This is a genomic window from Falsiroseomonas sp. E2-1-a20, from assembly GCF_051433195.1.
GTDB lineage: Bacteria > Pseudomonadota > Alphaproteobacteria > Acetobacterales > Acetobacteraceae > Falsiroseomonas.
The window spans coordinates 164,826-277,566 of record NZ_JBHMFT010000005.1 but is presented as its reverse complement, the minus strand read 5'-3'; the positions used below and the strand labels follow the sequence as shown (position 1 = coordinate 277,566).

100 protein-coding genes and 1 pseudogene (2 of these 101 only partly in view) are annotated in these 112,741 nt (G+C 72.1%); 46 read left to right on the top strand and 55 right to left on the bottom strand.

The genetic code is table 11. The features are described 5' to 3' along the window. Positions 1-574, top strand: the 3' portion of a protein-coding gene (locus ACFHPP_RS09300; protein ID WP_437162982.1) for an Ldh family oxidoreductase. Its footprint begins 473 nt before the window's first position; the window shows 574 of its 1,047 coding nt (coding positions 474-1,047); its start codon lies beyond the left edge, outside the window; it ends in the stop codon at positions 572-574. A 99-nt stretch (positions 575-673) separates the two neighbouring features. On the opposite strand, the gene ACFHPP_RS09295 is transcribed toward ACFHPP_RS09300, so the two are convergent. Continuing rightward, a complete protein-coding gene (locus ACFHPP_RS09295; protein WP_437162981.1) occupies positions 674-1,303 on the bottom strand; it encodes a hypothetical protein in 630 nt (209 codons plus the stop codon). 110 nt (positions 1,304-1,413) lie between these two features. On the opposite strand from ACFHPP_RS09295, the gene ACFHPP_RS09290 reads away from it, so the two are divergent. After that, on the top strand, positions 1,414-1,776 hold the full coding sequence (locus ACFHPP_RS09290) for an MmcQ/YjbR family DNA-binding protein (RefSeq protein WP_437162980.1): 363 nt from the start codon (positions 1,414-1,416) through the stop codon (positions 1,774-1,776). Here the strand turns inward: ACFHPP_RS09290 and ACFHPP_RS09285 are convergent, their stop codons facing one another. After that, entirely contained in the window at positions 1,777-4,779 is a 3,003-nt protein-coding gene (locus ACFHPP_RS09285; RefSeq protein WP_437162979.1) for an ATP-binding protein, read from the bottom strand. Between the two features lie 225 nt (positions 4,780-5,004). On the opposite strand from ACFHPP_RS09285, the gene pgi reads away from it, so the two are divergent. Then, entirely contained in the window at positions 5,005-6,639 is a 1,635-nt protein-coding gene (pgi, locus tag ACFHPP_RS09280; protein ID WP_437162978.1) for a glucose-6-phosphate isomerase, read from the top strand. A gap of 8 nt (positions 6,640-6,647) precedes the next feature. On the opposite strand, the gene ACFHPP_RS09275 is transcribed toward pgi, so the two are convergent. Together ACFHPP_RS09275 and ACFHPP_RS09270 are read right to left on the bottom strand one after the other, a co-directional pair. Further along, positions 6,648-7,322 carry a flagellar hook assembly protein FlgD gene (locus tag ACFHPP_RS09275; protein WP_437162977.1) on the bottom strand — a complete coding sequence of 225 codons (675 nt, stop codon included), beginning with the start codon at positions 7,320-7,322 and terminating at the stop codon, positions 6,648-6,650. A gap of 14 nt (positions 7,323-7,336) precedes the next feature. Beyond that, the gene (locus ACFHPP_RS09270) at positions 7,337-9,025 is read right to left on the bottom strand and encodes a flagellar hook-length control protein FliK (protein ID WP_437162976.1); all 1,689 of its coding nucleotides are present in this window, start codon (positions 9,023-9,025) and stop codon (positions 7,337-7,339) included. A 246-nt stretch (positions 9,026-9,271) separates the two neighbouring features. On the opposite strand from ACFHPP_RS09270, the gene ACFHPP_RS09265 reads away from it, so the two are divergent. From ACFHPP_RS09265 to ACFHPP_RS09230, 8 genes are all read left to right on the top strand, one after another. Further along, positions 9,272-10,639 carry a flagellar hook protein FlgE gene (locus ACFHPP_RS09265; RefSeq protein WP_437162975.1) on the top strand — a complete coding sequence of 456 codons (1,368 nt, stop codon included), beginning with the start codon at positions 9,272-9,274 and terminating at the stop codon, positions 10,637-10,639. A gap of 64 nt (positions 10,640-10,703) precedes the next feature. Further along, positions 10,704-12,233 carry a flagellar hook-associated protein FlgK gene (locus tag ACFHPP_RS09260; RefSeq protein WP_437162974.1) on the top strand — a complete coding sequence of 510 codons (1,530 nt, stop codon included), beginning with the start codon at positions 10,704-10,706 and terminating at the stop codon, positions 12,231-12,233. 17 nt (positions 12,234-12,250) lie between these two features. After that, positions 12,251-13,291 carry a flagellin gene (locus ACFHPP_RS09255; protein ID WP_437162973.1) on the top strand — a complete coding sequence of 347 codons (1,041 nt, stop codon included), beginning with the start codon at positions 12,251-12,253 and terminating at the stop codon, positions 13,289-13,291. Positions 13,292-13,539: 248 nt separating this feature from the next. Then, positions 13,540-14,004, top strand: a complete 465-nt coding sequence (locus tag ACFHPP_RS09250; protein WP_437162972.1) for a flagellar biosynthesis repressor FlbT — start codon at positions 13,540-13,542, stop codon at positions 14,002-14,004. Between the two features lie 200 nt (positions 14,005-14,204). Next, positions 14,205-14,966, top strand: coding sequence for a flagellin (locus ACFHPP_RS09245; RefSeq protein ID WP_437162971.1), 762 nt, complete (start codon positions 14,205-14,207; stop codon positions 14,964-14,966). Further along, positions 14,923-15,327 carry a flagellin gene (locus ACFHPP_RS09240; RefSeq protein WP_437162970.1) on the top strand — a complete coding sequence of 135 codons (405 nt, stop codon included), beginning with the start codon at positions 14,923-14,925 and terminating at the stop codon, positions 15,325-15,327. The genes ACFHPP_RS09245 and ACFHPP_RS09240 overlap by 44 nt, the downstream gene beginning before the upstream one ends. 61 nt (positions 15,328-15,388) lie before the next feature. Continuing rightward, on the top strand, positions 15,389-15,787 hold the full coding sequence (locus ACFHPP_RS09235) for a flagellar biosynthesis regulator FlaF (protein ID WP_437162969.1): 399 nt from the start codon (positions 15,389-15,391) through the stop codon (positions 15,785-15,787). After that, a complete protein-coding gene (locus tag ACFHPP_RS09230; protein ID WP_437162968.1) occupies positions 15,788-17,074 on the top strand; it encodes a DUF1217 domain-containing protein in 1,287 nt (428 codons plus the stop codon). A 99-nt stretch (positions 17,075-17,173) separates the two neighbouring features. Here the strand turns inward: ACFHPP_RS09230 and ACFHPP_RS09225 are convergent, their stop codons facing one another. Beyond that, a complete protein-coding gene (locus tag ACFHPP_RS09225; RefSeq protein ID WP_437162967.1) occupies positions 17,174-17,431 on the bottom strand; it encodes a hypothetical protein in 258 nt (85 codons plus the stop codon). 86 nt (positions 17,432-17,517) lie between these two features. Next, the gene (locus ACFHPP_RS09220; protein WP_437162966.1) at positions 17,518-18,240 is read right to left on the bottom strand and encodes a class I SAM-dependent methyltransferase; all 723 of its coding nucleotides are present in this window, start codon (positions 18,238-18,240) and stop codon (positions 17,518-17,520) included. A 169-nt stretch (positions 18,241-18,409) separates the two neighbouring features. Between ACFHPP_RS09220 and ACFHPP_RS09215 the strand changes: the two genes are divergently transcribed. The 4 genes from ACFHPP_RS09215 to ACFHPP_RS09200 are packed head-to-tail and all read left to right on the top strand — an operon-like array spanning position 18,410 to position 22,132. Beyond that, the gene (locus ACFHPP_RS09215) at positions 18,410-19,327 is read left to right on the top strand and encodes an ABC transporter permease (RefSeq protein WP_437162965.1); all 918 of its coding nucleotides are present in this window, start codon (positions 18,410-18,412) and stop codon (positions 19,325-19,327) included. Next, positions 19,324-20,220 (top strand): ABC transporter permease, encoded by an 897-nt coding sequence (locus ACFHPP_RS09210; RefSeq protein ID WP_437162964.1) that lies wholly within the window; start codon positions 19,324-19,326, stop codon positions 20,218-20,220. The genes ACFHPP_RS09215 and ACFHPP_RS09210 overlap by 4 nt, the downstream gene beginning before the upstream one ends. After that, the gene (locus ACFHPP_RS09205; protein ID WP_437162963.1) at positions 20,217-21,185 is read left to right on the top strand and encodes an ABC transporter ATP-binding protein; all 969 of its coding nucleotides are present in this window, start codon (positions 20,217-20,219) and stop codon (positions 21,183-21,185) included. Before ACFHPP_RS09210 ends, ACFHPP_RS09205 begins: the two co-directional genes overlap by 4 nt. Next, a complete protein-coding gene (locus tag ACFHPP_RS09200; protein ID WP_437162962.1) occupies positions 21,182-22,132 on the top strand; it encodes an ABC transporter ATP-binding protein in 951 nt (316 codons plus the stop codon). The genes ACFHPP_RS09205 and ACFHPP_RS09200 overlap by 4 nt, the downstream gene beginning before the upstream one ends. A 1-nt stretch (position 22,133) precedes the next feature. On the opposite strand, the gene ACFHPP_RS09195 is transcribed toward ACFHPP_RS09200, so the two are convergent. Continuing rightward, positions 22,134-23,678, bottom strand: a complete 1,545-nt coding sequence (locus ACFHPP_RS09195) for an ABC transporter substrate-binding protein (RefSeq protein WP_437162961.1) — start codon at positions 23,676-23,678, stop codon at positions 22,134-22,136. 131 nt (positions 23,679-23,809) lie between these two features. On the opposite strand from ACFHPP_RS09195, the gene ACFHPP_RS09190 reads away from it, so the two are divergent. Further along, a complete protein-coding gene (locus ACFHPP_RS09190) occupies positions 23,810-25,438 on the top strand; it encodes a flavin-containing monooxygenase (protein ID WP_437162960.1) in 1,629 nt (542 codons plus the stop codon). Between the two features lie 37 nt (positions 25,439-25,475). Continuing rightward, positions 25,476-26,414: an alpha/beta hydrolase gene (locus ACFHPP_RS09185; protein WP_437162959.1), complete on the top strand. Its 939-nt coding sequence runs from the start codon at positions 25,476-25,478 to the stop codon at positions 26,412-26,414. Position 26,415: 1 nt separating this feature from the next. Here ACFHPP_RS09185 and soxA read toward each other — a convergent pair whose 3' ends face one another. The 9 genes from soxA to yghU all read right to left on the bottom strand — a co-directional run bounded on the left by soxA (position 26,416) and on the right by yghU (position 33,641). Then, on the bottom strand, positions 26,416-27,162 hold the full coding sequence (gene soxA / locus ACFHPP_RS09180; RefSeq protein WP_437162958.1) for a sulfur oxidation c-type cytochrome SoxA: 747 nt from the start codon (positions 27,160-27,162) through the stop codon (positions 26,416-26,418). Continuing rightward, a complete protein-coding gene (soxZ, locus tag ACFHPP_RS09175) occupies positions 27,159-27,479 on the bottom strand; it encodes a thiosulfate oxidation carrier complex protein SoxZ (protein ID WP_430669497.1) in 321 nt (106 codons plus the stop codon). The genes soxA and soxZ overlap by 4 nt, the downstream gene beginning before the upstream one ends. Before the next feature lie 3 nt (positions 27,480-27,482). Further along, on the bottom strand, positions 27,483-27,920 hold the full coding sequence (locus tag ACFHPP_RS09170; protein WP_437162957.1) for a SoxY-related AACIE arm protein: 438 nt from the start codon (positions 27,918-27,920) through the stop codon (positions 27,483-27,485). Further along, complete coding sequence (gene soxX / locus ACFHPP_RS09165; protein WP_437162956.1) at positions 27,917-28,321, bottom strand: sulfur oxidation c-type cytochrome SoxX; 405 nt, start codon at positions 28,319-28,321, stop codon at positions 27,917-27,919. Before soxX ends, ACFHPP_RS09170 begins: the two co-directional genes overlap by 4 nt. A gap of 64 nt (positions 28,322-28,385) precedes the next feature. Next, positions 28,386-29,636, bottom strand: a complete 1,251-nt coding sequence (locus tag ACFHPP_RS09160) for an FCSD flavin-binding domain-containing protein (protein WP_437162955.1) — start codon at positions 29,634-29,636, stop codon at positions 28,386-28,388. Further along, positions 29,621-29,890, bottom strand: a complete 270-nt coding sequence (locus tag ACFHPP_RS09155; protein WP_437162954.1) for a c-type cytochrome — start codon at positions 29,888-29,890, stop codon at positions 29,621-29,623. Before ACFHPP_RS09155 ends, ACFHPP_RS09160 begins: the two co-directional genes overlap by 16 nt. Further along, complete coding sequence (locus ACFHPP_RS09150; RefSeq protein ID WP_437162953.1) at positions 29,887-32,082, bottom strand: molybdopterin cofactor-binding domain-containing protein; 2,196 nt, start codon at positions 32,080-32,082, stop codon at positions 29,887-29,889. Before ACFHPP_RS09150 ends, ACFHPP_RS09155 begins: the two co-directional genes overlap by 4 nt. 14 nt (positions 32,083-32,096) lie before the next feature. Then, positions 32,097-32,558 carry a (2Fe-2S)-binding protein gene (locus ACFHPP_RS09145; RefSeq protein ID WP_437162952.1) on the bottom strand — a complete coding sequence of 154 codons (462 nt, stop codon included), beginning with the start codon at positions 32,556-32,558 and terminating at the stop codon, positions 32,097-32,099. A 207-nt stretch (positions 32,559-32,765) separates the two neighbouring features. Beyond that, positions 32,766-33,641: a glutathione-dependent disulfide-bond oxidoreductase gene (gene yghU, locus ACFHPP_RS09140; RefSeq protein ID WP_437162951.1), complete on the bottom strand. Its 876-nt coding sequence runs from the start codon at positions 33,639-33,641 to the stop codon at positions 32,766-32,768. Positions 33,642-33,754: 113 nt separating this feature from the next. On the opposite strand from yghU, the gene ACFHPP_RS09135 reads away from it, so the two are divergent. The 3 genes from ACFHPP_RS09135 to ACFHPP_RS09125 all read left to right on the top strand — a co-directional run bounded on the left by ACFHPP_RS09135 (position 33,755) and on the right by ACFHPP_RS09125 (position 37,998). Continuing rightward, positions 33,755-34,702, top strand: a complete 948-nt coding sequence (locus ACFHPP_RS09135) for an NAD(P)-dependent oxidoreductase (RefSeq protein ID WP_437162950.1) — start codon at positions 33,755-33,757, stop codon at positions 34,700-34,702. A 68-nt stretch (positions 34,703-34,770) separates the two neighbouring features. Then, entirely contained in the window at positions 34,771-35,742 is a 972-nt protein-coding gene (locus ACFHPP_RS09130) for a tripartite tricarboxylate transporter substrate-binding protein (protein WP_437162949.1), read from the top strand. Positions 35,743-35,862: 120 nt separating this feature from the next. Next, positions 35,863-37,998 carry a PAS domain S-box protein gene (locus ACFHPP_RS09125; RefSeq protein WP_437162948.1) on the top strand — a complete coding sequence of 712 codons (2,136 nt, stop codon included), beginning with the start codon at positions 35,863-35,865 and terminating at the stop codon, positions 37,996-37,998. Here the strand turns inward: ACFHPP_RS09125 and ACFHPP_RS09120 are convergent, their stop codons facing one another. Genes ACFHPP_RS09120 through ACFHPP_RS09110 form a run of 3 tightly spaced genes read right to left on the bottom strand, consistent with a single transcriptional unit; the run spans position 37,999 to position 41,410 of the window. Then, positions 37,999-39,063 carry an acyl-CoA dehydrogenase family protein gene (locus ACFHPP_RS09120; protein ID WP_437162947.1) on the bottom strand — a complete coding sequence of 355 codons (1,065 nt, stop codon included), beginning with the start codon at positions 39,061-39,063 and terminating at the stop codon, positions 37,999-38,001. It abuts the gene before it with no gap. After that, entirely contained in the window at positions 39,060-40,244 is a 1,185-nt protein-coding gene (locus tag ACFHPP_RS09115) for a CaiB/BaiF CoA transferase family protein (RefSeq protein WP_437162946.1), read from the bottom strand. The genes ACFHPP_RS09120 and ACFHPP_RS09115 overlap by 4 nt, the downstream gene beginning before the upstream one ends. Before the next feature lie 17 nt (positions 40,245-40,261). Continuing rightward, positions 40,262-41,410 (bottom strand): acyl-CoA dehydrogenase family protein, encoded by a 1,149-nt coding sequence (locus tag ACFHPP_RS09110; RefSeq protein ID WP_437162945.1) that lies wholly within the window; start codon positions 41,408-41,410, stop codon positions 40,262-40,264. Positions 41,411-41,582: 172 nt separating this feature from the next. Between ACFHPP_RS09110 and ACFHPP_RS09105 the strand changes: the two genes are divergently transcribed. From ACFHPP_RS09105 to ACFHPP_RS09090, 4 genes and pseudogenes are all read left to right on the top strand, one after another. Beyond that, on the top strand, positions 41,583-41,807 hold the full coding sequence (locus tag ACFHPP_RS09105) for a hypothetical protein (RefSeq protein WP_437162944.1): 225 nt from the start codon (positions 41,583-41,585) through the stop codon (positions 41,805-41,807). Positions 41,808-41,825: 18 nt separating this feature from the next. After that, positions 41,826-42,857, top strand: a pseudogene (locus ACFHPP_RS09100) (aconitase family protein); the annotation flags it as partial. Positions 42,858-42,861: 4 nt separating this feature from the next. Beyond that, complete coding sequence (locus ACFHPP_RS09095; protein ID WP_437162943.1) at positions 42,862-43,389, top strand: hypothetical protein; 528 nt, start codon at positions 42,862-42,864, stop codon at positions 43,387-43,389. A 118-nt stretch (positions 43,390-43,507) separates the two neighbouring features. Continuing rightward, the gene (locus ACFHPP_RS09090) at positions 43,508-44,491 is read left to right on the top strand and encodes a Bug family tripartite tricarboxylate transporter substrate binding protein (protein WP_437162942.1); all 984 of its coding nucleotides are present in this window, start codon (positions 43,508-43,510) and stop codon (positions 44,489-44,491) included. 6 nt (positions 44,492-44,497) lie between these two features. Here the strand turns inward: ACFHPP_RS09090 and ACFHPP_RS09085 are convergent, their stop codons facing one another. Continuing rightward, entirely contained in the window at positions 44,498-44,677 is a 180-nt protein-coding gene (locus ACFHPP_RS09085; protein WP_437162941.1) for a KGG domain-containing protein, read from the bottom strand. A 125-nt stretch (positions 44,678-44,802) separates the two neighbouring features. On the opposite strand from ACFHPP_RS09085, the gene ACFHPP_RS09080 reads away from it, so the two are divergent. Continuing rightward, positions 44,803-45,783 carry an NAD(P)-dependent oxidoreductase gene (locus tag ACFHPP_RS09080; RefSeq protein ID WP_437162940.1) on the top strand — a complete coding sequence of 327 codons (981 nt, stop codon included), beginning with the start codon at positions 44,803-44,805 and terminating at the stop codon, positions 45,781-45,783. Here the strand turns inward: ACFHPP_RS09080 and ACFHPP_RS09075 are convergent. From ACFHPP_RS09075 to ACFHPP_RS09060, 4 genes are all read right to left on the bottom strand, one after another. Then, a complete protein-coding gene (locus ACFHPP_RS09075; protein WP_437162939.1) occupies positions 45,755-46,162 on the bottom strand; it encodes an acyl-CoA thioesterase in 408 nt (135 codons plus the stop codon). The genes ACFHPP_RS09080 and ACFHPP_RS09075 overlap by 29 nt on opposite strands. Before the next feature lie 105 nt (positions 46,163-46,267). Then, a complete protein-coding gene (locus ACFHPP_RS09070) occupies positions 46,268-47,200 on the bottom strand; it encodes an MBL fold metallo-hydrolase (RefSeq protein WP_437162938.1) in 933 nt (310 codons plus the stop codon). Continuing rightward, positions 47,200-48,177, bottom strand: coding sequence for an MBL fold metallo-hydrolase (locus ACFHPP_RS09065; RefSeq protein WP_437162937.1), 978 nt, complete (start codon positions 48,175-48,177; stop codon positions 47,200-47,202). Before ACFHPP_RS09065 ends, ACFHPP_RS09070 begins: the two co-directional genes overlap by 1 nt. 94 nt (positions 48,178-48,271) lie before the next feature. After that, positions 48,272-49,609, bottom strand: a complete 1,338-nt coding sequence (locus tag ACFHPP_RS09060) for a class I SAM-dependent RNA methyltransferase (protein ID WP_437162936.1) — start codon at positions 49,607-49,609, stop codon at positions 48,272-48,274. On the opposite strand from ACFHPP_RS09060, the gene ACFHPP_RS09055 reads away from it, so the two are divergent. Next, positions 49,599-50,420: an FkbM family methyltransferase gene (locus ACFHPP_RS09055; RefSeq protein WP_437162935.1), complete on the top strand. Its 822-nt coding sequence runs from the start codon at positions 49,599-49,601 to the stop codon at positions 50,418-50,420. The genes ACFHPP_RS09060 and ACFHPP_RS09055 overlap by 11 nt on opposite strands. A 79-nt stretch (positions 50,421-50,499) precedes the next feature. Continuing rightward, on the top strand, positions 50,500-52,506 hold the full coding sequence (locus ACFHPP_RS09050) for a protein kinase domain-containing protein (RefSeq protein WP_437162934.1): 2,007 nt from the start codon (positions 50,500-50,502) through the stop codon (positions 52,504-52,506). 10 nt (positions 52,507-52,516) lie between these two features. Here ACFHPP_RS09050 and ACFHPP_RS09045 read toward each other — a convergent pair whose 3' ends face one another. From ACFHPP_RS09045 to tssA, 13 genes are all read right to left on the bottom strand, one after another. Then, positions 52,517-53,317, bottom strand: a complete 801-nt coding sequence (locus tag ACFHPP_RS09045; protein ID WP_437162933.1) for a class I SAM-dependent methyltransferase — start codon at positions 53,315-53,317, stop codon at positions 52,517-52,519. Between the two features lie 90 nt (positions 53,318-53,407). After that, positions 53,408-54,475, bottom strand: a complete 1,068-nt coding sequence (locus tag ACFHPP_RS09040; protein ID WP_437162932.1) for a hypothetical protein — start codon at positions 54,473-54,475, stop codon at positions 53,408-53,410. A 34-nt stretch (positions 54,476-54,509) separates the two neighbouring features. After that, the gene (locus tag ACFHPP_RS09035) at positions 54,510-55,172 is read right to left on the bottom strand and encodes an OmpA family protein (protein WP_437162931.1); all 663 of its coding nucleotides are present in this window, start codon (positions 55,170-55,172) and stop codon (positions 54,510-54,512) included. A 35-nt stretch (positions 55,173-55,207) separates the two neighbouring features. Continuing rightward, the gene (locus ACFHPP_RS09030) at positions 55,208-55,759 is read right to left on the bottom strand and encodes an OmpA family protein (protein ID WP_437162930.1); all 552 of its coding nucleotides are present in this window, start codon (positions 55,757-55,759) and stop codon (positions 55,208-55,210) included. A 19-nt stretch (positions 55,760-55,778) separates the two neighbouring features. After that, a complete protein-coding gene (locus ACFHPP_RS09025) occupies positions 55,779-57,293 on the bottom strand; it encodes a class I SAM-dependent methyltransferase (RefSeq protein ID WP_437162929.1) in 1,515 nt (504 codons plus the stop codon). Then, on the bottom strand, positions 57,290-58,252 hold the full coding sequence (gene tssG, locus ACFHPP_RS09020) for a type VI secretion system baseplate subunit TssG (RefSeq protein ID WP_437162928.1): 963 nt from the start codon (positions 58,250-58,252) through the stop codon (positions 57,290-57,292). The genes ACFHPP_RS09025 and tssG overlap by 4 nt, the downstream gene beginning before the upstream one ends. A 130-nt stretch (positions 58,253-58,382) precedes the next feature. Beyond that, positions 58,383-60,212, bottom strand: a complete 1,830-nt coding sequence (tssF, locus tag ACFHPP_RS09015; protein WP_437162927.1) for a type VI secretion system baseplate subunit TssF — start codon at positions 60,210-60,212, stop codon at positions 58,383-58,385. Then, positions 60,213-60,704, bottom strand: a complete 492-nt coding sequence (gene tssE, locus ACFHPP_RS09010) for a type VI secretion system baseplate subunit TssE (protein WP_437162926.1) — start codon at positions 60,702-60,704, stop codon at positions 60,213-60,215. Between the two features lie 61 nt (positions 60,705-60,765). Continuing rightward, positions 60,766-61,554, bottom strand: a complete 789-nt coding sequence (locus ACFHPP_RS09005; RefSeq protein ID WP_437162925.1) for a type VI secretion system accessory protein TagJ — start codon at positions 61,552-61,554, stop codon at positions 60,766-60,768. Between the two features lie 88 nt (positions 61,555-61,642). Further along, the gene (gene tssC / locus ACFHPP_RS09000) at positions 61,643-63,160 is read right to left on the bottom strand and encodes a type VI secretion system contractile sheath large subunit (protein ID WP_437162924.1); all 1,518 of its coding nucleotides are present in this window, start codon (positions 63,158-63,160) and stop codon (positions 61,643-61,645) included. Between the two features lie 4 nt (positions 63,161-63,164). Then, complete coding sequence (tssC, locus tag ACFHPP_RS08995) at positions 63,165-64,655, bottom strand: type VI secretion system contractile sheath large subunit (protein ID WP_437162923.1); 1,491 nt, start codon at positions 64,653-64,655, stop codon at positions 63,165-63,167. Between the two features lie 3 nt (positions 64,656-64,658). Further along, on the bottom strand, positions 64,659-65,165 hold the full coding sequence (tssB, locus tag ACFHPP_RS08990) for a type VI secretion system contractile sheath small subunit (protein ID WP_437162922.1): 507 nt from the start codon (positions 65,163-65,165) through the stop codon (positions 64,659-64,661). A gap of 175 nt (positions 65,166-65,340) precedes the next feature. Next, positions 65,341-66,468: a type VI secretion system protein TssA gene (gene tssA / locus ACFHPP_RS08985; RefSeq protein ID WP_437162921.1), complete on the bottom strand. Its 1,128-nt coding sequence runs from the start codon at positions 66,466-66,468 to the stop codon at positions 65,341-65,343. Between the two features lie 249 nt (positions 66,469-66,717). On the opposite strand from tssA, the gene tssH reads away from it, so the two are divergent. Both tssH and ACFHPP_RS08975 read left to right on the top strand, forming a co-directional pair. Beyond that, entirely contained in the window at positions 66,718-69,369 is a 2,652-nt protein-coding gene (tssH, locus tag ACFHPP_RS08980) for a type VI secretion system ATPase TssH (protein WP_437162920.1), read from the top strand. A gap of 121 nt (positions 69,370-69,490) precedes the next feature. Beyond that, positions 69,491-69,970 carry an Hcp family type VI secretion system effector gene (locus ACFHPP_RS08975; protein WP_430669538.1) on the top strand — a complete coding sequence of 160 codons (480 nt, stop codon included), beginning with the start codon at positions 69,491-69,493 and terminating at the stop codon, positions 69,968-69,970. A 145-nt stretch (positions 69,971-70,115) separates the two neighbouring features. Here the strand turns inward: ACFHPP_RS08975 and ACFHPP_RS08970 are convergent, their stop codons facing one another. Beyond that, positions 70,116-73,022 carry a caspase family protein gene (locus tag ACFHPP_RS08970; RefSeq protein WP_437162919.1) on the bottom strand — a complete coding sequence of 969 codons (2,907 nt, stop codon included), beginning with the start codon at positions 73,020-73,022 and terminating at the stop codon, positions 70,116-70,118. Between the two features lie 7 nt (positions 73,023-73,029). Continuing rightward, positions 73,030-74,061, bottom strand: a complete 1,032-nt coding sequence (locus ACFHPP_RS08965; protein ID WP_437162918.1) for a hypothetical protein — start codon at positions 74,059-74,061, stop codon at positions 73,030-73,032. Between the two features lie 222 nt (positions 74,062-74,283). On the opposite strand from ACFHPP_RS08965, the gene ACFHPP_RS08960 reads away from it, so the two are divergent. Genes ACFHPP_RS08960 through ACFHPP_RS08920 form a run of 9 tightly spaced genes read left to right on the top strand, consistent with a single transcriptional unit; the run spans position 74,284 to position 86,035 of the window. Then, on the top strand, positions 74,284-76,269 hold the full coding sequence (locus ACFHPP_RS08960; RefSeq protein WP_437162917.1) for a type VI secretion system Vgr family protein: 1,986 nt from the start codon (positions 74,284-74,286) through the stop codon (positions 76,267-76,269). A gap of 1 nt (position 76,270) precedes the next feature. Further along, positions 76,271-76,861 carry a DUF6931 family protein gene (locus tag ACFHPP_RS08955; protein WP_437162916.1) on the top strand — a complete coding sequence of 197 codons (591 nt, stop codon included), beginning with the start codon at positions 76,271-76,273 and terminating at the stop codon, positions 76,859-76,861. Between the two features lies 1 nt (position 76,862). Beyond that, positions 76,863-77,165 carry a PAAR domain-containing protein gene (locus ACFHPP_RS08950; RefSeq protein WP_430669543.1) on the top strand — a complete coding sequence of 101 codons (303 nt, stop codon included), beginning with the start codon at positions 76,863-76,865 and terminating at the stop codon, positions 77,163-77,165. A gap of 5 nt (positions 77,166-77,170) precedes the next feature. Further along, entirely contained in the window at positions 77,171-78,604 is a 1,434-nt protein-coding gene (gene tagH / locus ACFHPP_RS08945) for a type VI secretion system-associated FHA domain protein TagH (protein ID WP_437162915.1), read from the top strand. Between the two features lie 9 nt (positions 78,605-78,613). Then, positions 78,614-79,966, top strand: coding sequence for a type VI secretion system baseplate subunit TssK (tssK, locus tag ACFHPP_RS08940; RefSeq protein ID WP_437162914.1), 1,353 nt, complete (start codon positions 78,614-78,616; stop codon positions 79,964-79,966). Then, complete coding sequence (tssL, locus tag ACFHPP_RS08935; RefSeq protein WP_437162913.1) at positions 79,963-81,339, top strand: type VI secretion system protein TssL, long form; 1,377 nt, start codon at positions 79,963-79,965, stop codon at positions 81,337-81,339. The genes tssK and tssL overlap by 4 nt, the downstream gene beginning before the upstream one ends. Before the next feature lies 1 nt (position 81,340). Beyond that, complete coding sequence (gene tssM, locus ACFHPP_RS08930; protein ID WP_437162912.1) at positions 81,341-84,826, top strand: type VI secretion system membrane subunit TssM; 3,486 nt, start codon at positions 81,341-81,343, stop codon at positions 84,824-84,826. Position 84,827: 1 nt separating this feature from the next. After that, positions 84,828-85,331, top strand: coding sequence for a type VI secretion system-associated protein TagF (tagF, locus tag ACFHPP_RS08925; RefSeq protein WP_437162911.1), 504 nt, complete (start codon positions 84,828-84,830; stop codon positions 85,329-85,331). Next, the gene (locus ACFHPP_RS08920; RefSeq protein WP_437162910.1) at positions 85,328-86,035 is read left to right on the top strand and encodes a PP2C family protein-serine/threonine phosphatase; all 708 of its coding nucleotides are present in this window, start codon (positions 85,328-85,330) and stop codon (positions 86,033-86,035) included. Before tagF ends, ACFHPP_RS08920 begins: the two co-directional genes overlap by 4 nt. A gap of 10 nt (positions 86,036-86,045) precedes the next feature. Here the strand turns inward: ACFHPP_RS08920 and ACFHPP_RS08915 are convergent, their stop codons facing one another. From ACFHPP_RS08915 to ACFHPP_RS08905, 3 genes are all read right to left on the bottom strand, one after another. Continuing rightward, positions 86,046-87,017: a Bug family tripartite tricarboxylate transporter substrate binding protein gene (locus tag ACFHPP_RS08915; RefSeq protein WP_437162909.1), complete on the bottom strand. Its 972-nt coding sequence runs from the start codon at positions 87,015-87,017 to the stop codon at positions 86,046-86,048. 68 nt (positions 87,018-87,085) lie between these two features. Further along, positions 87,086-88,345, bottom strand: coding sequence for an acyl-CoA dehydrogenase (locus tag ACFHPP_RS08910; protein ID WP_437162908.1), 1,260 nt, complete (start codon positions 88,343-88,345; stop codon positions 87,086-87,088). Between the two features lie 172 nt (positions 88,346-88,517). Beyond that, on the bottom strand, positions 88,518-90,668 hold the full coding sequence (locus ACFHPP_RS08905; protein ID WP_437162907.1) for a DEAD/DEAH box helicase: 2,151 nt from the start codon (positions 90,666-90,668) through the stop codon (positions 88,518-88,520). 206 nt (positions 90,669-90,874) lie between these two features. Between ACFHPP_RS08905 and ACFHPP_RS08900 the strand changes: the two genes are divergently transcribed. Next, positions 90,875-91,609: an alpha/beta fold hydrolase gene (locus ACFHPP_RS08900; RefSeq protein WP_437162906.1), complete on the top strand. Its 735-nt coding sequence runs from the start codon at positions 90,875-90,877 to the stop codon at positions 91,607-91,609. Positions 91,610-91,621: 12 nt separating this feature from the next. Continuing rightward, a complete protein-coding gene (locus ACFHPP_RS08895; RefSeq protein WP_437162905.1) occupies positions 91,622-92,008 on the top strand; it encodes a PH domain-containing protein in 387 nt (128 codons plus the stop codon). Positions 92,009-92,063: 55 nt separating this feature from the next. On the opposite strand, the gene ACFHPP_RS08890 is transcribed toward ACFHPP_RS08895, so the two are convergent. The 10 genes from ACFHPP_RS08890 to ACFHPP_RS08845 form a co-directional block, all read right to left on the bottom strand. Continuing rightward, positions 92,064-93,029, bottom strand: coding sequence for a D-2-hydroxyacid dehydrogenase (locus tag ACFHPP_RS08890; protein ID WP_437162904.1), 966 nt, complete (start codon positions 93,027-93,029; stop codon positions 92,064-92,066). 62 nt (positions 93,030-93,091) lie between these two features. Beyond that, entirely contained in the window at positions 93,092-93,907 is an 816-nt protein-coding gene (rsmA, locus tag ACFHPP_RS08885; protein ID WP_437163002.1) for a 16S rRNA (adenine(1518)-N(6)/adenine(1519)-N(6))-dimethyltransferase RsmA, read from the bottom strand. A gap of 85 nt (positions 93,908-93,992) precedes the next feature. Next, complete coding sequence (locus ACFHPP_RS08880; protein ID WP_437162903.1) at positions 93,993-95,309, bottom strand: peptidylprolyl isomerase; 1,317 nt, start codon at positions 95,307-95,309, stop codon at positions 93,993-93,995. A gap of 77 nt (positions 95,310-95,386) precedes the next feature. Further along, complete coding sequence (locus ACFHPP_RS08875) at positions 95,387-97,711, bottom strand: LPS-assembly protein LptD (protein WP_437162902.1); 2,325 nt, start codon at positions 97,709-97,711, stop codon at positions 95,387-95,389. Then, entirely contained in the window at positions 97,711-98,841 is a 1,131-nt protein-coding gene (gene lptG / locus ACFHPP_RS08870) for an LPS export ABC transporter permease LptG (protein WP_430669558.1), read from the bottom strand. Before lptG ends, ACFHPP_RS08875 begins: the two co-directional genes overlap by 1 nt. Before the next feature lie 3 nt (positions 98,842-98,844). Then, positions 98,845-100,020: an LptF/LptG family permease gene (locus tag ACFHPP_RS08865; protein ID WP_437162901.1), complete on the bottom strand. Its 1,176-nt coding sequence runs from the start codon at positions 100,018-100,020 to the stop codon at positions 98,845-98,847. 64 nt (positions 100,021-100,084) lie between these two features. Then, the gene (locus ACFHPP_RS08860) at positions 100,085-100,741 is read right to left on the bottom strand and encodes a hypothetical protein (RefSeq protein WP_437162900.1); all 657 of its coding nucleotides are present in this window, start codon (positions 100,739-100,741) and stop codon (positions 100,085-100,087) included. Between the two features lie 62 nt (positions 100,742-100,803). Further along, positions 100,804-102,219: an FAD-binding oxidoreductase gene (locus ACFHPP_RS08855; protein ID WP_437163001.1), complete on the bottom strand. Its 1,416-nt coding sequence runs from the start codon at positions 102,217-102,219 to the stop codon at positions 100,804-100,806. 25 nt (positions 102,220-102,244) lie between these two features. Continuing rightward, positions 102,245-102,790 (bottom strand): chromate transporter, encoded by a 546-nt coding sequence (locus tag ACFHPP_RS08850; protein WP_437162899.1) that lies wholly within the window; start codon positions 102,788-102,790, stop codon positions 102,245-102,247. Beyond that, positions 102,787-103,344 (bottom strand): chromate transporter, encoded by a 558-nt coding sequence (locus ACFHPP_RS08845; RefSeq protein WP_437162898.1) that lies wholly within the window; start codon positions 103,342-103,344, stop codon positions 102,787-102,789. Before ACFHPP_RS08845 ends, ACFHPP_RS08850 begins: the two co-directional genes overlap by 4 nt. A gap of 111 nt (positions 103,345-103,455) precedes the next feature. On the opposite strand from ACFHPP_RS08845, the gene ACFHPP_RS08840 reads away from it, so the two are divergent. The 3 genes from ACFHPP_RS08840 to ACFHPP_RS08830 all read left to right on the top strand — a co-directional run bounded on the left by ACFHPP_RS08840 (position 103,456) and on the right by ACFHPP_RS08830 (position 106,836). Further along, positions 103,456-104,586 (top strand): glycosyltransferase family 29 protein, encoded by a 1,131-nt coding sequence (locus tag ACFHPP_RS08840; protein WP_437162897.1) that lies wholly within the window; start codon positions 103,456-103,458, stop codon positions 104,584-104,586. Between the two features lie 139 nt (positions 104,587-104,725). After that, entirely contained in the window at positions 104,726-105,706 is a 981-nt protein-coding gene (locus ACFHPP_RS08835; protein WP_437162896.1) for a Bug family tripartite tricarboxylate transporter substrate binding protein, read from the top strand. 224 nt (positions 105,707-105,930) lie between these two features. After that, the gene (locus tag ACFHPP_RS08830; RefSeq protein WP_437162895.1) at positions 105,931-106,836 is read left to right on the top strand and encodes an esterase; all 906 of its coding nucleotides are present in this window, start codon (positions 105,931-105,933) and stop codon (positions 106,834-106,836) included. 54 nt (positions 106,837-106,890) lie between these two features. Here ACFHPP_RS08830 and ACFHPP_RS08825 read toward each other — a convergent pair whose 3' ends face one another. The 3 genes from ACFHPP_RS08825 to ACFHPP_RS08815 all read right to left on the bottom strand — a co-directional run bounded on the left by ACFHPP_RS08825 (position 106,891) and on the right by ACFHPP_RS08815 (position 109,338). Beyond that, complete coding sequence (locus ACFHPP_RS08825) at positions 106,891-107,520, bottom strand: calcium-binding protein (RefSeq protein ID WP_437162894.1); 630 nt, start codon at positions 107,518-107,520, stop codon at positions 106,891-106,893. 97 nt (positions 107,521-107,617) lie between these two features. Then, positions 107,618-108,592, bottom strand: coding sequence for an L-threonylcarbamoyladenylate synthase (locus tag ACFHPP_RS08820; protein WP_437162893.1), 975 nt, complete (start codon positions 108,590-108,592; stop codon positions 107,618-107,620). After that, positions 108,589-109,338 (bottom strand): 3'(2'),5'-bisphosphate nucleotidase CysQ family protein, encoded by a 750-nt coding sequence (locus ACFHPP_RS08815; RefSeq protein WP_437162892.1) that lies wholly within the window; start codon positions 109,336-109,338, stop codon positions 108,589-108,591. Before ACFHPP_RS08815 ends, ACFHPP_RS08820 begins: the two co-directional genes overlap by 4 nt. A gap of 93 nt (positions 109,339-109,431) precedes the next feature. On the opposite strand from ACFHPP_RS08815, the gene ACFHPP_RS08810 reads away from it, so the two are divergent. The 3 genes from ACFHPP_RS08810 to ACFHPP_RS08800 form a co-directional block, all read left to right on the top strand. Beyond that, entirely contained in the window at positions 109,432-110,922 is a 1,491-nt protein-coding gene (locus ACFHPP_RS08810; protein ID WP_437162891.1) for a leucyl aminopeptidase, read from the top strand. Between the two features lie 255 nt (positions 110,923-111,177). Further along, the gene (locus tag ACFHPP_RS08805) at positions 111,178-112,575 is read left to right on the top strand and encodes a leucyl aminopeptidase family protein (RefSeq protein WP_437162890.1); all 1,398 of its coding nucleotides are present in this window, start codon (positions 111,178-111,180) and stop codon (positions 112,573-112,575) included. A 59-nt stretch (positions 112,576-112,634) separates the two neighbouring features. After that, positions 112,635-112,741 carry the start of a DNA polymerase III subunit chi gene (locus ACFHPP_RS08800; protein ID WP_437162889.1) on the top strand. Its footprint extends 352 nt past the window's final position, so the window shows 107 of its 459 coding nt (coding positions 1-107); its start codon is at positions 112,635-112,637; its stop codon lies off the right edge, out of view.

The window sequence follows — 112,741 nt, the reverse complement described above, 5'->3', positions numbered from 1 at the left end:
CGTGCTGGCGCCGGACCCGGTGGCGGCCGGCATCCCGACCGACGGCGAGCCCATCCTGATGGATGTCAGCGCCTCCATCACCACCATCAACATGGCCGGGCGCCTGCAGAAGGAAGGCGGGCAGTTCCCGCATGCCTGGGTGCAGGACGCCGAGGGCCGCGCCTCCACCGACCCGGCCGTGCTGACCCGGGGCGGCACGCTGCTGCCGGCCGGCGGGCAGGACCATGGCCAGAAGGGCTATGCCTGGGCGCTGATGAACGAGGCGCTGACCCAGGGCCTGTCCGGCTATGGCCGCGCCGACCGGCCGAGCGGCTGGACCGCCTCCGTGCTGCTGCAACTGTACGACCCGGAGGCCTTCGCCGGGATCGACGCCTTCCGCCGGCAGACCAGCCACACCGCCGCCGCCTGCCGCGCGGCAACCCCGCGGCCGGGGGTGGCGCGGGTGCGCCTGCCCGGCGAATCCGGCCTGGCGCATCGCCGGGAGGCGCTGCGGGACGGCGTGAGGCTCTCGCCGGCCATCGTGGCGGGGCTGAAGGACGCGGCGCGGAAGCTGGGCGTCGCGGTCGAAATCTAGGGCCGTTTCACCTGCGCCATGCACAGGTGAAACGGCCCTAGCTGTTGATTTGGCGCATTTTCCGAGCCGTCAGGCGTATCCGCCTGACTTGAAAATGCTCTAGCGGCGCGGCGCGCCTGTAAGTCCCGGGATGTTCGGCATGCCTTGCGGCATCTGCATGGTCTGGTAGCCGGCGGGCACCCGGAAACGGGCCGGGTCCTGCGTGCCATAGGTCACCTGCGTCGCCTCCATGCTGCCCGATTGGCCCTGCGCGCTGCCCTGGGCGCGCAGCATCACGCCATCCGTGGTGATGCAGGCGGTGCCGCGGTCGGTGCCGTCCTCGAAGTTCCACACCGTGCAGCCATGCCCGGCGACGGTGGCACTGCCGGTGCGGCGGAACCGCGCGGTGGGCGACATGCCGGTGTGCTTGGCCACCTGGTCCATCGGGATGTTCATCACCATGCGCATCTGCTCCATCACCATGAAGCCGCGCTGCGCCCGGTGGTCGGCCACCATCCAGCCCATGCCGGCCAGATCCACCCGCATGGTCTGCGCGGCGGCGAGCCAGGACAGCGTCATCCCCGGCAGCGCCGGCTGGCCGGCAGGCCGGCCCTGCGTCTCGGTCACGCGGTAGGCGACGCTGACATCGCGCGTCGGGAACAGCGGCGGGCGGTCCTGCGCCGCGGCCGCACCGGCGAACATCGGCGCGGCCACCGCCAGGGCGGAGGCGATCAGCTGCGGGCGCTTCATGGATGGGTCCCCTCGTGGTGCCGGCCGGGCAGGCTCTCCCGCCCGCCCGGGCCAGGTCAAGCCGCGCGAAACCTGGCGAAACGCGCGACCTGCCGCGGTAGCCTCGGCGGATGCCGCACCCATCCCGCCCGCGCGCCATCGCCCGGCTCCGCCGCATCTGCCTCGCCCTGCCGGAGGCGGCGGAGGTGGAGACCTGGGACCACCCGACCTTCCGCGTGCGCAACCGGATCTTCGCCATGGTGCAGACGGCGGAGGATGGCCCGGCCGCGTGGTTCAAGGCGCCGCCGGGCAGCCAGCAGCTTCTGCTGGAAGCGGCGCCGGAGCGGTTCTTCCGGCCGCCCTACCTCGGCCACAGGGGATGGGTGGCGCTGCGGCTGGAAGGTTCGACGGATTGGGCGGAGGCGGCGGCCCTGGTTCGGCGCAGCTACCGGCTCGTGGCACCGAGGCGGCTGGCGGGGCAGGTCGCGGAATAGCTATTCGGCCGCCCGCCGCTGCTGCACATCCGCCAGCGCACGCGCCAACTGTGCCTGCGAATAGGGCTTCGCCAGCCGCGGCGGCCCCTCCGCATCGTTCCATGGCCCGGCATGGCCGGTCGCCAGGACCACCGGCAGCCCCGGCATGTCCCGCGCCAGCACTGCCGCGAATTCGGCGCCGGTCATGCCGGGCATCGCATGGTCGGTGACCACGGCGGCCGGTGCGGGGCCGGCATGCAGCAGGGCCAGCGCAGCTTCCGCCGATGGAGCCACCTGCACCTCGTAGCCCAGGTCGGACAGCATCGCCGCCGTGCCTTCCAGCACCATCGCCTCGTCGTCCACCAGCAGCACGCGCCCCTGACCCCGCGGCACGGCCACCTCATCCGCCGATCCGGCAACCGCGGCTGCCGCCTCGGCCGAGACCGGCAGCCACAGCGTCACCACGGTGCCGCGCCCCGGCGCGCTGTCGATCTGCAGCGCGCCGCCGGATTGCAGCGCCAGCCCATGCACCATGGACAGGCCGAGCCCGGTGCCCTGGCCCGGCCCCTTGGTGGAAAAGAACGGCTCCACGGCGCGCGCCAGCGTCGCGGCATCCATGCCCTGGCCTGGATCGGTGACGGCGATGCAGAGGTATTCGCCGGCCCCCAGGCTCGGGCTGGTACCGGCGGGCCCGGCGTTCCCTGCTGCGGCAGCCTGGGGCAGGGTCCGCTGGTCGAGCCGCACCAGGATGCGTCCGCCCTCCGGCATCGCGTCGCGGGCGTTCACCACCAGGTTCATCAGCGCCAGTTCCAGCGCATGCGGGTCCACCATCGCGGCCGGCAGCCCGTCAGGTGTTTCCAGCTTCACCTGCACCCGCGGCCCGGCGGATTGCGCCAGCAATTCGTGCAACCCCGCCAGCAGTTGCGCCAGGTCCACCGCGGCGGGCTTCAGATCCTGCCGCCGGGCGAAGGCCAGCAGCCGCTGCGTCAGTTGCGCACCACGCTCCGCGCCCAGCGCCGCGGCATCCAGGTGGCGCAGGAGCTGCGGCGTGGCAGCCTCCCCCAGCCGCTTGCGGGCTAGGCCGAGATTGCCCAGCACCGTCATCAGCAGGTTGTTGAAGTCATGCGCCACGCCGCCGGTCAGGCGGCCCAGCACCTCCATCTTCTGCGCCTCCAGCAGCTGTGCCTGCGCCGCCTTGAGGCTGGAGACGTCGCGCGCCTCCGGCACCAGCAGGGACACCAGCCCGTCCTCGTCGCGCACCGGCTTGATCGAGAAGTCGATGGCGAGCGGCTGGCCATCGGCCGCCCGCATCGCCAGTTCGCGGCGGATGAACTGCCCGCCCGCCGCCAGCGCCACGGCCTCGCGCACCAGGCCGCGCAGCGCCGCATCCTCCGGCCACCAGGGCGCATCCCAGTAGGGCCGGCCGATCACCTCCTCCGCCCGCACGCCGCCCAGCCGCAGCATCGCCTCGTTCGCCTCCAGCAGCGTGCCGTCCGGCGACAGCAGGCCGATGAACTGGAAGGTGGCGTCGAAGATGCCGCGGAACCGCGCCTCGCCCTCCCGCAGCCGGGCACTGGCATCGGCCAGCGCGCCGGTGCGCTCGGCGACGCGGCGTTCCAGCGTGGCATTGGCCACCTCCAGCGCCTCCGCCTTCAGGCGGCGGTCGGTCACATCCAGCGCGATGCCGAGCATCCGGCGCGGCTGGCCATCCATGCCGCGCCGCACCTCCGCCCGCACCCCGACCCAGCGTTCCGGGCCATCCGAAGTCTCCGCATGGGCGAGGCGGAACTCCGCCTCCAGCGGAATCTCGCCCCGCACCGCGGCGGCCAGCGCGGCGGCGAGGCCCAGCCGGTCCTCGGCGCGGACCCCGCGCAGCGCGGCGCGAGCGGTGATGCGGCGGCGGGACCGCAGGCCCCATTCGCCGAAGACGTCGCCGACCAGGGCAAGCCGGCCGTCGCGCAGGTCCCAGTCCCACAACCCGATGCGCCCGGCCTGCTGCGCCAGCCGCAGCCGCGCCTCGCCTTCCTGCACCGAGGCCAGCAATTCCTCGCGTTCCGCCAGGGCCGCGGCCAGCGCGGTGCCGCGTTCCTCCGCCGAATGCCGCGCCGCGCGTTCCCGCCCTTCCGCCCGCAGCGCCGCCAGGCCGAGCAGCACCCCGAGCGCCGCCGACACGACGAAGATCAGGCCGTTGCGCAGCAGCCGGCCGCGGAATGGCGCCAGCACCTGGGCGCGCGAAATGGCGGCGGAGGCCACCACCGGCATCCCCGGCGCCATTCGCCAGGCCAGCAGCCGCTCGGTCCCCGCCGCGTCCACCTCCTCCCGCATCCCCGCGGCGCCCTCCAGCGGGCGTTGCGGGTCGGAGGCCGGGTCGCCAGCGGAAAGCGGCCAGCGCATCACCCGCGCGCCATCCAGCCGATCGAGTTGCAGCAAGGCGCCAGGCCCCAGCGCGAGTCCCTCCATCAACTGGCCGAGTTCCTCCGCCGCAATGGCCGCCACCACCGCGCCCTGGAAACGACCCGCTTCGTCCTGCAACGGCCGGCCCCAGGCAAAGAACCAGCCACCGACGGGTGCTCCATGCAGCAGCCCGGTCAGGTGCCCGGCGGCGCCGGCGCGCAGCGGCTCGAAATACGGCTGGTGTGCGAGCGAGGCGCCGTGCAGCCGGCGGTCCAGGCTGTTCACCACCAGCCGCCCGGCGGCATCCACCACCCAGATGGCATGCACCTCCGGCACGCCCTGGGCCAGCCGGGCCAACTCCTCCCAGCCTTCCTCGCGCAGCGTCTCCAGCGGCGCATCGGCGGCAAGCTGCGCGACCCGCCCGGTGGTCAACTCGGCGAAGCGCAGCACCCGGTCGGCATGCTGGGCGAGCAGGGCGGCGGTGTTCTCGGCCGCGCTCCAGCCCTGGGCGAGGGTGGCGCGGCGATCGGCCAGGGTCGCGGCCAGGAACAGCCAGCCGGCGATCAGCGCGAAGGCCGCCAGGCTGAGCGCCAGCCAGCGTCCGCCGTTGCCGCGCGCCGGCAGCCCCATGGAATGCCTCGCCCCGGACTGGTCCCTCAACCTTTCCACCGCGTCCCTTCGCAGCCCCCTCGCCGGGCGGTATCCTGGACCTGCCCGTGTTTCATGCACGTGTCGCCGGCCGCGCAACAAAACGCCGAACCCTGCGATCCGGCGAGGCCCGGGCGGCGACGCTTTGCGCATCATTGCCCACCCGGCGCATTTTGTCGCGCCGATCGTTTCCATGGGGAGAAAGTCATGACGCTGGCAGGTGCAGCCTGGGAGGGCCCGTGGGAGAAGCTGGCGACGCTGGCACGCCAGCCCGGCGCCGGCGCCATCCGGTCCCGGCTCGAGGCTGATCCGGACCGCGCCCGCCGCCTGTCCTTCCGCGCTGCCGGGCTGCTGCTGGACCTGTCGCGCACCTCGCTCACGGAACCCGTCCTGGCGGCGCTGCTGGACCTGGCCCGCGCGCGCGGCGTGCCGGCCTTCCGCGATGCCATGGCGGCCGGCGAGGAGGTGAACGGCACGGAGCGTCGCGCGGCGCTGCACATGGCGCTGCGCGCACCCGCGGGCCACTTCCGCACCGGTGGCGAGGACGCCTCCGCTTCCGTGCACGCCACTCTCGCCGCCATGTCCGCCTTCGTGCAGGACGTCCATGCCGGCCGCATCCTCGGCGCCGGCGGAGACCGCTTCACCGATGTGGTGAACATCGGCATCGGCGGGTCCGACCTCGGACCGGCGATGGTGACACGCGCCCTGTGGCGGGCCGGGATGCCGATGCGGGCGCACTACCTGGCCAATGTCGATGCCCATGCGTGGGAGGCGCTGCGACCCACGCTCGCCCCGCGCCGCACGCTGGTGCTGGTGGCGTCGAAGACCTTCACGACGCAGGAGACGATGGCGAATGCGCAACTCGTGAAGGCCTGGCTGGCGCAGGCCCTGGGCGAAGACGCGGCGCCGCGGCACCTGGCGGCGCTGTCCACCAACCTGCCCGCGACGGCGGCCTTCGGCATCGCGCCCGAGCGGGTCTTCGGTTTCGCCGAATGGGTCGGCGGGCGGTTCAGCCTGTGGTCCGCGGTGGGCCTCTCCATCGCGCTGGCCTGCGGGCTGGAGGCCTTCACCGGCCTGCTGGCCGGCGCGCGGGAGATGGACGAGCACTTCCTGTCGGCGCCGGAGGCGGAAAACCTGCCGCTGCTGCTGGCGGCGACCGAGGTCTGGCACGTCAACGGCCTCGGCTACCCGAGCCGCGCCGTGCTGCCCTATGACGAACGGCTTTCACGCTTCGCCGCGCATCTGCAGCAGCTTGAGATGGAAAGCCTCGGCAAGCGCGTGACGACGGATGGGCAGCCGGTGGGCCATGCGACCGGCCCGGTGGTGTTCGGCGAGCCGGGCACCAACGCGCAGCATTCCTTCCTGCAACTGATCCACCAGGGCACCACGCCGGTGCCGGTGGATTTCGTGCTGGTGGCGCGGCCCGACCACGCGCATGCCGCCAGCCACCGCATCCTGCTCGCCAACGCCCTGGCCCAGGCCGAGGCCCTGGCGCGCGGCCGGGGGGAGGCGGAGGCGCGGGCGGAGATGGCGAAGGCCGGCATGGACCCGGCCGAGATCGACCGCCTGGCGCCGCATCGCACTTTTCCGGGCGACCGCCCCAGCACCAGCATCCTGCTGCCGGCGCTGACACCGGCCACGCTCGGCGCGCTGGTCGCGTTGTACGAGAACAAGGTCGCCTGCCTCGGCGCCTTCTGGGGCATCAACCCCTTCGACCAGTGGGGCGTCGAGCTCGGCAAGCAGCTCGCCTCCGGCATCCTGCCGGCGCTGGAGGGCAAGGTTGCCGCTGGCGATGCGGCGACTGCCGCGATGATCGCGGAGATCCACCGCCTGCAAGGCTGAGCGGACCCTCAGCCGCCTTGGCCGAAATCCCGCAGGCGGTCGTAGCCGACCGTCAGCCCGTCCATCCGCAGCATCACCGAGCCGGATTCGCGCACCGCCCCGGTGACCTGCCCGGTCACCGAGAAGGCCAGCGGCGTCGCAGCGCCATCGGCGGCGCGGCCGCTGACCGTCACGCGGTACAGCCCATCCGGGCGCTGCCGGGCCTGGCCGTCCAGCCCATCCCAGCGCCAGGTGGTGGCGGCGCCGGTCAGCGGCACGTCGCTGGTCCGGACCAGCAGGTTGTTGGCGTCGCGCACCTCGATCCGGGCGCTGCGGGCGGCCCCGGCGGCGGGCAGGTTCACCTCCGCCCGGCCGCCCTGCAACGGCAGCCGGTCCGTCTCCACCGCCACGCGCCGCCCCACCAGCCCGGCCGCCTCGCCAAGCTGGCTGGACTGCTGCAGGCTGAGAAGCTGTTCCAGGGTGGCGTTGGTGTTGACCTGCTGTTCGACGGTGGAGAACTGCACCAGCTGCTCGGTCAGCTGGTTCGCATCCATCGGCGCGGTCGGGTCCTGGTTCTGCAACTGAGTGGTCAGCAGCTTCAGGAAGGTGTCGAGGTCGCCCGACAGCCGCGTGCTGCTGCTGGCGGCATTGCCGTTGCTGGCGGTGCCGGTCGCGAAGCTGTTGGGCTGGATGGTTCCACTCATGGCCAAGGTCTCCGTCAGACGGCAAGATCGATGAGGCCGCGATGCGGGGCGCGTCGCGGGGCTTGGTCGGCGAGGCGCGGGAAGCCGCCCGCCTCGCGCTGCCCGCCCGGTCCCCCGCCCGGTCCCCCGCCATGGCCCGGGTTGTCCTGGCGGGGGTTCGGATGTCCGGTCCCGGATTGCCCCGGGCCGTTCTGGCTGAGCCCGAAGGACAGCGTCGGCGCGCGATCGCCGAAGCCGGCATCGCCCAGGGCCCGCTCCAGCTCCCGCGCATCGCGTTGCAGCAGCGCCAGCGTCTCGGGCCGCTCGGCGGAGACGCGGATGGCGGCCTCACCGCGGCTGCGCTCGATGGCGACCTCCACCCGGCCGAGTTCCACCGGATCGAGCGTCAGGGTCAGGCTGGAATCCGGCCCGAGCGCCAGCGCCACGGCGAAGGGCGCGACCTGGCGGGCGGGCCAGGCCACGGGAACCGGGGCCGCCGCGCGCGGCACCGGGACCGCAGGGGTGCGGCCGGCCAAGTCGATGCCAGGTGGCTCGAGGCCCAACGGGACAGGCCCCGGCTGGCCAGGGCTTCGCTCGGCCGGGCCAGGCTCGGCCCCGGCCACCGACGTCGCGGGCCGATCCACGGCTGGACGCGGGTCCGTGGCCAGGTGTGGCTCGGCCGAGGCCACCGGCATGCCGTCCTTCGAGGAGACCGTGCCGAGGCTGGTCGGCGGCGCTTCCCCCTGATCCCCGGGTGACGTGTCGCCGGCGTTGGTCGACAGCGGCGCGGCGGGCGCCTCCTCGGCGTCGGACGAGGGCGCAGGGTCCGGGGCCGGCTGCGGCGTGGCCGCCGGTGCGACGGCCAGGGCCAGGCGCCCGTCCGCCGCCGGGTCGCGACCAGCCACCGCCGCGACCTGGCCGGGCGTCGCCGGGGTCGGCGCCCCTGGCGATGTCGTGAGGCCATCCGCCGCGCGAGACGGCTCCGGCCCGCCGGGCGCCGTCGGATGGGCGGCCGGATGGGCCGCCGGCGTTGCGGCCGGACGCAGCGTGGCCGAAAGCGGCGGCGGCGACCCGCTTCCGGCGTCGGGCGCCTGGTGCGGGATCGGCGCCAGGCCCATGGGCGCCAGGTCGCCATCCGCCGCAGCCTCGGGCGCCGCGACATCGGCAGCGAGGCCCGTCGGGGCGGGCACCGCGGCAGCTGGACCCGGTGGCGCCGTACCTCCTGCCGCCACGGCTGGCCCTGACGCAGCCGGCTTCGCGACGGATGCAGGCGACGACAAGGGCAGCGACGGCGCGGGCGTCGCGGCCGGCGTTCCGGCGGGTGGCTGATCCCCGAAGACCGGCACCGCCGGCGGCGGCACCGCCGGCATGAGGAAGACCAGGCCCGCTTGCGTCGGCCCGACCACGTTCGGCTCGGCGCCCATGGCCGCCTCCGGCAGTGCCAGCGCCTCGGTCTCGGCCGGGCCGGTCGTGAGCACTCCAGCCCCTTCATCCCCGGCCCCTTCATCCCCGGCGGGCGCGGCTGCAGGCGCCGAACCCGGCCGTGGCGTCGCCGCGGCCGCCGCCTCGGCCGGTTCCGCGCCTGTCGTGCCCATGCCCGCCAGGTCCTGCGCCTGCACCGCCAGGCCAAGCAGCGCCGCGAAGCCCTGGGGCGCGGTGCCCTTAGCGGCCGGCAGGGGGCCGGCGGTCGCCGTCGGCGGCGGGATGGCGGCCAGGATGTCCATGCGGAGGCGTCTTCCTCGGGCGGCATGCGCCACGGCTCCTGGAAGGCAACCGCCATGCCACGCCCGCCCAGCCATCGCCCGGAAGAATCGGGTCGCCGGCCGGCAGATCCTGCCGCCAGCCGGCAACCCCGGCCGCCGATCCGGCGGTCCAGGCTGGCACGCCGGTTGCCATCATCCCCCTCGGCAGCGGTTCGACCGAGGCCCGATGCCCCCTCTCGCGCTCCTCCGCCACGGAAGGTCCCACGCATGTCGCTGCTCGGCTCCATGACCACCGCCATCAGCGGGCTGACCGCCCAGGCCCGCGCCCTCGGCCATGTCTCCGACAACGTCGCCAACAGCCAGACCACCGGCTTCAAGCGGGTGGACACCAACTTCACCAGCTGGCTCACGCGCTCCACCAACCGGCTGCACATGCCGGGTTCGGTGGAGGCGCGGCCGGACTATACCAACACGGTGCAGGGCACGGTGGAGCAGACCGAGAACCCGCTCGCCATGGCGATCGCCGGGCAGGGCTTCTTCTCCGTCGCCCAGGCGCGCGGCGGCACCGGCGACGACGTGCTGTTCGACGACCGCCGCTTCTACACCCGCGCCGGCGACTTCGCGATGGACCGCGACGGCTACATGGTGAACGGCGCCGGCTACTACCTGGAGGGCTGGCAGATGCTGCCCAATGGCGAGCCCGACCGCACCGCCCTGAACCCAATCCGGATCAGCGAGCTGGTCTACAACCCGCAGCCCACCACCCGCATCGACCTGGCCGCCAACCTGCCCTACAACGTGCCCAGCGTCGTCGCCGCGCCGGCCGCGGCACCCTGGGCGCCGACCGAGGCGCCGGTCAGCAGCGTCATCCAGATCTTCGACGACCTCGGCAACCAGCAGCAGGTGACGCTGGACTGGTGGCGGCTGGACACCGACACTTGGCGGCTGCGCATCACCCCGGCCGGGGATACCGAGAACCCGCCGGATGGCCGCTTCGCCGACATCGAGTTCGGCGGGCAGATCGCCGCCGGCCCGCCGCCGATCGACGCGCCCGCCGGCACCATCTCCGCCATCACCGCACTGGCCGCCACCACCGGCACGGTGCCGCCGCCGATCGCCGCCGGGGATGCGGCCTCGCTGAGCTTCACCGCGGATTACGGCTTCGGCCAGCAGACCCTGAACCTGCGCCTCGGCGGCTTCGGCCAGCCGACCGGGCTGACCAACTTCTCCGGCACCGAATACAGCGTGCGCGACCTGTCGCAGGACGGCGTGCCGCTCGGCGCCTATTCCGGCCTGACGGTCAGGGAGAATGGCGACGTCGCGGTGAACTACGACAACGGCCAGACCCGCATCGTGGCCCGCGTGCCGGTGGTGGCCTTCAACGACCCGGACAAGCTGCAGCGCCTGGATGGCCAGGCCTTCCTGCGCACCGTGGAAAGCGGCGAGGCGCGGGTGACGGATGCGTCCTCGAACGGCGTCGGCAAGCTGGTGACGGGCTCCATCGAGCGGTCCAACGTCGACATCGCCGCCGAATTCTCCAAGCTGATCCTGGCCCAGCGCGCCTACACCTCCAACACCCGCATCGTGACCGCCAGCGACGAGATGCTGCAGGACACGATTAATATGAAGCGCTGACGTGCAAGGCACGTCAGTGGCAACATGAAGCGGTGAGGAGTAGCCCGGTGAGGAAGCCGCCCCGATGAGCCTCGACGGCGCGCTCTCGGTCGCCACCGGCGGCCTCCGGCTGCTCGATCGCCAGATGGCGCGGGCGGCGGACGACATCGCCAATGCCGGCACCGCCGGCCACACTCGCAAATCCCAGGCCGGCCTGGCGCAGACGGTCGCCGGCGCCGGCAATGGCGTGCGCGCGCAGGCCATCACGCGCGATGTCGACCTGGCCGTGCAGGCGGCGCAGCAGCGCGCCGGCGGCGATGTCGCCGCGGCCACGCTGCGTGAAAGGCTGCTCGGCGGGGTCGAGGCCGCGCATGGCTCGCCGGAGAATGGCGACAGCCTGGGCGGCCTGATGGGGGGGCTGCAATCCGCCTTCATCGACCTGCGCGAACAGCCCGCCGATTCGGTGCGCCGTGGCGCCGTGGTCGAAGCGGCCGCGCAGCTCGCCACGCGGCTGAACGGCATCTCCGACGCCATCGGCACGGCGCGGCAGGGCGCGCAGGATGCGCTGCGGGCGGAGGTCGCGGCGGTGAATGCCGGCCTGTCCGAGGTTGCCACGCTGAACCGCGACATCGCCCGCGAACACGCCGCCGGCCGCAGCACCGCCGGGCTGGAGGACCAGCGCGACCTGGCCATCGGCGGCCTGGCGCAGTCCCTCGACCTGTCCGTCATCCGCGCCACGAACGGCGAGGTGACGCTGGTGGCGCGCGGCGGCGTGGTGCTGCCGCTGGTCCCCGGCAGCGCGCCCTTCTCGCTGGCGGATGCGACGGTCGGCAGCGGCGCCTATCATGGCGGGGCCGGCACGCTGCCCGGCGTGATGCTGGGCGGGCGCGACGTGACGCGGCAATTGGCCGGCGGCCGCATGGGTGCTGCGGTGACGCTGCGCGACGCGACCCTGCCGCGGATGCAGGCGGAGGCGGACCTCGCGGCCTCGCAACTGGCGCACCGTCTGGACCAGCAGGGGCTGCGCCTGTTCACCGATGCCGCCGGTGCCGTGCCGGACCCGACGCAACCCTATGCCGGCAGCGCCATGATCGGCTTCGCCGGCACCATCCGGGTGAACCCGGCGGTGGCCGCCGACCCGGCGCTGCTGCGGGATGGCACGCAGGCGGTGGTGGGCGCCCCCGCCGGGCCCACGGCCTTCACGCCGAACCCCCCGGGCGGCCCGGCCGGCTTTGCCACGCTGCTGGACCGGGTACTGGATTTCAGCTTCGGCGGGGAACAGGCGGCCGGCGTGGCGCAGCCGGGCTTCGCCACCGGCGGGCTCGGCCCCGATGGCACGCTGGCCTCCCCGCTGTCCGGCCTGCGCACGCTGGTGGATTACGGCGCCGCGCTGGTCGCCGAGCAGACCGGCGCCCGTGCCGCGGCGACCGAGGCGCTGGCCCGCGCCGGCAGCCTCGAATCGCTGCTGGCCGGCCGCTTCGCCGAACGGTCCGGCGTGGATGTGGATGCGGAGGTCGCGGCGATGGTGCAGTTGCAGACCGCCTATGGCGTCAACGCCCGCGTCATCTCCACCATCCAGGCGATGTGGGACGCGCTGTTCAGCGCCGTCCGCTGATCAAGGGGGCCTGAACCATGTCGATCCTCGGCACCATCGGCGGCCTGGCGACCGACCAGTCGGCGCTGCGCCTTCGCCTCGATACCACCTCCCGCCAGGTCTCCACCGGCCAGCGCGCGCAGGTGTTCGGCGACCTCCGCCCGGAAGCGCGCCGCGCCATCGACCTGCGCGGGGAGGTGGCGCGGCGGGAGACCTATGCCGGCGCCGCCGACCGCGCCGCCGGCCGCGCCGCGGCGACGCAGACGGTGCTGGGCCGGCTGCAGGAGATCGCCGGCAACCTGAACGCGGAGGCGCTGCGCGCCCGCACCCTGGGCCCCCCGGGGACGGAGGCGCTGGCCCGCACCGCCCGCGCGGCGCTGGAGGAAGTGGCGGCGCTGCTCAACACGCAGCATGGCGGGGACTACCTGTTCTCCGGCTCCGATGTCGGCGCACCGCCGGTGCCGGATGCGGCCGGCATCGCCGAGGGCCCGCTGGCGAGCGCCATCGCCGCCTCCGTCGCCACGCTGGATGCGGGCAATGCCGCTTCGGTGCTGGCCGATACGGTGGCGGCGGCCAGCGACCCCGCCACCACCGCCTTCTCCGCCTTCCTGGAGGGCGACGGCAGCACCGAGGCGACGCGCGCCGTGCAGGTGGCGGATGGCCAGCGGGTGGCCATCGGCGTCTTCGCCAACCGCGACGCGGATGGTGGGCTGGCGGCAAGCTGGGGCCGGGAATTGTTGCGCAGCCTGGCGGTGCTGGCCGCCGTCACCCCGGCGCAGGCGGCCGAAGGCGGCGGCCTGTCGCCGCTGCTGCAGGGCGTGGCGGAGTCGCTCGGCGGCGTGACGCGCGGGCTTTCGGCCGAACAGGGCGTGCTCGGCGCGGCGGAGCGCCGGCTGGCCAGCGCGCGGGACGGGCACCGGGATACGCTGGTGGCGCTGCGGACCCAGCTCGGCACGCTGGAGGAGGTGGACCTGGCCGAGGCGTCCGCCCAGCTCGGCCAGCTGCGCTCCCGGCTGGAGGCGTCCTACGAGGTCACCGGCATGCTGTCCCGCCTGTCGCTGGCCCAGCTGCTGCGGTAGCTGCCTGCAACCATTGCGCGAAACCTGCCGCGGGCCGCCGCGCCTTCAAGCCACGTTAATGCGCGCTGCGCCATGATGCAGGGGCGTGGTGCGCCTCGGCAGGTGGCCGGCGTTCGCCACGCACCTCGAAGAAACGAGCCCGCGGCGCAGGCCGCGCGGAGGCGAAAGATTCGCGACGGCCGGCATTCGCCGGCACCCGGATTGGCGGCACGACCAGCCGCCAGGGCCGGCACAGTCGGGAGAGTGGCATGTCCACATTGGTGCTCGAGATGCGGGCCGGCGAGTTGATGGTCGTGAACGGTGCCTCCCTGCGCTTCCGCAGCCGCACCCGCGTGGAACTCGTGGCGAAGGCGCGTTTCCTGTTCGGCAAGCAGGTGATGTCGCCGGAGGGGGCGAACACGCCGTCGCGGCGCATCTACTTCGCGCTGCAATGCGCCTATGTCGGGCCGGAGGAAGACCGGGAAACCGCGATGGCCGACGCGCACCGCCTGGTGGCCGAGTTCCAGGAGGCGACGACCTCCGACATGGCGCGCCAGTTGCTGGAGCGTTCGCTGGCGCTGGCGGAGCAGGATGAATGGTACCAGGCGCTGCGCCTGGTGCGGCATGTGATGCGGCACGAGGCGACGGTGCTCGGCCTTGATGTGCAGACCGGTCTCGCGATGCCGCTGGGCGCGTTGGGTGCCTCGGCCGCGGCGCGGCCGCACGCCAGCTAGAATTTCTCCGGCCGGGCCGGAATCCTCGGCGTGCTTTACGCCGGATTCATCGGGCCGCGGCAGGATGGCAGGGTAGGCCCACAAGCCTGGGTCAGTGGCCGATGCAGAAGGCGCCGTTGCGGCGCCGGACCACCGGTCCCGCGGACGGGAGGCAAAATGCCGCCCCGCACGCGGAACGCTTTTCGAAGGAGATGGGGACAATGTCCTCCGTCAACACCAATGCCGCCGCCATGGCGGCCGTCCGCTCGCTGAACAACATCGGCAAGGACATGGGCCGGACGCAGCAGCGGATCGAGACCGGGCTGCGCATCAGCAAGGCCGATGACGATCCCGCCGTGTTCGCCATCGCGCAGAACATGCGCGCCGACCTGAACGGCATGACGGCGGTGAAGGACAGCCTGAAGTTCGGCAAGGCGGCACTGACCGTGGCGCGCGACGCGGCGACGCAGATCTCGGACGAACTCGGCCGCCTGAAGCAGACCATGACGCAGGGCCAGCAGCAGGGCCTGGACCCCGAGCAGATCAACAACCAGATCACCAACGCGCTGCAGAACATCGACGCCTTCGCGAGGTCCGCCACCTTCAACGGCGTGAACCTGCTGACCAACGGCCTGACCGTGGATGGCGTGACCAACACCTCGGTCGAGATCGTGCGCGACATCCAGGGCTCGGTCACCGCAGTGACGGGCACGGACAGCACCGCGGCCGGCCTCGACCTGACCGGCCTGTCCGTCACCTCCGCCGCCCGTACCGTCACCTTCGACGATACGCTGGCCCCGGCGAATGGGGAGGTGCTGACCGTCACCGTGCAGCGCGACCTGGACGGTGACCCGGCGACGGCGCTGGAAGATGTCGACCTGGTCTTCGAGTTCAGCGACGGACAGCCCGCTGACCCGGATCACCGCGCTGATCACCCGGATGAAGGAAGCTGGCCTGGATGCCGGGCTGAACAATGCCGGTGAGCTCTACATCCGCGGCAATTCGGAGGATGTGACCACCGACATCACCGGCGCCACGGTGGAAGCCGCGCCGGCCGCGGGCACCGGCCAGGACGAGGCGATCGCGCTGGTCGAGGGTGCCATCGACCTGATGGGCACGCGGCTGGCGAATCTCGGCGCCAATATCCGCCAGGTCGATGGCCTGACGACCTTCACGACGCAGCTGAACGACTCGATCAAGGAAGGCCTCGGCGCCCTGGTCGATGCCGACCTGGCGGAGGAAAGCGCGCGGCTGACCAGCCTGCAGACCAAGCAGCAGCTGGCGACGCAGTCGCTGTCCATCGCCAACGAGCAGAGCCAGTCGCTGCTCAGCCTGTTCCGCTGATCGCCTGAGACGACCGAAGCGCCGGCGGCGACGCCGGCGCGACCACAGCCACGGAGGCTCCATGAGCATCGCGCGCTACGCCGCCACCCAGAATGCCGCGGCCTCTCCGCGCGAGATCGAGCTGCGCGCCTTCCGCTACGTCAACGGACTTCTCTCCGGCGCCGCCGACCTGCGCGGCCGCGCCGTGGCGCTGGAGAAGACGCATCGGCTGTGGTCGCTGCTGATCAACGACCTCGGCTCGCCCGGCAACCGGCTGCCCGCCGAACTGCGCGGCCAGCTGGTCTCGCTCGGCCTGTGGGCGCAACGGGAAACCGATGCGCGGCTCGGGGATGATGCGAGCCTGGAGCCGCTGATGGCGCTGCATCGCGACATGATCGAGGGGCTGGAGGGCCAGCAGCGTGCCGCGCCAGCCGCGGCGCCCTCCACGCAGGCGGCCGTCTTCAGCGCCCGGGTTGCCTGAATGCTGGCCGGCCTCGGCGCGCTGACGGCGCTGACCGTGGCGCAGCGGGAGGGCGCCGCGTTGCAGGCCCGCTTCGCGGAGCGGCGCGACAACAAGCAGGCCATGGAACGCTTCCGCGAAGCCGCCTCGCAGCACGGCGACGTCGAATCGCTGATGCAGGACCGCCGCACCCTGCAGGTGGTGCTGGAAGCCTTCCAGCTGAAAGGCGAGATCGACAAGCGTGGCATCCTGCGCAGGATCCTGACGGAAGATCCGGCCGCGGAAGGCAGCCTCGCCAACAGGCTGACCGATCGGCGCTGGCGCGACCTCGCCAAGGCCTTCGCCACCCGCGAAGCCTCCGCGCTGACGCCGACGCAAGTCGCCGCCCTGTCCACCACGGAGGTGCGTGGCATCAGCCTGGGCCGCATGGGCGGGCTGACCGCGGACCAGTTGCAGGCGCTGACGGCCAGCCAGGTGCAGGCGTTGAGCACATCCCAGATCCGCGCCATCGACAGCAATGAAATCCTGGGCCTGGACGCCGCGGATCTGCGCGCCATGTCGCGCGACCAGGTTTCGGCGCTGCGGCCTTCGCAGCTGGCGGCGCTGAGTGCGGCCCAGGTGAAGGCGATGGAGGCGGAGGATATCGCCGCGCTCGGGGCCAGCCAGATGCGCGGACTCGGCGCGACGCAGCTTCGGGCGCTGACCACGACGCAGCTTGATGCGCTGGGCTTCGAGCAATTGCAGGCGCTGACGCGGGACCAGGTTGCCGCACTCAGCCCGGACCAGCGCGCCTCCCTGACCGCCGCGCAATCCGCCGCCCTCGGCACCGCCTTCGAGCCGAGCGCGAGCGAAGCTGCCGCCGATGCCCGCGCCGACCGGACCGGCCCCTTCGACGACCCCGCCCTGCTCGACCGCCTGGTGGCGGATGCGATGACCAATCGCTACGAGAAGGCGATGGGCGAGTCCAATGCCGGGCTGCGGGAGGCGCTGTACTTCATCCGCAACGCCAGCAGGGCCACCAGCATCAATGAGCTGATGGCGGACAAGGCCCTGACCGCGGTGGTGCGCGGTGCACTGGCGCTGCCGGAGAGCTTCGCCGCGCTGGAGTTCGACCAGCAGAAGACCATCCTGGCGAACCGGGTGAAGCTGGAGGAATTGCAGGACCCGCGCGCGACGGCCAAGATCGCGCTCCGCTACCTGGCCCTGTCGGCCCCGGCGCAGACCACGGTGAATCCCGTGCTGTCGCTGTTCGGCGGCGGCGCATCGCTGAACAGCCTGGTCGGCAGCAGCCTTTCGCTGCGTGCCTAGAGCGTGATCGCCGAAGGCTGGAACGGCCGCAGGCGTGAATCACGCGAACAGACAAAAGGCTAGACCATGATCCGCGCTTCTATCAGCGCGGATCATGGTCTAGCGGGACAGGTCGAGGTCCGAGGGCGGGGCCGGCAGCGGCGGATTGCGATAGGCGTCGATCTCCCGGGGCGTCGGGATGGACTGGCGCATCTCGCCATCCGGCTCGCGGAACTCCAGCACCACCAATTGCAGCGACGCCTCGATGCGCAGTTGCGTGCTCGGTGCCGGCGGTGGGTTCAGGGCAGGCCGCGGCGCGGGCGGCGCGGCGCCGCGTGGCAAAGCCGGGCCGGAAGCGGGAAGCGTGGCACTGAGCATGGGAGCAGGCCCCTTGAAGGTCGCGTGACGCCTCATCTAGCGGGATTCAGATTGACGCGGTGTGAACGGCAGCCTGCCGGGCCATGCTATTCCGTGATGATGACCGCCACCTGCTGGTGCGAGGGCACCACGGAGAGGTAGCGGTAGCCACGCTCGGATTGCGCGATGAAGTCCTGGAAGGCGCGGAACTCATGGCTGCGCCAGCCGGGGTAGTTGAAGTATTCGTCGAAGACGATGACGGTCCCCGCCCGGATACGTGGCGCGCAATGGCGCAGCACGGTGCGGGTGGAGGAATAGAGGTCGCAGTCGATATGCAGAAGCGACAGGGCGCCGCGATGCCGCGCCAGGAAATCCGGCAACGTATCCTCGAACATGCCGACGACCAGTTCCACGTTCGGCCGCACCTTCGGCACGTCGCGGCTGAAGGTGCCGCGCGGGAAGCCCGGCCGCCAATCCTCCGGCAGGCCCTCGAAACTGTCGAAGCCGTGGATGGTCTCCTGCGTGCGTTCCGCCAGGAAGTTGATCGTCCGGCCCTCGAAGACACCGAATTCGGCGATCAGCCCAGCGCAGCCACGCGCGCCGAGCGCCTCCGCCAGCAGCGCATACTTGTCCTCATGATGCGCGGCCGCGGTCATGCATTCGGAGTAGTAGTTCGCGGAGTCGATGGAGGCCGCGAGCTCCGCCAGGCGGTCGACGGGAAAGCAGTCCTGTCCCTCCGCACGGCCGAGCAGCGCATGCTGGAGCGTCGGCGGCGCCGTGACGCGTGCCGTTGCCGGGCCATGCAAGGGTGTCACGTTGCCTGTCGCCATGCCGCCTCTCCCTGGGCCGCGTTTCGCGGCCTTCCCTGTCCTGGTCCGGCAAGTGTCCTGAGGCGGGATAGTTGCTTGCGCCAACGGGCTGATCCGCGGATTTCGCCGGGCGGGGATGTATGGTCAAGCTGCTTGCCATCCCACGCCAAGCCTGACTAGGCTGCACGTAATGATCCGTTTTCTTCTGCGCCGGCTCGCGGTTGCGATCCTGGTGGCCTTGACGGTGCTGACGCTGAGCTTCCTGCTCACGCGGCTGTCGGGCGACCTCGCCATCTCCATCGCCGGACCGAATGCGACGCAGGAGGATGTCGAGATCATCCGTCGCGTCTACGGCCTCAATCGCCCGTTGGTGGAACAGTACCTCGATTGGCTGCTGCGGGCCGTGCAGGGTGATTTCGGCGAGAGCTTCTTCTTCAAGGACCGCGTCGCCAACCTCATCGCGCATCGCCTGCCCATCACGCTGACACTCGGCCTGGTGGGGCTTGCGCTGGCGCTGGTGGTGGCGCTGCCGCTCGGCATCATCGCCGCGGTGCGCGAAGGCAGCTGGGTCGATCGCGGCGTGATGCTGGTGGCGCTGATCGGCCAGGCCATGCCGTCCTTCTGGCTTGGGCTGATCCTGATGGTGGTGCTGGGCCTGAACCTCGGCTGGCTGCCGATCTCGGGCACAGGGGGGTGGGAGTACTACGTCATGCCCGGTATCGTGCTGGCCTTCTCCGCCATCCCCTCGCTGATGCGGCTGACCCGCAGCGGCATGATCGAGGCGCTGTCATCCGACTACATCCGCACGGCGCGCGCCAAGGGGCTTTCCCGAATTTCCATCCTGGTGAAGCACGGTTTCCGGAATGCGGCGATCCCCGTCGTGTCCATCGCAGCGGTGCAATTGGGCTTCATGCTCGGCGGGTCCATCGTCATCGAGACGGTCTTCGCCATGCACGGCGTCGGCTACCTGGCGTGGGAGAGCATCAGCAAGAACGACTTCCCGGTGGTGCAGGCGGTGATCCTGGTGCTGGCGCTGATCTACATCGCGCTGACCCTGCTGGCGGATCTGCTGAACGCCGTGCTCGACCCGCGGCTGCGCACGCAATGAGCGGCCCGGCCCTGGCCAGCCCAATCCTGCCCGGCCCGGTGCCGGGAACCGGTTCGGCGCGACTCCTTCTGCGCAACGTCACCTTCGTGCTCGGAATCCTCATCGTCGGTTTCGTCGTGGTGGTGGCGATCCTCGCCCCCTGGATCGCGCCCTACGACCCCTTCGCCATCGACCTGTCCCGCCGCCTGGTGCCACCCTTCTGGATGGAGGAGGGCACGCCGGCCAATTGGCTTGGCACGGATCAGCTCGGGCGGGACTACCTCTCGCGGCTGATCTACGGCGCGCGCATTTCCATGATCATCGGTGTCGCCACCGTCATCACCTCCGGCCTCATCGGCACCACGCTGGGCGTGCTCGGCGGCTTCTATGGCGGGCGGATCGACGATGTCGTGATGTTCCTGATCACGGCGCGGCTTTCCATCCCCGTGGTGCTGGTGGCGCTGGCGGTGGCGGGGCTGCTCGGCACCAGCTTCCTGCTGGTCATCCTGGTGCTCGGCCTGCTGCTGTGGGACCGCTTCGCCGTCGTCGCACGCTCCACCACGATGCAGTTGCGCACGCTGGACTACGTCAGCGCCGCCTGGTGCGCCGGCTCCTCCCATGCCAGCGTCCTGCTGCGCGAGATCCTGCCCAACATCGCCACGCACCTCGCCGTGGTCGCGACGCTGGAGATGGCGCTGGCCATCCTGCTGGAAGCCGCCCTGTCCTTCCTCGGCCTCGGCGTGCCCGCGCCGCTGCCCTCCTGGGGCCTGATGATCGCGGAGGCGAAGGAGTACATGTTCTTCACCCCCTGGGTCATCCTGGTGCCCGGCGTCGCGCTGTTCGTGCTGGTTTTCGGCGTCAACCTGCTCGGCGACGCGCTGCGCGACATGCTCGGCACGGATCTGAGCCGGTGAGCCTGCTGGAGGTGCAGGGGCTGCGGGTCACCTTCGGCGGCACCGCCGCGGTGCGCGGCGCCTCCCTGGCCGTGGAGAAGGGCGAGACGCATTGCCTGGTCGGCGAAAGCGGCTGCGGCAAGTCCGTGACGTCGCTGGCCATCATGGGCCTGCTGGCGCGCGGCGGGCGGCGGCAGGCGGAGGTGCTGCGCTTCGCGGGCCAGGAGATCGGCGCGTTGAATGAGCGGGAGATGTCGCGTCTGCGCGGCGACCGCATGGCGATGATCTTCCAGGAACCGATGACCAGCCTGAACCCCGCCTATACGGTGGGCTCGCAGATGACGGAGGTGCTGCGCCGGCATCGCGGCGCCACCCGCGTGCAGGCGGTGGACCGCGCGGCGGAGCTGCTCGGCCGCGTCGGCATCACCGCGCCGGGACTGCGGCTCGGCCAGTTCCCGCACCAGCTTTCGGGCGGGCTGCGGCAGCGGGTGATGATCGCCATGGCGCTGATGTGCGATCCGGAACTGCTGATCGCGGATGAGCCGACCACGGCGCTCGACGTCACCGTGCAGGCGCAGATCCTGCGGCTGCTGGCGGAACTGCGGCGCGACCTCGGCCTCGGCATCCTGCTGATCACCCACGACCTCGGCGTGGTCGCGCGCATCGCCGACCGCGTCTCCGTGATGTATGCCGGGGAGGTGGTGGAATCCGCGCCGACGGCGCAGCTTTTCGCCGACCCGCAGCACCCCTACACGCGCGGCCTGCTGGCCTGCGTGCCGGTGCCGGGCAAGGTCAAGCGGGGCGATCCGCTCGGCAGCATCTCCGGCGTGGTGCCGCGCATCCCGCCCGGCTTCGCAGGCTGCGCCTTCCGCGACCGCTGCGACCACGCCCACGCCGCCTGTACCGCCGCGGTTCCGCGGCGGCAGGCAACCCCGGGGCATGAGGTGCTGTGCACCCTGCCATCCGGCTGGGCCGCCGCCGCATGACCGCGGCCATCGAGGTCCGCGACCTGCGCCGTATCTTCCATGTGCGGCAGGGCCTGTTCGCGCCGACGAAGCAGGTTGTCGCGGTGGATGGCGTCTCCTTCGCCGTGGCTCCCGGCAGCGTGCTTGGCGTCGTCGGTGAAAGCGGTTGCGGCAAATCCACCCTGGCCCGCATGATCCTCGGCCTGCTGCCGCCGAGCGGCGGGGAGGTGCTGGTGGATGGCCAGAGGCTTTCCAGCATGGACCGCCGCGCCCGCGCCCGGCTGATCCAGCCGGTGTTCCAGGACCCCTTCTCCTCGCTCAACCCGCGGCGGCGGGTGCAGGACATCGTCGCCATGCCGTTGGTCGCGCAGGGTGACATATCGCGCGATCAGGTGGCGCGGCGGGTGGCGGAGGCGCTGGAGCGCGTCGGGCTTTCCGCCGAACAGGGCAGCCGCTTCCCCTCCCAGCTTTCCGGCGGCCAGCGGCAGCGCGTCGCCATCGCGCGTGCGCTCGTGTTGCGGCCGCGGATTGTCATCTGCGACGAACCGACGAGCGCGCTCGATGTCTCCGTGCAGGCGCAGATCCTGAACCTGCTGGACGAGCTGCGCCGCGACCTTGGCCTGACCTACCTGTTCATCAGCCACAACCTGGCGGTGGTGGAACACGTCGCGAGCGAGGTCGCCGTGATGTATCTCGGCCGTATCGTGGAACGGCGCGAGTCGGAGGCGCTGTTCCGCGACCCGCGCCACCCCTACACCCAGGCGCTGCTGGCCAGCGTGCTGACGCCGGAGCCGGGGCTTGGCGTGCCGGATGTGGGCCTCGGCGACATCATGCCGGACCCCGCCAACATCCCGCCCGGTTGCCGCTTCCACCCACGCTGCCCGAAGGTCTTCGCGCCCTGCGCCACCCAGGCGCCGAGGTCCACGGCTCTCGCCGCGGGCCTCGTGGAATGTCACCTGGAAGCGTGAGCTACTTCCACTTCGCCAGGTAGAAGCGCGGCAGTTCGTCCGGGAACGCCTTGAAGTCGAGCTGGCGCTGGAAGGCGTAGGTGTTGACGTAGGTGTGCAGCGGCACCCAGTAGGCCTGCTCCGTGATGCGCTTGATGGCGGCGGAATAGGCCGCGTTGCGCACCGCCTCGTCGGCGCTCGCCCCGCCTTCCTCCAGCATCCGCTGCAATTCCGGATCACGGGCGTAGTCGTCGTTGGTGTTGCCGAAGAAGTTGGGCAGGATCGCGGAGACGTCGTTGATGGAATAGCTGCCCCAGCTGCCCATGGACATCGCCAGTTCGCCGCGCCAGGCGCGCTGGATCTGGGCTGCCACCTGCAGCAGGTTCAGCCGCGCGCGGATGCCCACGGCCTGCAGGTAGCTCTGCACCGCCTCGGACCACTGGCGCGGCTGCACGTAGCTGGTCAGCTCGATGTCGAAGCCGTTGGGGAAGCCGGCCTCGGCCAGAAGCTGCTTCGCCTTGTCCGGGTTGTAGTCATATTGCATGGCGGCATCGGCATTGCAGCCGAATTGCGAAGGGTAGCAGGGCGCCATCGGCACGCGGGACCCGCCGGTGACCAGCCGCTCCGCGATCGTCTTGCGATCGATCGCGTGCCAGACCGCCTGGCGCACCTTCAGGTTCGTCATCGGGTTGGGACCGCTGCGGCCGGCGGCATCCAGGCTGAGATAGCCGATACGCATCGATTCCTGGCGCAGCGTCTGCAGGTAGGGAACGCGGTTCACATTCGCCACCTGGTCCGGGTTCATGTTCCAGATCCAGTCGACGCGCTGCGACAGCAATTCCGTCAACTCCGTCGCCGCATCGGTGACGAAGCGGACAGTGATGCGCCGGATCGCCGGCTTCCCCTTCGGACCGCTCTCGTAATAATCATCGAAGCGCTCGTATTCGACACCGCTGGCGACATCGAACTTCGTGATGCGGTAGGGGCCGGTGCCGACCGGGGCGCGGGAGTAACCCTCCGCGCCCACGCGTTCCCGGTAGGCCTGCGGCCAGATCGGCGTGACCAGCGCCAGGTAGTCCAGCGCCGCCGGCGTCGGCCGCTTCAGGTGAAGGCGCAGCTTGAAATCGCCCTCCGCCTCGGCGCGCTCGATCCAGGCATAGTTGCTCGGCGTGGCGACGCGCGTTTCCGGGTTGGCGACGGTGTTGATGGTGTACACCGCATCCTTCGCGGTGAAGGCGCTGCCATCATGGAACTTCACGCCCTGCCGCAGCGTGAATTCCAGCAGTAGCGGGTTCACCCAGCGCCATTCGGTGGCGAGCGCCGGCACCACGCGGAACGTCTCGGGGTCGCGATGCACCAGCCCGTCCCAGGCCTGGTGGCCGAGGATCAACCCGGTGCGCTGGCTGTTGAAATAGGGGTCAATGTTCGGCACCGCGTCGCGGAACACCAGGCGCAGCGTGTCCTGCGCCCGCTGCGCCTGCGCGGCGCCGCCGTGCAGCAGTCCGGGCACGGCCAGCCCCGCCGCGGCGGCAAGGCCGCGGCCGATGGTCCTGCGTTGGATGATCATGTCATTGCTCTCCCGGTTTGCCCGCGGCCACCGTAGGAACGCCGGGCGTCCTCCGCAAGAAAAGACGCACTGTCTTGCGGCAGCCGCCGCCTCGGCGCAGGATTCACGCCCGCAGCAGGGTTCCGCCAGCCATGCCCGACCACAATGCCTCCAGCACCCCACATCAGGGTGCGCTCGATGCCGTGATCATCGGCGCCGGCTTCTCCGGCCTGTACCAGCTGCATACGCTGCGCGACCGTCTGGGTCTGGCGGTGCAGGTGCTGGAAGCCGGCGAGGGCGTCGGCGGCACCTGGTACTGGAACCGCTATCCCGGCGCGCGCTGCGATTCCGAAAGCCATTCCTACTGCTACACCTTCTCCGACGAATTGCTCGCGGAATGGGAATGGTCGGAACGCTACCCCGAGCAGCCCGAGATCATGCGCTACCTCAACCACGTGGCCGATCGCTTCGACCTGCGGCGCCGCATCCGGCTCGGCACCCGCGTCACCGCGGCGCATCACGATGCGCAGGCGAATCTTTGGCGGCTGCGAACCGAGGCGGGGGAGGAGATCGCGGCACGCTACCTCATCACCGCCGTCGGCTGCCTGTCCACCGCCAACGTGCCGCGCATCGAGGGTCTGGAGCAGTTCGAGGGCCGTTGGTTCCACACCGGCGAATGGCCGCATGAGGGTGTGGATTTCAGCGGCCGGCGCGTCGGCCTCGTCGGCACCGGCTCCACCGGCATCCAGGCCGCGCCCGTCATCGCCGAGACCGCCGCGCACCTCACGGTGTTCCAGCGCACCGCCAACTACAGCGTGCCGGCGCAGAACGCGCCGCTGACGCCGGACGCCAGGCGCCACCTTCGCGAGACCTTCGACGAGATCAAGCGCACGATGCGCGAGACCACGAACGGTCATCCCTTCCGCATCTCCGAACGCTCCGCCCTGGCCGCGACGCCGGAGGAACGCCAGGCGCTGTACGAGGCGGCCTGGGCCAAGGGCGGCCTGCAATTCCGCGCCACCTTCAAGGACCTGCTGAGCGACCTGGAGGCGAATGAGACGGCGGCATCGTTCATCAAGGCGAAGATCCACCAGATCGTCCGCGACCCCGCCACCGCCGCGCTGCTGGCGGATATCGACCACCCCTACGCCGCCAAGCGCCCGCCGATCGACAGCCACTACTTCGAGACCTTCAACCGCGCCAACGTGACGCTCGTGGATGCGCGCCGCGCGCCGATCCAGCGCATCACCCGCAACGGCATCCAGACCAGTGAGGCCGAATATCCGCTCGACATCATCGTCTTCGCCACCGGCTTCGACGCCATGACCGGCCCCTTGCTGCGCATCGACATCCGCGGGCGGGACGGGCTTCTGCTGCGGGACGCCTGGGCGGAGGGGCCGCGCAGCCATCTGGGCCTCGGCGTGCCGGGCTTCCCGAACCTGTTCACCATCACCGGCCCTGGCAGCCCCTCCGTGCTGTGCAACATGCCCGTGGCGATCGAACAGCATGTCGACTGGATCACCGACTGCATCGCGCGCCTGCGCGCCGACGGCGTGGCCCGCATCGAGGCGACGCCGGAGGCGGCGGAGGCGTGGGTGGCGCAGGTGAACGCGGCGGCCGAGGCGACGCTGCTGCCGCAGGCCGCCTCCTCCTGGTATCTCGGCGCCAACGTGCCGGGCAAGCCGCGCGTCTTCATGCCCTATGCCGGCGGCATGGCGCATTACCGCCGCATCTGCGACGACGTCGCGGCGCGTGGCTATGCCGGATTCGCGCTGGGTTGAAGGTGGAACGGGGCCGGCCCCGAGGAGTGACGTGTCCATGCCTGCACCGCTGCATCCGGATTGCCTGACGCTGCTCGAGATGATCCGCGCCGCCGGGCGGCAGCCGCTGGAGACGATGGAGACTGCGCCCGCCCGCGCGCAATTCGCCGCCGGGCGCCTCGTGCTGCAACCGCCACCGCCCGACGTCGCGGAGGTTCGCGACCTGCGCCTGCCATCCGGCATCGCGCTGCGGCTGTACCGCCCGCTCGGCTGCGCGGCCGGCGACATCCTGCCCTGCCTCATCTTCGCGCATGGTGGCGGCTGGGTGTTCGGCGATCTCGCGACGCATGACCACCTGGCGCGCAGCCTCGCCAATGCGTCGGGCTGCGCTGTGCTGGCGGTGGAGTACCGCCTGGCGCCGGAGCATCCGTTTCCCGCCGCCATCGACGACTATGCCGAGGCCATTGCCCATGCCGCGGCGAACGCGCCCGCGCTCGGCATCGACGCCACGCAGCTCGCCGTGGGCGGCGACAGCGCCGGCGGCAACCTGGCCGCCGTCGCCGCACTGATGGCCCGCGACGGCGCGCTGCCGCCGCTGCGCTTCCAGATGCTGCTGTACCCCGTCACCGACATGGCGCAGGGCCATGACAGCCACGCCCGCTTCACCAGCGGCCTGCCGCTGACCGCCGCCGGCATGCGCTGGTTCCGCGACCGCTACGCGCCGCAGCAAGCGCATTGGCCGGATTGGCGCGCCTCGCCGCTGCGCGCCGCGACGCTCGCCGGCACTGCGCCCGCCTTCGTGCTGACCGTGGGCCACGACCCGCTCTGCGACGAGGGCCGCGACTATGCGCAGCGACTGGAGCGGGAGGGCGTGCCCGTGGCCCACCTGCATGTCGCGGACCTGCTGCACGGCGCGCTGACCATGGGCGCCATCGTGCGCCCCGCGCTGGACCTGATCGACGCTGCCGGCCTCGCGCTGCGGCGCGCGCTGGCCTGAGTCAGGGCCGCACGGCCGGCGTTTCCACCGCAAGGCCGGCGGCACGCGACATCAGGAAGGCTTCGATGGCAACATATTCCGCCGCGCCATAGGCGAAGGGCGCGGCCCGCACGCCGGTCATGCAGCCGCGCAGGCGCCGTTGCAGCGAGCCCAGCGCCTGCCATTCCAGCCGGTACAGCGGGTAGCCCGTGGGATGCGCCTGCGGGATGACGCTGCCGGCCAGCCGCCGCCCGGCATTGTCGTCGTGGCACTGCGCGCAGGACAGGTCGAGCTGCCCGCGCCGTTCCGCCCACAGCGCCGCGCCCTGCGCCCGCGCCGCATTCAGCCGCGGGTCTGCCGGCGGGGCGATGGGCAGGCCGCGCGACTGCTCTCCGACATAGGCCGACAGTGCGAGCAACCCCTGGCTTTCGCGCGCCAGCGGCGCCGCGCCCTGGCGTTCCACCCGGCACTGCGCGATGCGTCCGGCGAGGTCGATCGGCGCGTGGCCCGCACCATCCCAGGCCGGGTAGCGCGCCGCGACGCCCCGCAGCGTGCCCTCCGCATGGCAGGAGGCGCAGGACTGGCCGGCGGGGCCGGCGGGCTGCCGGAACAGCTCCTCGCCCTCCAGCACCCAGAGCATGCCGGGATTGCTGGTGTCGTCGCGCTGCATCGCCTGGGTCTCGCGCGCCATGTCCTCGAAGCCGGAGCGCCGCTCCTGCGCTGCGGCCGGCCCGGCGAGCACCGCCAGCAGCAGCGCCGCGCGGATCATGTCACCGTCAATTCGCGCGTCTCGGTCTGGGCGAAGCCGTTGTCGCCTTCCCAGGTCATCTCGACCGTGCCGCTGCGCGTCGCGACCGTGCTGAAGGACAGGAAGGGGTTGGCGGCGATGGCCGGCGACAGCTCGGCCTGGAACACGACCTCGCCGTCGTAGCGGCAGGTGAAGCGGCGGATGATGTCGCGCGGTGCCACCACGCCGCTGGCATCCGGCCGGTAGCCGGTTTCCATCGTGTGCTGGATCAGCGTGCGGATGGTGATGATGTCGCCGCGTGCGGCGGTGCGGGGGACGTTCAGCAGGACGCGTGCCATGTCTCAGCCCTCGATGCAGGCGGCGAGGGTGACGACCACCTGCGCCTGGTCCGACCAGAAGCTGCCATCCGACAGCGACGCCACCGCCAGCAGGGTCTGCGACGTCGCCAGCCTTATATGCGTCGCCAGCATCGCCCGCCCGGCGCGCGGGCCGATCTGCGCGGTGATGACATGCGGCTGCGGGTTGCGTTCGTTGAAGACGGCGATGGCGCGCACGTGGTCCGCCTCCGTCATCGGGCTGTCCACGATGACGCTGAGCGGCACGGTATTGCCGTTCTCGACCAGCGGCGAGATGTCCAGCGCCACCCGCCCGCGCGTCATCGGCGCGCCGCCGGTGAAGCCGCGCACCGCCTCCGCCATGTCCTCCGGCGTCGCATGGACACCGCGCGGCAGCAGCAGCAGGGCTGGTGAAGCAAGCAACAGGCGGCGGGGCGTGATCATCGGGGAGCCTCTTCGCGCAGCGTCATCAGGAAGGCCAGCACATCCTCGATCTCCGCCGCCGTCAGGATTGTGCGGCCCTGGAAGGCCGGGCCGACGCGGTGGAGATCCTCCGTCCGGAAGTAGGAGGGCATGATGCTGTCCGGGTTCAAGCGCTTGCCATCGACCAGGCGCAGGCGCAGCTGGCCCTCGGTCCACCGGCTGCCGGCGCCGGCCAGGCTGGGGGCGAGGTTGCCCTGGAAGGGTTCCTCCGGGAACGGCCCGGAATGACACAGCAGGCACAGCCCGCGCTGGCGATCCGCCACGAGGGCCCGCCCCCGCGCGGCGTCGCCGGCCTCGCCGGTCAGCGAATGCGGCATCGCATCCTCCTGCGCCGCGGCCGGCATCGCGAGCATCACCAGCATCGCGAAGGCCCATCTCCCTCTCCCGCAGGGCGGGAGAGGGCCGGGGTGAGGGTGGGTCGCGCGCCTAGCCAAACGCATCCGCCGTGATGGTCCCGAACCAATCCTCGGCATATCGCGCCTCGGCCTCCCGCACCGCGGCCGGCGCCTCCAATGGGCTGGTGCCCCCGGCACCTGGCACGTCGGACAGCAGCCCGTTGGCGGGCTGGTAGACGCCCGCGACGGAGATGCCGTAGCCCGGCGCCACCAGGCTGTAACAGGTGTTCAGCAGCTTCGGCGCCTGCACCGGCGCATCCCGCAGCAGCGCCGCGATGGCGGCCGCGCAAACCCGCGCCTGGGCGTTGGCGGCGAAGGCGGATTTCGGCATGGCGCCGGCGATGGCGGCATCGCCGATCACATGCACGCCGGGCAACAGCCGCGATTCGAAGCTCGCCGGGTCGATCGGGCACCAGCCGCTGCGATCCGCGGCACCCGCCTGTTCCGCGATGGACCCGGCGCGCTGCGGCGGGATGACGTTGACCACGTCGCCGGCATGGTCGCCGAAATCCGTCACCACGCTGCGCTCGCCGGGCTTCACGCCGGTGACGCGCCCGCCCATCGAAAGCGGCACGTAGTCCAGCAGCCCGGGATACAGCGCCGCCCAGGCCGCCTCGAACAGCCGCTGCTTGGAGAACACATCCTTCGCATCCAGCACGATCAGCTTCGACCGCGGCTTTTTGCGCTTGAGGTAGTGCGCGATGAGGCTGGCGCGCTCATACGGCCCCGGCGGGCAGCGGTAGGGGTTGGCCGGGATGGCCATGACGACGGTGCCGCCATCCGCCATCGCCACAAGCTGGCGTCGCAGCAATTCGGTCTGCGCCCCGGCGTTCCAGGCATGCGGCAGGGTTGCGGCGGCGGCCTCGTCATAGCCCGGCAGCGCGTCGAACCGCATCGTCACGCCGGGCGACAGAACCAATCGGTCGTAGGGCAGCACCGTGCCGTCGCCGAGCGTCACGCGCCGCGCCGTGGCGTCCACGCCCGTCGCCGCCTGCTGCACCACCGCGATGCCCTGTGCCCGCAGCGCGTCGTAGCCGAAACGCTGCGCCGACATTGGCCGCAGTCCCGCGATCACGGCATTGCTGTAGGGGCAGGCGGTGTAGGTGGCGTTCGGCTCCACCAGCGTCACGTCCAGCGCATGGCCGTGCAGCGCCCGGGCGCAACTCGCGCCGCCGAAGCCGCCACCGATGACGACCACGCGGGGCCGCGCCTGCGCCAGCGCCGGCGCCGGCAGCAGTAGCGCGGCGAGGCTGCGGCGCGACAGCTTCACCGGACGATCCACGCCGCGATGGCCTGCGTTTCGGCCTCCGAAAATCCCTTGGCCAACCGGTCCATCAGCGTCGCCGGCCGCGTGCCCTCGCGGAAGGCGCGCATCATCGCAGCCACCGCCGCCGCATCCCGCCCGCGCAGGGACGGGATGGCCGCCCCCTCCCGCCCATGGCAGCCGAGGCAGGCGGACGCACCGGGCGGCGCTTCCGACGCGCTCGCGGATATCGCCGCGAACGCGCAAAAACCCGCCAGGGCGAAGGCCCTCACGTCCGCCGCAGATCGGCCTGCTGCAAGGGCAGGGACCGCACCCGCTTGCCGGTCGCGGCGAACACCGCGTTCAGCACCGCCGGCGCCGCCACCGCGATGGTCGGCTCGCCGACGCCACCCCAGAACCCGCCGGAGGGCAGGATCAGGCTCTCGACCTTCGGCATGTCGGCCATGAGCATCACCGGGTAGGTGTCGAAGTTGGTCTGCTCGATACGGCCATCCTTCACCGTGCAGGCGCCATACAGCGCGGCCGAAAGCCCATAGACGAAGGAGCCTTCGACCTGCGCCTCTATCTGCTGCGGGTTCACGGCGTGGCCGGGATCGGTGGCGGCCACGATGCGGTGCACCTTCAACTCCCCGGCGTCACTCACGGAAACCTCGGCGCAGGCCGCGACGTAGCTGCCGAAGCCGTGCGTCACGCACAGGCCGCGATGCACCGCCTGTCCGTTGACGGGCGCCGCCGGCGTGCCCCAGCCGGCGCGTTCGGCGACGGCGTTCAGCACTGCCAGGTGCTTCGGGTGGTTCGCCATCAGCGCCCGGCGGAACTCCAGCGGATCCTTGCCGGCGGCATGCGCCAACTCGTCCAGGAAGCATTCCAGGTAGATGGCGTTCTGGTTCAGGTTCACCCCGCGCCAGAAGCCGGGCGGCACATGCGGGTTGCGCATGGCGTGGTCGATCAGCAGGTTCGGGAAGGTGTAGCCGATATCGGCCTCCCCGCCGCTGGCGTTCAGCCCCTGGAACACTACCGGGTCGCGGCCGTCGCGGATGTTCTGCGGGAAGATGCCGGCGACGATGGACTGGCCGGAGATGCGCATGGTCAGGCCCGTCAAATTGCCCTGCGCGTCCAGCCCGCCCACCAGCTTGCACATGGTGACGGGGTGGAAGCGGCCCTGCAGCATGTCCTCCTCCCGCGTCCACACCAGCTTCACCGGCGTGCCGGGCATCTGCTTGGCGATGTCCACCACCTGGCGCACCCAGTCATGCACCGCGCCGCGCCGGCCGAAGCCGCCGCCGAGGTGGATCTTGTGGATTTCCGTCCGTGCCGGCGGCAGCCCGGCGGCCTCCGCCGCGGCGGCATGCGCGGCCTCCCCGTTCTGCGTCGGCGTCCAGACCTCGCAGCGCTCCGGCGTCCAGACGGCGGTGGCGTTCATCACCTCCATGCAGGCGTGGTTCTGGTGCGGGTAGCCATACACCGCCTCGACGCGCTTCGCGGCCCCGGCCAGCGCGGCCGCGGCATCCCCGTTGCGGTTGCCGACGACCGCCTGCGGCGCATCGAGCCCTTCCCGCATCACCGCCTCGAAGCTGGCGGAGGAGGCGCGGGCGTGCTCGCCCTCGTCCCAGGTGATCTTGACGGCATCGAGGGCCGTCTTCGCGCGCCACCAGGTGTCGGCGACCACCGCCACCGCATAGTCGCCGACCCGCAGCACGCGCTTCACGCCCGGCATGCGCTCCGCCTCGGCGCTGTCCATCGCGCGCACCTTGCCGCCGAAGACCGGGCAGGCGTGGATCGCGGCGTTCAGCATCCCCGGCAGCTTCAGGTCCATGCCATAGACCTGGCTGCCATTCAGCTTCGCCGCGGTATCGAGACGCGGCACCGGCTTGCCCGCCAGCTTCCATTCAGCGGGGCTCTTCAACGTCACGTCGGTCGGCACCGACAGTCGCCCGGCGGCCTCGGCCACCTGGCCGTAGGTCACGGTGCGCCCGCTGGGCCCGTGCGTGATGACGCTGGCGGCGGCGTGGCATTCGCCGACCGGCACGGACCACGCATTGGCGGCGGCCTGCACCAGCATCATGCGCGCCGCGGCGCCGCCCTTGCGGACGTAGTCGTGGCTGTCACGAATGCCGCGGCTGCCGCCGGTCGACATGTTGCCCCAGATGCGGCCGCGCGCCAGGTTCTGGCCGGGCGTCGGGTATTCCGTGGTGACCTTGGCCCAGTCGCACTCCAATTCCTCCGCGACCAGCTGCGCCAGCCCGGTCAGCGTGCCCTGGCCCATCTCGGACCGGGCGATGCGGATGACGACGGTGTCGTCCGGCTTGACGACGACCCAGGCATTGACCTCGGGCGAAATGGGGGCCGCTTGCGCCGCGGCCTCCCCGGGCATCGGGATGCGGAAGCCGAGGGTGAAGGCGCCGGCGGCGGCGGCTGCGGTGCCGAGGACACCGCGACGCGACGGATTGCGGATGGCGTTCATGCCGAAAATCCTCCTCAACCGGCCGCGGTCGAACCGGCGGCGCGCTGCACCCCGGCGATGACGCGGTTGTAGGTGCCGCAGCGGCAGATGTTGGTGATCTCCTCGCGGATCTGCGCCTCGGTCGGGCGCGGCGTGTTCGCCAGCAGCGCGGCGGCGGCCATGATCATGCCGGGCTGGCAGAAGCCGCATTGCGGCACGTCCAGCGCCAGCCAGGCCTGCTGGATCGGGTGGCTGCTATCGGGCGACAGGCCCTCGATGGTGACGATCTTCTGGCCCTCGTTGAAGGCCGAGACCGGCATGGTGCAGGACCGCAGGGCGGCGCCATCCACATGCACGGTGCAGGCGCCGCATTGCGCGATGCCGCAACCATACTTGGTGCCGGTCAGGTCCAGGTGTTCGCGCAGCACCCAGAGCAGGGGCGTGTCGTCCTCCACCTGCACATCCACGATGCGGCCATTGACGTTGAGCTTCGCCATTCCGTTGTCCTCCCGGCGCTTCGGAGTGCCGCGACGCCCCGTTCCGGGGTGCCTGCGCGAAAACTCCTCGGCACAACCTCCGATGGCAGAAGGCTAACAGCCTGGGAGGGCGGGCAACAACATATTCCCGCCGCCCGTCCACCCGGGCTCAGGCGGCGCCACGTGGCCTGGGGCCGGTGGCGCGCGGAATCGTGAAGCGGGTGGGCCTCAGCCGCCGGTCACCAGCTTGTCCTGCGTCCGCGTCGCGAAATCCGCCGCGTCATGGCGTTCGTGCAACTGGCTGGATGGCTCGCCGCTGGTGCGGTTCACCATCCGGCCGCGCTGCACCGCCTGGCGCTCGCCGATCTCGTCCGCCCAGCGCCGCACATGCCGGTAGTCCTGCACCTGCAGGAACTCCGCCGCGCCATACAGCCAGCCCTTCACCAGCCCGCCATACCAGGGCCAGGTCGCGATATCCGCGATGGTGTAGTCCGGCCCCGCCAGGTAGGCGCTGTCCGCCAGCCGGCGGTCCAGCACGTCGAGCTGGCGCTTCACCTCCATGGCGAAGCGGTCGATCGGGTATTCCATCTTGCTCGGCGCATAGGCGTAGAAATGCCCGAAGCCGCCGCCGAGATAGGGCGCGCTGCCCATCTGCCAGAACAGCCAGGACAGGCACTCCGCCCGCGCCGCCGGCTCGGTCGGCAGGAAGGCGCCGAACTTCTCCGCCAGGTGCACCAGGATGGCGCCGGATTCGAAGACGCGGATCGGCTTCGGCCCGCTGCGGTCCAGCAGCGCCGGAATCTTGGAATTCGGGTTGACCGCGACGAAGCCGCTGCCGAACTGGTCGCCCTCGCCGATGCGGATCAGCCAGGCGTCGTATTCCGCGCCCGCATGCCCGGCCGCCAGCAGCTCCTCCAGCATCACCGTGACCTTCACGCCGTTCGGCGTGCCCTGCGAATACAGCTGCAGGGGGTGCCGCCCGACCGGCAGCTCCTTGTCATGCGTCGGACCGGAGACGGGGCGGTTGATGCTGGCGAACTTGCCGCCATTCGCCTTGTTCCAGGTCCAGACCGGGGGAGGCGTATAGCTCGGCGCGTCATTCATGGCGTGGCTCCTGCTGCGTCGCCGCCATATGCGCCGTCCCACGCGCCGCTCAACCCCGAGGGTCGCCGCCAGCCTGCATTGCCGCCTGGCGGGGCCGCCCCTACAGACGCCGCATGCACCTCGCCATCATCAACGACTACCAGGACCTGGCCCGCGAAGCCGTGGACTGGAGCGACCTCGCGGCGCAGCACGATCTTCATTTCCACGGCCGCCTCGACCCCGCCGCCGCACCTGCGCTTCTGGCAGCGGCCGACATCGTCGTCACGGCGCGGGAGGAAACCCGCTTCGACGCCGCCCTGCTGGCGCAACTGCCGCGGCTCCGCCTGCTGGTCACCCATGGCATGACCAACGCGGCGCTGGACCTGCCGGCGCTGGCGGCCCGTGGCGTCACCGTCTGCGGCACCTCGCTGGGCTTCCCGATGGCGACGGTCGAACTCGCCTGGGGGCTCATCCTCGGCCTGGTGAAGCACATCCCGGCGGAGGATCGCGCCATCCGCGACGGCGGCTGGGGCGCCGGCCTCGGCCGCGGCCTCACCGGGCGCACGCTCGGCCTGCTCGGCCTCGGCAAGCTGGGCGCGGAGATGGCGCGCATCGGCCAGGCCTTCGGCATGCAGACCATCGCCTGGAGCGAGAACCTGACCGAGGCGCGCTGCGCCGCCTGCGGCGTGCGCCGCGTGGACCGCCTGGAGCTGTTCGCGCAGTCCGACGTGGTCAGCATCCACACGCGCCTGTCACCGCGCAGCCGCGGCCTGGTCGGTGCGGCCGAGATCGCCGCGATGCGGCCCGACGCGCTGCTGATCAACACCTCCCGCGGCCCGATCGTGGACCAGGCCGCGCTGGTCGCGGCGCTGGCGCGGGGTGCCATCGGCGGCGCCGGCCTCGACGTGTTCGAGCAGGAGCCGCTGCCGGCGGACCATCCTCTGCGCAGCCTGCCCAACGCCCTGCTCACCTCCCATGTCGGCGGCCGGACGCGGGAGAACATCCTGCTGCGCTACCGGGAAAGCCACGCGGCCGTCGTGGCCTGGTTGGCCGGGCAGCCGGTGCGCGTCATCGCCGGGTAGGCTTTGCGGACCTCCCGGGTGCTGCGACACTGGGCGGAACATTGGGGGCCTGAAAGATGTTCCGTTCCATGCGTCGTGGCCTTCTGGGCGTCACGCTGGCCGCCGGCCTGGGCAGCGTCGCGCTGGCCCAGGGCAGCGCCGCCTACCCGACGCGGCCGGTCACCATGGTCGTCGGCTTCGCGCCCGGCGGCCCGGCCGATGTCATCGCCCGCCTCATCGCCCCCGGGCTCGGCGCGGATCTCGGCCAGTCGGTGGTGGTGGAGAACGCCTCCGGTGCCGGCGGGTCCATCGGCCAGGCGCGCGTCGCCGCGGCGCGGCCGGATGGCACCACCATCCTGTTCGGCAGCCTGGCCCAGGCCACCATCCCGACCCTGCTGCGCAACCTCAGCTTCGACCCGCTGGCGCTGGAATCGATCGGCATGGTGAACGAGGTGCCGATGGCGATCATCGGCCGCCGCGACCTGCCCGCCGCCAACCTGGCCGAGCTGGTGGCTTTGGTCCGGCGGGATGGCACGCGGATGAACCTCGGCAATGCCGGCATCGGCTCCACCAGCCACCTGTGCAGCCTGCTGCTGAACGCCTCCATCGGCACGCCGGTGACGCTGGTGCCCTATCGCGGCAACGCGCTGGTGATGAACGACCTGATGGGCGGCACACTCGACCTCGGCTGCGACCAGACCACGAACAACGCCACGCAGATCCGCGCCGGCTCGATCCGCGCCTTCGCCATCAGCACCCCCGCCCGTGCCGCCGCGTTGCCGGATGTGCCGACCACGGCGGAAGCCGGGCTGCCGGAAATGCGGATGTCCGGCTGGAACATGCTTTTTGCCCCCGCCGGCACGCCTGGCCCGGTGGTGGAGCGCCTGAACCGCGCCCTGCTGGCGGCACTGCGGGAGGAGAATGTCGGCCGCCGCATGGCCGACCTCGGCAGCCAGCCGGCCAGCGGCGAGCGCACCACCCCCGCCGGCGGCCAGGCCTTCTGGCGCGCCGAGATCGCCCGCTGGAAGCCGCTGCTGGAAGCCGCAGCTCCGGCCAACTGAGCGCCGCACCGATACAAAACCAAGCGTGATCCCGGGCTGCATTGCGATACGGAAGGTTCTTCACCTAAACCGCCCGCAGCCTGGCGCATGGTGCGGCCGAGGCCAAGGAAGTCCGCCGCGATGGCGCTGGTGCCCGCGTCCGGCCGGTTGGAGGCCACGCCTCCCGCAGCGGAACCGGCCCGCCGCCGCTGGAGCCTGCGCCGGCACCTGCTGGTCCTGGTCCTGGCCGTGCTGCTGCCGGCCCTGGTGGCCGGTGGCGTCTCCGCCTGGCATCTCGCGAACAGCTACCGTCACGCCTTCGAGGCCCGGCTGCAGGACACCGCCCGTGCCCTGGCCCTGTTCATCGACAGCGAACTCGAAAGCAGCCTGACGGCCGTCGCGGCCCTCGCCTCCTCCCCGCTCCTGGACCGCGACGACCTCGAGGATTTTGCCGCCTGGGCGCACGCCATCGGGCAGCGGCAGGGTGGCTGGGTGGTGGTGAACGAGGCCGCACCCGGCCACCGGCAACTGCTCAACACCACCCTGCCTGCGGGCGCGCCGCTGCCGCCGCCCTCGCCGCCGGGGGAGGGCGCCTGGAGCCTGATCCGGCGCGCCATCGAGACCGGCCAGCCCGCCGTCTCGGACTTGTTCACCGGCCGCGGCACGGGCCGGTCCCTGGTCGCGGTTGCGGCCCCGGCCCGACAGGGCGACGAAATCACCCGTGTCGTCGTGCTGACGCTCGATCCGCTCGCGCTGTCGGAACGCCTGCGCAGCCTCGGCCCCTCCGGCAGCGCCTTTGCTTCGGTCGCGGACGGCCAGGGCCGCATCGTGGCCAGATCGCGCGACCACGAACGCTTCTTCGGCACCATCCCGCCCAGCCGCCAGGTGCCGGCGGAGCAGCGGGCGCGCGGGGTGTTCCGCAGCCAGTCCGTCTATGGCGAACCGGCGCTGTATGCCGCCCAGCCGATCCCGGCGGCGCAGGGCTGGAGCGTCGTCGTGGCCGAACCCGAATCCCGCTACCGCGCGAGCTGGATCTGGCCACTGGCGGCCTATGCCGGCATCGCCGCCGTCGCGGTCGGCCTGGCCGCCGCGATCGCGACGCTGCTGGCGCGCCGCATCCTGCGCCCGGTGCACGGGCTGCTCGCCCGCGCCGATGCCGTCGTCGCCAGCGGTCCAGGCCCCCTGCTGGCGCCACCCGCGACCGCGCCGTCCGGCGTCACGGAGTTCGAACGGCTGCGGGAAGCGAGCGAGCGCGCCGAGACCGCCCTGGCCCGCCGCGAATCGGATTTCCGCGCGATCTTCGAGACCGCGGCCGTCGGTGTCGTCGAGGTCGATGCCGTCACCGGCCACTACCTGCGCGTCAACCGCCGTTTCTGCGAGATCGCCGGCCGGGATCGTGCGGAGTTGCTGGGCCGCCTCGGCCCCGACGATCTCTGCGTGCCGGAGGACCAGGGCCGGAGCGCGGTCAGCCTCGCCATCGCGCAGGACAGGGAGGTGGAGGCGGAGTTCCGCCTGCTGCACGCCGACGGCACCGAGGCCTGGGTGCGCGCCAGCGCCTCCATCTCCGCCCGCGATGCCGAGGGGCGGCCGTTGCGCGTCGTCAGCGTGGTGCGCGACATCACCCGGCGGAAGCGGTCGGAGGAGGCGCGGTCGCTGCTGGCGCGGGAGGTCGACCACAGGGCCAAGAACGTGCTCGCCGTGGTGCAGGCGGCGCTGCGCCTGACGCCGAGGGACAACCTGGCCACCTACATCCAGTCCATCCAGGGCCGCGTCGCCGCGCTGGCCCGCGCCCACACGATGCTGGCCGAGGCGCAGTGGTCGGGCGCCGACCTGCGATCCCTGGCCGAGGCCGAACTGCGCGCCTTCCTGCCGATGACCAGCGGTGACGCCGGCGCCCCAAGGGGCGCCGTGCCGCGCGCCGTCCTCGCCGGACCCTTCGTGATGCTGTCGCCGGGCGCGGCGCAGGCGCTGTCGATGGTGCTGCACGAGTTGGCGACCAACGCCATCAAGCACGGCGCCCTGTCCGCCGCCGGCGGCAGCGTCGACCTCGCCTGGTTGGCTGGCGGGCCGGACGGCATGCTGCGCCTGGACTGGACGGAACGTGGCGGCCCGCGCATCGAACAGCCTCCGTCCGTCCAGGGCTTCGGCTCCCGCCTCATCGCCGCCACCCTCAAGGGTCAGTTGGGCGGCACCGTGCAGATGCTGTGGCAGCCGGATGGGCTCGCCTGCCACATCGCCATCCCGATGGCGCGGGTCACCTCCCGCGAGGGCGGTTGATCACGCCTCCTCGTCCGGCACGCTCGCCACGAAGCGGCGGCGGTGCAGCGCGGCGGAGCCGAAGGCGTTGCAGGCCACCATCGCCTTGCGCAGGTAAAGGCCGATATCGTGCTCATCCGTAGTGCCGATCGCGCCATGCATCTGCACCGCGGCGCGGGTGACCAGCATCGCAGCTTCCGCCGCGCGGGCCTTGGCGCGGGACACGGCGGCGGCGCGTGCGCGGGCGTCGGCGCCGGCCTCGAGCGTGGCGGCGGCGGCCTCGACGCTGGCGCGGGTCAGGGCGACCTGGATCTTCAGGTCCACGGCGCGGTGCTGCAACGCCTGGAAGCTGCCGATCGGCCGGCCGAATTGCTGCCGCGTGCGCAGGTAGTCCAGCGTCATGGCGAAGGCGCCTTCCATGACGCCGAGCAGGTAGCCGGCGGTGGCCAGCGCGGCCTCGTCCAGCGCACGCTCGATGGCGCCTTCGGGAAGTTCGCCGAGGGCGCGCGCGACCGCTGCATCGGGGCGCAGCGTGCCGAGGTGGCCGCCATCCTGCGTCGCCAGCACCTCCAGCGCCTGTCCGGCGGCGGGCAGCAGGTGCAGGGCCGGGCCGACCGGCAGCAGGAAGGCTTCCGCGCCGCGTGGCAGCGGGATGAACAGGCGTGGCGCGCCGGGCGTGCCGGAGGCGTCCAGCGTGTCGACGCACTCCTGCCACGCCGTCGTCACCAGCGCCTCGCCGGCCAGCACCCGGGCCAGCAGGGCCTCCTCGCCACAGGCGGACAGCAGCGTGGCGGACAGCATGGCGGGGATCAGCGGTTCCGGCACCAGGGCGCGGCCGAGCTCCTCCGCCAGCGCGCAGCACGCGGACATACCCAGGCCGGCGCCGCCCGCCGCCTCCGGCAGCAGCAGCCCGATCCAGCCCAGCTCGCCCATCTGCCGCAGCACCGCCGGGTCGAAGCCCCGTTCGGAGTGGCGCAGGGCGCGGATGCGGCGCAGGTCGCCTCGGGTCGCAATGGCCGCGGCGCTGTCGCGGATCATGCGGATCGCGGCGTCGCGCTCCGCGTGGTCGGCCGCATCCATGCTCATGCCTCGTCCAGCCAGTCGCGCAGCACCTCCGCCCCCTGTGCACCCAGCGCCGGCGGCGGGCTGCGATAGGTGACGGGGGTGGCGGAGAAGTTCAGCGGGTTGGCGATCATCGGCTGCGCGCCGCCCGCACCATCGTCCAGGCTGCGGAACATCCCGCGATGGCGAATTTGCGGATCCTCCGCCACCGCCGCGAAGTCGTTGATCGGGCCGGAGGACACGCCGGCGGCGTTCAGCGCGTCCATCCATTCGCGCGCGGGGCGGGTGCGGAGCGCGCCCTGCAGGATCGGCAGCAGCTCCGGCTTGTGCGCCATGCGCGCCCGGTTGGTGGCGAAGCGCGCATCGGCCGGCACCTCCGGCAGGCCCAGCACGCGGCAGAGCTGCGCGAATTGCCGATCGTTGCCGACGGCCAGCATCAGCGGCCGGTCCGCCGTCTCGAAGGCCTGCCAGGGCGTGTTGATCTGCGACGCGGTGCCGCCGCGCACCGGCGGCTTGCCGGAGACCAGCCAGTTCATCGCGATGTGCGACTGCGCCGCGACCTGCGCATCGAGCAGCGCCAGGTCGATGTGCTGGCCGAGGCCCGAGACCGTGTCGCGGTGGTGCAGCGCGGCGAGGATGCCGATGGTGGCGTAGAACCCCGCATTGATGTCGGACACGCTGTAGCCGACCACGGCCGGCCCCGCGCCGGCATCGCCCTCCGCATTGCCGGTCACGCTCATCAGCCCGCTCATTGCCTGGAAGACCGGGTCGTAGCCGGGCAGGGGCGCATAGGGGCCGTCCTGCCCGAAGCCGGTGATGGAACAATAGACCAGCCGTGGATTGATCGCGGCGAGTGCTGCGTAGTCCAGCCCGTAGCGCTGCAGCCCGCCGGCCTTGAAGTTCTCGATGAAGACATCGGCCTTGGCCGCCAGGTCGCGCAGCTGTTGCTGGCCTTCCGGCTTCGCGATGTCGATCGCGATGCTGCGCTTGTTGCGGTTCATCGCGAGGAAGGAGGAGGTCTCCCCGGTCTCCGCCCCGTCCTCGCCCTGCTTGCGGAAGCCCATGCGGCGCACGTCGTCGCCGCTGCCGGGCTGTTCCACCTTCACGACATCGGCGCCGAAATCACCGAGAAGCTGTGCCGCCCAGGGGCCGGCGAAGACGCGCGTCATGTCGAGCACGCGGATGCGGGGCAGGCAACCGGACACGGCGTGGTCTCCCAGGGTCAGGCGGGCAGGTCGAGCAGGCTGCGCGCCAGCACGTTGCGCAGGATTTCGGAGGACCCGCCGAAGATGGTCGAGGGCCGTGCCATCAGGAACTGCCCCGCCGGATGCAGCGCCTGGCCCGGCATGGGGTCGAGCAGCCCGGCATTCTCCCCGGCGAGCTCCAGCATCGCATCGGTGATGCGCTGGTACAGCTCGGTCTGCACGATCTTGAGGATCGCAACTTCCGGCCCCAGCGCCTCGCCGCGGTTCAGCGCCGCGACGAAGCTCTCGTACAGCGCCTTGAGGTCCGCGAGGTCCAGCCGGAAGCGGGCGTAGGCTTCGAGGAAGGCGGGATCATCGGATTTGCCCACGGCATCCGCCAGCCGCTTCAGCGCGCCAAGGCCGTTGGCCGACAGGCGCGGGGAGCCGATCGCCACGCGCTCGAAGCCCAACAGCGCCTTGGCATAGGTCCAGCCCTGGTTCACCTCGCCGACCACCATGTCCTTCGGCACGCGGACATCGTCGAAGAAGATCTCGCAGAACTCGTCATGCAGATCGAGGTTCAGGATCGGCCGGATGGTCAGGCCCGGGCTGTCCGCCGGCAGCAGCAGGAAGGAGATCCCGGCCTGCTTCTTCGCCGCCTTGTCGGTGCGGGCGAGCACGAAGATCCAGTTGGCGTCGTTGGCGAAGGTGATCCAGGTCTTCTGGCCATTCAGCCGCCAGTGATCCCCGCAATCCACCGCCTCCAGCCGCAAGGCTGCGAGGTCGGAGCCGGCATTGGGCTCGGAATAGACCTGCGCCCAGATTTCCTCGCCGGACAGGATGCGCGGCAGAAAGTGGCGCTGCTGTTCGGTGCTGCCGTGCTTCAGCAGCATCGGGCCGAGCATCAGCACGCCCATGTCGCTGATGCGCGGGCAGCCCCAGCGCTCGAATTCCTCGATCATGATGAGCTGTCGTCCGGCACCGAGGCCCATGCCGCCATGCTCGCGCGGCCAGGCCGGCGCCAGCCAGCCCTGCGCGGACAGCTTCAGGTACCAGGGCCGGTTCTCGTGCCAGTGCAGGCGGCGGCGCGGGAAGCGAAGCTCCGGTGGCGTATGCGCCTCGACCCAGGCGCGGATATGCGCGCGGAAGGCGGCGTCATCCAGCGCATCCAGGTCTTCCAGCTTCATCGCACCACCATGCAGCCAACTCCCTGGTCGGGCACTACCATAGGCCATAAGTCTGGTCTATAAAGCCTAGGCAAGCGGAGGCAGCGTCGGCACAAGACCGGCGGGTGGAGGACGACATGCGGCTCAGCACGCACCGGATCGCAGTCGCGCCGCCTGGCGGAGACACCTCGCGGTGACGGCCCAGACCATCGCCCAGAAGATCATCGCCGCGCATTGCGGGCGCGATACGGTGGACGTCGGCGAATACGTCACCGTCACGCCGGACTACACCGCCTGCCAGGAGCTGTTCTGGCCCGGCCACCAGCGCAACCTGGAACGCATCGGCGTGGGTCGCATCCCGCGCCCGGACAAGGCGGTGATGGTGATCGACCATTCCACCTCCGCCGCCATGGGCTAGCACCACCATGAAACCCACCGCACGCTGCGCGACTGGTGCGCGGCGCAGGGCATCGAGAACTTCTTCGGCCCCGGCAACGGCCTGCGACACCTGGTCCTGACGGAGCGCGGCTTCGCCCGGCCCGGCACGTTGATCTTCTCCGACGAGGGCAACATCGCCTCCATCGGCGCGCTCGGCGCGTTGAACCTGCCGATCTCGACGGAGGTGTTGGTCTCGCTGATCCAGGACGAGAACTGGATCGCGGTGCCACCCTCCGCCCGCATCACGCTGACCGGCGCGCTGGGCTTCGGCGTCACCGCGCGGGACGTAATCCAGACCATCCTGCGCGACTGCACCGGCGACGGCCGCCTGCTGCAATGCTGCGTCGAATTCGATGGCCCGGGCCTCGCCACGCTGAGCCTCGACGACCGCCAGGCGCTGCTCGCCTCGCTGTTCCACAGCGGCGCCTATACCGGGATCATGGAACCGGATGAGCGCGTGCTGGACTATGTCCGCCAGCGCGACGGCGGCCGGCCGTGGCAGGCGGTGCGGGCCGATGCCGGCGCGACGTACCAGACGCGGCTGACCTACGACCTCGGCGCCATCGCGCCGATGGTGACGGTGCCGCCGGATGCGCATGGCGTGGTGCCGGTGGGCGAGGCGGAAGGCACGCGCATCGACCAGGCCACCATCGGGTCCTGCGCCAATGGCCGGCTGGATGATCTGCGGGAGGCGGCGCGGGTGCTGCGCGGCCGGCAGGTCGCGCCGCATGTCACGCTCTACGTCACGCCCGGCAGCCGCGGCGTCTATGTCGAGGCGGCGCGGGATGGTTTGCTGGAAGTGCTGGCCGAGGCCGGCGCCACCATCCTCGCGCCGGGCTGCACCACCTGCTGGGGCTACCAGGGCGTGCTGAACGACGAGGAAGTGCTGATCTCGACGCAGCAGTTCAATTACCAGGGCCGCAACGGCAGCCGCAGTTCCCGCGTCTTCCTGGCCGGCCCCGCCGTGGTCGCGGCCTCCGCCGTGGCGGGACGCATCGCCGACCCGCGGCCGCTGCTGGCGGGGCGCTGAGGCGATGGACATCCCCAAGGGCCGCGTCTGGAAGTTCGGCAACGACGTCAGCGGCGATGACGGCATCATCGAGTTCTCGATCATCCGCGACGGCTTCGGCAAGGAATTCGACGAGGCCGCGCTGCGCGCCATGTGCTTCCGCCGCCTGCGGCCGGAGTTTCCGCAGCAGGTCCGGCCTGGCGACATCGTCGTCGGCGGCCGCAACTTCGCGCACCACAACCCTGTCGAGGTCAGCGTCGCCATCCGCGCCTCCCGCATCGCCGTCGTCGTCGTCGAATCCTGCGATTCCGGCTTCCTGCGCCGCGCGCTGAACCACGGCCTGCCGGTGATGATCTGCCCCGGCATCCACGCGGCGGTGGCGGATGGCGATGTCATATCCGCCAACCCGGCCACCGGTGCGGTCGGGCTGCCGGATGGCCGCGTGCTGGCCTCGCGCCCGTTCTCCGAACGAATGGTCCAGGTCTGGCGGGCCGGCGGGTCGATCCCGCTGCTCGAAGCCGAATTCGCCGCGCGCCGCGCGGCATCCGCCTAGAGTCTGTCAGGCGCTGATAGAAGCGGCTGACAGCCTCTAGCCTGTTGTTTTGTCGTGTGATTCACGTCTTTCGGTGATTCCACCTCAGACGATCACACTCTAAGGGAAGGAAACCAAGATGCTCACACGTCGCAGCACGATCCTGGGCGCCACGGCCCTGACCTTCGCCGCCATCGGGCGCGCCCGCGCCCAGGATTTCCCGAGCCGCCCGGTGCGCCTCGTCGTCGCCTATCCGCCCGGCGGCAATGTGGACTTCACCGCGCGCCTGCTGGTCCCGGCGATGAGCCAGGCGCTCGGCCAGCAGATCGTGGTGGACAACCGTGCCGGCGCCGGTGGCATCGTGGGGACGGAGGCGGTGGCCCGTGCGCGGCCGGATGGCCATACGATGCTGATCACCGGAACCGCGCCGGTCTCCATCTTCCCCGTCGCGATGGAACGCCTGCCCTACGACCCGATCCGAGACTTCGCGCCGATCGGCACGGCCTATCGCGTGCCGATCGTGATGATGGTGGCGAAGGACGTGACGGCGACCACTTTGGCGGAGTTCGTGGCGCGGTCGAAGGCGACGCAGGGCGGGCTTTCCGCCGGCACCGCCGGCATCGGCTCCGGCGCGCATCTCGCGATCGAGCTGTTCAACGCCGGCACCGGCGCCAACCTGGTGCATGTGCCCTATCGCGGCACCGGCCCGGCGCTGAACGACCTGATCGCCGGCAACATCCCCGTGGTGTTCGACCAGTTGTCGAGCGCCCTGCAACTGCATGCGGATGGTCGCGGCCGCATCCTCGGCATCGCCTCCGCCACCCGATCCCCGCTGCTGCCGGATGTGCAGACGCTGCGGGAGGCGGGAATGGTCGAGGCGGAACTCAGCACCACGCTCGGCTTCCTCGCCCCCGCCGGCACGCCGGCCGACGCGGTGGAGAAGCTGCGCGCCGCCCTGGCCGCGGCGCTGTCCGATGCCACGGTGCGGCAGCGCCTGACCATGCTCGGCGCGGAGATCCCGCCCGCCGCGGAAATCACCCCGGCGCGCTATGGCGCGGTGATCCGCGACGAGTTGGAGATCTATCGCCGCGCCGTCCGGCTCGGCAACGTCAAGCTGGAATAGCGGCTGTCAGCCCTTGCGGGACTGGCCGCCCTTGCGGCCGGCTTCCGCGGCGCGGTCCGGGTTGTTGGCGAAGTTGTTCGGGTCCTTGTCCTTTCCGGCGCCCACCGTCTCCTGCGATACGCCCTTCTGCCCCTCGATGCCCTGCTTGCCGCCCTGGCTGCTTTTCTCGCCCTGCTGGTTCGCCATGTCGTCCTCCTCCGATCGACCGCCGGCTGCATGATCCGGGCGGGCAACTGAAACGCAGCGCAAGCGCGGCGGGTTCGGTGACAACCGCGTATTGACCGGTGCCGCGCCGCGCGCGAAGCACGCGCATGACCTTCCGCATCCTCGTCACCGCCCCGCACCTCGAAGCCGATGGCCTCGCCCTGCTGACCGCTGCCGGCTGCACGGTGGATTTCGTCACCCTGGCGGGCGGCCGCGCGGAGATGGAGGGCAAGCTCGCCGCCACGCCCTATGACGCCGTCATCTCACGCTCCATCCCCATCACCGGCGCGGTCATGGCCACCTGCCCGACGCTGCGCGCCATCTCCCGCGCCGCGGTCGGCTACGACCTGATCGACGTCGCCGGCGCCAGCGCGTGCGGCATTCCCGTGCTCACCGCCGTCGGCGCCAATGCGCAGTCGGTCGCGGAATACAGCATCGGCCTGATGCTGGCCGTCGCCCGCAACATCGTGCGGCACGACCGGCTGACCCAGGCCGGCGGCTGGGACCGCACGCGCATCGGCATCGAGCTGTCGGGCCGCCGCCTCGGCCTGGTCGGCTTCGGCCGCATCGCGCGCAACGTCGCCCGCATCGCCGGGGCCATCGGCATGCAGGTTTCGGCCTACAGCCCGAACCTGGCCGCCGCCGGCGACATCGCGCCCGTCACCCGCGCCGGCTCCCTGCACGACCTGCTGCGGCAGTCGGACGTGGTATCGCTGCACGCGCCGATGAGCGCCACGAACCGCCACATGATCGGCGCCGCCGAACTGGCGCTGCTGGGGTCGGAGGCGATCCTGGTGAACACCGCCCGCGGCGGGTTGATCGACGAGCCGGCGCTGGCCGAGGTGCTGCGCGAGGGCCGCATCTACGGCGCCGGCCTCGACGTGCTGTCCACCGAGCCGCCGCCGCCCGGCGGCAACCCGCTGGTCGGCGCGCCGAACCTGGTGCTCAGCCCGCATATGGGTGCCGCCACCACCATCGCCCGCGCCGCCACCGCGCGCGCCGCCGCGACGCATGCCCTGGCCGTGCTGCGCGGCGATAGGCTGCCCGAGGGCGCCTGCGTCAATCGGGAGGCGCTGCGCCCGCGCTGATCTGACGCGGCCGCCCGGCCTCGTCCACCGCGACGAAGGTGAACTCCGCCGCCGTCACCTTCACCCGGTCGCCGCGGCCCTGCCGCAGCACCCAGACCTCCACGTCCAGCGTCAGGGAGGTGCGTCCCATGCGCTTGAGGTCGGCATAGAAGCAGACGCTGTCACCGACCTTCACCGGCGCGATGAACACCATCTCGGAGACGGCGACGGTGACCGCCGGCCCCTCGATGAAGCGCGTGGTGGCCATGGCGGCGGCGGCGTCCATGGAAGCCATGATCCAGCCGCCGAAGATGTTGCCGCCCGGATTGGTATGGGCCGGCATCGCCAATTGCCGCGCGGCGAGCTCGCCGCGGGGCACCGAAGTCTCGACTGTCTGCATCGCAAGCGCCTCCCGAGGATGCCTGGACGCTTCCCATGGGGTTCATGTTGCAGTGCAGCATGACCGATACAAGCCCACCCGGCCTTCCGGGTGGGGCCCATGGCATCACGCGTTCGCGGTCACCAGACGGTAGCCGGACCCGGCGCGCTCGATCCGCCCGGTCGCGGGCATCGGGAAGTGGTAGCCGACCACGGCCATCCGGTCCGTCGCCGCCTGGTCCAGCAGCCGCTTGCGGGTGGCGACGGCGGCGGCCGGGTCCATGTCGAAGATCGGATACCACTCCGGGTTCACCACGAAGAACAGCGGCGTGGTCACCGCATCGCCCAGCACCAGCAATTGCTGCCCGCCATCCGCCACCAGGAAGGAGACATGCCCGGGCGAATGCCCGAAGGTCGGGAGGGAGGTGATGCCCGGCGCCACCGCCGCCCCCGGCGCGAAGCGCGTGACCCGCGCGGCATAGGGTGCGAAGCGGCGGCGGACATTGGCGAAGCCCGGCCTGCGCATGGCCGACGCCCGGCTTTCCTCGCCGGCGTCGTTCCAGAACGCCCATTCGCCTTCCGGCACGGTAATGGCGGCATTGGGGAAGGCCGCGCTGCCATCGGCGTTCAGCAGCCCGCCGATGTGGTCGCCGTGGAAATGCGTATGCGCGATCAGCACCACATCCGCCGGGTCCAGCCCCGCCGCGCGCATGTTGGCGATCATCGCCGGGGACGACCCGGTGCCGATATCCAGCGCCACCAGGCCCTGCGGCGTGCGGATGAAGGTGACGTTGTAGGGGTTGGTCAGCGCCGTCCCCTGCGCCACCCCGCCGGCCCGCAGCGCCGCCGTCACCTGCTCCGGCGTGGCGTTGGGGATGAAGCCCTGGGTCACGTCCGGCCGCACCGCGGCGCCATCGTTGACGATGGTGGCGCGCAGGCCGCCCACCGTCAGGTGGTGGAAGGCGGGCGCGGTGACCACGCCCTGCGCATGGCCGATCGCGGGTGCCAGCAGGGCGCCAGCGCCGCTGGCCAGCAGCAAGCGGCGGTTCAGCGCAGCCATCAGCTTGCCGCCGCCCAGTCGGCCGGGACGTAGCGGTAGCCTTGGCCCTCCTTCGCCACGTAGCCGGTGGCGGGGAAGGGGAAGTGGTAGCCACTGATGCGGATGCGGTCGGTCGCCACCTGGTCGAACAGCCGGCGGCGGGATGCCTCGGCGGCCTCCGGGTCGAAGTCGAAGCCGATGTGGAAATCCGGGCGGCGTGCCAGCAGTTCCGGCCGGTTGGTCAGGTCGGCCACGAAGATCATCTGGTCGCTGCCATCGGCGATGCGGTAGGCGGTGTGGCCCGGCGTGTGGCCATGGGCTGCGATGGCGGTCACGCCCGGCACCACCTCGGCGCCGGCCGCGATCTGGCGGATCTTGCCCTGGTAGGGGCCGAAGCGCCGCGCGGTATTGGCGAAGGTGCCGCGCTGGCCCTGCGGGCTGCGCGCCTCGTTCGCCGGGTCGGTCCACCAGCCCCATTCGGCCGCCGGCACCACGATCTCCGCATTCGGGAAGGCGGGCCCGCCCTCCGCGTTCAGCAAGCCGCTGATGTGGTCGCCGTGGAAGTGGCTGATGACGACCGTCGTCACCCGCGCCGGGTCCAGCCCCGCCGCCCGCATGTTCTGCATCAGCAGCCCGACCGGCGCGCCCGCGGCCTGCGGCCCGTTGCCGGTGTCGAACAGCGTCAGGCCGCGCGCGGTCTCGAGGCAGGTCAGGGTGAAGGGAATCCGCAGCGTGTCGGTCGGCAGGAAGCTCTCGGCCAGCACCGCCTGCACCGCCTCGATCGGCGCGTTGCGCACGAAGCCGGCCAGCGGAATGGCGCGGCTGCCATCATGCAGCATGGTCACCGTGTGGGCGCCGACGCGGAAGCGGAAGAAGCCCGGCGCCTGTGCGATGGGCTCGGCCGGCGCGGCCGGCTGGGCCTGGGCGGGCACGGCGCGCAGCAGCGCGGGCGCGGCCATGGCGCCCGCGGCGCCGAGCATGATGTGACGGCGATTCATGGCGAAAACCTCCCGATCCGGACGCGCCGAGAGGTTGGACGCCCTGGCCATGATGCAACCCCCATCGGGCCGCCCGCGCAAGGATCTTTCGTGACTACCGGCGAAAACTCACCACGGATTCCAGATGCGGCGACCAGCGGAACTGGTCCACCGGCGTCGCCTGCGTCACCTTGAACCCCGCCCGCACCAGCACCGCCGCGTCGCGCGCCAGTGCCACCGGGTTGCAGGAGACATAGACCACCACCGGCACCGTGCTGCGGACGATCTGCGCCACCTGCTCCACCGCGCCATTGTAGGGCGGGTCCAGCACCACCGCGCCGAAGGCCTTCAACTCCGCCGGCAGCAGCGGGCGATAGGCCAGGTCCCGCCTTATCGCCTCCACCCGCCCGCCGGCGCGGCGGGCCCCGGCATCCAGCGCCGCGACCGCCGCCGCATCACCCTCATAGGCCGCGACGCGCCCCTTGGCCGACAGCGGGAAGGAGAGCGTGCCGATGCCGGCATACAGGTCCGCGATGCGCGCCCGCACCGGCAGCTTCTGGGCCGCGAGGCCGGCCAGCACCGCGGCGATGATCGCCGCCTCCCCGGCCGGCGCCGCCTGCAGGAAGGCGCCCGGCGGCGGCGCGACCGTGACGCCGGAGAGGTCCAGCCGCACCGGGCCGGCCTGCGCCGCATTTTCCGGCGCCGCGTCGCCGAGCGCCCAGGCGATCCGCGGCATGCCATGCGCCTGCCCGAAGGCGGCCAGCATGGCGCGCTGCGATGCATCCAGCTTCGCATCGGTGCGCAGCAGCAGGTCCGGCCCGCTATCGAGCAGGTTCAACACCGCGGAGCCCTCCTTCCGCAGCGCCGGCAGCCGCCGCGCCAGCTCCCGCAGCGGCCGGAACAACTGCACCAGCGCGGGGTCCAGCACATGGCAGGTGCTCAGGTCCGCCACCGCCGCGCTGCCGCGGGCATGGAAGCCCAGCGCCACGCCGCCGCCCGGCAGCCGCCGCAGCGCCAGGTCGGCCCGCCGCCGCGTGCCCGGCGCCGCCACCACCATCTCGGCGACCGGCGCATCCGGCTGCCCGGCCCGCGCCAGCGCCTCCACCAGCCGCCCGCGCTTCCAGGCGGCATAGGGCGCCTCGGCGAAGTGCTGCAGGGCGCAGGCGCCGCATTCATGCAGGAAGTGCGGGCAGGGCGGCGTCACGCGGTCCGGGCTCGGCGCCAGGATCTCCGTCACATCCCCGGCCAGCCCCTCGCCCCGCCGGCCCGCCGGCCGCGCCGCCACGCGTTCACCCGGCAGCGTCCCGGCCAGGAACACCAGCCCCTCCGCGGTCTCCGCCACGCCGTCGCCGGCGGTGCCGAGCCTATCGATGGTGAATTCGCCCGCCGGTTGCCCTGGCTCGGCCCCGGTGCGAAACCGGGGTGTCTCCGGGCGGGTCTCGATGTTCGACAAGCTGCTTTCCCTGCTGCGCGCGCGGCCCCGTGCGCGGGGCGGCTGGTATTACCTGGGCGATGGCGTCGGTTTGGGCCTGACCCACTTCGGCCGCAAGATATTCCTGCCTGCCTCGGATGACGGCATGACGCCCGACATCATCCTGCGCGGCCAGTGGGAGCCGCATGTCGAGGCGGTGCTGCGCCGCACCCTGAAGCCCGGCATGCGGGTGGCCGAACTCGGCGCCAATATCGGCTTCCACACGCTGGTGATGGCGGAGGCCGTCGGCCCGGCTGGCCATATAGACGCCTTCGAGCCCTATCCCAAGGTGCTGCCGCTGCTGCGCCGGACCCTGGCGGCCAACCATTTCCACCGCCGTGTCACGCTGCACGAGATCGCCATCCTCGACCTGGCCGGCGAGGTCCGCTTCGCCGCCGACCCGACCCAGGCCGGCAGTGCTCACCTCGCGATCCCCGTCGCCGCCGCCAACTACACCGAAGGCTTCGCGGCACCCGCCCGGCGCCTGGACGACGTCCTCGCCGATGTCCCGGCGCTCGACCTGCTGCGGATGGATGTGGAGGGCACGGAAGGCCTGGCGCTGCGCGGCGCCACCGCCCTCATCGCCCGGTCGCCGCGACTGGTGGTGGTGATGGAGTGGTCGCCCATCATGCTCGCCGCGCGCGGCGACGTGGCCGACCTCGCCGCCTGGATCACCGGCCTCGGCTTCCGCGCCCGGCGCATCGAGCGCAACGGCCGGCTGACGCCGATCCCGGCCACTGCGCTGCCCGGGCTCGAACATTGCGACCTCGTTCTGGAGCGCAACGCTTCCTGATGCGGCAAGGCTTCTCTATGACTGCGGATTGACGGCGCAACCGGGGCATTCCGGCGGCGGCGAGGGAGGCGGAGGGCCGATGCTGCCGAGCGAGTTGTCGGGCAAGTACGAGGCGCGCGGCCCACTCGGCGCCGGCGCCATGGGCAGCGTCCTCGAAGCCTTCGACCGCATGATCGAACGCCGCGTCGCGGTGAAGCTGGTGCGCCTGCCCGGCGGCGACGATGCGGACGCCCGGGAGGCGCATGCCCGCTTCCGGCGCGAGGCGCAGGCCGCCGGCCGCCTGTCGCATCCGAACATCGTCGGCGTCTACGAATACGGCGAGAACGTCGACACCGCCTGGATCGTCATGGAACTGGTCGAGGGCGGCTCGCTCAAGACCCTGATGGACCGCGGCGACCGCATGGCGCTGCCCGCCATCGTCCGGCTGATGGACCAGGTGCTCGGCGCGCTGGCCTATTCGCATGGCCGCGGCGTGGTGCACCGGGACATCAAGCCGGCCAACATCATGCTGGGCACCGATGGTGCGGTGAAGATCGCCGATTTCGGCATTGCCCGCATCGAAAGCTCGACCATGACCCAGGTCGGCACGGTGATGGGCACGCCGAGCTACATGGCGCCCGAACAGCTGCGCGGGGAGCCGGTGGATGCCCGCGCCGACATCTGGGCCGCGGGCGTGCTGCTGTACCAGCTGCTGACCGGCGAGAAGCCCTTCGATGGCGGCTACAGCGCCCTGATGCACCGCGTGCTGACGACGGAGCCGCCGCCGCCCAGCCAGCTCGCCGTCAGCGCGCCGCGCGGCTTCGACGCGGTGGTGGCGCGCGCGCTCGCGAAACGCCCCGACGACCGCTTCCCCAGCGCCGGCGCCTTCGCCGAGGCGATCCGTGCCGCCGCGAGCGAGGCGCCGGGCGGGGCTGAGGCGGCCGGCGCCTTCGGCTTCGCCGGTGCCTTCGGCTTCGCCGGTGCCGGCAAGCTGCCGGGCCTCGACGATGCGACGATGATCACCACGGGCGTCCGCCCTCCGGCCGAGCCGGTGCGGGCGCCACCCATTGCGACGACCCCGCCGCCGCCACCCCGGTCCGGCGGTGGCCTGAAATGGGCAGCGCTGGGCGGCGTGGCGCTGGCCGTGGCCGGTGGCGCGGCCTTCTTCCTGCTGAGCCCGGCGCCGCCGATCCAGGTGGCGGAGCGTCCCGTGGTCCAGGACCCGGTCCCGACGCCCCCGGCGCCCGTTCCCGCCCCGCTGCCGACACCGACACCGGCGCCTGCGCCTGCGCCTGTACCGGCGCCCGCCCCCGCGCCACGCCCGGTGCCGACGCCTCCACCCGCGCCAGCACCTACACCCGCACCCGCACCCGCACCCGCACCCGCACCAACGCCCACACCGGCACCAACACCGGCACCAACACCGGCACCAACACCGGCGCCCACCCCCGCACCGGACCTGCGCGCCGCCGCCAGTGCCGCCGCCGCGGCCGCGCCCTGCAGCCTGCTCGCCGCCGAAGCCACCGGGTCCACCCTCACCATCGCCGGCATCCTGCGCCGCGGCGGAGAAGCCGCCGTGCAGCGCGCCCTGGCCGACCGCAACGTGCCGCCCCAGGCCGCCACGCTGCGGCTGCAAGGCTTCGAAGGCCCCTATTGCGGCGCCATCGACATCCTCCGCCAGGTCGCCGCCGGGGTGGGGGAGGCGCCGCAGGTCGGCATCCTCGGCACCCAGCCCCTCCAACGCGCCGACCTGCTACGGCTCGAGGTGCAGATGCCCGGCTATGCCGGCCAGCTCCAGGTCAGCTACGTCATGAAGTCGAACGAGATCGTCCACCTCGTCCCGGCGCAGCCGCAGGCCGCCGGCGCCCGCATCCGCCTCGGCGAGCCGGTCCCCGGCTTCCCGGGCTGGGAGGTGGACGAGCCTTTCGGCACCGACCTCATCGTCGTCTTCGCCTCCGAGCGGCCGCTCTTCGCGCAGCCGCGCCCGCAGATCGAATCGCTGGACGACTACCTGCCCGCCCTGGCCTCCGCCCTGCGCGATGCCCGCGCCCAGGGCACGCAGGTCTCGGCCCGCGCCGTGGTGGTCGAGACGGTGGCCCGCCGCTGAGGGTGGAACATCAGGCGGTGCCGCGCACCGCCCAGGCCCGCGCCGAAAGCGCGATGCGACCATCCTGCCCCGTGGGCAGCGTCGCCCGCAGCCGGTCCCGCAGCGCCGCGCGCCGGTCCTCCGGCAGGGCCATCGCATAGGCCGGCGCAGGCGCGCCGCCGGCCAGGAATGGCGTCCAGTAATCCGCGAAATCGGCGAACACCGTCGGCACCTCGATCGCCCGCACCGCCACCTGCCGCAGCCCGGCCGCCTCGAACAGGCCGCGCAGCGGCTCCGGCCGGCACAGCGCGAAGCGCAGCGCCTCGTCCTTGCCGCCGGCGCCGTCCGGGTCCAGCGCGATCGCGGCATCCCAGAAGCGCCGCATCATCTGCATGCCGTCCGCATAATCCCAGACATAGGCGGCCACCTGCCCGCCCGGCCGGGCCGCGCGCCGCATCTCCGCCACCGCCCTGGCCTGGTCCGGCACGAAGTTCAGCACCAGCCCGGCGACCGCGGCATCGAAGCTGCCATCCGCCACCGGCAGGGCCTGCGCATCACCCGCCTCGAAGGTGGCTCGCCGATCCGCCACGCGCTGCCGCGCATGGCCCAGGAAACCCTCGGAGGGATCGACGCCCAGCACCGCCTCCGGCGCCCGGCTCGCCAGGATGCACTGGGTCAGGGCCCCGGTGCCGCAGCCGACATCGAGCCAGCGCTGCCCCTCCGCCACCGCCAGCCAGGGCAGGAATTCGGCCGCGACGGCGCGGCTCCAGCGCCCGACATAGGGCTCATAGGCCTCGCCCGCCGCCCACAGCCTGCCCGGATCGCCCGCCATGTCCCGTGGCCTCCCGCCACGTCAGACTGCGCCCGGCAGGCGGCCCTTCGGCAAGCGGCAAGGCGGCGCCTCACCCACCCGTGTCCGGCCTCAGGGCTGCCGCAGCAGGCCGCGCAGCCGCTCCACCTGCGCCTCGTCCATGCCGATATGCGCGGGGGTGAAGAAGCGCGGATCGGGCGTGTGCAGCAGGTAGGCCTGCGCCTCGTTGATCATCAGCTCCTCATCCGCCGTGTCGTAGCCCTCGCGGCCCAGGAAGGCGCGGATCGCGGCACGCTCGGCCTCCGTCAGGCGCTGCCGCCAGGCCTCGCGGATGCCGGCGGCATAGGCCGGGTCGGTGCCGTAGCGCCCATGGCTGAGTTCATGCCGCAGGATGCTCGCCCGCCCCGTCGCATCCATCAGCGGTCCCGGGGCTGCGATGGACAGCAGCACCATCTCCTGCCCCGCCGGCACCAGCCCGCGGGCCAGGCGGACCTGCGCCTCCACCCAGGCCTCCCCGGGCGAAAGCACCACCGCGTCGCGCTGCGCCAGGTCGAAAAACCGCTGCAGGTCCGAGCCGCGGTAGTTGTGGCCGTAGTAGAAGGTGGCGGCGGTGTCGCCGGCGCGGGCGATCGCCGCCGCCATCTCGGCCTCGCCCAGCACGCGGTCGCGCGGCAGGCCGGCCTTCTCGACCAGGGCGGCGATGCGGTTCATCGCCGCGCCCTGTGCCTCCAGCGTCGGAAAGTCGATCAGGAACACCGCGGGATTCTCGGCCAGGCGCAGCAGCACCGGCGCATCCGCCCGATGGTCGCGCAGCGCCGCCTCCTCCAGCAGCGGCGGCAGCGCGGCCAGGCGCGAGGCGGTCGGCACCGGCAGTGCGGCCGGCAGGGCAGGGGGCGGCGCCTCGGCCTGGACCGGGGCAGGCGCGGCCACCACCGGCGGCCCGACGGGTATGCCGCCTGGCGCCAGCACCACCCACCAGGCGCCGAGCCCCACCGCCACGAAACCCGCCAGCGCCACCCCGCCCAGCATCCAGGCCGCCCCGCGCCGCACCGGCTTCGCCGCCGGCACGGCGGCCGGCGCGCTGCCCCATTCCACGCGCGGCGGCGCCACCTGCACCCGGCTGTTCCGCCCCGGATCGGGGGCGGGGGAATGCCGGATGGTGGCGTCGTCCTCGGGCATGGGCCTGTCGCCTTGCTGCGGGGTGAAGCGGCCGTCAGTCGTCCAGGTTGATGACCTGGACCCGCCGGTTGCGCGGCTCATCCACCCCGTCGCCCACATCCACCAGCGGCCGGCTCTCGCCCAGCCCGACGGCTTCCAGCCGCTGGCCGGCAACGCCGAAGCGCGTCACCAGGTAATCCTGCACCGCCTGCGCCCGCCGCGCCGAAAGCCGCTGGTTCAGCGCCTCCGCCCCCACCGAATCCGTGTGGCCCTCGATCCGGAAGCGGAAGGGCGCCAGCTCGGCCGAGGACAGCGCCCGCCCCAGCGGCGCCAGCGCATCCTGTGCCTGCCGCGTCAGCGTGGCGGAGCCGGAGGGGAAGTTCACCGTGATCGACACCGCCGCCACCCCAGCCGGCGCCGTGGTGGTGGGCGGCGCGGGCTGCGGCAGCGGCGCCGGCGTCGCGACCGGAAGGGACGGCAGCGGCAGCGGCGTTCCGCCAGCCGGTGCTTCCGATGGCACCACTGGCGCCGAGACAGCCGCCGGCACCTCGGCCGGGGCTGGCACCCGGATGCCGCGGGTGCGCGGCCGCAACTGCTCGATCAGCTCCAGTGCCGCGGGATCGTCCCGCGGTGCCATCTGGGCCGCCACTGGTTCTGTCAGAACAAAGCTCGTCAGGCTCAGCGCGGCAAGCGCGCTCCGCATCGGGAAGCTGGGCATGGACATGGCTCCTGAACCTCACGAAGTCCGCGGCTTCAGCCGCCGATATTGACCACCTGCACCCGGCGGTTGCGCGGCTCCGGCACCTCGTCCGGCGTCGCCACCAGCAATTGCTGCTCACCGAAGCCCATCGCCTCGATCCGCCCGGCCGCGACGCCGTGGCGCCGCACCAGGAAATCCCGCACCGCCGCCGCGCGGCGTTCCGACAGGGCCTGGTTCATCGCCTCCGGCCCCACCGTGTCCGTATGCCCTTCCACCCGGAAGCGGTAGCCGGCCAGCCGGGCCGAACCCAGCGCCTGGCCAAGATTGTCCAGCACCTGCATGGCCGTCGGGTCCAGCGTGGCGGAGCCGGTGGCGAAGGTGACGGTCAGCGACACGGCCGCGGCTCCGGGCGGCGCCGTCGTCGTGGTCAGGTCCGGCACCGCCGGGGGCGGCGCGCCGGGCACCCGGATGCCACGGGTCCGCGGGCTGTCCGGGTCCAGCTGATCGATCAGGCTCTCCACGCCGGGCACGGCCTGCTGGGCCTGCGCCAGGGTCGCGCCGCCCAGCAGCGCCAGCACGGCCAGGGCAATCGGTCGGAATGTCATGCGGTCCTCCTGTTCGCCGTCACGCCAGGCCCAGGCTGCGCCACACCGGGCGCCGCTTCCGCAGCAACGTGTCCACCTTGGACCCCACCTCATCCAGGACCTCCGCCGGTGGCGGCGGCCCGGGCGGCAGCAGCCGTTGCAGCAAGGTGCTCACCTCGGCCTCACCATCCTCCGCCAGCACGCCCACCGCCAGTTCCATCGCATCCACCGGCAGCCCGCCGCCCAGCGTCGGGCTGGCCAGCGCCAGTCGCCCGCTGCCCGAGCCATGTGCCGCCAGCCGCTGCGCCGCCACCCGGTTCAGCCGCTTCGCCGCCGCGTTCGCCGCATCCCAGCCCGCCCCTTCCCCGGGCCGGCGCCACAGCGGCACCGCGCTGCCGCTGCCGGTCAGCATGGCCAGCGCCTCGGTCGGCGTGACGTTGCCGCAGCCGGGCAGGGCCAGCAGCGCGCCGATCTCCTGCGGCCCGGATTCCAGCGCCAGCCGCATCGGCTCCATGATGTGCGGCGGCAGCGCCGCCTCCCCGGCCTGGCTGCGCAGCTTGCGCTCCTCCGGGCCGTGGATCGCCGCGATCAGGGGAATCGATGCCACCGCCGCCTCGGCCGGGATGCGCCGCAGGCCGCGCACATAGATGTCGCGCCGGAAGGCGCGCGGCACGCACAGGTCCAGCACCAGCTGCCGCGAGGTCGCATCCGGCGCCGCGTTCCAGATTTCCTGCTGCGCCGGCGACAGCGACATCGAGGGGAAGTTCTCATCGAAGGTGGCGCTGCCGACGAACTCGCAGCGCGCCGTCGCCATGGCGTCCTGCACATCGGCGAAGAAGCAGGGCCGCCAATGGTCGGTGATGAATTCATGCAGCAGGTAGCCGGCCCGCGCCTCGCCCATCTCGCCGAGCAGCAGCCGCCGCCAGGTGGAATCGTGCAGGTGCACCGCCTCCGCCGCCACCAACTTCTCGACCGTGGCCCGCGCCGCGGCGATGCCCTCGGCCGTGCTGCCGGCGGTGCGCAGCGCGCCGCGCACCAGCCGCGACAGGCCAAGCGCGCCGCCCGCGCCCGGCAGCGCGTTGTAGGTCATCAGCACCACGCCGCCCGGCTTCAGCCGGCGCCGCAGCAGCCGCAGCACGCCGTCCCGCACCGGATCGCCGACCCAGGACCACAGGCCGTGCACCGTCACCAGGTCGAATTCCGGCAGCCGGTCCAGCTCCGCGCCGTCCAGCTCCGCCAGGTCCGTTGCTTCGAAGTGCGCATTGCCCAGGCCGGCGGCCGCGGCCATCGACCGCGCCTCCGCGATATGCGCCGGGTTGTAGTCCAGCCCGAGGACCTGCGCGTTGGGATTGCCGGCCGCCAGAACATTGGCGGTGTAGCCGCTGCCGCAGCCGATTTCCGCGATCGTCATCGGCTGGTCCGGCGAGACCTCCCACGCCACGCCCATCAGCGCACAGGCCGCGGCGAGATACGCGGGCGACTGGAAGCCGTGCCAGGCCGCCGGGTAGGGCTGCCCCACGGGGTATCCGCGCGACCAGCCGGAGCCTGTGTTCATCCTGGCCTGTCTCCGTTCTGCGGCATGTTCGCCCGCAGCATCGCCTGCGCCGCATCCACCTTGCGCGGCACCGGCGTGGTCAGCCACCCCGTCCATCCGAGCCTTGCGCCGCCACCGAGCTTCAACGGCGGCACCTCGGCCGCCGCCAGCACCGGGTTCAGCGCGAAATCCTGCTCCAGCCCGACCTGCAGCCGCGTCAGTTCCACCAGACGCCCATGCAGCGGCGCCCCCGGCAGCAGCGCCTCGAACTCGGAAAGTTTCAGCGGCCCGAGCCGCAGCAGGAAGCGCGCCGAGGGATCCCACGCCTGCGCCCCCAGCGCCGCATCCACCCCGAGCCCGCAATTCAGCCCCGGACGCCCGCGCGACGCCATCCGCGACTGCTCCGACGGTGGCAGCCGGATCCAGCCGCCGGCGAATTCCACGATCTCGACCGGCGTGCCGGTTTCCTCCGTCAGCATCCCGCGCAGCCGTTCCGCACTGCGGGACCGGGCGGCGAGGGCGCCGGCGTGGTACAGCAGCGCCGGCAACGGCGTCGCCAGCCGGGCCACCAGATGCGGCGTGCCGAGCCCGCTGGCCGCCGCCAGCACGCGTTCAACGGCCGCCGGATCGCGCGCCGGCCGGTACTTCGCGCCGGCCTTCACGAACAGCCCGGTGAAGCGCCGCGCCAGCATGTCGAGGAACTGGTGCAGCGCGGTGGACCGCTTGCGCGCCTCCGCCCCCACCATCGCCGTGTAGTGCCGCGGCAGCACGCCGCCCGGCCCGACCAGCCCGAAGGTGGTGACGGTGATCTCCTCGCCCTCGGCCTTGGCAACCTCGCCCCCCGGCGCCCCGAGCCGGGCCTGCGTGCGATACGCCAGTTCCACCGGGTCGCGCCCCGGTGCCAGCACCGCCGCCGCCTGGTCGAGGCTGAACCGTGCCGGCTCCGCAGCCAGTCTTTCGCGTGGCGAGCGTGCGATCATGTCGGCACCCTTTCTGCCGAACCTGCGGCCGGCGACTTCCGCCGGCCGAGCGCGCGAAGGCGCGCCGCCGCCAATGCGGCGAGCCAAGGCCGCGGATGCGGCCGCCCGGCGTCTGAGGGCAGGGACATCGTCACAGCAGCACCCGCGTGCCGCTGCGCGCCGGCCAGGAGGCGACGCTGCCGCTGCGCCCGCGCAGCACGGCCTGGCTGCGGACGAAGCCGTTGACGGAAACCTGCAACGCCAGGAACCGCTCCAGCACGCCGCACAGCAGGAACAGCCCGCCCGCCGTCCAGGCCTGCGGCTCGAAGGTGAGCGCGATGTCCAGCCCGCGCGCGAAACTGCCCGGCCGCACGCCCGGCAGGCGCGCGACGCCCGGCGTGGCGGTGACGGACACCAGCCCCTCCAGCGCCAGCCGCGTCTCCGGCGTGTCCCGCAGGTCATGCAGCCGTAGCATTTCCTTCAGCGCCAGCGCCGCCTGCGGCCCGCCCGTCACGCCCAGATGGTTCAGCGCCAGATGCGACACCAGCCGCCAGCCGCTGCGTTCGCGCAGTTGCGGCCGCAGCGTCGGGGTCGGTGGCGAGAGGCATTCGGCGCTCGCCGCCGGCGTCGCCGGATCGCCGATGCGCAGCCGCGGCTGCCCGCCGCCGAAGGGCAGCAGCGAAGGCAGATCCCGGTTGCAGCACAGCGCATCCACGCCGAGCACGCCATCGCCCGGCATCGCCGGGTCGAAATGCGGGTCGCGCAGCATCAGCCGCGTCTCGCTGCCGCCGAGCACGCCAGGCGCCGGCCGCCGCGCCGCGATCCAGCTGACGCCGGGCGCTTCCTCCTCCGCCGCCGTTTCGGCGCGCAGCCGATGGAAGGGCGGCACGCGCCTCGGCCGCGCATCCTCCGCCCGGCTCAACCGCGCGGCTTCCACCGCGTACACTTCGAGCGCCGCCGGTCGGCGGGCATCCGGCACCACCAGCCAATCCGACTGCGTGCCATCGAGCGCGATCGGCTCGCAGATCTGCTTGAACAGGTTGATGGCGGGCGTGCAGCCCAGCGCGAAATTCTCGGCGGAGACCGCGCGTTCCAGCTCCGGCACCGCGCGCGACAGGTAGATGAAGATTTCCATCCGTGGGCTGCGCTGCACCAGGCTGCGGCGTTCCAAACCATCGAGGTCGAGGTAGAGGAACTTCTCGGGGAAGGCGAAGTACTCGGTCAGCAGCCGGTGGCCGGTGAAGGCGCGGGGCGGCCAGGGCAGCGCCGCTTCCTCCGGCGCGAAGCCGCCCTGGCGAAGCGCCTCCTTCGGCAGGAACACCGGCCGCGGGTCCGAAGGCCCATCCGCCAGCGCCACCGAGATTGTCGAGGTGCACAGCAGTTCCAGCAACTGCACCGGCGCCGGCCCGGCGCCGCGCAGATGCAGGCGCAACCTGTCCAGGCCGAGTTCGGAAAAGTTCAGCTCGGGCAGCGTCGTCGCCAGGCTCAACCGCAGCACCGCGACCGCGCCCTGCGCCTGCGGGTTCGGGGGCGCCGGCAGCGGCAGGCCGGACAGCCGCGCGGCATCCACCGCCAGAGGCCACAGCGTGGTGTCGTGGCAGGTGCGGTAGATCAGACGCTCGCCGCGCACCGGCTCCGTCTCCAGCCGCGTGCCGCGCGGCACCAGCGCGGGACCGGCGGCTTCCGGCTTCGGCATCAGCCGCACCGTGGTCAAGGACGGCACCGGCGCCAGCAGATGCGGGCACAGCAGCTCCAGCAGCGCGTCCGTCAGCTCCGGCAGCTCATCGTCCAGCCGGTGCTGCACCCGCGCCGCCAGGAACGCCACGCCTTCCAGCAGCCGCTCCACATGCGGATCGTCCACCGCATCCGGCGTCATCCGCAGCCGGCCGGCCACCTTCGGATTGGCCGCGGCGAATTCGCCCGCCAGCCGCCGGATGGCGGCCAATTCGCGGTTGTAGAAAGGGAGCAGATCGTCTGACACTCAGCCCTCGCGCACGGTCACGTCGCGGGAGACCGGTTCCAGCAGCGTCTCGAAGCTCACCGGCTCCGGCACCGGATCGGCCCGCAGCACCGCATCCACCTTCAGCCGCAGCGCGCGGCCGAGGTCGTCCTCGTTGCCCACCAGCTCCACCCGCACCGACATCAGCCGCGGCTCGAAGCGGCGGATCGTCGCCTCCACCTCCCGCGCCAGCGCCTGCCGCCGCGCCGGAACCGCATAGGCGCCGGAGGTCGCATCGGGGATGCCGTAGTTCAGCGGCGAGACCACCAGCTCCTCCAGCTCCCTCGGCAGTGGCCGCCGCCGCCGCCGCGCATTCAGCACAGCCTCCAGGTCGCGACGCACCGCACGATGCAGCATCTCCAGCGCCACGGCCGCGCTCGGCGGCGGCGGCTCCGCCGTGCCGGGGTCCGAATCCAGCAGCCGGTCGAGCAGCGGCAGCCTGGCCCGCTGCACGGGCGAGCGATGGCCGCTCATCGCGGCATGGCCCTCTCCCCCATGGGAGGGAGAGGGTTGGGTGAGGGGGCGGGGGCCACCGTCAATCGAACACCAGGTTGGTGACCGCCGAGATCGCCAGCGCCTCATCCCCCGCCAGCAGCAGCCGCTGCCCGCGGCCGCGCACCGGGCCGTGCTCGGGATGCGTCCATTCCGTCGCGCGCCCCAGCTTCAGCGCGCCCTCGGTCTCCTTCGCCGCGCCGAAATACAGCGCCGGCATGAACACCACGCCCTCCGTGCTGTCCTTCAGCTCGATCGCGCAGCGCCGCCAGAACAGGTCGCGCGGCCGGCGCGGCGGGTCGAAGCTCAACGAGCGCACACGCTCCACCGGCACCAGCATGTGGTCGCCCGCCGTGGTCAGCACCTCGAACTCCGCGGCGAACAGGTCGTCCGCATCGCGCAAATCGTCGAAGGCCACGTCATCCGCCCGGCCTGGCGCACGGGGCCGCAACTGCTCCACCTCCGCCGCCGCGGCCTCGGCCGCCTCGGCCTCCCCGGCCCGCAGCAGCACCCGGGCGCGCAGCGCCGCCTGCTGCGCCGGAGTCGCGTCGTCGCCCTGATATTTCGGCGCGCGGCCCTCGCCCAGCACCTGGCCACGCACGACCTCCGCCCGCAGCAGCTTGCGGAATTCCAGCACGGCCGGATTGGGCTCGTGCAGCGCCGCCGCATCCAGCATCCGGTCGCCGCGCTCGGCCTCGCCGGCGAACAGCATCAATTCGGCCAGCAGCCAGCGCGCATCGGCATCCGTCGGCGCGGCCTTCACCGCGGCGGTGGCGGCGGCGAGCGCCCCGGCGAGGTCGCCGGCATGGAAGGCATCCCCTGCGGTGGTCATGATCAGGCGGTTCCTCGTTGTCGTTTCAGGCCACGGCGATGCGATTCTAGCCCGCAGCACCACGCAGATTATTTCACCCGGCTGCGCGTCAGGCGGCCTCGCGGCGCGGCGTAAACTCGGTCACCAGCCGGAACGCGGCACCCACCTCGTCCAGCTGGTGGTGCGGCTTCAGGTGCACGGTGCAGCCATAGACGCCGGGCTTCCCGCGCCGCTCCCGCACCTCCACCTTCGCATCCGTCAGCGGATACTTCGCCGTCACCTCGGCCCCGCCCGAACCCAGCCCGCTGACGAAGCGGTCGAGCCATTTCTGCAACTCATACTCCACCTCCGGCGCTTCGCGGTTGGAGCCCACCATGTCGCGCCCCATCAGCTTGATGCAGTGCGCGAAACGCGCCACGCAGAGCAGCGTGTTGATCTGCGTCGACAACCGCTGGTTCGCCTCCGCGATGGCGCTGTTCATGCGCGGCGGCCGATGCAGCGCCGGCAGCGCGCCGAAGCTCGCCTCCGCCAGCCCCTCCAGCGCCGAGAGCGGCACGAGGCGCGCATCGCTGATCTGCCGTTCCTGCTCATCCGTCAGCGCCAGGTCGAGCGGCGCGCGCGGCGGCGGCGCGTCCGGCGGGTCGGAGGGAAACCGCTCCCACGCCAGCCCGTCCAACACGCCGCCCGTCGCATCCTCCTGCGGCTCCGCGCCGCGCACCTCGCCGGGCCAGGCGTTGCGGTCGAAGGCCCGCGCCGCCGCCGCCGCCAGCCCATAGACCGGCGTCGTCCAGACGCGCTGTTCGGCACCCGCCGCATGCCCGCGATAGCGGAACCGGTCCACGCGGCTGCCATCATCCGGCCAGGGCGCCCGGCCCAGCACGCGCGGCAGCGCGACGCAAAGAAAACGCATATCCTCCAGCGCCGCCGCGTTGCGCCAGCGCGCATGTTCCGGCCCGCCGAGCGCATCCGCCAGGTCGAAGGCCGGCGCGGCCTCCGCGAAGCTGTCGAGCCCCACCAGCGCCGGGGAAGCCGCCAGCACGATCGGCGCGAAGGCCGCCGCCGCCACGCCGGCCAGTGCCGTCAGCGCCGCGACATCGTCGGTCGCATGCCCCGCCGCCGGCATGTGCCGCACCTCGTAATCCGCCGCGATCATGCCGAACGGCTCGCCGCCGGCGGTGCCGAACTCCTCCTCGTAGATCTTCTTGAAGACCTGGCTCTGGTCGAATTCGACCGCGCGTTCCAGGTCGCGGCACAATTCCGCCCAGCGCGCCGAAAGCAGCTTTGCGCGCACGCGGCCGCCGGTGGCCGGCAGGCGGTCCACCAGCCACGCCAGCCCGCGCCACGATCCCTCCAGCCGGCGCAGTCGCGGCGCATGCAGCACGGCATCCAGCTGCGCGGACAGCATCGCATCCAGCGCCGCGATGTCCCGGTCCAGCGCACCACGCAGCGCCTCCGCCGGGTCGTTGTCGCGCGCGATCTCGGCCAGCCGCCGCTCGCCATACCAGCCGAGCAGCAGCGCCGCCGGCTCGGTCTCCACGATCAGCGCCGCGAGCGGGATGGCCGCCTTGTCGCGTCCGAGAAAGCGCCCGGCCAGCACCGCGTCGCGCAACGGCGTGGCCGGGTCCATCGGCTCAGGACTTCTGCGGAATCCGCGCGACCATCCGCATGGAGGTCGTGAGTTCCTCCATCTGCAGCCACGGCCGCAGATGCGCGACGGCGTTGTAGACGCCCGGCTTGCCAGGCACCTCCTTCACCTCGATCTGCGCCTCCCGCAGCGGATACTTGGCCCGCGCCTCCTGGCCCGCGCCTTCCATCGGGTTGACGAAGTTCTGGATCCAGCGGTTCAGCCAGACCTCGCAATCCGAGGCCTCCATGAACGACCCGATCTTGTCCCGCGCCATCACCTTCAGGTAGTGCGCGAAGCGGCTCGTCGCCATCATGTAGGGCAGGCGGGCGGAAATCGCGGCGTTCGCCGTGGCTTCCGGCCGGTCGTACTTCTTCGGCTTCTGGGCCGACTGCGAGCCGAAGAACACGGCATAGTCGGTGTTCTTGTAGTGGCACAGCGGCAGGAAGCCGAGACCCGACAGTTCAGCCTCGCGCCGGTCGGTGATGCCGATCTCCGTCGGGCACTTCGCGTCGCTGTCGCCGTCGTCACTCGTGAAGGTGTGGTTCGGCAGGTTGGAGACCTTGCCGCCGCCCTCCGCGCCACGGATCGCCGTGCAGAAGCCGTACTGCGCGAAGGCATCCGTCAGGCGCGCCGCCTTCACATAGGCCGCGTTCATCCAGCAGTAGTCGTGGTGGCCCATCGCCTGCGCGGTGCCGTTAGCGGAAGGCGCCTCCTCATAGGCGAACTCCTCGATCGGCTTGGTCGCGGCGCCATAGGGCAGGCGGGCGATGACGCGCGGCATGACCAGCGCCACGAAGCGTGCATCCTCGGTCTCCCGGAACGACCGCCACTTGGCGTATTCCTGCGTCTCGAAGATCTTCGCCAGGTCGCGCGGCTTGGACAGCTCGCGCCAATCCTCGAAGCCGAACATGCCGGCACCGACGCCGGAGATGAAGGGTGCGAAGGCGCCGGCCGCGACGTTCGAGATCAGCCGCAGCGTCTCGACATCGTCCGGATGCGCGGTCCATTCATAGTCGCCGACCAGCGCGCCATAGGGCTCGCCGCCCGGCGTGCCGAACTCGTTCTCGTAGATCTTCTTGAACAGGCCGGACTGGTCGAACTCGACGGCACGTTGCAGATCCCGGGACAGGTCCTTCTTGCTGGCCTGCAGCATGCGGATCTTCAGGCTGGTCCCGGTCTCGCTGTTCATCACCAGGTAGTTCAGCCCGCGCCAGGAGCCCTCCAGCTTGGTGAAGCGCGGATGGTGCATCACCTGGTTGAGCTGTTCGGACACCTTGGCATCGATCGCCGCGATGGCGCGGTCGAAGGTCTGCGACAGGTTGCGGCTGAAGGTCACGGTGCCCTTCAGCGCCTCCTCGGTCAGCGCCTTGATCAGGTCCTGGGCGCGGTCGCGCTCGGTCTGCTTGGTGGCGCCGATCACCTGGTCGAGCAGGCCGAGACCGCCTTCCTCGGTGGTCGTCGTGGCGCCGCCCGGTTGTGACTGGGTCGAGCTCATCGGTCAGCCCTCCTTCTTGTCGAGGCCAAGCTCGGCGGACAGCGCGTCCAGCTTCGACTTGTCGTTCAGCACCTGCTCCAGCAGCCCCTCCAGCTCCTCCGAGCGATCCACCTTGCTCATCAGGTCGCGCAGCTTGGCGCGCGTTTCCAGCAAGGCCTTCAGCGCCGGCACCTGCTCGGCCACCTTGGCCGGCTCGAAATCCTCCATCGACTTGAACTTCAGGTTCACCGCCATCTGGCTGCCATCGGCGGCCAGGGTGTTGTCCACCTTCAGGTTCAGGCCGGGCGCGATGCGGGCCATCACGTCGTTGAAGTTGTCACGGTCGATCTGGACGAACTTGCGGTCCGCCAGCGGCTTCAGCGGCTCCGTCGGATCCCCGGCGTAGTCGCCCATCACGCCGACCACGAAGGGCAGTTCCCGCACGATGGCGGCGCCCTCGGTCTCGACCTCGTAGGTGATGTGCACGCGCGGCTTGCGCACGCGCGCCAGCTTGTCATGGACGCTTGTCATGGCGTTTCCCGAGTCCTCATGCTGATCGATGCCGATGTCAGAAAATCCAGGCCGGTCCCGGCAGCCTGCGTCCGGACGCGGCCGTTGCTTGGCCGGTAGTCAACCCTTTCGATGCCGGTCACGTCAACTGGCACGGGTGGAACCGCACCGGCGGACGCGGTCTGCGGGTGCCGGATCATCCTTCCGTATCCTCCGGCCGCATGCCGAGCCGGGCAAGCAGCCCATGCCGGGTCTCCTGGTCGGGCAGAACCTCCGCCAGCAATTCGCCGAGCGTCATCCGCCCGCGCCGCACCGCCTCCTCCAGCGTGTAGGACAGCGGCGAATGCGGCTCCGTCCGCCGGAAATACTCGGCGATCCGGCCGAGTTCGCGCAGCGCATCCTCCCGCGTCTCCAGCGCCGCCGGGCCGCCGCCAGACGCCGCGGCACGCGGCGCAGCGCCGCCTGCCGCCGCCGGCCCAGGGTCGGCTCCGGCCGATGTGCCGGCAGGCTGGGCGCCCGCCGCCGGCGCACCGCCCCCCAGTTGGCCCGTCACCTCGACCATGCGGTCCAGCAGGACGGAGACGTTGCGCGTGGCCGGTGCCTCGGCGCCGAAAAGTCGGTCGGTGGCCTGCTCCATCGCCCGCCACGCCTCCCGCGCCGCCGCGGCGTCCAGGGCCACGGCCTGCACGAAGCCACGGTCCATCCGCGCCTCCGCCAGCAGGGTCGCCATTTCCGGGACGCCAGCCGCGCGCCGCGCCGCCAGGCGCTCCTCGTTGACGATCCCCTCGGTCTTCTCGGATTCCTCCCACTGGTACAGCCCGAGCGGCGTGCCATCGGTGCGGCGGAACAGCGCGAGCCGGCGCAGCGGCTGCATGATGGTGCCATCGCCGCCCGAACCGGCGAGCCCGCCGATCGGTGCCGCCCGCCCATCCAGCCCCTCGTCGTCCGGCAGCGGGAACCCCTGGTCCCAGTACCGCTCGCAGAGCCCGGCGATGAGCTTCGCCCCGGCGGCAAGACCCGGCAGGCCATGCTGGCGCACCAGCGCCTCGGTCAGCCAGGCGGCGATCTCGAAATCCTTGGCCCGCGTCGCCAGGGTCTCCTGCCCGATTCGCGCGACATCGCGCCAGCCATCCGCCGGCACCGTGTCCACCTCGCCCTCGCTGTCCCGCGCGCGTTCCTCCGCCCGCGCCGCGGCACGGGCATCGCGCAGGCGCTGGTAGGGTGAGGACGGCGAAAAATCATCGCGCAGATCCTCCCCGGCGCCAGCTTCGCCGGTGTCCAGCGGCGCCAGCAGCGCCTCCAGGTCGATCGGGTCCTCGGCCAAGCGATTCTCGCCTCCAACGCGCGGCCTGCATTCTGCCGCAGGTTCAACCCTTTGCGATACCTCTCCGTGAACCCTGCGAAACGGTGCGAAACGGGGCGAAACACGCAACGCCGGATCGAGTGTCATTGTGGACTCCTGCGCAACCGACGGTTAGCCTGCGACCCCGAAACGGATTATCTTCCGGGAAATGCGGCAAGCACCGGCGGGGCGTCTGACGGCCGAGGCGGGGATCAAGGAGCGTTTCGTCACATGGTGGCTGTCGACCTGAAATCCGTTGTCGGGCGGTTGAGCGACCTCTGCCGCAGGCAGGTGGAAGCGGCAGCCGGCCTGACGCTCTCGCGCAGCCACTACAATGTTGAAGTCGAGCACGTTCTGCTGAAGCTGGTGGAAACACCCGGCAGCGACATCGCCCATGCCCTGCGCAAGCTCGAGGTCGATGCCGGCCGCGTCGCCGGCGAGTTGACCAAGGCGCTCGACCGCCTGCGCACCGGCAATGCCCGCGCGCCCGCACTCTCGCCCGACATCGTCGCCTGGCTGCGCGAGGCCTGGCTCATCGCCTCGCTCGAAGCCAATGCCAGCCGTATCCGCAGCGGCCACATGCTGGCGGCCCTGCTGGCGGACGATGCGCTGGCGCGCACGCTGCGTGACAGTTCCGCGACGTTGTCCGCCGTGTCGGCCGACCGCGTGCGCCGCAACCTGGCGGACCTCACCAGCGGTAGCGACGAAGCCAGCCAGGCTGAAGCCACGGCCGCCGCGCCGGGCGCGGCACCGGCATCCGGCGCGCCGCGCGGCGATGGCCCGCTGGAGCAGTTCTGCACCGACCTCACGGCGCAGGCGAAGGCCGGGAAGATCGACCCGATCCTCGGCCGCGATGCGGAGATCCGCCAGATGGTGGATATCCTGACCCGCCGCCGCCAGAACAACCCGATCCTCACCGGCGAGCCCGGCGTCGGCAAGACCGCGGTGGTGGAGGGCCTCGCGCTGCGCATCGCGCAGGGCGACGTGCCTGCCGCGCTGAAGGGCGTGAAGCTGATGTCGCTCGACCTCGGCCTGCTGCAGGCCGGCGCCGGGGTGAAGGGCGAATTCGAGAACCGCCTGAAGGGCGTCATCGACACGGTGAAGGCCTCCCCGGTGCCCATCGTCATGTTCATCGACGAGGCGCATACGCTGATCGGCGCCGGCGGCCAGGCCGGGCAGAACGACGCCGCGAACCTGTTGAAGCCGGCGCTTGCCCGTGGCGAGTTGCGCTGCGTCGCCGCCACCACCTGGGCCGAATACAAGAAGTACTTCGAGAAGGACGCCGCGCTGACCCGCCGCTTCCAGGTGGTGAAGGTGGACGAGCCGTCCGAGCCGCTGGCCTGCGCCATGCTGCGCGGCCTGGTCGCGACGCTGGAAAAGCACCACGGCGTGCGCATCCTGGACGAGGCGATCACCGATGCGGTGAAGCTTTCTGCGAGATTCATCCCCTCCCGGCAGTTGCCGGACAAGGGCGTCTCCCTGCTCGATACCGCCTGCGCCCGCGTCTCCATGAGCCAGGCGGCGGTGCCGGCGCCGATCGAGGACCGCGTGCGGCGCCTCGAGATGATCAAGACGGAACTCGGCGCCGTCGGCCGTGAATCCGCCACCGGCAGCGACCACGCCGCGCGCACTGCGGCGCTGGAAGCGGAGCGCGAGAAGGCCGAGGCCGAGCTCGCCGAGCTGAACACGCGCTGGGAGGCCGAGAAGGCGCTGGTGGCGAAGATCCGCGACCTGCGCCTGCAGGCGGAAACCGCGGCGCTGGGCCTGACGCCCGATGCACCGCAGCCGGACGCCGCGCAGGTGAAGCAGGACCTTGCCGATGCGTCGAAGGAACTGAAGGCGCTGCAGGGCGAAAACCCGCTGGTGCATCCGGTGGTCGATGGCCAGGCGGTGGCGGAGGTCGTCGCGACCTGGACCGGCATCCCGGTCGGCCGCATGGTCTCGGACGAGATCAAGACGGTGCTGAACCTGAAGGCGAAGCTCATGGAGCGCGTCGTCGGCCAGGACCACGCGCTGGACGCCATCGCCCAGGCCATCCGCACCAGCCGCGCCGGCCTGACCGATCCGCGCAAGCCGATCGGCGTCTTCCTGATGGCCGGCACCTCCGGCGTCGGCAAGACGGAAACCGCGCTGGCCGTCGCCGACCTGCTGTATGGCGGCGAGCAGAACCTCACCGTCATCAACATGTCCGAGTTCAAGGAGGAGCATAAGGTCTCCCTCCTCATGGGCTCGCCGCCTGGCTATGTCGGCTACGGCGAGGGCGGCGTGCTGACGGAGGCCGTGCGCCGCCGTCCCTATTCGGTCGTCCTGCTCGATGAGATGGAGAAGGCGCATCCCGGCGTCCAGGACGTGTTCTACCAGGTCTTCGACAAGGGCGCGATGAAGGACGGCGAAGGCCGCGACATCGATTTCCGCAACTGCGTCATCATCATGACCAGCAACGCCGGCACCGACACCATCGCGAAGCTCTGCGCCGATCCGGACACGGCGCCGGAGCCGGAGCCGCTGCGCGATGCGCTGCAGCCGGACCTGCTGAAGGTGTTCAAGCCCGCCTTCCTCGGCCGCTGCAACACGGTCATCTACTATCCGCTGGCGGATGCGGTGATGAAGCAGATCTGCCTGCTGAAGCTGCGCAGCATCGGCCGGCGGATGAGGGAAACCTACGGCGTACCGCTGCACTTCGACGATGCGGTGCCGGAGACCATCGTCTCCCGCTGCAAGGAAGTCGAATCCGGCGCGCGCAACATCGACAACATCCTCAGCCGCACCCTGCTGCCGGAGCTATCAGCCCGGATCCTGGAGCGGCTTGCGCAGGGGGATGCGATCAGCCGGGCGCAGGTTGGCATCGATGATGCCGGCGGCTTCCGGTACGACCTCGGCTGAAGCGCCCCGCGGCCGAGGCAGCGAGTTTCGGGGGAGTGGGACAGCGATCGCCCGAGGTGGAACACCGAAGGGCGCGAATCGAAGTCTCTGGATTGGTAAACCACAGGCAAGGGACCGGACCATGGCGATCTTCATCAAGTACGGCGCGCTCGCGGGCGAGGCGACCGCAGTCGGCTACGAGAAGTGGATGGAAGTGAACAGCCTCCAGTGGGGCGTCGGCCGCGGCATCTCCTCCGGCGTCGGCGGCGGTTCCAAGCGCGAGGCGACGGCGCCGAGCATCTCGGAGATCACCGTCACCAAGACGATGGACGCGATCTCCCCGCTCATGCTGAAGGAAGCCATCGGCGGCGACGCGAAGGAGGTCAAGATCGACCTGACGCAGACCGATGCCAGCGGCAAGCACATCGCCTACCAGAAGTACATCCTGACCAACACGCTGATCAGCGGCTACTCCCTCAGCAGCGGCGGCGACCGCCCCTCGGAATCGCTGTCCTTCAACTTCACCAAGGTCGACAGCGAGTACCTGAAGGTCGACGACAAGTTCAAGTCGACCACGACCGGCCACGTCATCTACGACATCTCCTCCGCCAAGTCCGGCTGACGAAAGCCCTCTCCCCCTGCTTCAGGGGGAGAGAGTTGGGTGAGGGGGAAGGCCCGTGCCCGTCGCGGGCCTTTCGCATGATCCGGCCTTCTGCTTTCCCGCATGATCGATGCCTCCGGCCGTTCCAGCCTTCGGCGATCACGCTCTACCGCGGCACCACCGCCAGCGAGAAGCTTCGCAGGTCCCGGCTTGCACTGCGGAACACCGCATCCTGCCGGTGCCGCTTCTCCGCCGCCAGCTCCGGCACCCGCCGCGTCACCCACTCGCCCAGCGCCAGCGCGCTGACGCGCCCCTCCCCATCCGTCGCCGCGCGGCCGCCCAGCGCCTCCAGCACCGCATAGGCAAACACGCCGTTGCGGTCGTCGTAGCTGTCCAGCGCCTCCTGCACGGATGTGCTGGCCGCCAGCAGGAAGCGCCCGGTCTCGTTGCCCAGCGCCGAGAGCTGGTCCATCGTCAACTGCCCGGCATGGCAGGTGTCCAGCAGCAGCAGGCCATCCCGCGCCCGGATGCGCGCGATGGCGGCGACCAGCACGGAATCCTCGATCCCCTGGCGCCGCAGCGTTGCCCAGTTCGTGGTGTCGGTCACGTCATGCGGCAGGAACAGGAAGCGCTGGTCGGGCTCCGTCCGCACGCCATGCCCGCCGAGGTACAACACGAAGGTATCCGCCGGCGTCGTGGTCCGCGCCACCTCCTCCAGCGCCGCCAGCACACCGCGCCGCGTGGCCTGCGCATCGCGCAGCACCGTCACCTGCACGTCGCGGAACAGCGGGCCGGCGCGGCTGCGCAGCATGGCGGCCACCGCCTCCGCATCCGGCACGGCGAAATTCAGCGCCAGCGCCGGGTTGGCGTATTGGTTGATGCCGATGGCCAGCACCACCAGCCGCCCGGCTTCCTCCGCCAGCGGGCCGCCCGGCCGGCGCAGCTCCATCGCCGGCCCCTCGGCGAACAGCACGCGGTCCTCGGCGTACATCCGGGTGGCGATGCGATTGCCGCCGGGGTCGAGCGGCACCTCCGCCTCCAGCGTCTCGCCCGGTTCCGCGCGCACCGCGATGCGGTCGTTCACCAGCACATCGAGCGGCCCGAGCCCCAGCCCGCGATCCGTCGCGGCGAAGCGCAGCCGCAGCGCCGTCGCACCCTCCGGCAGGTTGCGCGCCTCCGGCGGCAGCGGCGTGCAGCCATCCGGTGTCACCGCGCAGGCGGATTGCGTGGCGAGCAGCGGCAGCCGCCCGACCTGTGCGCGCAATTCGCCGAGTTGCGCCAGCCGCGCCCGCGCCGGCGCACCATCCCCGGCGATGCGCGCGCGCACCGCGGCCGGCGCGTACAGCGCGCGATAGGCCTGCTGGAAGCTCGCCCATTCCGGCGTCTGCGCACGGCCGCCATTCAGGTGCAGCCCGACCAGTTCCTGCCCGCCATTCGCCGCGTGGTCGAACAGCCCTTCCGGGGTCCACAGCACCCAGCGCTGCGTCGCCGCATGGATGAACAGCGCCGCCTGCTCGACGATGCCGGCGGCGCCGATCCGCCACCAGCGCAGCGTGCCATCCCCCAGCGCCCCCACCGCCACATCGCCGGCGAGCGCCAGGCCCCACACCGCGCCCGGCACCTGCAGGCTGGCCACGGCGCGGCCATTGGCATCGAACAGCCGCAGGTGGTTGTCGGTGCCGAGCAGCAGCCCGGCATCCTCCGCCAGCAGCGCCAGGCTGCGTGCGTATTCCCCGGCGCCGAGCGCCAGCGGCGTGCGCCCGAGCCGCGGCCGGTTGGCGTTGCGCCAATCCGTCACCACCAGCCGGCCGCCGCCGGTGCGTGCCGTCTGATAGTCACCGCGTTCGACCGGCGCCGCCGCCAGGCTTCCCGCCAGCGCATCGAAGACCAGCGGCGCCGCCTCCGCCCGCAGCGCCACGCGCAGGCGCGTGCCATCGGGCGATACGGCAAGGCCGACGCCGGTGTTGCGGAAATCCGCCCCCGGCGGCTGCGGGGCCACCGCCACCGTGCCGTCCGGCGCCAGCAGCCCCCAGCCGGGATCGGCCGCCGCATAGGCGACGCCGCCGCCCGGAATCGCCAGCAGGTGCGAGATCGCGTCCCGCGCCGCAGGCACATCCACCGAAGGCCCGAGCCCGTAATCCGACCAGCGCCGGATGACGAAGTTGCGGCCGGTGGAGTCCTGCGCCGGCGCCGCGCGGCGCGCATAGCCCGCGGCATGCAGCTGCACGCCGCCCCGGCCATCCTGCGCCCAGGTCACCGCCGGCAGCCCTTCGCCCGCCAGCCCCGCCACATCCGGCAGGAACACGCCGCGCAGGTCGGCGGCGGCCAGCACCTCCACCCGCAGCCGATCCTCGAACCCCACCGCCAGCAGCCCGCCATCCGGCGACCAGGCCAGGCCGAAGGGCCGCCCGCCGGCCACCGGCGCGCGGTCCGCAAGCTTGCGCCCCTGCGCGTCATACACCCGCACCCGTCCATCCGCGCCGGTCGCCGCCAGTTGGCCGCCCTGGGGCGCGAATGCCACCATCCGAGCCGGACCGGTGAAGGCCGTATCCTCCCACAGCATCGTGCCGTTGGCCGCGTTCCACACCCGCACCCCGGCCCGCCCGCCCAGCGCCGCCGCCAGCCGCGTGCCATCCGCGGACAGTGCCAGGTGCTGCACCGGCGCCGGCAGCCCCGGCAGCCGCGCCAGCATCCGGCCATTCGTGGTGTCGAACAGGTAGATGGCGAAGGCGCGGTCCCAGGCCGCGCCGGTCCATCCCGCGACGAAGGCGCGCCGGCCATCCGGCGTCAGCGCCACGGCGTACAGCTCGCCCTCGGCCTCGGGCGCGATCGGCGGCCGCAGCACGCGGCTCAGCGTGCCCTCCGGCAGGTCCCAGATGCGCAGGGTCTTGTCGTCGGAGACGCTGGCCAGCACGCGGCCGGCGGCATCGCTCGCCAGCCGTGCGACCGGCGCCGTGTGCGCCGCCGCCTCCACGCGCAGGAAAGGCTGCTGCGGCGGCTCGGGCACCTGGGCGCGCGCGGCGCCGCACAGCAGCAGAAGCAGCAGGACGGTAAGGCGGCGCAGCCCTGCCATCACCGGGTCACGTCGCCAGTTCGAAGCCCTGGCCTTCCGCCAGCCGGGTCGCGGTGCCGACGCTGTCCGAGAAATTGTCCCGCCGCGCGATGTTGCTGGCCGCCAGCGACCGCACGTCGCCGCCCTGCGCCGCGACCGGGGCCGCGTCCGGCAGCCGCGCCGCCTCCGGGAAGGCCTGCGCCGGCGCATAGCCGCGCACGCCGCTGGCGGTTTCGACCTGGGCGAAGCCGTCGCGCCCCGGCCGCAACGTCACCGCCTCCCGCGCCGGCACCCGCGCGACCTCGGGGGAGGAGGCGTCCGGCCGCAGCCGCAGCGGCACCGTGGCGCGCGGCCGAGCCGGGATGGACGGCTTGGGCGCCGCCGCCGCCTGCTTCACGCCCGGCGCCACCGTCTCGATCGCCGTGTCGAACTCCGCGCCGCGGCGGCCGATCTGGCCGTTGATGGTGGTGGCCAGCTGGATGTCGCGCTGCGTCCAGTTGCGCAGCTCCGCCATCGCGGCTTCCGCCTGCGGCCGCGTCATGCGCCCGGCGCCAAGCTCGGCCCGGATCTGCCGCGCCGTGTTGAAGCGGCAATCCATCAACTGGTCGAAAGCGACCTGCGTGCGGTCGAGCTGCGCATTCTCCGCCGCCAGGTCGTTGGCCACCGCGAGGTTGAGGGAGGCCTGGTCCGTCGCCTGCTGCTGGCGCGCCGAGAGGTAGCCCGCCGTGCCGCCGACCACGCCGCCGGCCACCGCGCCAATGCCGGCGCCGGCCGCGACGCCGCTGCCACGCTGCCCGGTGGCGGCGGCCAGCAGCCCGCCGAGCAGCGCGCCACCGACGGCGCCCACAGCAGCACCGCGCAGCATATCGGCGGCGAAGAAATTACCGGTGCTGTCCAGCGCCACCAGCTGCGTGCGGCAGCTGTCGCCCGCGTCGCTGCCGATGCGCGAGTCGCGGGTGGTGACGCAGCCGGCCAGCATCGCCGCCGCCGTCAGCATCGCCAGGCCGCGCCGCAACCGCGCACGGAAGGAAGGGGAGGGCGGGGGCATGCGGCGCGGCATGGCGTGATCCAGCGCGAAATTGGCAAGGCAACGTAACAGCGCACCGATCATGCTGCCACCCCCGTCTGCTTCGCCGCGTCTTCCCCAGGCCGCAACACTGTTGCCTTCCGTTTCGCCGCATGCCGCTCTTGCTTCCGTTCGGTGCGAAGCGCGACTATCCTCGATCGAACGCGCGGGGTCCGCGCCAGACCCAAGGACCCGAGGGGGAGGAACTGGCCGGCCATGCAGCCCGCGCGACTTCTCGGCATCAAGAGCCATCTGCCGGACCGCGCGCTGCTGCTCACCCGGCTCAGCGTGTCCGAGGAACTGGGGCTGCCCTACACGATCGAGGCCGAGGTGCTGGGCGAGGACCCCGACCTGCTGCCCAAGGACATGCTGACCAAGGAGGTCGGCTTCACCGTCACGCAGCGCGGCCCATCGCCACTGGTGCGCCACTTCCACGGCGTCATCGCCGAATTCCGCCGCCTCGGCCCCGGCGCCGGCGGCCGCATGACCTACCGGATCATCGCGGTGCCCAACCTGTGGCGCCTCGGCCTGCGCCGCAACTGCCGCATCTTCCAGGACAAGACGGTGCAGGCCGTGGTCAAGGCGGTGCTGGAGGATCACGGCCTGGCCGAGCCGAAGTGGAGCATGCTGCCGGGCTTCGAGCCCATGGCCTACTGCACCCAGTTCAACGAGACCGACCTGCACTTCGTCTCACGCCTGCTGGAGGAGCACGGCCTCACCTACCACTTCACCCATACCGAGTCGGCGCACGAGATGAACGTGGCCTACAGCTCGCAGGGCTTTCCGCAATACGTGGTCGAGACCATGACGGCCGAGCACGGCGCGCCGCAACTCGACCACCTCGGCAGCTGGCGCCGCACCAACCGTGCCCGCAGCGCCATGACCATGCTCGACGACATGGACGATGAACGGTCCCGCCCCTCGGAGGCGCCGCACGCCACCCGGCAGACCCGCACCTATGTGGACGAGCCGAGCATGTGGTCGCAGGGCGAGGTGTTCCACTGGCCCGGCGGCATGTCCACGCGCCCGGGCAACGAGAGCGGCGAAGTGCTGATGGGTGCGCTGGAATCGCAATCCGAGGAGTATGGCGCCGACATCAAGGACCCCCGCTTCGGCCCCGGCGTGCGTCTGTTCGTGGGCGTGAAGCGGGAGGATGGCTCGCTCAACAACCGGCAATACCTGGTCACCGCGGCACGGCACGAAGCGGCCGATACCAGCGGCACCACGGCCGGCGCCGGCGGCACCGAAAGCTACCAGGGCGCCATCCGCCTGGTCTTCGCCGGCCGCGTCTGGATGCCGCCGCCACGTCATCCGCGCCCGGTGATGCCGGGGATGCATTCCGCCAAGGTCACCGGCCCGAAGGGCGAGAAGATCCACCTGGACGAGTTCGGCCGCGTGAAGCTGCGCTTCCGCTGGGACCGCTGGGCGGAGGATGACGACACCGCCTCCATCTGGGTGCGCGTCATGCAGACCGCCGCCGGCGCCTGGGGCGGCACCTGGTTTCCGCCGCGCGTCGGCGACGAGGTTCTGGTCGCGTTCCTCGACGGCGACCCCGACCGCCCGATCGTCGTCGGCTCGGTCTATGGCAAGGACAGCCCGCCGCCCTTCAAGCCCGGCACCAACAAGGCGCAAAGCGGCATCCTGACGCGCAGCTACAAGTCGGACAGCGCGGCGGATGCCAACATGCTGCGCTTCGAGGACAAGAAGGGCAGCGAGGACATCACGCTGCACGCGCAGAAGAACCTGACGGTGGAGGTCGAGAACGACGAGAAGCGCACCATCGGCCACGACCAGACGGAGGTCGTGCAGAACGCGCGCACCGTCACCATCAGGGACGCCGACGACACGCTGACGCTGGACAAGGGCAGCCGGACCGAGACCATCAAGATGGGCAACGACACGCTGGCCATCGACATGGGCAACCGCAGCACCACGCTGAAGATGGGCAATGACGCGACGCAGCTGAAGCTGGGCAACATGTCCGTCAAATGCGACCTCGGCGCCATCACGCTGGAGGCGATGCAGTCCATCACGCTGAAGGTCGGGCAATCCACGCTGGTGGTGGACCAGACCGGCATCACGCTGAAGGGCATGCTGATCAGCAGCGAGGCGCAGCTGATGCACAAGACCAAGGGGCTGATGGTCCAGGAAAAAGCGGATACGCTGTTCCAGACCGAAGGCCTGCTCGTGATGATCAACTGACATGGCCGAGACCCTGCCCAAGCTCGCCGCTCCGCTGACCCCGCTGCTGCCGCGGCTGGAACTCGACCCCGCGGCGGCGTCCAGCCTGAACGGCGCGAAGACCGCGGCGGAGGGAATCCTGCGCCTGGAGGCCGCCGGCCTGCGCAACGAGGCGGCGCGGCTCGCGGCGCATGCGCTGCCGAAGCGGGAGGCCGTGTGGTGGGGCTGCATGTGCGCCCGCGCCGTGCCCGACCCGTCGCTGCCGGCGGTCGACATGGCGGCGCTGGCCGCCGCCGAGGCCTGGGTGCGCCAGCCCGGCGACGATGCGCTGCGCCGCGCCGCGATGGAGGCCGCGCAGCGCACCGGCTTCCGCTCGCCCGAGGCCTGGGCCGCCGTCGGCGCCTTCTGGTCCAGCGGCAGCATGGCGCCGGTGGGCCAGCCCGAGGTTCCGCCGCCGGATCACCTGACCGGCGTCGCCATCAGCGGCGGTGTCGTGCTCGCCGCCGTCCGCGTCCGCCCGGAACGCGCGCAGGACCGCCTGGCCCGCTTCCTGGCCTCGGCGCGGGAGATCGCCGCCGGCGGCGCAGGACGCATTCCCTTGGAGGAAGGCTGACATGGCCGGCCCGCCCGCCTCCCGCATCACCGACATGCATGTCTGCCCGATGGTGACGCCCGGCGTGCCGCCGATCCCGCATGTCGGTGGCCCGATCCTCAGCGGCTCGCCCAACGTGCTCACCGGCAAGCTGCCGCAGGCGCGCATCACCGACATGTGCCTCTGCGTCGGTCCGCCGGATGTCATCGTGAAGGGCAGCATGACGGTGCTCGTGAACAAGCTGCCGGCGGCGCGCATCGGCGACATGTGCGGCCATGGCGGCACCATCATCCTGGGCTTCCCCACCGTATTGATTGGCGGCTGAACCCGATGGCGGGCATCACCCTTTCCGTCCTGCGCTGCCCCGATTCGGTGGTGCCGGAACAGCGCCAGGCGGCGGGCGGCGAGATCAGCCTCGGCCGCGGCGCGGAATGCGACTGGCCGCTGCCGGACCCGGACCGCGTGCTGTCGAAGAAGCATTGCGTGCTGGAATTCTATGCCGGCGGCTGGCAGCTGCGGGACCTTTCGACCAACGGCACCTTCGTCAACCACGCCAGCACCCCGGTCGGCCGCGACCAGGTGAAGCCGCTGGTGGATGGCGACCGGCTGCGCCTCGGCGCCTACGAGATCGAGGTCCGGATCGAGGAAGCGGCCACGGCGACGGCCGGCTGGGGCGTGGCACCCGATCCCTTCGCGTCCGATCCCTTTGCCGGTGCCCCACCCAGCCAGGGCTTCGCCGGGGCCTCGCTGCCGGGTTTCGGCAGGACGCCGTCCCATGACCCCGGCATGGGCGGCTCCAGCATGGGCGGCGGCCTGCTGCCGGACGATTTCGATCCCTTCGGCAGCCCGGGCGCCGACAGCCCCGCGCCGATGCCGGACCATGCCCCCTCCACCGCCGAGGCCTTCATGGTTCCGCCGAGCCTGCCGGCCGGCAAGGCGGTGATCCCGGATGACTGGGACCTGGACCTGACGCCGAAGCCGGCACCCGCCATGGCACCACGGCCCCTGGCCCCACCGGCTCCAGTGCCCCCGGCTTCAGTGCCTCCGGCTTCAGTGCCTCCGGCTTCAGTGCCTCCGGCGCCGCTGCCCCCGGTGTCGCTGCCGGTCGACCCCTTCCTCGAGGCCGGCGACCCGCCACGCCCGGCCATGCCGGCCGCGCCGCCGCCCCGCGCCGAGCCGGTGGCCCGTCCCGCCGGCGATGCCGGACTCGCCGCGCTGCTCGCCGGCGCCGGCCTGCCGGCCAACCTGCCCGTGCAGGACCCGGACGCGGCGCTGCGGGCGGCCGGTGCCGTGCTGCGCGCCGCCATCGTCGGCATCCGCGCCCTGCTGATCGCCCGCGCCGACGTGAAGCGGGAATTCCGCATCGAGCAGACCATGCTGCGCGCCGCCAACAACAACCCGCTGAAATTCGCCCCCGGCGAGGACCAGGCCCTCGCCGCGCTGCTCGACCCGCGCACCCCCGCCGCGGCCGCCGTGCAGGAAACCGTGGACGACCTGACCGCGCACCAGGTGGCCAGCCTCGCCGCCACCCAGGCCGCCGCCCGCGCCCTGCTGGAACGCCTGGCCCCCGCCAGCCTCGAAGCCGAGGATTCGGGCGGCGGCCTGCTGCCGGGGGCGCGGGAGAAGCGGCTGTGGGAGGCCTACCGGCGCCGCCACGCCCAGCTTGTCGAGCAGTTCGACGATGATTTCGACAGCGCCTTCGGCAAGGCCTTTGCCCGGGCCTACGAACAGGCCACCGCGCAGCGCGGCCCGGGCCGGAGGTAGACGACGCATATGGTCTGGCACGACAAGGTGGTCTGGCAGGAGGGCATGTTCCTCCGCGCGCAGCACTTCCAGCAGCAGGACCGGCACTTCGAGCACCTGCTGCAGGCCCGCGCCGCGCCGCTGCGCCCGCACCCCTGGGGCGTCACCGAATTCGCGCTGGACCGCGACCTGCTGGCCGCCGGCCGCTTTGCCCTGTCCGGCGCCGCGGGCGTGATGGAGGACGGCACCCCCTTCGCCATCCCCGGCACCGCGGATGCCCCCCTGCCGCTGGACCTGCCGGAAGGCACCCGCAACGCCGTCGTCTACCTGGCCCTGCCGCTGCGCCAGCCCGGCAGCCCGGAAATCGCCATCCCGAATGCCAACGGCGAAGCCGGCCCCGAGGCCGCCCGCGCCCGCCACACCCAGCGCGCCTTCGAGGCCTTCGACACCCACAGCGACAGCACCATGGCCGCCGAACTCGCCATCGGCCGGCTGCGCCTGCGCTACATGCTGGAGACCGAGGAACGCGCCGGCTACGCCTGCCTCGGCCTCGCCCGCGTGGTGGAGGTGCAGTCGGATCGCCGGGTGGTGCTGGATGAGCGTTTCATCCCGCCCTGCCTCCGCGTCTCCGCCGCCTCCGTGCTCAACAACCTGGTCGCCGAACTGGTCGGCATGCTGGGCCAGCGGGGGGAGGCGCTGGCCGCGCGCCTCGGCCAGCCCGGCGCGCGCGGCGTCGCGGATGTCGCCGATTTCCTGCTGTTGCAGACGGTGAACCGCTGGCAGCCGCTGATCGCGCACTGGGCGGATGCCGGGAACCTGCATCCGGAGACGCTGTTCGCGGCGCTGGTGCAGCTGGCCGGGGAACTCGCCACCTTCACCGCGCCGGACAAGCGCGCAACCGCCTATCCGGCCTATCGCCACGACGACCTGCAACGCAGTTTTGCGCCGGTTGTCGCCGACCTCAGGCGCTCGCTCTCCGCGGTGCTCGAGACCAACGCCGTCTCGATCCCCTTGCAGGATCGCAAGTTCGGCGTCCGCGTCGGCGCCATCACCGATCGCAACCTGCTGCGCGCCAGCCAGTTCGTCCTGACCGTCGCGGCCGATGTCCCTGGCGAGCAGTTGCGGCGGATCTTCCCGAACCAGGTGAAGATCGGCGCCGTCGAGCACATCCGGGAGCTGGTGAACGTGGCACTGCCGGGCATCGCCATCCGGCCGCTGCCCGTCGCCCCGCGGCAGATTCCGTTCAACGCCGGTGCCACCTATTTCGAGCTCGATAGGGGCAGCCCGCACTGGCAGCAGATGCAGACCTCCGGCGGCTTCGCCATCCACGTTTCCGGCGAGTTCCCGAACCTGCGCATGGAGCTCTGGGCCATCCGCGCATGAGCGACAATCCCTTCTCCGAACCCGACGACAGCGACCGCACGGTCGTCCGTGGCCCTGGGGCGTCTGTACCGCCGCCGCCACCCCGTGCCGCCGCGCCACCGCCCTCCGCCGGGCCCGCCCCGACCGCGCTGCGCATGGCCGGCGAAGCGGAGGCGCTGCCGAAGGTCGGCCTCTCCCCCATGGCCGCGGCCGCGGCGCCGCTCCTCGACCTGCTCGCCCGCCTCGGCGCCGGCCCGCAGGCCGCCCAGGTCGCCAACCCCGAGGAACTGCGCGAACGCGCGACGCGCGCGCTGCGTGCCTTCGAGGCCGAGTGCCGCGCATTGGAGATCACGCCGGACCAGCTTCGCGCCGCGCATTACGCGCTGTGCGCCGCGCTGGACGACGTGGCGCTCGCCACGCCCTGGGGCCAGGCGAGCGGCTGGGCCACGCGGTCCCTCGTCTCATCGTTCCACCAGGAGGTCCGCAGCGGCGACCGCTTCTTCGACCTGCTGGCGGGCATGCAGAAGGACCCCGGCCGCTATTTGCCGGCGCTGGAGATCTGCTACCTCTGCCTCGCGCTGGGCTTCCAGGGCCGCTACCGCCTGGCACCGCGCGGCCACGCCGAACTGGACCGCATCCGGGAGGGTCTCTACCAGCTCCTGGTGCAGCTTCGCGGCAATTGGGAACGCGAGCTGTCGCCACGCTGGCGTGGCGTCGATGCGCCGCATCGCGGCCCGGGCCGAAGCGTCCCGGCCTGGGTCGCCGGCGCGGTGGCGGTGGCGCTGCTCGGCTTCGGCTGGATCTTCGTCTCGGACAGCGTGAATGCCGCCGGCGACGGCGTGCAGCAGCGCCTCGCCAGCCTGCCCCCCGGCGCGCCGCCCAGCATCGACCGCACCGCGCCCCCGGTGCCGCCCGCGCCGCCACCGCCGCCGCCCCCCACGGCCCGGCCGGACCTGATCGAGCGCGTCCGCACCTTCCTCGCCCCGGAAATCCGCCAGAACCTGGTGGTGGTGGATGGCGATGCGCAGCGCCTGACCATCCGCATCAAGGGCCGCGGCATGTTCGGCTCCGGCAGTGCCAGCGTGGAGCCGAACTTCATGCCCCTGCTGCGCCGCATCGCGGAGGCGCTGGCCGAGGAACGCGGCCGCGTCGTGCTGTACGGCCATTCCGACAGCCAGCCGATCCGCACCGTCCGCTTCCCCTCCAACCATCACCTGTCCCTGGCGCGCGCCGAGGCCGCGATGCGCGTGATCGCCGCCGCCAGCACGGACTCGTCGCGGTTCTCCGCCGTCGGCCGCGCCGATACGGAACCGCTGGCGAGCAACGCGACGGCGGAGGGCCGCGAGGAAAACCGCCGCATCGAGCTGGTGCTGTCGCGTGGGGAGGTCCGCTGAGATGAAGGCCTTCCTGACCATCCCCGCCCTCGGCGGGTTGTTCGGCGCGCTGCTGCTGGTGCCGGTGATCTGGCTGTTCGCGCCGGCCCTGCTCGGCATCGAGGCGCTGTGGCTGCTGGCGCTGCTGGCGGCGCTGCCGGTCCTGGTCTGGCTGGTGGTGATGCTGCTGGTGGTGCGCCGCCGCAGCGGCCGCGACGCCGCGCTGGTGGCCGGCGCCACCGAGGCCCGCGCCAAGGAAAAAGCCAGCGCCGAAGCCGCATCGGCCGAGGAAACCGCCGTCTCCGCCCGGCTGGCGGAGGCGCTGGGCGCGCTGAAATCCGCCGGCGGCGGCAAGGGCGGCTACCTGTATGAGCGCCCCTGGTACGTCATCATCGGCCCGCCCGGCAGCGGCAAGACCACCGCCATCCAGAATTCCGGCCTGGATTTCCCCCTGTCCGCCGGCCGCGTCGCCGGCGTCGGCGGCACCCGCAACTGCGACTGGTGGATCGCCGAACAGGCCGTCCTGATCGACACCGCCGGCCGCTACACCACCCAGGATTCCGATGCCCAGGCGGACCGCGCCGGCTGGGAACGCTTTCTCGACCTGCTGAAGACCCAGCGCCCCAGGCAGCCGTTGAACGGCGTGGTCGTCGCCTTCGGCGCCGACATGATCAGCCGCCTGGATGCCGCGCAGCGGGAGGAGCACGCCCAGGCCGTCCGCCGCCGCATCCGGGAGCTGGAGCAGAAGCTCGGCCAGCGCCTGCCGGTCTATTTCGTGGTCAGCAAGGCCGACCTGATCGTCGGCTTCTCCGAATTCTTCGACGACCTCGACAAGACCGCCCGCGCCCAGGTCTGGGGTGTCACCTTCCCCGAGCAGGCCGGGCCGGAAGGCCATGCCGCCAGCCTGCCGGCCGAATTCGCCGCATTGACGCAACGCCTGCAGGACCGCCTGCTGGAACGCCTCCAGGCCGAGCGCGGCCCGGAACAGCGCGCCCGCATCGGTGGCTTCCCGGCGCAGTTCGCCTCGCTGGAAGCGCCGCTGGTGGCCTTCGCCAACGCCGCCTTCGGGGGCTCGAAGCTGGACCCGGCGCCCTTCCTGCGCGGCGTCTACTTCACCTCCGGCACCCAGGAAGGCACGCCGATCGACCGGCTGACCGGCGCGCTGTCCCGCGCCTTCGGCCTGGACCCGCGCCGCCCCGCCGCCATCATGGGCCAGAAGGGCCGCAGCTACTTCCTCGGCCGCCTGCTGCGCGACGTGGTGTTCGGCGAGGCCCGCCTGGCCGCCCGCGACCGCGGCCAGGCGCAGCGCGGCCGCCTGGTGCAGGCCGGCGCCTGGGCCGCCGCGCTGCTGCTGCTGATCGGCGGCGGCGCCTGGGGCTACGCCGCCATCAATGCGGAGAACGCCCGCACCCAGCGCCTCGCCGCCGCCCTCGCCCAGGCCGAACAGGCCGCACAGGGCCTGCCGCTGGACCGCATCGCCGCCACGGACGAACTCGTCCGGGTCATCCCCTACCTCGATGCCGTCGCGGGCCTGCCGCCCGCCGCCCGCGCCGATGGCGTGGGCCTCGGCCTGAGCCAGGAGGCCAAGCTGGTCGAGGCTGGTGGCCTCGCCTACGAGCACGCGCTGGACCGCGTCCTGTTGCCCCGCCTGCTGGCGCGGCTGGAGAACCAGATCCGCGCCGGGATGCAGCGGCCGGAATACCTGTACGAGGCGACCCGCATCTACCTGATGCTCGGCCGCGCCGGCCCGCTGGACCGGCCGCTGGTGACCGAATGGATGGGGCTGGACTGGCAGCAGGCCTTCCCGGGCGCGGTCGGCACCCCGACCCGCGCGGCGCTGGGCCGCCACCTGGAAGCCCTGCTCGCACATGATTTTCGGCAATACCCGCTGGATGGCGCGCTGGTGGACAGCGCGCGCCGCATCTTCTCCCGCCTGCCGATGGCGGAACGCATCTACTCCCGGCTCCGCACCGCCGCCCAGAACGTCGCGCCCTGGAAGCCGGGCGAGGCGATGGGCGTCGCCGGGCAGCGCTGGTTCACCACCGCCTCCGGCCGCCCCCTGGCGGAAGTCGCGGTGCCGGGCCTGTTCACCGTGGACGGGCTGCACAAGGCGCTGCTGCCGCAACTGCCGCGCGCGATCGTCGAGGCCGCCTCGGAAAGCTGGGTGCTCGGCCCGGAAGCCGCCACCGCGCTGGCCGGCGACCCGCGCCAGCTCGAAGCCGCCGTGCTGCGCCTCTACGCGGAGGATTACGCCCGCGCCTGGCAGGCCGTGCTGACCGATCTCGTCCTGCCGCCCTTCCGCAGCCTGCCGCAGGCGGCGGAGGCGCTGAACCTGCTCGGCGCGCCGAATTCGCCGATGCGCGACGTGCTGCGCGGCGCCGCCCGCCAGCTTTCCCCCGGCACGCCGCCGGAGCCCCCGGGCGGGGCCGCCGGTGCCGCCGCGGCCGGCGCGGCGCAGCAGGCCGCCGCCGCCGCCGCGCCCTCCCGCCTCGCGGCCGCCGTCGGCGCCGCCCTGCAACCCTCCTCCGCCGCGCCGGTCGCCACCATCGTGGAGGAACGCTTCAAGCCGCTGCGGGAGGTCGCGGGCCAGCCGCTCGATGCCATCCTGGCCATCGTGAACGAGCTGTATGTCCAGGTCGCGCGCGTGGTGTCCTCGCCCCCCGGCACCGTCATCCCGCCGAGCCCCGGCCTCGACCCCGGCCAGCGCCTCGCCGCCGAGGCGCAGCGCGCGCCCGAACCGCTGTCCCGCTGGTTGCAGACCCTGGCGCTGTCCACCGCCACCGCCCGCAGCGGCGGCGCCCGCGCCGCCATCGCGGCGGCCGGTGGCGCCGCGCTCGGCCCGTTCTGCCGCGGCCTGGAAACCCGCTTCCCGTTCCGCAGCAGCATCAACGCGCCGGACATGCCCTATGACGATTTCGTCCGCCTGTTCGGCCCCGGCGGCACCTTCGACCAGTTCTTCGCCCAGCACCTGCGCAACTTCGTCGATACCACGCAGCGGCCCTGGCGCCTGGTCGCTGCCGATGGCCTGACGCCGCCGATCAGCCCCGCGGATCTGATGCAGTTCCAGCGCGCCGCCGCCATCCGCGACGCCTTCTGGCCCGCCGGCATGGCCGGCGCCGCCATGGGCCTGCGTTTCGAACTGGTGCCGCTCGGCGTCGATCCCGGCGCCACCGCCGCGGTGCTGGAGGCCGAGGGCAGCCGCACCATCCTGGCTGGCGAAGGCGCCACCACGCGCCCCATCGCCTTGGCCTGGCCGGCGCGCGGCGGCATCACCCTCAGCTTCACCCCGCCCAGTTCCGCCGGCCCGCTGGGCACGGACGGCGCCTGGGCCGCCATGCGCCTGGTTGCCGCCGGCCGCCTGCTCGCCACCCGCACCAGCGACCGCCTGCGCCTGACGCTGCGGCAGGGGGAGCGCAGCGCGGAGTTCGAGCTGCGCACCTCCTCCATCGTGCACCCCTTCGCACTGCGCGAGTTGCAGGATTTCCGCTGCCCGACTCTGGCCCCTTGAGATGCCGACCGGCTTCTACGGCAAGCTGCCGACGCAGGGCGACTTCCTGCGCCGCCGGCTGCCGGACAGCTTCGTGCAGCCCTGGGATGCCTGGCTGCAATCCGGCATGGCCGAGGCCCGCGAAACCCTGGGCGAGGATGGCTTCGCCGAGGCCTGGGCCAGCGCCCCCGCCTGGCGCTTCCGGCTGCCCGCCCTGGCCTGCGGCCCCGACCCGGTCGCCGGCCTGCTGCTGCCCAGCGAGGATCTGGTCGGCCGCCGCTTCCCCCTGACGCTTGCCACGACTGCCGCAGCTGCGCCGGCGGAGGCGTGGTTCGCTGGCCTGCACGAGGCGGCCGCGACCCCCGGCCACACCGCCGACAGCCTTGCCGCCGCCCTGCCGGAGCCCTGGCTCGCCGAGGAAAAGGCCACGCCTGAGGGCTGGTGGACCACCCCCGACCATCACTGGCCGCTGGCCGCGTTGCCGCCGCCCGCGCTGTTCCGTGTCTTCCTGGAGGGCGGCGGATGAACGCCTTGCTGGCCAGCCTCGCCGTGACCCACCCCGGCACCGTGCGCCCGCGGAACGAGGACGCCTTCATCGACCGCCCCGACATCGGATTATGGGCGGTGGCCGATGGGGCAGGGGGCCATGGCGCCGGCGATGTCGCCTCCGCCGCCGTCATCGCCGCATTGCAGGACCTGCCACCGGGCCTGTCCGCCGCCGAGATGCTGGCACAGCTGCGCCTGCGCATCACCGCCGTGCATGCCGACCTGCAACGCCAGGCGCGGGAGGCCGGGCCGGGCCGTATCATCGCGACGACGCTGGTGGTGCTGCTGGCGCGTGGCGGGCACTACGCCGCGCTCTGGGCCGGCGACAGCCGCATCTACCTGCTGCGCCAGGGCGCCTTCACCCGGCTGACCCGCGACCACAGCCTGGTGCAGGACCTGGTCGACCAGGGCCTGCTCGCCGAAGCGGACGCCGAGGGCCACCCCCAGGCCAACATCATCACCCGCGCCATCGGCGCGGAGGGCGAGCTGGAACTCGACAAGGTCTCCGCCCGCATCGCCCCCGGCGACCTGTTTCTTCTGTGCTCGGACGGGCTGTTCAAGGCGATCCCGGAAGCCGAGATCGCCGCCATGCTGGCAGCCGGACAGCAGCCGGAGGACCTTCTGCGCCTCGCCCTGGCCAACGGCGCCCGGGACAACGTCACGGCGATCACCGTCCGGGCCTGATGGGGCAGGCCTACAGCGCGACCTTGCCGTCCCCCAGCACCGCCTTGTAGCGCTCGATCTCCAGCGCCAGGAAGTCGCGGAACTCGGCGCCGCGCCGGCTGGCCGGGATGGACCCGCCGCTGGTCAGGATGCGCTGCATGGCCGGCGCCAGCATCGCCTGGTCGGAGGCCCGGCCGAGCGTCGCCACGATCTCCGCCGGCAGCCCGGCCGGCCCGAAGATGCCGACCCAGCTGGCCGCGTCGATGTCGCCATAGCCCTGTTCCTGCAGCGTCGTCAGATCCGGCAGCACCGCGATCCGCGCCAGCGTGCCCGCCGCCAGCGGCCGCAGCCTTCCATCGGCGATCAGCGGCCCGACCGTGTTGATGCCCTCGATCGTCATGTCGACGCGCCCGGCGACCAGGTCCGCCATGGCGGGCGCGCTGCCGCGATAGGGCACATGGGTGAACTCCACCCCCGCCTTCTGCGCCAGCATGGAACACGCGGTGTGGTGGACGGAGCCGATGCCGGCGGAGCAATAGGACACCGCTCCCGGCCGCACCCGCGCCGCCGCGATCAGCGATTCGGTGGTCCGGTGCGGGGAGGCCGTCGGCACCACCAGCAGGTGCGGATGTACCGCGATCTGGGCCACCGCCGTCAGGTCGCGCAGCGGGTCGAAGGGCAGGTTGCTGAACAGCGCGGCGGAGACCGCATTCGGCGTCGAATGGCCCAGCAGCAGCACGGACCCATCCGCCGGCGACTTCGCCACCGCATCGGCGGCGATGGTACCGGACGCGCCGGAGCGGTTCTCCACCACGAAATTCTGGCCGAGCAGCGTGGTGTACTGCTCCGCGACCGCGCGCGCCACGATGTCCGTGAAGCCACCCGGCGCGAACCCCACCAGCATCCGCACCGACCGGCTGGGCCAGGGCGCCTGGGCGTGCACGGCAGGGGCGGCGAGGGAAGCGAGCGCAGCGGCGCCCAGCGCACGACGTGTCGGCATCATGGTTCTCCTGATGCCGCCACCATAAGCCCTCTCCCCCCGTGGGGGGAGAGGGTTGGGTGAGGGGGGCTTTACCCCCCGAAGGCGTTCAACCCGGTCTGCGCCCGCCCGAGGATCAGCGCATGCACGTCATGCGTGCCCTCGTAGGTGTTCACCGTCTCCAGGTTCATGACGTGGCGGATCACGTGATACTCGTCGACGATCCCGTTGCCGCCATGCATGTCCCGCGACATGCGCGCGATATCCAGCGCCTTGCCGCAGTTGTTGCGCTTGACCAGGGAGATCATCTCCGGCGCCATCTTGTGCTCGTCGAACAGCCGCCCGACGCGCAGCACGGCGTGCAGGCCGAGGGTGATCTCGGTCTGCATGTCGGCCAGTTTCTTCTGCACCAACTGCGTCTGCGCCAGCGGCCTGCCGAACATCTTGCGCTGCAGCGTGTAGTCGCGGGCGGCATGCCAGCAGAACTCGGCGGCGCCCAGCGCGCCCCAGGCGATGCCGTAGCGGGCCCGGTTGAGGCAGGAGAAGGGCCCGGCCAGGGACTTCACGCCCGGCAGCCTGTTCTCCTCGGGGACGAAGACCTCGTCCATCATGATCATGCCGGTGACGCTGGCGCGCAGCGAGAACTTGCCCTCGATCTTCGGGAAGGTCAGGCCCTTCATGCCGCGCTCGAGCAGGAAGCCGCGCAGGATGCCCTCGTCATCCTTGGCCCAGACCACCGCCACATCGGCGATCGGGGAGTTGGTGATCCATGTCTTGGAGCCGTTGACCAGGTAGCCGCCATCCACCTTCTTGGCGCGCGTACGCATCGAGGACGGGTCGGAGCCCGCATCCGGCTCGGTCAGCCCGAAGCAGCCGACCCATTCGCCGGTGCGCAGCTTCGGCAGGAACTTCTGTTTCTGCTCCTCCGACCCGAAGGCATGGATCGGGTACATCACCAGGGAGGACTGGACGCTGAAAGCCGAGCGGTAGCCGGAATCGACCCGCTCAACCTCCCGCGACATCAGCCCGTAGGAGACATAGGAGACACCGGCGCAGCCATAGCCCTCGAGCGTCGCGCCGAGAAAACCCATCTCGCCGAACTCGTTCATGATCTCCCGGTCGAACTTTTCGTTCCGGTTGGCCATGAGCACGCGTGGCATCAGCTTTTCCTGGCAGAAGTCGCGCGCCGCATCGCGGATCATGCGCTCGTCTTCCGTCAGCACCTGGTCCAGCAGCAGCGGATCGTCCCAGGTGAAGCTGGACTGGCTGGACTTGCGGACCGTGCCGGGAGCAGTCCCCTGGGCCTCGATGGGGGCGCCCGCGCTGGCAGGCACCGGGGTGACGACGTTCATGACTTCCTCCTGGCGGGCAGCCTCGCATCCGGCAAAGCCAGGGTAAGGGCCCGAAATACATCAACGCGACAGCGCGGGGCCTGGTGGCCCCGTTCCCGCAATCTGGCGCGGCCCCCGCCATCCGGCAACCGCGCCACCGTCAAATCAAGCCAACCAAATCAAGCCAATTGGATCAGGCGGCCTCGGCGTCCGAGCCCGGATCGCGCCGGGGCTTCGGCACGCTCAGCAGCATGAAGGCGGGCACCGTGTCGCCGAAGCCGCGCGGCGAGGGCCCGGCCTCGCGGTCCTCCCGCTTCTCGCGCCGGAACTCCTCCCGCCGCGCCTCGAAGGATTGCGGTGCCTCACGCTCCGGCCGCGCATCGCGACGCGGTGCGGCATCACGCGGCGGACGCGCATCTTCCCGCGGCGGCCGAGCCTCGTCACGCGGCGGGCGCACGTCGTCGCGTGGCGGACGGGCATCGCGCCTCGGCCGATCCTCCCGCACCCGCTCCGGCCGCGGCGCCTCCTCGGCCGGACGTGCTTCGGCCCGTGCCTCGGGGCGCGGCTCCGGCCGGTCCCGGCGCGGCCCGTCGCCCGCGCCACGGCGCGGCCGCTCGTCCCGTCCGCCACGGCCACGGCCGGCGTCACGGCCCGATTCGCGTGCACCGCCCGGGGCCGGCCGGCCGCCGCGTCCGCGCTTGGCCTTGGCGCCTTCCTCGATTTCGGCCGCCGTCACCGGCTCCAGCCCCTCGATCTCCATGCGCGGGATCGGCTTGCCGGTCAGGCGTTCGATCGCGGCCACGGATTTCGCATCCTCCGGCGCCGCCAGCGAATACGCCTTGCCTTCGCGCCCGGCGCGGCCGGTGCGGCCGATGCGGTGGACATAGTCCTCCGCATGGAACGGCACGTCGAAATTGAACACATGGCTCAACCCGCCGATGTCGAGGCCGCGCGCCGCCACGTCGCTGCACACCAGCAACTGGATCTCATTCGCCTTGAAGCGGTTCAGCGTCGCGAAACGCATCGACTGCTCCAGGTCGCCATGCAGCGCGCCGACCGAGAAACCATGCCGCTTCAGCGACTTGTACAGGATGTCGACGTCGATCTTGCGGTTGCAGAAGATCAGCGCGTTCTGCACATCCTCCTTGTTCAACAGTTTTCGAAGTGCATCGCGCTTATCGGCGTCCCGCACCCAGACCAGGCCGGTGGTGATCGTGCTGGCGACTGTCGCGGGGGCCGAGACCGTGATCTCGCGCGGGTTCTGCAGGAAGGCATCCGCCAGGCGCCGGATCTCCGGCGCCATGGTGGCGGAGAAGAAAAGCGTCTGCCGCATCCGTGGCAGCATGGACACGATGCGCTCCACATCGGGGATGAACCCCATGTCGAGCATCCGGTCCGCCTCGTCGATCACCAGCACCTTGCAGTCGGCCAGCAGGATGCGCCCGCGGTCGAACAGGTCGAGCAGCCGGCCCGGCGTCGCGATCAGCACGTCGACACCCTTCTCGAGCACGTCGCGCTGGTCGTTCATGCTTTCGCCGCCGATCAGCAGCGCGTGCGTCAGGTTCAGGTGCTTGCCGTACTTCACGAAGTTCTCGGCGACCTGCAACGCCAGTTCCCGCGTCGGCTCCAGGATCAAGGATCGCGGCATGCGCGCCTTGGCCCGGGACCCCGCCAGGATGTCCAGCATCGGCAGGGTGAAGCCGGCGGTCTTGCCGGTGCCGGTCTGCGCGCAGCCCAGCACGTCCCGGCCCATCAGGACGATCGGAATCGCCTGTTCCTGGATCGGCGTCGGGTACAGGTAGCCGGATTCGGTCACCGCCTGCAGGATCGGCTCGGACAGGCCGAGATCGGCGAAGGTGGTGCGCGGCGGTTCCTCCGCGGCCCAGCTTTCGGCTTCCTCCTGCGCGTCGGCCTCGGCATCGGCCTCCGCTTCCGTCTGCTCGGCCGGCGCCTCCGCGGCTTCCGCCGCAGCTTGGGCCGGCGCGACAGCCGGTTCGGCCTCGCCGACGGACTCAGCGACGGGCGCCGGCTCGGCGACCGGCTCTGCCGCGACAACCGCCTCGGCTGCGACCGCAGGCTCCTCGGCCGCCGGAATTTCCGCCTGTGCTGCCGCGACCGCCTCGGTCACCGGCGCGCCTTCGGCCACGGCCGCGGCGGCGGCCGCCTTCGCCGCACGCGCGGCGAGGGTCTTCGCGCTGGGCGCGCGCTTCTTGCGGACGGGCGCCGCCTCGGCGGCAGCCTCCGTCTTCGTCTCCGGCACCTGGCCAGGACCCTCGGCCCGTGCGGCGTTGGTCTCGTCTGTCTCGGCCGCGCGCGGGGCGGTCGCGTCGCTATGATCGCTCAACGTGTATGGTTCTCTGCTGGATCGGACCTGCCCGCCACCTGGGCGGATCCGGGCAGGGCCAGGACACGTACTCGGCGGGGCGCCCCACTGGCGCAACGAAAGGCGCCTGGCGGAACCGGGCGGGATGCAGCGCATATGCGCCGCAATGGCCCGGAAATCAAGGCAAGACGCTGGACGCCGCGCGGATCGGGCCATAGGACCACCGCATGCCAGCCCCGCCCGTCCTGCTCCTGCTGCCCGGCCTGCTCTGCGATGCCCGCCTCTGGCGCGACCAGACGCAGGCGCTGGGCGCCACCACGCGCTGCATCGTCGCGGACCTGACGCAGGATGACACTCTCGCGTCGATGGCCGCGCGCGCCCTGGATGCGGTGCCGGCCGCGGCCCCCATCTCGCTGATCGGCCTGTCCATGGGCGGCTATGTCGCGCTGGAGATCCTGCGCCGGGCCCCCGCCCGCATCGCCCGCCTGGCGCTGATGGACACCTCCGCCCGCGCCGATACGCCGGAACAGTCGCGCCGCCGCCGCGGCCTTCTGTCGCTGTCCAACTCCGGCCAGTTCCGCGGCGTGACCCCGCGCCTGCTGCCGCAACTGCTGCACCCTTCCCGCATTGACGGCCCGCTCGGCGATGAGGTCCGCGCCATGGCGGACCGCGTCGGCCGCGACGCCTTCCAGCGCCAGCAGCGCGCGATCCTCGCCCGCCCCGACAGCCGCCCGCATCTGCCCGCCATCCGCGTCCCGACCCTGGTCGGGGTCGGCGAGCACGACATCCTGACCCCGCCGGACCTCGCCGAGGAAATGGCGGCGCTGATCCCCGGCGCCAGGCTCGCCCGCATCCCCGGTGCCGCCCACCTGCCGCCGATGGAGACGCCGGAGGCCGTGCTGCGCCTGCTCCAGGCCTGGCTTGCGGACGGCGCCACGCCGCCGCAACCTGCCGCCATCTGAGGATCTGGAACGATGGCCGAGACCGACATCCTGGTGACGCGCGAGACCAAGCGCTCCTTCGGCCTCGCGCGCGGCACCATGGCCATCCTGATGCTCGGCCTGCCCTTCCTCGGCCGCCAGCGCATCCGCGTGACGACGGAGCGCGTGATCGTCGAGGAAGGCTTCTGGACCAAGACCCGCGACGACGTGGAGGTCTTCCGCATCCGCGACGTCGTCTCGAAGCAGGCCTTCTGGCACCGACTGCTCGGCATCGGCGACATCATCATCAAGGCGACCGAGGGCCGCACCGACGAGCAGCACGTGCTGCGCGGCGTGCCCGACCCGGTCGCGGTCAGCGAGGCGATCCGAACCGCCTGGAACGCCAGCGCCCGCCCCCGCACCTCCACCAATCTCGATTGAAAAGCCCTCTCCCCCCGTGGGGGGAGAGGGTTGGGTGAGGGCGTCTTTCCCGCCCTCACACCACCTGGTTGACCAGTGCCTCGCCCGCCCGCAGCCGCGGCAAATTCGCCTCCAGCAGGTCCAGCACATTGCCCTCATAGGCCCGCGTCTCGCCGCCGGTATGCGGCGTGATGAACACGTTCGGCATCGCCCAGAGCGGGCTGGCACCGGCCAGCGGCTCCTCCGCCGTCACGTCCAGCGCCGCCTGGCCGACCTGGCCGCTGGCGAGTGCCGAGACCAACGCCGCCTCGTCGCACACCGCGCCGCGCGCCACGTTCACCAGCGTCGCCCCCGGCTTCATCGCGGCGAACTCCGTCGAGCCCATCAGCCCGCGCGTCTCCGGCGTCAGCGCGCAGCACAGCGCGACGATGTCGGCCCGCGGCAACTGCGCGTGCAATTCGCCCATGCCATGGACCTCGTCGGCGCCCTCGCTGCCCTTGGACGGGTCCTGCCGCAGCCCCACCACCTTCATGTCGAAGGCCTTCGCCAGCCGCGCCAGCCGCCCGCCGATCCGCCCGATGCCGACCACCAGCAGCGTCTTGCCGCCCAATTCATCCTCGCGCTGCGTCAGGTCGCCGATCATGCCGCGCCAGTGCCGCTTCTGCTGGTTGTCGCGCGCCTCCGCCAACCGCCGCGTCACCGCCAGGATCAGCGACATCGCATGTTCCGACACCGCATTCGCATTGGCGCCCTGCGCCGAGGCGAGCCGGATGCCCGCGCCGCGCAGCACGTCCCTGTCGTACTGGTCGACGCCGGCGCTGATGGACTGGATGAACTTCAGCCGTGGTGCCTTCGCCGCCAGGTGGTTGCGCCACATGCCGGAGACCAGCAGCACATCCGCCTCCCCGATCCGGGCTTCCAGCTCATCGAGGCTCCGCACCTCGAAATGCGCCAGCCTGCCACCGCGCTGCGTGTAGCGCTCGGCGAAGCGGTAGGCGACATGGGCGAAGCAGAGGGTCAGCTTGTCATCCGGCGGCAGCATCGGTGTTCTCCTGCGAAGGCCGCGACAAAACCCCCGCCGCGCCCGCCGCGCAACCCCGCCACCTACCCGCGCGCAGCGACTGCCCGCGCCAGAAGGTCGAACTCCGCGATGCTCAGCGTCTCCGCCCGCCGGTCACCGGCGATGCCGGCCGCGTCCAGCAGCGCTTCCGCGTTGCCCAGTTGCTTCAGCGCACCGCGCAGCATCTTTCGGCGCTGCCCGAAGGCGGCGGCGGTGGTGCGCTCCATCGCCGCGAACAGCTCCGGCCCCGGATCCACCGCATGCGGCACCAGCCCGACCACCGCCGAATACACCTTGGGCGGCGGCGTGAAGGCGCCCGGCGGCAGGCTCAGCAGCAGGTCGGCGCGGCAGCGCCACTGCGCCAGCACGCCGAGCCGGCCATAGGCGTCGCTGCCCGGCGCGGCGCAGATGCGCTCGGCGACTTCCTGCTGGAACATCAGGGTCATGCCCTCGATGCGTGCGGCCTGGCGCAGCCAGCCCACCAGCAGCGGCGTCGCCACGTTGTAGGGCAGGTTGGCGATGATGCGCCGCGGCGCCGGCATCTCCTCCAGCGGATCGAAATCCATCGCATCCGCCTCCCGCGCCGCAAGGCGTCCGGGGAAGTGCTGCGCCAGCTCCGCCAGCACGGCGATTGCCCGCCGGTCGAGCTCCACCGCCAGCACCGAGGCCGCCGGCGTCGCCAGCAGCGCCCGCGTCAGCCCGCCAGGGCCGGAGCCCACCTCCAGCACATGCCGCCCGGTCAGGTCACCGGCCAGCGCCGCGATCCGCGCGCAGATGGCGGGGTCGAGCAGGAAATGCTGTCCGAGCGACTTCCGCGCATCCAGCCCGAAGCGCGCGACGGTGTCGCGCAGCGACAGCAGGGGCGGAGGGGCGGCGTCCGTCGCGGCGACCGCGCCCTCAGCTTTCGCGGCGACCGCGCCCTCAGCTTCCGTGGCGCTCACGCCCTCAGCTTCGCATCTCGATCTGCGCCCGCCGCCGCAGCTCGCGCTGCAACTGGCGGGACAGCAGTTCGGCGCGGTCGCGCACCAGCTGCTGGCGCGCCGCATCCGGCGTCAGCTCCGCCTGGTTCCGCGTCTCCCGCGAGCACACCATGATGACGGCGACGCCATCGGGGGCGATCACCGGCTGGCTGGCGCGGCCCGGCTGCAGCCCTGCAATCAGCTGGCGCAGCGGCGGCGGCTGGACGGATTCCAGCCGCACCTCGCCCGGGTCCGGATCGCGGCCACTGCCGCCGGCCCGCGCCGCGGCTTCCACCGCCTCGCAGCTGCGCGCCGAATTGGCCAGGGCGCGGGCGCGCTCCACCGTCTGGATCTGCTGCTGCGTCGGGTTGTTGGGGTCGAGCGTGCCGGAAAAGGGGAAGAACGCCTGGCGCAGCGACAGCACCGTCGCCATGTCGCGCCCCACCTCCCGCCGCTGCCGCAGCGCCACGATCTGGAAGCCGCCGGGCACGCGGATGGCGTTGGACACCGCGCCGGGCGGCATCTGCGTCACGATCTGCGCCACTTCAGGGTCCAGCGCCTCCGACCCCACCCAGCCGAGGTCACCGCCCTGCAAGGCGGTCTGCGCCTGGCTGAACTGCGTCGCCGCCACCGGGAAGGGCACGCCGCGGCGCAGCTGGGCCACCACCTCGTCGACGAAGCCGCGCACTTCGGGTTCTTCCGAGGGGTCGTCCACCGGGATGAAGATCTCGCTGACCAGGAATTCCGGCTGCCCGGTGCGGGCGCGCTGGCCGGCGATCACCTCCGCCACCGCCGCCTCGGTCGGCTCCGCCTGCGGGCCGAGCAGCTGGCGGATCAGCCGCGCCCAGCCGATCTGCACGCGCAGCTGGTCGTACAGCACCCGCGGCTCCACCCCGGCGCGGCGCAGCTGCGCCACCAGGGCACCGGCCGGCAGGCCGTTGCGGCGTTCCAGTTCCTGCACCGCCTGGGCGATGTCGGCATCCGTCACCGGGATGCGCCGGCGCTGCACCTCCTGCACCCGCAGGCGTTCATCGACCAGCAGGCGGGTGACCTGTGGCGTCAGCCGTTGCAGCACCTCCGGCGTCACGTTCAGCCCGGCATTCAACGCGAACAGCCGGCGCCGGCCATCGACATCGGCCCGGGTCACGATGTCCCCGTTGATGACGGCGACGATGCTGTTGACCTGGCCGCTTTCCGCCGCCAGCGGCGCGCGCTGGGTCTGAGCTTGGGCCTGGGCCACCCCCGGCAGGGCCAGCGCCGAAAGGGCGGAGAACAGCAACAGGGCAGGACGGTTGGGGCGCATGGCGCTTTCCTAGATCAATCCCGGGTCAGGCGAAATCACCTGAGCGTGCGGATTCACGTCACGGGCCGGAAGGGTCCTCACAGGGCGCGCAGCCCGAAGTCGCCCACCGTCTTCAGCCCGACCCGGAACAGCAGCAGCGTACCGGAGGCGTATTCGGACCGGGTCGCCGGATCCTCCGCCCATTGCCGCACGAAGCGCGTCTCGAAGATCAGGCACTCGTCTTCATAGGTCAGGGAGGCCTGCGCCGCCACGGGGCGGTCGAGGGCGATGTCGTAGCGCCCGAACAGCCCGACGCGCCAGTAGTCGCCGACCCGGAAGCTGGCCCCGGCCGAGACCTCCTCCCGCTTGCGGGTGGTCACGTTGGCTTGTGGCTCGGTCTGCAGGTAGCCGCCGGACAGGGTGAAGCGCCCGGCGTAGAAATTGGCGGTGCCATCCCACAGCCGGCCCTCGCCGGTCTCGCGGTCCAGCCGCGCCCGGCCGACCAGCTCGAACCACGGCACCGGCGCCAGGCGTACCCGGCCGACCCAGTCGGAGGAGCGGTTTTCCAGCCCGGTGCCCTCGGCGAAGGTCTCATCCGTCGCCAGCCGGACGGACCGCCCGGCCAGGCCCTCGATCTGCCCGCCATTCGGGAACAGCCAGGCACCGCGCAGCGCCGCATCGGCGCGGGTGCCGCCCTCGAAGCGGTCGCGGCCGCCGAAGCGGTTCAGGCTGAACAGATTGGAGTCGGTGAATTCGAAATCGAGGCTGTCCTCGTTCGGATACCGGTCCTGCGCGCCGGTGGAGGGGCCGGTCACCAGCTGCACCCGTGGCTCGATGATCTGCGCGCCATATTCGCCCGCGCTGCGGATGAAGGGCATGCGCCAGTCCACCGCGCTGCGGATGTGGCCACGGCCGAAGAAGCCGTCGCCGCCGGCATCGCCGAAGGTCGGGGCCAGGGCCAGGCCATCGACCCATCCGCCCACCACATCCGCGTGGGTCCGGAAGGTCCAGATGTCGCCCATCGCCCCGGTCAGCGGCAATTCGTAGGTGGCGCGGCTGCCGAGGCGCCTGGTATCCGTGCCCGCGGTGCGGAACAGGCTGTAGCCGGAGGCATCCACCGTGAAGCGGCCGCCCAGCCCGTCATTCGGGAAGACGTAGTCGGCATAGCCGCGCGGCAGGACCAGCGGCGTCTGCGAGTTCACGTCCTGTGAATCGAAGCCCTGGTAGACCGTCGAATCCAGCCGCGCATAACCCTCCGCGCCCCAGAAGCCCTCCAGGTACGCGGTGGTGGTCAGCACGCGGGGCGAGCCGTAGCGCCAGGCGCGCATGTACTCGAGCGAGGAGGCCCGGTTCAGCGAGAACCCGGCGCGCCAGTTCTCATCCAGTGCGAAGCGGCCACGGGCGAATATGTGGCCGCCCGTGCCATCGGATTGCGTGTCGTCGAGCCGCCCGAGCGAGCCTTCCACCGCGATCTCGCCACTGTTGAACCGCCGCCGGTAGGCGCCCCCCAGGTTCGGGACCTGGCTGGAGGAGGCGGTGACGCTGATCGTGGCGTCGGAGCTTTCGTCGATCGCCCAGTAATACGGAATCTCGGCGAAGACGCCGAGGAACTCGCTGGTGCCGACGGTGGGCGACAGGAAGCCGGAGGCCCGCGGCGCGTCCGGCGAGGCATGGCTGAAATACGGCGTGTACAGCAGCGGCACCCCCCCGAACTCGACCGAGGCATCGCGGTAGCGCACCCGCTGTTCCGGCCCGTCCAGGGTCGCGATGCGGGCGCGCAACTGCCACAGCGGCGGCCGCGTCGGGTCCTCGGGGCACAAATCGCAGGAGGAATAGACCACGCGCGCCAGGTCGGTGACGCTGCCGCCGGTGCGCCGGGCGCCGGCCGCCGCCAGCCGCGCATTGGCCGCCAGCAGGCCGCGCAGGCCCTCCAGCGCCGCATCGCGCATGCCATCCGTCAACTCCGCCCGGTCGACGAACAGCGTCTGTCCGTCGGGCTCGATCAGCGCGACGTTGCCGGTGGCGGTGGCCACCCCGGTGGTGCGGTTGTAGCTGAATTCATCGGCGCGCAGCACGCGGTCGCCCTGCCAGGCTTCCACCCGGCCGCGGGCGGTGACGGTGTTGGTGGTCTGGTCGTACTCCACCTCCTCCGCCGTGAAGGTCACCGGCCCCTCGGTCGTGGCGCGGTTTTCCAGCCCGCCGAGGCCCGGCTGCGCGCCAGGGTGGGTGGGATGCAGCACCAGGGCCAGCGCCGCCAGCGCCAGCACCGCCGCCAGCCCGGGGCGGGAACGACCGCCCGCGAGCGGTCCGGGCTGCCGGGGCGCCACGGCTGCAAGGCCGGGCCGCAGCACCGGCCGGATCGCCGGCGGCAGCTTGCGCGGCCGGCTCGGCAAGTTGACCGCCGACCCGTTGATGGGGGGCATCAGCCATCCTCCAGATGCAGCAGCAGGGCCAGCGCCAGCAGCAGCCCGGCCAGTGTCGGCGCCCAGGCCGCGAGCAGGACGGGCAGGGAGCCCGCCTCGCCCATCTCGTTGCTCACCTTGTCCAGCACGAACAGCGCGAAGCCGGCCGCGACGCCGCCGCCGATCATCTGCGCGACGCCGCCGCGCCGGGTCTGCCGCATGGAAAACCCCGCCGCCAGCAGCGCCATCCCCAGCGCCAGCGCCGGCAGGGCCAGCAGGCTCTGGAACTGGATGCGGTGCCGCACGGCGGAAAAGCCCGCCGCCTCCAGTACCGCGATGAATCCGGGCAGGGCCCAGAAATCCAGCGTCTCAGGGGAGGCGAAGCTGTCCTGGATGCGGTCGGGCGTCAGTTCGGTCGGCAGCGCGATCCGCGCCGGGGGTGCCGCCATCCGGTCCGCTCCGAAGCTCACCGCCGCCTCCATCACCCAGGCGCCATCGGACAGGCGGGCGGACGGCGCCTCGATCCGCGCCAGCGGCCGGTCATCCGCGGAAAGCCGCCAGATCGTGACCTCCTGCAGTTCGAAGCGCGGCCCGCTGCCGGAGGGTACCGCCGTCATCGCCACCGGCCTGCCGGAGATGATGGCCACCCCCTGCGGGTCCAGCGCCCGGTCCGACTGCCGCAGCCACAGCCGCCCACCGGCCAGCGAGGTCAGCCCGCCGCCGGTGCGCAGGAAGTTCTGGTCCATCCGCTCCGCCCGCGCCAGCAGCGCGGAGGAGATGGGCGAGATGCCGAAGGTGCCCAGCATGCCGAGCAGCACCGCGACCACCAGCGGCCCGGTCAGGAACCCCCAGGCGGAGATTCCGGCCGCCCGCGCCACGATCAGCTCCGAGCTGCGCGTCAGCCGCCAGAACGCGATGATGCCGCCGAGCAGGATGGCGAAGGGCAGGATCTGCAGCGCCACGAAGGGCAGCCGCATCGCCGCGATCTCCAGCGGGATCTCGAATCCAACCCCCGGCCGCGTCGCCGCCCGGCGCAGCAATTCGATGAAGTCGAACAGCGCCACCAGCCCGATCAGCGCCGCCATCACCAGCAGCGTGGCGCCGAGGAAGCCGCGCGCGACATAGCCGGTCAGCGTGGGTGTCAGCACCATGGCTCAGCCGCTCGCCATCGGCTGCCCGGGCGGCATGACATGCCGCCGGAAGCGCGGCAGCCCGGGGGCACCGACCAGCCACCACAGCGCCACCGCGCCCGGCACCGTGGCATGCACCCAGATCAGCCAGGTGAAGGCGTTGTCCCGCGTCGCCAGGTTGCCGATGGTCAGCCCCACCGCCAGCAGCGCCACCACCAGGCCCACGCCCACCGCCAGCCGCAGCCCGCCGCCATGCCGCCGGAACTGCCCGGTCAGCGCCACCGCCATGCCGACCAGCGCATAGGTCAGCGCGGTCAACGGTGCCGCCAGGCGCTGGTGCGCCTCGCCCACGAAGCGGGCGATCTCGCGCGGCCGCAGCTGTTCCGCCGGGTCCGGGTGCAGCAATTCCTGCACGCCGCGTTCGCGCGAATCGCGGAAGCGCACTTCCTCCTGCCGCGTCGCGCGGGCCAGGTCGACGCTGTTCTCGTTGAAGCTGAGCACCGAAAGCCGCATCGTCGGCTCCGTGCCGGGCGGCGACCCGGCCGGCGGCGGCACGCGCTCCATCTGCTGCCGCACGCCCTTGAGCAGCGTCACGCGCGGGCCGAAGGGGCCGTTGCTGATGCGGCCTTCCTCGGCCAGGATCGTCGCCGGCGCGCCGGCCTCCCGCGCATCATGCACCAGGATGCCGCGCAGCGTACCGTCGCGGTCGCGCAGCCGGGCATAGACCGTCAGGTCGCCACCGACCGAGGAGAACACGCCCTCCTGCACCAGGATCGCCGCCATCTCGTTGCGGATCTCATACTGCCAGATGCGGAAGGCGGTGTGCGACATCGGCACCAGCCACAGGTTCAGCGCGTAGCCGAGCGCGACGGAGGCGAAGGCCAGCAGCATCGCCGGCCGCCCGAGCCGCAGCTGGGACAGACCGGCGGCGCGCATCACCACCAGCTCCCGGTCCGAATTCATCCGGACATAGATGAACAGAACCACCACGAAGGTGGTGATCGGCAGGATCACCGCGATGAAGCCGGGCAGCATCAGCCCGGTGAGCTGCACGAAGACCGCCAGCGACAGGCCGCGGTCCAGCACCAGCTCGATGAAGCGCAGCGACTGGGTCAGCCAGACCAGCGCCGCCAACCCGAAGGTGACGGCGAGCAGCCCCCCCACCAGCTGGCGCAGGATGTAGCGGTCGATGCGGTTCATCCGGCCCCTTCTACCAGCCCGAAGGCCCCGCCTGCAAAGCGGCGGCCGCGTGCTTCTGCCGGCGTCACGACCCTGCGTCCAGGAACCGGGCCCCCAGGAAGCGCGCAATCACGGAAGCCGGCACCAGCCGGGTGCGCGGCGGCCCGGCGCCATCCTCGTCCCGGTGGCTCACCAGCCCGGCCAGGCAGCCCGACGCCGCCTCGAACACCGCGCCGCCCGATTCGCCCTGGTTCAGCGTCTCCGGGATCTCGAGGTAACCGCCGAAGCGCGGATCGGCATCGCGGACCAGCGGCAGCAGCCGGGTGCGGAGGCTGCGCTGCGGCGTCACCAGCAGCGCCGGCGCGCCCGCCTGCGGCGGCCCGGCGCACAACACGGCCACCCCCAGGCTCGGCAGCGCCCGCGCCGGGCGCAGCAGCGCCACATCCTCCCCGCCAAGGTAGCGCTGGCCGATGCCCCGATCCACCCGGTCCTGCCCGGCGCGGACCAGCAGCGCCGGCGCCACCGACCCCGCGACCGAGATCGCCAGCGGCCCGGCGCCGGCCGGGCACACGCCCCGCAGCCGCTGCACGGAGCCATCCACCACATGCGCCGCCGTCACGAAGCGCCCGCCGCCGAGATGGATCGCCGCCCCGGTCGCCCGGCAGCGCGCCGATTCGCCCGAGGCCACCTGCGCCACCGCGGTCACGGCCGATAGTGCGGGGTCGGCTACCCTGGCCGGCACGCGCGGCGGGGCCGGCGTGCAGGCCGCGACCGCCAGACCCAGCGCGACAGCCAGCCGGAAGATTAGCGAAAGACCTTGCCCGGATTCATCAGCCCGGCCGGGTCCAGCGCCGCCTTGATGCGCCGCATGGTGTCGAGTTCCGCCCCGCCGCGCCAATCCGGCATCATGTCCGTCTTCAACCGGCCGACGCCGTGTTCGGCGCTGAAGCTGCCATCCATCTCCCGCACCACCTGGTTCACGCACTCCATGATGTCGTGGCCGCGGGCGAGGAAGGCGCCAGCGTCCATGCCCTCCGGCTGTTCCAGGTTCATGTGGATGTTGCCGTCGCCGATATGCCCGAAGGGCACCGGCCGGCTGCCCGGGATCAGCGCCACCAGCGCCGCCGAGCAGCGCCGGATCATCTCCGGCACGCGGGAGACGGGCACGGAGACGTCTGACTTCACCGAGGCGCCCTCGCGCTTCTGCGCCTCCGGATGCTCCTCCCGGATCTTCCACAGCTTCTGCGCCTGCGCCTCGCTCTCGGCGAGCACGGCGTCCAGCACCTCGCCCGCCTCCATCGCCTCGCCCAGCAGGGTCTCGGCCATGTCGCGCAGCCCGGCATCGGGGCGGGGGGAGGCGAGGTCCACCAGCACGTAGTGCCCGGCCCGCGTCGAGACCGGCAGCGTCACGCCCTCGATATGCCGGATGCAGAAATCGACGCCGGTGCCGGACATGTATTCGAAGGCGCGCACCGCGCTTTCGTCGCGGTCGCGGAAGCGCCGGAACAGCGCCAGCGCCGCATCCTCGTCCGCCACGGCGCAGAAGGCGAGCGCCGTGTCGCGCGGCCGGGGGAACACCCGCAGCACGGCGGCGGTGATGAAGCCGAGCGTGCCCTCCGCCCCGGTGAACAGGTGGCGCAGCGCGTAGCCGGTATTGTCCTTGCGCAGCCGCCGCAGTCCGTCCCAGACCTGCCCGTCCGGCAGCACCACCTCCAGCCCCAGCATCAACTCGCGGGCATTGCCGTAGCGCACCGTGGTGTTGCCGCCGGCATTGGTGGACAGCACGCCGCCGATGGTGGCGGTGCCTTCCGCGCCGAGGCTCAGCGGGAACAGGGTGCCCGCGGCGGCGGCGGCATCCTGCGCCGCCTTCAGCACCACGCCGGCCTCCGCCGTCATGGTCATGTCCACCGGGTCGATGGCGCGGATGCGGTTCAGCCGTGCCAGGCTGACCACCACCTGCCGTCCCGATTCATCCGGCGTGGCGCCGCCGACCATGGAGGTATTGCCGCCCTGCGGCACCATCGGCACGCCGGCCGCGGCGCACAGCTTCACCGCCGCCGCCAGTTCCGCCACATCCGCCGGCCGCAGTACGAACGGTGTCGCCCCGCGGTACAGGTCGCGCCAGTCCGACAGGTAGGGCGCCAGATCCTCCGGCGCCGTCAGCAGGCCGCGCGGCCCGAGCAGCGCCGCCAGCGCATCCATCAACCCGGCAGGAGGCATCATCTGATCCGGCATCATCCGCACTTCACTGAAGAAACAAGGCCCCGAGCACCGCCCCCGCCCCGAGCACCCAGAGCGGCGACCAGTCGCTGCGCCAGACGAACAGGGTGGAGCTGACCGACAGCACCACCGCCAGCCAGGGGACCCTGGCCCCCTGGGCCGCCGCCTGCGCCAGGATGAGGCCGGAGGAGAAGATGAGGCCGATCGCGATCGGCACCAACCCCCGCTCGATGATCCGCAGCCACGCAGCCCCCGCCAGCCGCGCCCGCATGCGGGAGAAGCCGTAGGCGAACAGCCCGGCCGGCCCGGTCATCGCGAGGGTGGCCACCATCATCCCGGTGAAGCCCGCCACGTGCCAGCCGATCAGCCCCACCACCAGCACGTTCGGCCCCGGCGCCGCCTGGGCCAGGGCGAACAGCTGCGCGAAGCGCTCGTTGCTCATCCAGCCATGCACGTCCACGACCAGCCGGTTCATCTCCGGCACCACGGCGATGCCGCCACCCACCGCGATCATGGAGATCGCCGCGAAGCCGCTGGCCAACTGCCACAGCACGTCGCCGTCGTCGCTCACGCGCGGTTCCTCGTCCACCAGGCGGCCAGGATGCCGAAGGGCGCCAGCCCCAGCACGATGAAGGGCAGCGGCAGCCGCAGCAGCGACCCGCCGACCAGCGCCGCGATGCCGACGGCCAGGATCGGCAGGGCCGGCTTCAGCTTGGTGGTGATCTTGGCCGCCGTCCCCAGGATCATCCCCGCCGCCGCCGCCGCCGTGCCCGCCAGCACCGCCTTCACCAGCGGCACCTCGCCATAGGTGTCATGGAACATCGCGAGCCCCACCAGCAGCGCCAGCGGCCCGCCGAACAGCCCGAAGCTGGCCGCCAGCGCGCCCCAGCCGCCGCGGAACCGCTCGCCGAGCTGGATCGCCACGTTCAGCGCGTTCGGCCCCGGCAGCACCTGGCCGAGCCCCAGCACCTCGGCGTATTCCTGCTCCGTCACCCAGCGGCGTTCCTCCACCAGCACGCGCCGCGCCCAGGCATTGACCCCGCCGAATCCGACCAGGCCGATCTTGAGGTAGGTGAGGAAGATCTGGGCCACGGTCGGCCGCGGGCGCACCCGGGATTCGGACATGCCGCCAAGGGACCGCGCGCCGCGCTCGGGATCAAGCCCCCCGGGGCCCGCATGGCCGCCGTACCGGTTCGCGGCTTGATCTGTGCCGAGATCAGAACAAACATCGCCCGCATGCAGCCCGATCCGGCGAAACCCGCCACCACCAAGGACCTGCGAGGTCGACTGGCAGAGTTGCATCCCGACGCCCGCCTCGCATGGCTCACCACCCTCCTCCGTACCCCGCCTGGACCGCCGCGCACCGGGGGCGGGGTCGACCCGTGGCGCCTCGTTCCAACGCTCATCGTCTCCCACCCCGGCCTGCTGCACGCCTCCTGCGAGGCGCTGATCGCGGAGCCGGAGACGCGGCAGCGGGCCATCGCCCTGCTGGCACGCCTGCATAACCGGCGCGAGGAATGGGACAACCTGCGCAACCTGCTGGAGCGATGGCGCGACGAGCCCGAAGAGGGCCGCGAGGCACGGCGGCGCGAATTGCTGCGGACCGAAATTCTGGCACCTTCGGAGACGGGCGAGCGGCAGGCGCGGATCTGGGACGCCTGCGCCGCCGCCCTTTGCCCGCTCGGGCTGGTTTCCTATGCATCGCAGCTCCAGGTCGCTCGGGGGCTCACGTTCGAGCCACAGGCGCTGCTGGTCGCCACGGAGGCGGCGCTGGCGACCGCATTGCAGCCTGGCCTGCCGCCCATCCTGGCCAGCCTCGCCCGGGCTGCGGATGTCGCGGTGATCGGCAACGGCTCCGGCCTTGTCGGCGCCCGTCTCGGGTCCCGCATCGACCGGCACGACTTCGTCATCCGCCTGAACTATCCCGTCCTGACCGGCCATGCGCCGGATGTCGGCCAGCGCACCGACCTCATGCTGTTCGCGGATGCCCTGCGCCACAGCCTGTCGGAGCAGACGGGGCGCGAGCGGGGCTATGACGCAATCGCCAGCTTCGGGGTGCGCACCCACATCCCGGACCGCTCCCGCAGCCTCGTCCCGCCACGCATCCCGCGGGGCCTGGCCGCGGCGGTCGGGGCGCTGGGCTACGAGCGGCCGAGCACTGGCTTCTTCGCCATCCTGCTCGTCGCCCTGGTGCTGCGCCGCCCGACCACCATCTACGGCTTCGACTTCTACCAGGGCGGCGGCCCGGCACATTATTTCGGCGCCGGCTCGGCCGCAATGCAGCACGAGATCACCTATGAGCGGTGGTTTGTGCAGCAATTCCTGCCGGCGCTGCCGATTTCGCTTCGGACCGGCGCTGCGCCCTGAACGGGCGTGCGGCGGCAGGCCGGGCCAGGCGCCATGCCGCTTGCGCGCATGGCCGGTCTGCCGTGCAGCGGGCGCGTTTGTCGCGCGGCCATGACCGGAAGACCATGGCGCACCGCCGCCACCGCTCCGGAAATCAACGATGATCGCCCGCCGCACCCTGCTTGCCACCGGCGCCGCCGCCGGGCTCGCCCCCCTGCTGCCCGCCGCCGCCAGCGCCCAGGGCAATTGGCCGCAGCGCCCGGTCCGCCTGCTGCTGGCCTTCGCCCCCGGCGGCGGCACGGACCTCATCGCCCGCACCCTCGGCAGCGCCATGACCCCTTCGCTCGGCCAGACCCTGGTGGTGGAGAACCGCCCCGGTGCCGGCGGCAACATCGCCACCGAAGCCGTCGCCAGCGCGCGGCCGGATGGCTACACGCTTCTGATGGGCAACCACGGCCCGATGAGCGTCAACGTCTCCCTGTTCCGCAACATGCGGGTGAACCCGGAGACGGCGCTGGAGCCGATCGGCCTGGTCGCCGACGCGCCGCTCATCGTCGTGGTCGGACCTTCCTCGAAGGCCAACACCCTGCCGGAACTGCTGGCCGAGATCCGGGCCGCCAACGGCAACCTGAACTACGCCAGCGCCTCCAACGGCTCCGCCAGCCACCTCGCCGCCGCGCTGATGCTGCAGATGGCCGGGCTGCGCGCGGAACACGTGCCGTTCCGCGGCGCCGCCCCGGCGCTGACCGACGTGGTCGCCGGCCACCTGCACTTCATGGTGACCACGCTGCCCTCCGTCGTCGGCCTGATGAGCAGCAATGCCGTCCGGCCCCTTGCCGTCACCGGCGATGCCCGCATGGCGCTGTTCCCCAACATCCCGACGGTCGCCGAGACCATCCCGACCTACAAGGCCACCGCCTGGTACGGCGTCCTGGCGCCGAAGGGCACGCCGGAGCCGATCCGCGCCCGCATCTTCGCGGCGATGCGGGAGGCGCTGTCCAACCCCGACGTCATCCGCCGCCTGCGTGACGAGGGCGCCGAGCCCTCCACGCTGAATGGCCCGGGCTTTGCCGAGTTGATCCGCTGGGAACGCGAGCGCTGGGCCACGGTGGTGCGCCAGGCCGGCATCACGGTGGACTGACGCGCGCGGAGGCTGGCTCGGCCCCCCCCCTCTGGCGCCCGGCCGGGCCCGCGTGATCCACTGCCCCGCCGGCAAGGCCCGGCATCCTGGGGAGTGGAACAATGCACAAATCCGTCCTGGCCATGGCGTTCGCCGCCATGGTCGCCGCACCCGCGCTGGCGCAGCAGGCGCCACCCGTATCGCTGTAAAGCTGGGGCAGTTTCCATGTCGGCGGGCGGGAGGTGGTGATCTCCGGCCAGCCGGTGCGGGAGGTGCTGTTCACCCCCGGCGGCGTGCCCGCCCGCGTCGACCCGAACGGCACCTACCTGATGGGCGGCATGTACGCGCAGTACATGATCCCGGCGGCTCCGCGCGGGCAGGCACCCCTCCTGCTGTGGCATGGCGGCGGGCTGAGCGGCGTGACCTGGGAGACCACGCCGGATGGCCGCGAAGGCTGGCAGAACTTCTTCCTCCGCCGCGGCTGGCCGACCTATGTCTCGGATGCGGTGGAGCGCGGCCGCGCCGGCTGGTCGATGATCCCGGAACAGACCGGCGGCCAGCCCGTGCTGCTGACGGTGGACAACCCGTTCGAGCGCTTCCGGATCGGCGCCGGCCAGGGCAGCTTCCAACGGAACGAGGTGCTGCCCGGCAACCAGTTCCCGGCCGACCGCGACAGCTACATGAACTTCATGCGCCAGATCGTGCCGCGCTTCACCACGACGGACGGGCTGACGCTGGAAGCCTACCTTGCCCTGCTCGACCGCGTCGGACCTTCCGTGGTGGTGGCGCACAGCCAGGCCGGCCTGTTCGGCTGGCGCGCCGCGCAGGAACGCCCGGACAAGGTGCGCGCCCTGGTGCTGATCGAACCGGCGGCGGTCGGCGACATCGCCAAGGTGGCGGCGCTGCGCAACATCCCCGTACTGATGGTCTATGGCGACTACATCGCCCAGGACAGCCGCTGGCCCACCATCCGCGGCAACGGCGTGCGCTTCGCCGAAGCCGTGCGTGCCGCCGGCGGCAGCGTCGACGTGGTGGACCTGCCGGAACGCGGGATCCGCGGCAACAGCCACATGATCATGATGGACCGCAACAGCGACCAGGTGGCGCAACTGGTCCAGGACTGGCTGGCCTCCAAGGGCCTGTACCAGTAGCCATTGCCAAAGCCCTCTCCCCCCAGGGGGGGGAGAGGGTTGGGTGAGGGGGGCTCAGCCCACCCGGATATGCTCGACATTGGAGAACCGCAGCGTCTCCCCGCCGACATTGACCGTCCCGGCGAAGCTCGCCGGATTGCCCGACGCGTCGAAGAAGGACACGATGTTGTTGCTGACCCGCATCTCCAGGCCAGGGGTCTCGATGTTCAGCGCCGAGGCCAGGTCGTCCAGGCTCATGCCGACCACGTTCAGCGTATCGGCCCCCGCGCCGCCGTCGAACTGGTCGTTGCCGTCGCCCGGCGCCCAGATGAAGCGGTCGTTGCCGGCGCCGCCGAAGGCGAGGTCGGCCGCGCCGTCACCGGCGCCGCCATCCAGGAAGTCGTTGCCATCCTCGCCATGGAGTTGATCGGCGCCCAAGCCGCCAATGATCGTGTCATTCCCCAGGCCGCCATAGGCAAGGTCGTTGCCCGAGCCGGTATTGATGTAATCACTGCCGCCTTCGCCGTAGACCTGGTCGTTGCCGGCACCCGCGGCGACCATATCGTTTCCGCCGCCCGCGAAGATCACATCCGCCGCGCTGCCGCCATTCAGCGAATCGCTGCCCGCCGTGCCCTGCTGGAAGGCCCCGCCGGCAACCTTGGCCAGGTCGGCCTCGTCGAGCGCCACTATCTTGCTGCCGGTCATGGTCAGACTCCTGCTGGTGCGGAACGAATACCAGAAGTTTTGTTTCGACGCGCAGTCGATTGAGCCTCTGACAACCATAGGCGCTGCCTTGGATGGATCAGGGCCCACGCGGCGCCGCCGCCCGTGCCAGCCGGTCGTTGATCGCCTCGCCCAGCCCATCCGCCGGCACCGGCATCGCCGCGATGCCGCGCAGCCCCACCCGCCGCCCCTCCGCATCCAGCCAGCGCAGGCCGGAGAACAGCCGCGCCGCCGCCACGGCCACGTCGCCGCCGGGCGAGAGGTTCCACAGCGCCCCCGCGCCCGGCAGCGGCGCCGGCCCGAAGGCCAGCAACGCCTCATCCGCCGCCACCGTCCCGGCCGCCAGGCGCAGCGGCAGGTCCGGCGCGTAGTGGGACAGCAGCATCCCGGGGCTGCGCAGGCTGCGCGTCGCCGCCGCGGCGGACAGCGGCAGGGGCCGCCCGACGCGGCCGATCACCGCCTCGATCGCCGCCGCCGGCACGCCGCCGGGCCGCAACAGCACCGCGCCCGCCCCGGTGAGGTCGAGCACCGTGCTCTCCACGCCCACGGCGCACTCCCCCCCATCGAGCACGCCCGCGATCCGCCCCGCCAGCCCCGCCATCACATGCGCCGCCGTCGTCGGGCTGACCTGGCCCGATCGGTTGGCGGAGGGCGCCGCCACCGGGCGGTCCACCAGCCGCAGCAATTCGAGCGCCACCGGATGCGCCGGCACCCGCACCGCCAGCGTGTCCAGCCCCGCGCCGGCCAGCAAATCCACCCGGCAGGTTGCGCGCCGCGGCAGCACCAGCGTCAGCGGCCCCGGCCAGAACCGCGCTGCCAGCGCCACCGCCCGCGCATCCGCCACCACCTCCGCGAAGGCCGCCTCGGCGCTGGCGAAGTGGCAGATCAGCGGGTTGAAATGCGGCCGGCCCTTGGCCGTGAACACCGCCGCCACCGCCGCGCCATCCCGCGCATCCGCGCCGAGGCCGTACACCGTCTCGGTCGGGAAGCCGACCAGCGCGCCGTCCCGCAGCAGCGCCGCCGCCTCCGCCACATCCGCCAGCAGCCGGGTCATGCGCCGCGTGCCAGGAAGCCCGGGTTGCGCCAGCCCGGCTTGCCGTAGCGCAGCGGTGCCCCGTCCCAATCCGCCATCCGCCCCCCCGCCGCCCAAAGCACCGCCTCCGGCGCCGCCGTGTCCCATTCCATCGTCGGCCCACGCCGCGGGGAGAAATCCGCCGAACCCTCCGCCACCCGGCACAGCTTCTCCGCCGAGCCCAGCGGCAGCAGCGTGGCGCCATGTTCCCGCGCGAAGGCCGCGATGCGCGGGTCCCGGTCATGCCGGCGGCTGACCACCGCCACCGCGCCCACCTTCGGCACCGGCCGCACCCGGATCGGCCGCGACCCACCCGCATCCAGCCGCCACGCCCCGCGCCCGACGAGGCCGGAGAACACCTGCCCATGCGCCGGCAGCGCCACCGCCCCCAGCACCGGCCGCCCATCCCGCACCAGGCCGATATTCACGGCGAAGCTGTCATGCCCCTCGGCGAAGTCGCGCGTGCCGTCCAGCGGGTCCACCAGCCAGAACGGCCCGTCGGGCACCGCCATGGCGCTGGCATCATGCGCTTCCTCCGCCACCACCGGCAGCCCCGACTCGTGAAGACCCTCCACGATCAGCGCCTCCGCGATCGTGTCGGCCGCCGTCACCGGCGAATGGTCGCGCTTGCGCTCCACCACGAAGCCCGCCGCCCGCACCGCCGTAATTGCCGCCGCCGCCGCCCCGGCCAGGCGCACCGCCAGGGCCAGCATCCCGTCCATATCCATGGACACAGCCTTTAGACGCGCGAGGGCCTGTTGCCGAGGCCGCCACTTCGGATGATAGGCTGCCGCGCAAGCAGAAAGCGGACCCCAAGCCCCATGCCCGACATCGCCTTCGTGAAGCCCGCCCTGCCGCGCGCCGGCATCCTCGTCCTCCCGCTTCCCGAAGCCGATTTCCCATCCACGGGCCTGTTCGCCGAGGCCGATGCCGCCCTGTCCGGCGCCCTGACCCGCGCGCTGGAGGCCGCCGGCTTCAAGGGCCGCAAGGGCCAGTCCGCCATCCTGTGGTCACCCGGCGCCGGCTTCACCAAGATCATCGCCCTCGGCCTCGGCAAGCCGGAGGATCTCAACGCCCTGGCTGCCGAGGCCGCCGGCGGTGCCCTCATCCCGCTCCTCGCCCAGGACCGCGAAGCCACCATCGCCGCCGAGGCCATGACCCCCACACTCGCCGCCTCCATGGCGATGGGCGCCCTGCTGCGCGCCTGGCGCTTCGACCGCTACCGGACGAAGGAGAAGGAGGAAGACAAGCCGAAGCTCGAACGCCTGGCCTTCGCCACCTCCGACACCAGCGATGCCAAGCACGCCTTCGCCCCGATGCGCGCCGTCGCCGATGGCGTGTTCCTGACCCGCGAACTGGTCAGCGAGCCGCCCAACATCCTGCACCCCGTCGAATTCGCCGATCGCTGCCGCGCGCTGGAAAAGCTCGGCGTCGAGGTCGAGATCCTCGGCATGAAGGAGATGAAGCGCCTCGGCTTCGGCGCCCTGCTCGGCGTCGCCATGGGCAGCGCCGTGGAACCCCGCGTCGTCGTCATGCAGTGGAAGGGCGCGGGCAAGTCCAGGAAGTCCGCCAAGCCGCTCGCCTTCATCGGCAAGGGCGTCACCTTCGACACCGGCGGCATCTCCATCAAGCCGGCCGGCGGGATGGAGGACATGAAGTGGGACATGGCCGGCGCCGGCACCGTCGTCGGACTGATGGCCGCCCTGGCCGGCCGCCGCGCCAAGGTGGACGTGATCGGCATCGTCGGCCTGGTCGAGAACATGCCCTCCGGCACCGCCCAGCGCCCCGGCGACGTGGTGAAGACCTTCTCCGGCCAGACGGTGGAGGTCATCAACACCGACGCCGAAGGCCGCCTCGTCCTCGCCGACCTGCTCTGGTACTGCCAGGACCGCTTCGAGCCGCGCTTCATGATCGACCTGGCGACACTCACCGGCGCCATCATCGTGGCGCTGGGCCATGAACACGCCGGCCTGTTCTCCAACGACGACGACCTCGCCCAGCGCATCCTCGCCGCGGGCCAACTCACCGGCGAACCCGCCTGGCGCATGCCGCTCGCCGACGCCTACGACAAGGCCATCCGCTCCGACATCGCCGACATGAAGAACGTCGGCGGCCGCCCCGCCGGCGCCGTCACCGCCGCCCAATTCATCCAGCGCTTCATCAACACCAAGAACGGCCCGATGCCCTGGGCCCACCTCGACATCGCCGGCACCGCCTGGACCAGCAAGGACCACCCCACCATCCCGAAGGGCGCCACCGCCTACGGCGTCCGCCTGCTGGACCGCCTGGTGGCGGAGCTGGACGAGGGCTGAGCCTGTGCAGGCGGCGCTGGTGGCCTGCGAGGGGGGGCGCCCCTCGCGCACCCCGCGAAGGGGCAGCGGCCCCTTCGAACCCTTCAGCTTAGGGGCAGGAGGAGGGAGGGGCGCAGCGCGACCACGTGACCGAAGCGCCCACCATGCCCCTCCCTCCTCCTGCCCCTTGATGGGTTTCCAAAGGGACCACTGTCCCTTTGGCAGGGGGTGCAGGGGGACAGCGTCCCCCTGCAAAGCACCCAGCGCGCCCCGCCCATGCTGAGGCCCCGTTTCCGCCGCGCCGCCCCGGACGCGCCGCTGCCGGTGCTGTGTCCGGTGGTGGAGGGGGCGCCGCGGGCGGATGGGTTCGTGGCCGCGGCCGGCCGGGTGCGCGACATGGCGGGGGAGCCGCGTCGCATCCTGGTGGGCCTTGGCACGCCGCGCCGGCGGCTGGACTGGGAGCAGGCCGGCGCCACGGCCGTCGCGCAACTGCCGGAGACGCCGCATTGCGCCGTCGCCGCGGAGGGTCTCGGCCCGGCCGATATCGCCGCTTTCGCCGCCGGCATGGCCCTGCGCGCCTGGCGCTTCGAGGCGCATCGCACCCGGGACATCAAGCCGGCGCTTGATCGCGCGACCTTCACCGTCGACGACCCCGCCGCCTGCCGCGAGGCGTGGGACCGGGCGGCGCCCGCCATCCGCGCCTGCCTGTTCGCCCGCGACCTGGTGGCCGAGCCCGCCAACCACCTGACCACCCGCAACTTCGCCAAGCGGCTGGAGGGCCTGGCCGAGTTCGGCATCCATGTCGATGTCTGGGGCCGCAAGCGCCTGGCCCGCGCCGGCTTCGGCGCGCTGCTGGCCGTCGGCGGCGGCAGCGCCAGCCCGCCGCGGCTGGCGATCCTGCGCTGGCGCGGCACGCTGGACCTGCCGCCGGTCGCCTTCGTCGGCAAGGGGCTGGTCTTCGACACCGGCGGCATCTCCATCAAGCCGGCCCACGGCATGGAGACGATGCGCGCCGACATGGCGGGTGCCGCCGCCTGCGCCGGCGCCATGCTGGCCCTCGCGCTGCGCCATTCCCCCGCACCCGCCGTGGCGGTGCTGGCGATCGCGGAGAACGCCACCGGCGCGGAGAGCTACCGCCCCGGCGACGTGCTCCGCACCGCCTCCGGCCGCACGGTGGAGGTGGTGGACACCGATGCGGAGGGCCGCCTGGTGCTGGCCGACGCGCTGCACCACGCGATCTCGGCGTTCCGGCCCCGCGCCGTGATCGACGCCGCGACACTGACCGGCGCCATCGTCACCGCCCTCGGCCATCACAAGGCCGGCCTGTTCGGCACCGACGCCGCGCTGATGGCGGGGTTGGCCGCGGCCGGGGAGGAGGTGGGCGAGAACCTCTGGCCCATGCCCATCGGCACAAGGCACCGGGAGGATCTGCGCTCCGCCATCGCCGACATCCGCCAATGCATGCCGGCCGGCAGCCGCCGCCAGCCCGACGCCAGCCACGCCGCCGCCTTCCTGCGCGACTTCGTGGGGGAGGGGGTTCCGTGGGCGCATCTCGACATCGCCGGGGTGGATACGCAGGACAAGCCGCACGCGCTGGGCCCCGCCGGCCCCACCGGCTTCGGCGTTCGCCTGCTGGATCGCCTGGTGGCGGCGCAGTTCGAGGCAGAGCCCTGATGCCCAAGGCGGAGCCGTGATGCCCAAGGCGGAGCCGTGATGCCCAAGGCGGAGCCGTGATGGCTGACTACGGCTTCTACCACCTGACCCGCACGCCGCTGGAACAGGCCCTGCCGAAACTGCTCGGCCGCGTGCTGGCCGGCGGCGGCCGCGCCATGGTGCGCGT

Bases quoted from the DNA above. Each gene is read 5' to 3' on its own strand.
- ACFHPP_RS09295 (WP_437162981.1), bottom strand. From the start codon at position 1,303: ATGAAGCGCCCGCAGCTGATCGCCTCCGCCCTGGCGGTGGCCGCGCCG.
- ACFHPP_RS08880 (WP_437162903.1), bottom strand. From the start codon at position 95,309: ATGCGCCCCAACCGTCCTGCCCTGTTGCTGTTCTCCGCCCTTTCGGCG.
- ACFHPP_RS08960 (WP_437162917.1), top strand. From the start codon at position 74,284: ATGCAGCCCGCGCGACTTCTCGGCATCAAGAGCCATCTGCCGGACCGC.
- ACFHPP_RS09200 (WP_437162962.1), top strand. From the start codon at position 21,182: ATGACCGCGGCCATCGAGGTCCGCGACCTGCGCCGTATCTTCCATGTG.
- ACFHPP_RS09230 (WP_437162968.1), top strand. From the start codon at position 15,788: ATGCTGGCCGGCCTCGGCGCGCTGACGGCGCTGACCGTGGCGCAGCGG.
- tssK (WP_437162914.1), top strand. From the start codon at position 78,614: ATGGTCTGGCACGACAAGGTGGTCTGGCAGGAGGGCATGTTCCTCCGC.
- ACFHPP_RS08805 (WP_437162890.1), top strand. From the start codon at position 111,178: ATGCTGAGGCCCCGTTTCCGCCGCGCCGCCCCGGACGCGCCGCTGCCG.
- ACFHPP_RS08890 (WP_437162904.1), bottom strand. From the start codon at position 93,029: ATGCTGCCGCCGGATGACAAGCTGACCCTCTGCTTCGCCCATGTCGCC.
- ACFHPP_RS09195 (WP_437162961.1), bottom strand. From the start codon at position 23,678: ATGATCATCCAACGCAGGACCATCGGCCGCGGCCTTGCCGCCGCGGCG.
- tagH (WP_437162915.1), top strand. From the start codon at position 77,171: ATGGCGGGCATCACCCTTTCCGTCCTGCGCTGCCCCGATTCGGTGGTG.
- ACFHPP_RS09075 (WP_437162939.1), bottom strand. From the start codon at position 46,162: ATGCAGACAGTCGAGACTTCGGTGCCCCGCGGCGAGCTCGCCGCGCGG.
- ACFHPP_RS08910 (WP_437162908.1), bottom strand. From the start codon at position 88,345: ATGAACGTCGTCACCCCGGTGCCTGCCAGCGCGGGCGCCCCCATCGAG.
- ACFHPP_RS08815 (WP_437162892.1), bottom strand. From the start codon at position 109,338: ATGGATATGGACGGGATGCTGGCCCTGGCGGTGCGCCTGGCCGGGGCG.
- ACFHPP_RS08970 (WP_437162919.1), bottom strand. From the start codon at position 73,022: ATGGCAGGGCTGCGCCGCCTTACCGTCCTGCTGCTTCTGCTGCTGTGC.
- tssH (WP_437162920.1), top strand. From the start codon at position 66,718: ATGGTGGCTGTCGACCTGAAATCCGTTGTCGGGCGGTTGAGCGACCTC.
- ACFHPP_RS09215 (WP_437162965.1), top strand. From the start codon at position 18,410: ATGATCCGTTTTCTTCTGCGCCGGCTCGCGGTTGCGATCCTGGTGGCC.
- ACFHPP_RS08865 (WP_437162901.1), bottom strand. From the start codon at position 100,020: ATGAACCGCATCGACCGCTACATCCTGCGCCAGCTGGTGGGGGGGCTG.
- ACFHPP_RS09270 (WP_437162976.1), bottom strand. From the start codon at position 9,025: ATGGACATCCTGGCCGCCATCCCGCCGCCGACGGCGACCGCCGGCCCC.
- ACFHPP_RS09090 (WP_437162942.1), top strand. From the start codon at position 43,508: ATGCTCACACGTCGCAGCACGATCCTGGGCGCCACGGCCCTGACCTTC.
- ACFHPP_RS08810 (WP_437162891.1), top strand. From the start codon at position 109,432: ATGCCCGACATCGCCTTCGTGAAGCCCGCCCTGCCGCGCGCCGGCATC.
- ACFHPP_RS09245 (WP_437162971.1), top strand. From the start codon at position 14,205: ATGTCCTCCGTCAACACCAATGCCGCCGCCATGGCGGCCGTCCGCTCG.
- ACFHPP_RS08855 (WP_437163001.1), bottom strand. From the start codon at position 102,219: ATGCCTCCTGCCGGGTTGATGGATGCGCTGGCGGCGCTGCTCGGGCCG.
- ACFHPP_RS09065 (WP_437162937.1), bottom strand. From the start codon at position 48,177: ATGAATCGCCGTCACATCATGCTCGGCGCCGCGGGCGCCATGGCCGCG.
- ACFHPP_RS08835 (WP_437162896.1), top strand. From the start codon at position 104,726: ATGATCGCCCGCCGCACCCTGCTTGCCACCGGCGCCGCCGCCGGGCTC.
- ACFHPP_RS09125 (WP_437162948.1), top strand. From the start codon at position 35,863: ATGGCGCTGGTGCCCGCGTCCGGCCGGTTGGAGGCCACGCCTCCCGCA.
- ACFHPP_RS09080 (WP_437162940.1), top strand. From the start codon at position 44,803: ATGACCTTCCGCATCCTCGTCACCGCCCCGCACCTCGAAGCCGATGGC.
- ACFHPP_RS09285 (WP_437162979.1), bottom strand. From the start codon at position 4,779: ATGGGGCTGCCGGCGCGCGGCAACGGCGGACGCTGGCTGGCGCTCAGC.
- ACFHPP_RS09085 (WP_437162941.1), bottom strand. From the start codon at position 44,677: ATGGCGAACCAGCAGGGCGAGAAAAGCAGCCAGGGCGGCAAGCAGGGC.
- ACFHPP_RS08915 (WP_437162909.1), bottom strand. From the start codon at position 87,017: ATGATGCCGACACGTCGTGCGCTGGGCGCCGCTGCGCTCGCTTCCCTC.
- ACFHPP_RS09055 (WP_437162935.1), top strand. From the start codon at position 49,599: ATGTTCGACAAGCTGCTTTCCCTGCTGCGCGCGCGGCCCCGTGCGCGG.
- ACFHPP_RS09145 (WP_437162952.1), bottom strand. From the start codon at position 32,558: ATGGCGAAGCTCAACGTCAATGGCCGCATCGTGGATGTGCAGGTGGAG.
- ACFHPP_RS09150 (WP_437162953.1), bottom strand. From the start codon at position 32,082: ATGAACGCCATCCGCAATCCGTCGCGTCGCGGTGTCCTCGGCACCGCA.
- ACFHPP_RS08965 (WP_437162918.1), bottom strand. From the start codon at position 74,061: ATGCCGCGCCGCATGCCCCCGCCCTCCCCTTCCTTCCGTGCGCGGTTG.
- ACFHPP_RS09250 (WP_437162972.1), top strand. From the start codon at position 13,540: ATGTCCACATTGGTGCTCGAGATGCGGGCCGGCGAGTTGATGGTCGTG.
- ACFHPP_RS09255 (WP_437162973.1), top strand. From the start codon at position 12,251: ATGTCGATCCTCGGCACCATCGGCGGCCTGGCGACCGACCAGTCGGCG.
- ACFHPP_RS08950 (WP_430669543.1), top strand. From the start codon at position 76,863: ATGGCCGGCCCGCCCGCCTCCCGCATCACCGACATGCATGTCTGCCCG.
- tssG (WP_437162928.1), bottom strand. From the start codon at position 58,252: ATGATCGCACGCTCGCCACGCGAAAGACTGGCTGCGGAGCCGGCACGG.
- ACFHPP_RS09235 (WP_437162969.1), top strand. From the start codon at position 15,389: ATGAGCATCGCGCGCTACGCCGCCACCCAGAATGCCGCGGCCTCTCCG.
- ACFHPP_RS09040 (WP_437162932.1), bottom strand. From the start codon at position 54,475: ATGCCCGAGGACGACGCCACCATCCGGCATTCCCCCGCCCCCGATCCG.
- tagF (WP_437162911.1), top strand. From the start codon at position 84,828: ATGCCGACCGGCTTCTACGGCAAGCTGCCGACGCAGGGCGACTTCCTG.
- tssC (WP_437162923.1), bottom strand. From the start codon at position 64,655: ATGAGCTCGACCCAGTCACAACCGGGCGGCGCCACGACGACCACCGAG.
- soxA (WP_437162958.1), bottom strand. From the start codon at position 27,162: ATGATCCGCGCGGCGCTGCTGCTGGCGGTGCTCGCCGGGCCGGCCGCA.
- tssC (WP_437162924.1), bottom strand. From the start codon at position 63,160: ATGGACCCGGCCACGCCGTTGCGCGACGCGGTGCTGGCCGGGCGCTTT.
- ACFHPP_RS09110 (WP_437162945.1), bottom strand. From the start codon at position 41,410: ATGAAGCTGGAAGACCTGGATGCGCTGGATGACGCCGCCTTCCGCGCG.
- ACFHPP_RS09265 (WP_437162975.1), top strand. From the start codon at position 9,272: ATGTCGCTGCTCGGCTCCATGACCACCGCCATCAGCGGGCTGACCGCC.
- ACFHPP_RS09290 (WP_437162980.1), top strand. From the start codon at position 1,414: ATGCCGCACCCATCCCGCCCGCGCGCCATCGCCCGGCTCCGCCGCATC.
- ACFHPP_RS09035 (WP_437162931.1), bottom strand. From the start codon at position 55,172: ATGCCCAGCTTCCCGATGCGGAGCGCGCTTGCCGCGCTGAGCCTGACG.
- ACFHPP_RS09225 (WP_437162967.1), bottom strand. From the start codon at position 17,431: ATGCTCAGTGCCACGCTTCCCGCTTCCGGCCCGGCTTTGCCACGCGGC.
- ACFHPP_RS09135 (WP_437162950.1), top strand. From the start codon at position 33,755: ATGCACCTCGCCATCATCAACGACTACCAGGACCTGGCCCGCGAAGCC.
- tssB (WP_437162922.1), bottom strand. From the start codon at position 65,165: ATGACAAGCGTCCATGACAAGCTGGCGCGCGTGCGCAAGCCGCGCGTG.
- ACFHPP_RS09185 (WP_437162959.1), top strand. From the start codon at position 25,476: ATGCCTGCACCGCTGCATCCGGATTGCCTGACGCTGCTCGAGATGATC.
- ACFHPP_RS09095 (WP_437162943.1), top strand. From the start codon at position 42,862: ATGGACATCCCCAAGGGCCGCGTCTGGAAGTTCGGCAACGACGTCAGC.
- ACFHPP_RS09005 (WP_437162925.1), bottom strand. From the start codon at position 61,554: ATGACCACCGCAGGGGATGCCTTCCATGCCGGCGACCTCGCCGGGGCG.
- ACFHPP_RS09240 (WP_437162970.1), top strand. From the start codon at position 14,923: ATGAAGGAAGCTGGCCTGGATGCCGGGCTGAACAATGCCGGTGAGCTC.
- ACFHPP_RS09210 (WP_437162964.1), top strand. From the start codon at position 19,324: ATGAGCGGCCCGGCCCTGGCCAGCCCAATCCTGCCCGGCCCGGTGCCG.
- lptG (WP_430669558.1), bottom strand. From the start codon at position 98,841: ATGGTGCTGACACCCACGCTGACCGGCTATGTCGCGCGCGGCTTCCTC.
- ACFHPP_RS08895 (WP_437162905.1), top strand. From the start codon at position 91,622: ATGGCCGAGACCGACATCCTGGTGACGCGCGAGACCAAGCGCTCCTTC.
- ACFHPP_RS08825 (WP_437162894.1), bottom strand. From the start codon at position 107,520: ATGACCGGCAGCAAGATAGTGGCGCTCGACGAGGCCGACCTGGCCAAG.
- ACFHPP_RS09030 (WP_437162930.1), bottom strand. From the start codon at position 55,759: ATGACATTCCGACCGATTGCCCTGGCCGTGCTGGCGCTGCTGGGCGGC.
- tssE (WP_437162926.1), bottom strand. From the start codon at position 60,704: ATGAGCGGCCATCGCTCGCCCGTGCAGCGGGCCAGGCTGCCGCTGCTC.
- ACFHPP_RS08845 (WP_437162898.1), bottom strand. From the start codon at position 103,344: ATGTCCGAATCCCGGGTGCGCCCGCGGCCGACCGTGGCCCAGATCTTC.
- ACFHPP_RS09050 (WP_437162934.1), top strand. From the start codon at position 50,500: ATGCTGCCGAGCGAGTTGTCGGGCAAGTACGAGGCGCGCGGCCCACTC.
- ACFHPP_RS08975 (WP_430669538.1), top strand. From the start codon at position 69,491: ATGGCGATCTTCATCAAGTACGGCGCGCTCGCGGGCGAGGCGACCGCA.
- ACFHPP_RS09045 (WP_437162933.1), bottom strand. From the start codon at position 53,317: ATGGCGGGCGATCCGGGCAGGCTGTGGGCGGCGGGCGAGGCCTATGAG.
- soxX (WP_437162956.1), bottom strand. From the start codon at position 28,321: ATGCTGGTGATGCTCGCGATGCCGGCCGCGGCGCAGGAGGATGCGATG.
- ACFHPP_RS09070 (WP_437162938.1), bottom strand. From the start codon at position 47,200: ATGGCTGCGCTGAACCGCCGCTTGCTGCTGGCCAGCGGCGCTGGCGCC.
- soxZ (WP_430669497.1), bottom strand. From the start codon at position 27,479: ATGGCACGCGTCCTGCTGAACGTCCCCCGCACCGCCGCACGCGGCGAC.
- yghU (WP_437162951.1), bottom strand. From the start codon at position 33,641: ATGAATGACGCGCCGAGCTATACGCCTCCCCCGGTCTGGACCTGGAAC.
- ACFHPP_RS09260 (WP_437162974.1), top strand. From the start codon at position 10,704: ATGAGCCTCGACGGCGCGCTCTCGGTCGCCACCGGCGGCCTCCGGCTG.
- ACFHPP_RS08920 (WP_437162910.1), top strand. From the start codon at position 85,328: ATGAACGCCTTGCTGGCCAGCCTCGCCGTGACCCACCCCGGCACCGTG.
- ACFHPP_RS08875 (WP_437162902.1), bottom strand. From the start codon at position 97,711: ATGCCCCCCATCAACGGGTCGGCGGTCAACTTGCCGAGCCGGCCGCGC.
- tssL (WP_437162913.1), top strand. From the start codon at position 79,963: ATGAGCGACAATCCCTTCTCCGAACCCGACGACAGCGACCGCACGGTC.
- ACFHPP_RS09025 (WP_437162929.1), bottom strand. From the start codon at position 57,293: ATGAACACAGGCTCCGGCTGGTCGCGCGGATACCCCGTGGGGCAGCCC.
- tssM (WP_437162912.1), top strand. From the start codon at position 81,341: ATGAAGGCCTTCCTGACCATCCCCGCCCTCGGCGGGTTGTTCGGCGCG.
- ACFHPP_RS08900 (WP_437162906.1), top strand. From the start codon at position 90,875: ATGCCAGCCCCGCCCGTCCTGCTCCTGCTGCCCGGCCTGCTCTGCGAT.
- ACFHPP_RS09130 (WP_437162949.1), top strand. From the start codon at position 34,771: ATGCGTCGTGGCCTTCTGGGCGTCACGCTGGCCGCCGGCCTGGGCAGC.
- ACFHPP_RS09120 (WP_437162947.1), bottom strand. From the start codon at position 39,063: ATGAGCATGGATGCGGCCGACCACGCGGAGCGCGACGCCGCGATCCGC.
- ACFHPP_RS08820 (WP_437162893.1), bottom strand. From the start codon at position 108,592: ATGACCCGGCTGCTGGCGGATGTGGCGGAGGCGGCGGCGCTGCTGCGG.
- ACFHPP_RS08840 (WP_437162897.1), top strand. From the start codon at position 103,456: ATGCAGCCCGATCCGGCGAAACCCGCCACCACCAAGGACCTGCGAGGT.
- ACFHPP_RS09275 (WP_437162977.1), bottom strand. From the start codon at position 7,322: ATGAGTGGAACCATCCAGCCCAACAGCTTCGCGACCGGCACCGCCAGC.
- ACFHPP_RS09190 (WP_437162960.1), top strand. From the start codon at position 23,810: ATGCCCGACCACAATGCCTCCAGCACCCCACATCAGGGTGCGCTCGAT.
- ACFHPP_RS09170 (WP_437162957.1), bottom strand. From the start codon at position 27,920: ATGATCACGCCCCGCCGCCTGTTGCTTGCTTCACCAGCCCTGCTGCTG.
- ACFHPP_RS08955 (WP_437162916.1), top strand. From the start codon at position 76,271: ATGGCCGAGACCCTGCCCAAGCTCGCCGCTCCGCTGACCCCGCTGCTG.
- pgi (WP_437162978.1), top strand. From the start codon at position 5,005: ATGACGCTGGCAGGTGCAGCCTGGGAGGGCCCGTGGGAGAAGCTGGCG.
- ACFHPP_RS09220 (WP_437162966.1), bottom strand. From the start codon at position 18,240: ATGGCGACAGGCAACGTGACACCCTTGCATGGCCCGGCAACGGCACGC.